This is a genomic window from uncultured Maricaulis sp. (genome assembly GCF_963975345.1).
In the GTDB taxonomy this organism is placed as follows: Bacteria; Pseudomonadota; Alphaproteobacteria; order Caulobacterales; family Maricaulaceae; genus Maricaulis.
Genome location: NZ_CAXBGE010000002.1, coordinates 168,000 through 283,342, shown reverse-complemented (window position 1 = coordinate 283,342; position 115,343 = coordinate 168,000). Strand labels below are relative to the sequence as shown.

Genomic DNA, 115,343 nt, shown 5'->3' with positions numbered 1-115,343 from the left:
CAGGCTGGATCGCCGATGCTCCGGATTTCTCGGTCAATTACTCGGCCGGCGGTTATGACACGCTGACCATCGGTGCGGTGTCCAATTCGGACACGACGCTGGTCGTCAATGACGCTTATGGCAATTGGTATTGCGATGACGATAGCGGCAATGGCCTCAATCCACTGGTAACGCTCGCCAATCTGGCTTCCGGTCGTTACGATATCTGGGTTGGCTCCTATTCCGAGGGCGATTACGCCACTTCGGTCCTGTCGATCTCGGAAATCGGTCAGGTTGCTGGCTCACGTCCGCCTGCCGTCAATCTGCCTCAGCAACCTCCACAATCGGGCATCAACATGTCCGCGCCTGCCGCTTATGGCACGGCCTCGCTGCGCAGTGGTTTCCAGCCGGATCCCTATCGCGTTAACATCACCTCGGGTGGTGGTTATCGCGCGGACAGCGTCGAGTCCGGTTGCGCCGGCTGGGTGGCTTCGGCACCCGATTTCGAACTGACCTATACGGCTGGTTCACTGCCCCTGATCATTTCAGCGGCGTCGAATTCCGACACCACGCTTCTGATCAACGGGCCCAATGGCGTCTGGTTCTGCGATGATGATGGCGGCAATGCCGGCCTGAACCCAGCCGTGCGGTTCGACCGTCCGATGTCCGGTGTCTATGACATCTGGATCGGCTCCTACAGCCAGGGCAATAACGCCACGGCGTCGCTCTCGATCTCCGAGCTTTATAGCGAATAGATCCAATAGCGTTCAGACGATCAAAGGGGCTGTCCGGAAAACCGGGCAGCCCTTTTGTTTGCCTCCCTTTTTCTTGCAACACGCACCGGCTGTGGCACTCTTGCGGTCAAACAGATCCGGGGGGAGTTGATATGCGTATTGTTCTGGGAGTGGCGGGGGCCCTGTTGCTGGCCGCCGCCATCGGCATATTCCGGGTTTTGCCGGCCAAGCTCGATGCCGGCATGAATGTCGTCACAGCCCACGAGCCCTATGCAATTTCCACCGAGGCCCAGGCGCTGCACGACGATCTGCGCGTCGCCGATCTGCATTCCGACATGCTGCTCTGGATGCGCGACCCCAATAGCTGGAATACGCGCGGCCATACCGATTTTCCGCGCCTTCGCGCCGGCCATGTCGCGCTGCAGGTCTTCTCCAGCGTCACCAAGACGCCCGCCAATATGAATTACGACAGCAATACCGCCGATAGCGACAACATCACCCCGCTGGCCATCGTCCAGCTCTGGCCGTTGGAAAGCTGGACCTCGATCTATGCCCGCGCCCGCTATCATGCCCGGCGGCTGAACCGTCTGGCGACGCTCTCGCACGGCGAATTTGTCGTCGCACGGACGCGCGAGGATCTCGCCGCTGCCCTGGAGCGCCGCGCCAGCGACCCCGATGTCCTCGTCGGTATTCTCGCCACCGAGGGCGGTCATCCCTTCGAGGGCGATCTGGCCAATATCGATGGCCTCTATGATGAAGGCTACCGGATGATCGGCCTGCAGCACTTCTTCGATAATGAGCTCGGAGGCTCGCTGCACGGCGTCTCCAATGCCGGTCTGACCGATTTCGGCCGCGCCGCCGTCGCGCGCATCATCGAGCGCGGCATGATCATCGATCTCGCTCATTCCTCTCAAGCCGTTGTCCGCGATGTGCTCGACATGACCGATGTGCCACTGGTGATCTCCCACACCGGTATTCACGGCCATTGTGAGGCCCGGCGCAATATCCCCGACGCCCTGATGTCCGAAGTCGCGGCGCGCGGCGGCGTGATCGGCATCGGCTTCTGGGCCGACGTCACTTGCGATGACACTCCCGAAGGCGTCGCCGCCACAATCCTCGCCGCGATTGAGCTGCTCGGCATCGAGCATGTCGCCCTCGGCTCCGACTATGACGGCGGCATCACCGCCACCTTCGACGCTTCGGAATACGCCGTCTTAACCGATCGTCTGTTGGCGGCAGGGCTGAGCGAAGCTGATGTCCGCGCCGTGATGGGGGAGAATACAATCCGGTTCTTCTTGGCGAATTTGCCGGGGGATTAGTGAGGGCCAGCCCGTTTCTCCACCCAATAGAAAAATATCTCTCCCCGGAAATCGCCGCGCTCCTCGGGGGGAAGTTATTTTGCGCTGGTGGAGACGGTTTCGGCCGCCTATCCCCCACGTCTCACAATTATCTCACGTCATCCCGGCGAACGCCTGGACCTCGACGTCACAGGGTCGGAGCCTGCGATATCGAGGTCCCGACTGGAGTTTGCCCCCGCGCAGGCGGGGGTCGGGATGACGGGTTTTATTGAACTTATCCTCACCCCCTCAACCTGCGCGTATGCTTCAGCTGTTCCGGTCGCACGGGAGGCACGAGCTCAGTCAGTCGCGGCGATCGGGAGCGTGCAGCCTGTCCGGGCAGAGGGGTGACATCCCGAGCGCTGGCAGGGCGTCCATTAAGGTCTGACGGCACTAAACGACCGACCTGAGTACCTTTCTGGATTGGAACCGGGGTGGAGACAGCCCGAGAAAACTGCACGTGTGGGACGTCACGGATGTCACACTTAAATCATACGCGTTACCCGGCATTCGCCGGCGTCCCACACCCTCCCATCCCTCCAGCGGCAAGCCGCGTGGAGATTTTGGTGCGGGCGCATAAAGCAAACAGCCCATCCCGCTTGGCCAACAGGTCCGGCAATGCTACCTCCCCGCCTATGAGCACTGATCAATCCCTCATCCGCAATTTCTCCATCGTGGCGCATATCGACCACGGTAAATCCACACTGGCCGACCGCCTGATCCAGTTCACGGGCGGGCTGACCAATCGTGAGATGAAGGAGCAGGTGCTCGACAATATGGAGCTCGAGCGCGAGCGGGGCATTACCATCAAGGCCCAGACCGTGCGCCTCGATTATCCGGCCAAGGATGGCAAGACCTATATTCTCAATCTGATCGACACGCCCGGCCATGTCGATTTCGCCTATGAGGTCAATCGCTCACTGGCCGCGTGCGAAGGCTCGCTGCTCGTCGTCGATGCCTCCCAGGGCGTCGAAGCGCAGACGCTGGCCAATGTCTATCAGGCGATTGATGTCGATCATGAGATCGTCTCCGTGCTCAACAAGATCGATTTGCCGGCCGCCGATGTTCCGCGTGTCAAGGCGCAGATCGAGGACGTGATCGGGATTGATGCCTCGGAAGCGGTCGAGATTTCGGCCAAGACCGGGTTTGGCATTGAGGACGTGCTCGAAGCCGTCGTGAAGCGTCTGCCTTCACCGGCGCATGGCGACCCCGATGCGCCGCTCAAGGCGATGCTGGTCGATAGCTGGTATGACAGCTATCTCGGTGTGATCTGCCTGGTGCGCATCATCGAGGGGACGTTGAAAAAGGGCATGAAAGTCCGCCTGATGCGTTCCGGTGGGGCCTATCCCGTCGATGGCGTCGGCGTGTTCCGGCCCAAGAAGGAAGCGATCGACAGCCTCGGGCCCGGCGAGATCGGCTATCTCAATGCCTCGATCAAACAGGTCCGCGATGCCCGCGTTGGCGACACCATCACCGATGACCGCCGTCCGGCCACCGAAGCGCTCAAGGGCTTCAAACCGGCCCAGCCGGTCGTGTTCTGCGGCCTTTTCCCGGTCGACAGTGCTGAGTTCGAAGATTTGCGCGAAGCGATTGAACGTCTCGCTCTGAATGACGCCAGCTTCTCGTCCGAAATGGAAACCTCGGCCGCGCTCGGCTTCGGCTTCCGCTGCGGCTTTCTCGGCCTGCTCCACCTGGAAGTGATCCGCGAGCGGCTTGAGCGCGAATACAATATCGAGCTGATCACAACGGCGCCGTCCGTGGTCTACAAGATCGAGCTGACCGACGACACGACGGTCGATCTGCACAATCCGGCCGACATGCCCGATGTGATGAAGATCCGCTCCATCGCCGAGCCGTGGATCAAGGCGACGATCCTGGTGCCCGACGAATATCTCGGCAGCGTGTTGAAACTCTGCCAGGACCGCCGCGGCAATCAGCTCGAACTGACCTATGCCGGCAGCCGGGCGATGTTGATCTATGAATTGCCGCTCAATGAAGTCGTGTTCGATTTCTACGACCGGCTGAAATCCATCTCCAAGGGCTATGCCAGCTTCGATTATCATTGGGTCGACAATCGCGAGGGCGATCTGGTGCGCATGACGATTTTGGTCAATGACGAGCCGGTCGATGCGCTCTCCATGGTGGTCCATCGCGGCCGGGCCGAACAGCGTGGCCGTGCCATGTGCGAGAAGCTCAAGGATCTGATCCCGCGCCACATGTTCAAAATCCCGATCCAGGCCGCGATCGGGGGCCGTATCGTTGCCCGCGAAACCCTCTCCGCCCTGCGCAAGGATGTGACGGCGAAGTGCTATGGCGGTGACGCCTCGCGCAAGCGCAAGCTGCTCGACAAGCAAAAGGCCGGCAAGAAGAAGATGCGCCAGTTCGGCAAGGTCGAGATTCCGCAGGAAGCCTTTATCGCGGCTTTGAAAATGGACGATAATTAGCGTTCGTTTCGATCACCTCTTGGTGAGCGGGCAATTTAATCGCCAATCGCCCTTGCAATTGAGTGGGCAGGGCGCATCCTTGTGTCGATTCACGCTCGTTTCACCTTGGAGCCCACCATGCGCCGTTTTCTCGCCAGCCTTGCCGTCACCGCCTGTCTCACCGCCCCGGCGCTGGCCGATCTTGAGGTTGGCGACACCGCGCCGGAAATCCAGGCCGACGGTTTTCTCGGCGGTGAACCCTTCCATTTCGATCTCGCCGAGGCTTTGGCTGAGGGTCCGGTGGTGATGTATTTCTTCCCCGCTGCCTACACATCGGGCTGCAATGTCGAAGCGGCATTGTTCGCCGAATCCGCGCCGGAATTCGCCGCCGCCGGCGCGACACTGGTGGGCCTCACGGCCGGCAATACGGACCGCCTGTCAGACTTTTCGCGGCAGCATTGCGCCAGCGCCTTCCCGGTCGCCGCAGTTAGCAGCGATGTTGTTTCGGCCTATGGCGTCGGCTTGATGCTGCGTCCAGGCTGGACCACGCGCACCTCCTACGTCATCGCACCGGACGGCACGATTGCCTTCGAACATTCCGAGATGAGCCCCGACCAGCACGTCACCGAAACGCTGCAGGCCTTGCACGATCTCGGCTATGGCGCCGCAGCGGCTCCGGTCGAGTAGGACTTTCGCCGCCGGGCCGGATTGGCTAGCCTTGACCCTCTGATGGGAGGGGCGATCCATGGCGACACCTGATGAGATGATGCGCAGCATGGTGGCGAATATGCCGGCCAAGACGGGTCGTTCGCTCGATGAATGGCTTGTGTTGGCCCGCGCCGCGCCTGAACCCAAACACGGCAAGATCATCGCCTGGCTCAAGGGCGAACACGGCCTCACCCACGGCTATGCCAATCTGGTCGCGACGGCGCATCTGAGTCCGGAGCGGCTCGCCCCGCCAACGGCCCGTTCAGATGCCGATCTGATCGAGGCGCAATATGCCGGCAAGGAAATCCTGCGCCCGATCCATGACCGACTGAGCGAGCTGGCTCTCCAGCTTGGCGACGATGTCGAGCTGGCGCCGAAGAAGACTTACGTCTCCCTGCGCCGCTCCAAACAGTTCGCGATTATCCAGCCCTCGACGAAGACCCGCATCGATCTCGGACTCAATCTGGGCGATCTCGCCCCGACCGGCCGGCTGGAAGCCTTCGGCCCAGCCAATGCCATGGTGTCGCATCGCGTCCGTTTGGAAGATGTCGATGCCGTCGACGCCGAAGTGATGGAGTGGCTGCGCCTGGCCTATAACGCCGCCTGACGCTCGAATCTGTCTCTGGCGCGGCATGTTAAAACACGATCAGGGCAAGCCACTGCAAAAAACCTCCGCATTGCAGCAATATTTCCTCGCCCCATGTTGCGGTGCAGCGAAATCCTCCTAGTCTGATCGCGACTCGCAAGGAGATGCCCCGTGCCCGAGACCGAGACCGCAATCCTTTTTGAAAACCTGCACCCGGTGGCCGATGCGCCGCTGTTGGCTGCCGGATTGCGCATCGAGCGTCACGCTTCGGCGCTGGAGCCCGCCGCTCTGCATGCGGCGCTCGCCCAAGCGCGGGTCGCCGGAATTCGTTCGCGCACCAAAATGACCGCCGCCGCTTTTGAGGCCGCGCCGCGCCTGCTGGCACTGGGCTGTTTCTGTATCGGCACCAATCAGGTCGATCTCGACGCCGCCTCGCGTCACGGCATCCCCGTTTTCAACGGCCCGTTCGGCAATACCCGCTCGGTGGCCGAGCTGACCCTCGCCTCGGTGATCATGCTGATGCGCGGCGTGCCCTTGCGCGCCTCTGCTGCCAAGCGCGGCGAATGGCTCAAATCGGCGACCAATTCCCATGAAGTCCGCGGCAAGAAGCTCGGCATTGTCGGCTATGGCAATATCGGCTCGCAATTGAGTGTGCTGGCCAGCGGTCTGGGCATGCATGTCTATTTCTACGATGTCGAACCCAAGCTGGCCCACGGCAATGCCCGCTCGGTTGGCAGCCTCGATGAATTGCTCGAGCTCTGCGATGTCGTCACCCTGCACGTGCCGTCTTTGCCATCGACCAAGAACATGATGAACGCCCAGGCGATTGCGCGGATGAAACCGGGCGCGATCCTGATCAACCAGGCGCGCGGCGATCTGGTCGATATCGATGCCCTGTGCGCAGCGCTGGAGAGCGGCCATCTGATCGGCGCCGCCATTGACGTCTTCCCCAGGGAGCCGGCCTCAAAGGACGAAGCCTTCGTGACGCCCCTGCAGAAATTCGAAAACATCATCCTGACCCCGCATGTCGGCGGCTCGACGCTCGAGGCGCAGGAAGCAATCGGTGATGATGTCGCTGCCAAGCTGGCGCGCTTTCTCAGCCACGGGGCGACCAAGGGCTCGGTCAATGCGCCGGAACTTGAAGCGGGTCCAATCCAGGCCGGGCGCGTCCGCCTGCTCAGCTTCCACGCCAATGCGCCGGGCTATCTCTCCCGCCTCAATGATGCGGTCAGCGCGGCCGGCGCCAATATCGCGGCCCAGCATCTGGAGACCCGCGGCGAGCTTGGCTATGTCATTGCCGATCTCGAAGGCGATCTGCCGGATGCCTTCCTCGATCGCATCAAGGCGATGGACGGCACGATCCGGGCGCGGCTTATAGCGGGCTGAGTATTTTCAGCAAAAGTGGGCACCGGTTTTGCGGTTCGAAAATGCGACCACCCAGAATCCTAAAGCTTGAGCAGGCCGGCCAGCGCGTTGACACTGCGGACATAGCTTTCGCCGGCCCATTCCGCTGCTGCGACGACGACTTCGCGCTGGGCGATGGCGCCGAAGCCGATGAATTTATCGGCGGCGCCCTGCTCGAAAGCTTCGAAATCCGTCATGCCGTCGCCGACGATGATGGTACTGGAGGCCCGGGTTGAGATCTGGTTGAGAATTTCCGCCTTGCCGCCATTGTGCGAGAGCGGGCAATCGGGATCGAGCCCGACGACATGCTCGCCTTCATATATGAAGCTGTTAGCGTGGATCTCGCTGCGGCCAAAACCCAGATCGCCCAGCACCGGCTCGAGCAGATCGGCGAACCCGCCGGAGACGGCATGCAATTGATCGCCCTGGGCCCGCAATTGCCGCAGCAATGCCGCCATGCCCGGCGTGACCCGCTGCCGCAACGCCTCGGCCATGTGCGCTACCGAGGCGCGGTCGAGAGAAGCCAGCTTCAGACGCGCCTCGAGTGAATCGCGCAGCGCCATCCGCCCGGTCATGCCGGCATTGGTGATTTCGTGTAGACGCTTCTTGGCCGCGACAGCATCGGGCAGCGTCGACAATGCAGCCTCCAGCGCCATGTCGAGCGATTCCACCCGCAGCAGCGTTGAGTCGACATCGAAGGCGATCAGGCGTTTCAAATGATTGCATCCCACCGGTCCGCGCGAGCCCGATGGGCCCACAATCCAGCTAATCTGCGTCGATTCCCCGACCGGTGCGATTATTGTAACACGCTGGCCTCAGGCGGCATCGATGCCGGTCCCGATCGGGCAGACCACGCCGGTGCCCGACAGACCGCAATAACCGCCGGGATTCTTGGCGAGATACTGCTGGTGATAGTCCTCGGCATAATAGAATGGGCCGGCCTCGTTGAGCTCGGTGGTGACAGGGCCGCGCCCATGCGCCGCCAGCGCGGCATTGTAGGCGGTGCGGCTGCGCTCGGCCTCAGCCATCTGTTGCGGTGTGGTCACATAGATCGCCGAACGATACTGGCTGCCGCGATCATTGCCCTGACGCATGCCCTGGGTCGGATCATGGCCCTCCCAGAACCGTTTGAGCAGATCGTCCAGCGGGATTTTCTCCGGATCGAAGATTACACGTGCGGTTTCGGCATGGCCGGTGGCGCCGGAGCAGGCCTCGTCATAAGTCGGATTGGGCGTGTGGCCGCCGGCATAGCCGACCGCCGTGTGCCAGACGCCATAAGCCTGCCAGAACAGGCGCTCGACGCCCCAAAAACAACCCATGGCGAGGAAGATCTCTTCCATCCCCTCCGGCCGTTCCAGTTTTAACGGCCGGCCGGTGACGAAATGGGTGCTGGCCGTGGTGATCGGCGTGGTTCGGCCGGGCAAGGCCCGGTCGGCGGTGATGATATCAGGGGTCGGAAATAGCTCGGTCATGGCGGGTTCCTGGGCAGGTTCCTGGGTGGTGCTCATCTCCAAAATAAGCACTCCGCGAGCGATTGCCAGAGCCGAAGCTGTCGCACCCCGCCGCCCCCGCTGCCATGGGCCTTGCGCACAAGGCACGCCAGCTGATTGAGGTCACTTGCACCAGCCCGCCTGATGCGTATAGTCCGCCCTCCTCGCGGTGAGGTGGCCGAGTGGTCGAAGGCGCACGCCTGGAAAGTGTGTAGGCGGGGAACCGTCTCGTGGGTTCGAATCCCACCCTCACCGCCATACATCCCCCCAAATGGTCCTGTCAGAGGAACTTCGCCTTGAGCGCGGTACGGTAGTTCCTTAGCCTCACCGGATGTGCAATCCGTTCAAATATTTCAAGACTTCGCCGGAGATCATCCGCCTGGCTGTGATGATGTACATCCGTTTTCCGCTCTCGCTGCGAAACGTCGAGGATCTGCTCCACGAACGCGGGATCGATATCACGCACGAGACGGTGCGGTTTTGGTGGAACCGCTTCGGGCCGATGTTCGCGGCGCGGATCCGTAAACGTCGGGTTTCCAGTCTGAAATTCTCGAACTGGACTTGGCACTTGGACGAAGTCTTCGTCAAAATAAATGGCGAGCTTCACTATCTCTGGCGGGCGGTCGATCACGAAGGCGAAGTTCTTGAGGCCTATGTCACAAGGCGCCGGGATCGCAAAGCAGCGTTGAGATTTTTGCGCAGGACGATGAAGCGATACGGCAATCCGCACGTCGTAGTGACGGATCGGCTGAAGTCATACAAAGCCGCGATGAAACTGATCGGCAATGCCGGCCGCCAGGAGACCGGGCGCTGGCTCAACAATCGAGCGGAAAACTCCCACCTCCCGTTCCGGCGAAAGGAACGAGCGATGGGCAAATTTCGCAGCTTCGAAACGCTCCAGAAGTTCGTCTCAGCCCAGTCATCCGTCCACAATCACTTCAGCCACGAACGTCATCTAAGCCGCAGAGAAACGTTCAAGCAGAACCGCTCCGCCGCCCTGGCCGAATGGCGCCAGCTCGCCGCCTGAGTTAAGGTCGATGGTCGATTTCGGAGACCCGTTCGCGTTCGTCTGACAGCACCCCGGCGCGCGCAAGACAGCCACTCAGATGTTTTCATCTTGGCCGGCTGTTTTTACCCCGTCTTGGACGGGTGCGCTGACCAAACCGCCTGCCGAGACCCGTTCGTATTCATCTGACGGCCGCCTCTCAGTCTGGAGCGAACTCTCAAGACGGGTAGCCAACCCGGTTTTCCCCGAAACTCAGAGACCACTGAGCGCAGGACTGCGTCCACCATGGGGCTAGTCAGGTTCAGCTTTCCACCGGCTTGAGCTTTCGTTGTTCCGCTTCTTCACGCTCGAGCACGCGCAAGGCGCGTGAATCCGCTGACATGGCCTTCCAGAGGCTGAAACAGCAGACCAGCAAGACAATCGTAAAGGGAAGGCCGACGGCAATCGTGCCGGCTTGCAAGGCTCGCAGCGCCTCCGCCCCACCGCCATACAGCAGGACGATCGCGATCAACCCCTCCATGGAGGCCCAGAAGATGCGTTGCGGGATAGGGGCATGCAGTTTGCCGCCTGCGGTAATGCTGTCGACGACCAGCGAGCCGGAGTCCGACGAGGTAACGAAGAAGATCAGCACCAGGATAACCGCCATCATCGAGGCGATTTGGTCATAGGGCAGGTTTTCGAGCATCTCGAACAGGACCAGCGATACCTTGTCGATCCCGTCGGCCAGTTCACCGACGCCTGAATCGGCCTGCAGCAGGGCGATCTCGCCGAAGGTCGAGAACCAGGCGATGGTGATCAGGAGCGGAACAAAAATCACGCAGAACAGGAATTGCCGCACGGTGCGGCCCTTCGAGATGCGGGCGATGAACATGCCGACAAAAGGCGACCAGGAGATCCACCAGGCCCAATAGAAGATTGTCCAGCCATGGAACCATTCCGTATCCTCACGTCCGATCCAGTTCGATAGCGGCACGAAGTCGCGGATATAGTTGACGGTGTTCTCCCAGAAGCCGGTCAGGATGATCAGCGTCGGTCCGACTGCGAAGACGAAGAGCAGGAAGAGCGCCGCCATCGCCATATTGATATTGGACAGAACTTTCACGCCCCCATCGAGTCCGCGCACCACCGAGATGGTGGCGATGGAGGTGATGAAGACAATAATGCCGATCTGCAGACCGATACCGGCGTCCATTCCGAACAGATAATGCAGGCCACTTGATATTTGTTGTGCGCCGAGCCCGAGTGAGGTTGCCAGCCCGAACAGGGTCGCGATCACGGCCAACAGGTCGATAATATGCCCCGGCCAACCCCAGATCCGCTCACCGAGCAGTGGGTAGAAGGCCGAGCGAACCGTGAGCGGTAAGCCCTTGGAGAACGAGAAATAGGCCAGCGCCAGACCCATGACGGCATAGATCGACCAAGCGTTCAGCCCCCAATGAAACATGGTCGCGCTCAGTGCCAATTCATGTGCCGCCTCGGTGCGCGGCTCGACCCCGAGCGGTGTGCCGGACCAGCCGGTATAATAGGCCAGCGGCTCGGCAGCCCCCCAGAACATCAAGCCGATTCCGATGCCGGCCGAGAACAACATGGCGAGCCAGGACCCGGTCGAAAAATCCGGCCGTGCCTCGCGGCCACCGATCCGCAAGCGTCCGAGCGGTGAGATCATGACGAACATCGCGAACAGGAAGACGATGTTCACGGTCGAAACAAACAACCAGTCGAAGGTCTGCAACACCCAGGCGCGCGCCGCGAGCAAAACAGTTGATGCCGAATCCGGAAAGGCCAGCGTCAATCCGATGAAGGTGACAACCAGTCCGCCTGCGAGGAAGAACACCGGATTATGGACGTCCAGCCCCAGCACCTCGACATTGTTCTCGCCGGCTTTGTGCGAGGTTGAGTATAATCTACGGGTCATTTTGTTTCCTCAGCTCTCACAATTTCGCTTCCCAGCGCCCGCTTCAGCGGATCAAGCCAGGGTTCAAAATGACGCCATTGTCCGATGCCGCCCTTGTTGATTGGCTGGCGCACCTGTTCGGATGAGGCTGTGCGTACAGCGCGTTTGGTCGTGTGGAAGTCGACACAGGCCTGCTCGAAGGGCAGGCCGCAGAACTCCAGGATGCGCCGCACCTGGGATTCGACGTCTTCGACCACGTCCTCATGGTGCACACGCAGAATCTGGCCGGGCAAAACCGTGTCCCAATGCGCCATCAGTTCGACATAGGCTCTGTAATAGCGGCCGATCTCATCGAGCCCGTAGGTAAACTCCTGCCCTTCGGCGAATAATTGCTTGAAGCCGGAAAAGCAGCACGCCATCGCGCCGCGCCGGGCATCGATAATCCTGGCATTCGGCAGGATCAGCTTGATCAGACCGATATGCCGGAAATTATTCGGCATCTTGTCGGTGAAGAAAGGCGCGCCTTGGCGGTGTATCCGGGTGTTTTCGATATAATCCTCGCCGAGCTCGCGCAGTTTGTCGGCATCCAGATCATGTAAATTCCGTGGATAGAAGGTCTTGTCGCTCACCCGTTTGCGGCCGCGCAGCCGGTGCGACAGGGCGAGAATATTGGGCAGTTCCAGCGTGCCATCCACTTGGCTATGCGAGGCCAGGATCTGCTCGATCAGGGTTGAGCCGGCCCGTGGCAAGCCGACGATGAAGATCGGGTCTGGCGCCGGACATCCCTTGTCGGCTTGCTTTTTGAACAGGTCCGGCGTGCAGATACCGGCCTGCGCCGCCAGTTCTTCTTCCATCTGATCGGAGGTATAGCGGGCCTGGGTGCGCTTGAGATCATTGCCGCGCTCATAATATTCAAAGGCGGCGGCATAGTCGCCGCGATCCTCAAGTGCCTTGCCCAAGGCAAAGCAGAGATAGACGCGGTCCTGAAACCCCAGATCGGGTCCGGCTTCCTGCGTCCGCAAGGTCGACAGCTCGTCGTCGGAAAAGCTGTAAGTTTTGAGATTGGCGAGCGCATACCAGGCATCGCCGTGATCGGCCTTGATCCGGGCAGCGGCCTGGTAGGACGCGACCGCCCGATCCTGCTCACCCAGGGTTTTCAGCGCATGGCCGCGCGAGGTCAGCGTCGCCGCGTCCTCGGGCAAGGCTTTGAGAATCGTCTCGAACAGCGCCAAGGCCCTGTCGAAATCGCCCGTCTGCATCGATTCAATCGCCAGATGCGATTGGAAGAGCGGATTGTGGGGCTCACGGTCGTAAAGCGTCTTTGCCTGCACCAGAGCGGCTTGGAATTTCTGCCGCCGTCTGAGTACGTCAATGAAGTCCAGGCGCAGCTGAATATTATCCGGATCCAGTTCGAGCGCTGTCTCGAGCAGGAAATCGGCATCTTCCAGCACGCCGAACCGTTTTCCGATCTCGGCGAGCAGGCGCATCCCCTCGATGTCGCGGGGGTTCTTCTGCATGTAGGCGCGGCAAAGCTGTTCAGCCTTCAGCAGCTTGCCTTCGTAAAGAAGGTGAGTGACGGCGACGAGGTCCTTGGGTAGGGCTTGGAGCCGCTGCGCTTGGGCTTCGACCTGGTCTGCCTCTGACCCGCGGCTCAGCGCTCTCAACGCCGCCGTTTGTGCCGTCCAGCTCGCAAGTAGGGCAGGATTGAACTGGCAGGCTCTTTGGTATGCGAGCAGGGCTCGCTCGAGATTGCCGGTATCGCGGTGAAGGTGACCCTCTTCCTGATAGGCGCGGCCAAAGTCCGGGACCAGTTGTTTCAGGGCCGTGAGATCCGCCAGAGCGGCCGGGGCATCTTTCAGATAGCGATGACAAACCGCCCGCATATAAAGCGCTTCGATGGTGTCCGCTTCGGACGGCATCGCGCGGTCCAATAGGGTGAGGGCTTCGCGGAACTCACCGGCATACATGCGCGATTGCGCGGTTTGCAACAGGTCGGGTTGGACTTCGGCTGCTTCGGGCAATTCGGTTTCCGTATGATAAAGGTGAGCGCCCCGCGAAATTGCGGGGCGCTCACCCTGAATATCAACTGACTTCAGTCGAGTGTGGGATCAGTATTGAACCCGCGCCCGTAGGCCCCATGTCCGTGGACGGGCGATAGTCACTCGCTCACGGTCGTAGACAAAGTTATTGCTCAGTTGGGCGCGCTCGTCGGTCAAATTGTTGACGAAGGCTTCGATGCTCCAGCGATCACCGGTCAGACCCGTGGAGAAACTGGCCATGGTGTAGCCATCCAACGCCACCTTGTTGATCTCGATCACATCACTGACGGAATCGCCGGAATAGACGATTTGCGGCATGACGTGTGCGGTCAGGCCATTGTCCAGCTCCCATTCATAACGGGCCCGGATATTCCCCTGGAAGCCCGGTGCGAAGGCCAGTTCCGAACCGACCAGCACATCATTGGTCGGCGTCAGGACTTCCGTGATTTCTGTGTCCAGAACGGAGAACGCGCCGGTGACCGTGAGGCCGTGCACATCCATCGGTGCCCAAGTGACATCGCCTTCAAACCCGCGGATTTCGGCATTCGCCGCATTATCCGAGAAGAAGAGATTGGTGATGGAGGGATCGAAAATTGTGGTTTGCAGATTTTCAACATCGACAAAAAAGACATTGCCGTTGAACCGCAACTGGTTGTCCGCCAGGTCCAGCTTCCAGCCGAGTTCGTAATTGGTCACCACGTCACTCTCGAGAGCAAACGGAACGGTGAACCCGCCAGGGCCGGATGCGCCGCCAGGGCGGTTCAACAGGCCGGGGCGGAAGCCTTCGGAATAGGTCGCGTAGAACAACATGCCATCGCGTGGTGTCCACTGACCGGTCACCTTGTAGATGAAGCCTTCGGTACGTGCCGCATCGGGAGCACCCAGTGCCGCCGCGACCGAGGCCGGAATGCCCGGCGTGTTCGGGTCGGTATAGGTGATGTGGTTCGCTGCGTTGCAGGAGCCGTGGAATGTCACAGAGCCATCGCCGTTATAGAGGTCAGAAATATCCGTTCCGAAGGCATTGATGTCCGGCTGAAAGCCGTTGCAAAAGGAGGAGTTGGCGCTGCCCTCAAGGTCGACGACAATGTCGTAATAACGCGTGCCGACAGTGATCGAGAACTGGTCGTTGAAATCGAAGCTCGCCTCACCGAAGACGCCTGATTGGGTGTCGGTTCTCAGCACATCATTGCGGAAGATGACGCCGGCCGGGAACGGGCCGGGATCGGAGATATAGCCGGTCGTGAACGGGTAGTTCGGCGAAAAGCCGGTCTGACCGAACAACACGGCATTGACTGAGCCGGGATAGGTGAAGTCATTGCGTTCGGCCAGTTCCAGCTCGCTGTAGAAGCCGCCGAATGTCGCACGGAAACGGCGATCTTCCGGTGTGTTGAAGCGAAGTTCCTGCGTGAAGACCGTCGTATCGGTTGAGGAGTTCACAAACAGGTTAGGCGCTTGGCACGTGCCCGACGGCGCTGCGGCGCCGGGATAGGAGACCGAGCCGTCGCAGATGTAATAGGGCAGGTATTGGCCCACGAAGAGGTAATCGGAATAGTCGACCCGTTGATCGGTCTGCCGGTCGGTATAGGCGCCGGTATAAACCGCGTCGAGCATGCCGAGGCGGCCTTCCAGCGTCCAGGCCGTGTTCTGGAAGGAGTCTTCCATATTGTCCTGTTCGTAGCGCTGGATTTCCAGATCACCGAGCGTCGGGTCGGAGAAGAAAACGCCATCGGTTTCCAGCGTTTGCTGACTATGCGTCACGCGTAGGCTGAAATCGGAGTTGATGTCCCACAAGCCACTGATGCGGAAGCCTTGATAGGTCGTGTCATTGAAGTTTTCCTCGACCAGGGCGGCATTGTTTGCATCGAGGAAGGTCACGCCTGAAAGATCGGCACCGGACTGGAAGCCTGCGCGATTGGCGCTCACCGGAACGCCGTTCGAGCGCATCGTCCCTGCGGAGCGGAAGCGGGCGCTGTCGCTGGCCGAGAGCGTGCCGGCGACATTGTCGATATAGCCACCCTGATTGTCGACATAGAACACGCCGCGAAGGGCGAAGTTCTCGGAGACCGGAAGGTTGATCACGGCTTCCACATTATTGCTCATTTCACCGTTTTCGGTGAAGGACAGGCCAAGGCTGGCTGACGCCTCAAACTCGCCAATGACAGGGGCGTTGGTGATCATTCGAACCGTGCCGGCCTGAGAGCTGGCACCGTAGAGCGTGCCCTGTGGCCCCGGCAGCACTTCGACGCGATTGATGTCGGCGGCATAGACGTCGAGATTGCGGCCGGGCTGACCCAGCGGCTGTTCATCGAGATAGAAGGCCACATTCGGCGCCAGTCCGGCAACGCCGGCTGTCGTCAGGTTTGGCGTCGTCGATGCGAGGCCGCGAATGTAAATCGTGTTCTGACCAGGGCCCGAGCCGCCGGCGGTCACGCCTGGCAACTGCATGAGATAATCCGTGAAGACGTTGACGCGGAGTTCTTCGAGCGTGCGCTCTCCCATCGCGTTGACGGCGATCGGGATCGACTGGGTGCTGGCTTCCCGCTTTGTCGCGGTCACCGTGATGGTCTCCACTTGCGCGGCGGCAATGCCGGTCGCAACGAACGCCAACAGGGCGGATGACAAAATGGTCGTCGTAAGCGCGCGCTTTTTGAGCATGGCTCTTAGTTACCTCATGATTTTTCTGATTTGGGGGGTGTAAGCGATCAACTGCGACATGGCTATATATAGATAGATGTCTAATGATTTACGGGGACGATGCTGATTGATACGCTTGGGTTTGAGCTTCAAAAAGGCGTTGTATTTGAATGCTATGGGGATTGTGTTGCATTTGTGGCACGAAACTTCTTTGCGTCTCTGGCCGAAATTGGGTCGTCAAAAACCGTATGAATTTCGTTGTCTAAACATCAAAATGACGTGTTGCGGCGCTCAGGAACCGGGTTAGGCTTGGCAGCGGCCAGCCGGTGATGGAGACGCCAGATGAACAGGCAGGACGATGTGTTGATCGCCGTTCGCCGGATTGTCCGCGCGGTCGACCTGCATTCCAAAAAGTTGATGAAAGCGAGCGGCTTAACGTCGTCGCAGCGGGTTGTTCTGCAAACGCTCACCCAGAAGGGGCCTGTGATTCCTAGCGCGATCGCGCGCGATGTATCGCTCAGCCAAGCCACAGTGACGGTTATCCTCGACCGACTGGAACAGCGCGGCCTGATCTCGCGGCAACGTAGCCAGACGGATCGGCGCAATGTCGTCGTCGAGATTAGCGATGCAGGCCGGCAATGCCTGGCCGATGCCCCGCCAGCGCTACAATCGGGTTTTTTGAAGTCGTTTGGTGAGCTCGCCGACTGGGAGCAGCAGATGCTGATCGCCTCGCTGCAGCGGCTGGCGGAATTGATGAGCGCGGAAGATGTCGACGCGGCGCCGATTCTCGATGTCGGCGATGTTCGCCGCACCGGGGAAGGCGAAATTGGCGCCGATCAACCGGTCTGACCTGAGCGTCCCAAGGTGCTTCCGGGGCGTCGTTCCCACCTGCTCCCGTGACAATGCGTCTCATCGGCAATCTCGGGACTTCAGGTAGATTTGAGAAATATCAAGTCACCATAGTTCAGAGGCAAAAATGGACAAATCCGTTGATCGGGGGGCCCAGCGGCGTGCCGCCCCGCCTTTCCTGCAAAATGCCTTTCGCCCCTTTTTCCTCGGCGGGGCGTTTTGGGCCGCCGCTCTGGTGCCACTCTGGGTGTGGGAATATGCTGGTGGCGGTTTTGGTCCGCAGGCATCCTTGGGCATGGTGGGACACGCGCATGAGATGCTCTACGGCTATCTGGCAGCGATTATCTGCGGGTTTTCACTGACAGCGATCCCGAACTGGACCGGCCGCGCGCCCGTCGCCGGCAATGGGCTGGCCGCGCTGTTTGCGCTCTGGGCCGCGGGCCGGGTTGCGGCGTTGACGTTTGACGGCGTGATCGCGACGACCATCGATATTGCCTTCCTGTTCGTCCTCGCTGCGGTGGCATTTCGCGAAGTCATGGCCGGGAAAAACTGGCGCAATCTGCCCGTCGTCGGATTGCTGACGCTGTTCGCCCTGTCCCACCTTCTGTTTCATTTTCCGGCCTATTACGCCGCCGCGATCCGCGGCACTTTTGCCGTTGCCGCTCTGCTGATCGCGGTGATCGGTGGCCGCATCGTTCCCAGCTTCACCCGAAACTGGCTGGCCTCGATCAACAGCCCGCACACTGCAAGCATGCCCGGGCCGATGAAGGTCTATGACAAGGGCGTGATCGCGGTGTTGGCGGTCGCGCTGGTGAGCTGGATCGCCGCTCCCGACGCAATGATCACGGGCGACCTGCTGCTTCTGGCTGGCCTGTCGCAGATCGTCCGGCTGGCACGGTGGAAAGGCTTTGCCACCTTGGCTGAGCCGCTCGTCTGGTCGCTGCATGCCGGTTATGCTTGGTTGGGCATAGCCGCAGGTCTAATCGGAGCGGGTATTCTCTGGCCGGGCAATATCCCAGCCTCCGCAGGGGTGCACGCCATGGCGGCGGGGCTGATCGGTACCATGACGCTAGCGGTGATGACGCGAGCGAGCCTTGGTCATAGCGGCCGCCCCCGCAGCGCCAACCGGGTCACCACCCTGATCTATGTGCTGGCCCATCTGGGGGCGATTCTGCGCGTTTGCGCGGCGCTGAGGGGCAATGATCTCACCCTGCTTGTGGCCGGTGCGAGCCTGTGGAGCGGGGCGTTTCTGCTCTTCTTCATTGGCTATGCACCGATGCTGTTCGGCTCAAAGCCGCCGGCGGTGAGCCGCTAGGTCCAGCCGTCGTAGCGCGATGTTTTCAATGGTAGAATTTCTACCGCCCCTCCCGCCAGTGCCGCCGGCGCATCGGCGGCGCGGCGGATCAGGCAATCGGCCTGGGAAAGGGCTGAAAGGGCTGAGGAATCCTGATTGCCGAGCGGTGCAACGGTGCCGTTGGATGGATCGCGAATGGCGCGAACGAAATTCTCGCGGGAGCCGTTTTCTTCCAGGTCGGCACCCAGTCTTGCTTGGCCGAAATCGAGCTCGGGGGGTTGACCCGTCAGCCGTTGCAGCACAGGCAAAAGACACAGCCGCGCCATCACGAGGGAGGACACCGGATTGCCCGGCAGGCCCAGTATTGGCAAGCGTCCCAGAGCGCCAAACCAGGTCGGTTTGCCGGGTTTTACGGCAATCTTTTCAAACGTTAGCTGGCCGCCGGCATCGTTGAAGACCTGACGCAAATGATCATGGTCACCGACCGAGGCACCGCCGATGGTGACGAGGAGGTCGAGGCCTGCGGCGGCATCCAGCTTGGCCCGGACGGCCGCTGGACTGTCCCGGGCGATACCCAGATAGACCGGCTCTCCGCCCCATTGGCGCACTAGCCCGTCCAGTGCCTTGGAGATCGAGTTGATGATCTGATCGGGGCCAGTGGCCTCGCCGGGTTCAACCAGCTCGTCGCCGGTCGACAATATCCCCACACGCGGCCGGACATGGACGGTCAGTTCGGTCAGGCCAGCACCGACGGCCAGGCCTATGGCGTCAGGGGTCAGGCGGGTTCCGGCCGGCAGGAGGAGCTTGCCCGCCTCGAAATCTATCCCCGCTTTGCGGACATTCGAATTTGGGCGACAGGTGTCGTCGAGATGGACCTGGCCGGCATCCAGCTTGGCGCGTTCCTGCATCACGACCTGGTCTGCACCGTTTGGCATCGGTGCGCCGGTTGAGATCCGGATCGCTTGGCCGGGACGTAAATCGCCGTAATGCCTTGCGCCTGCTGCGGATTCTCCGGTGAGTTCAAAGCTGGCCGGACCTTGGGCGAGATCGGCTGAGCGGATGGCGTAGCCGTCCATCGCGGAGGCGTCGAAGGGGGGCTGGGTGCGCTTCGCCAGCAGTGGTTCGGCGAGTACGCGGCCGCAAGCCTTGGAATAGTCTACGGTTTCTGCCGAACCGGCGGTGAGGGCGGCGATCAGAATGGCGCGGGCTTCGTCGAGGGAAATCATCGTTCTGTCAGCCTTGAGATGAGATGGCGGGGGCCTGCCCGTCGCGTTGCCGAAGGTTAGCCCGGTGGCGCATTTCGCGCCATCTGCCGACTGATCCCGGCTCACGCGTTAGCCTGCCGCCCGTTATCCGTTGAGTATCCGTTAGACCATCGTTGAGTGCTTGCCAGCATCGCGCACGGTGACCTTTCGTCGCGGCGGTGTCGGATTTCGCCTTTCGACTACTACTACAACATCTACAGGGTCAGCTTTGACGCTTTAGAGCGGCGAGGGCGTCGGGGGTGTTTATGTTGATGAACGGATCGCGCGGCCCGGTCGGCGGCAGGGCCAGGGCCTTGGCATTGAGAGTGGCGAGCAGGCGTTTGATCGAGTGGATATCCTCATCGTGCAGACGATCGCAGGCCTCGATCGGGATCAGGGCCGGAAGCGGTTGGTCCTGCCAATGGCAGGCCTGTCCAGGGGCGGCGGCGAGCAGGGGGGTCAGCTGAGCGGGACCGAGCAGGGGCATGTCGACGGGAATGATCAGCAGGCGTTGAAATTGCCCGCGCAGCAGACGGGTGGCGTCGAGGATGGCGCGGGCCGGGCCGGCATGGGGCTCACTGTCGGGCAGGCCGTCGATCTCGTCCGGACGGCCGCCGACATGGATGGCGTCCACCCCGGTGGCGCGCAGCAGGGCGCGGGCGCGGTCGAGCAGGGTCTCGCCCTGCCATTCGAGACTGGCCTTGTCCTGGCCCATCCGCGCCGAGCGGCCGCCGGCGAGGATCAGGCCGGCGAGCCGTCCGGGGTCAGCCTCTTGGGTCATCGATCAGCGGGGTCGGCTTGGCGTAGCGGGCGAGCCGTTCCGCATCCTCGATCGTGATTTGGCGGCCATCGACCGAGACGCCATGCGCCTGCAGGGCCCCGAAAGCCCGCGACAGGTTTTCCGGTGTCATACCGAGCATCGAGGCCAGATTGCGCTTGCCGACCTGTAATTCAACCGTATCGCTGCCGCCGGCGCGCGCGTGCATGCGCAGGATATAATTGGCCACGCGTTCGATCGACGTCCGCAGTTTGAGGTTTTTCATCGACTTGATGACAGCGCGGTAGCAGCTGGCCAGCTCCACGACGATGGCGCGGGCAAACTTGTCGTCGGTCGCAAAAGCGCGGCGGATATCATCTGATGGGATCAACAGGAGTTTGCTGGCTTCCAGGGTGCGCGCCGACATCAGATAGGGCGCGTCTTTGATACTGGCAGCGAGGATGAAAGTTGAGACCGGGCGCACCATCGCCATCGTCGATTCCCGGCCATTGGAGGAGCCGTACAGCTCAACGCTGCCTTCGACGACAATGTAGAGGAAATCGGCGGGGTCGCCTTCCTTGATCAAATCGATCTGCGCCGGGAAACGCTGCAAATAGGCGGCGGAGACCAGCTCGCCAAACACCGCGGCATCCATGTCCTTGAACAAGGACAATGCACGGACCGAATCACAATCCTCTGGCCTCATCTTCGACTCCGGTTCACCCAAGCGGCGAAGCTATAAAGCAAATTTGATAATCATCAACTGGAGACCCGTGAAATCGCAAGTAGGTATTCCACAAAAGTTTAAATGGTATCGCATTTTTGATATTTCTAATCAAAGACTTGCGGCGATCTGACGCGCGACGCGCTGTCCGGTTGAAGCCGTACTGTCTTCTCCGTATCGCTAGTCCCACAGTGCAACCGCCCGCTAGGGGACGGCAGGGGATTCGGAATGAATACGCTCGAAAACGTCACGCGAGGGCAGCAAAACCAGGCATTGGGAATGAGTACGCTCGCCTTCACCGCCTGCTTTGCGGTCTGGACCATATTCTCGATCATCGGCGTGCGGATCAAACAGGAGCTGGGTCTGTCCGAGACCGAGTTTGGCCTGTTGGTCGCGACACCGGTTTTGACCGGATCAATCAGCCGCATCTTCCTGGGCATCCTCGCCGAACAATATGGCGGCCGGTTGATGTTTCCGATCCAGATGTTGACGACCGCGTTCGCAACCCTGCTGCTCTCGCAAGCCAACACCTATCCGCTCTTCCTGCTTGCCGCGCTCGGTGTCGGCTTGGCCGGCGGCTCCTTCATTATTGGCGTCGCCTACGTGTCGCGCTGGTATGAGGCAAAGAACCAGGGCACGGCGCTGGGGATTTTCGGCGCCGGCAATGTCGGGGCGGCCGTGACGAATTTCGGCGCCCCCTTCCTGGTGGTCGCCTTCGGCTGGCAGCAGACGGCGATGATCTATGCCGCTGCGCTGACCGTGATCGCAATCCTGTTTTGGGTTTTCACCAAGGACGATCCGGCCCTCGTCGCCCGCCGCAAGAGCGGTGAAAAGCCGGCCTCGGCCATGATGCAGCTCGAACCCCTGCGAGACCCGAGAGTTTGGCGCTTCGCCACCTATTATTTCTTCGTCTTCGGCGCCTTCGTGGCGATGGCCTCGTGGCTGCCACGTTATTATGTCGGTGCCTATGGGCTTGACCTGCAGACCGCCGGCATGCTGGCCGCCGCCTACTCCCTGCCGGGTTCTGTGTTTCGAGCCCTCGGTGGCTGGATGTCGGACAAGTTTGGTGCCCGCGCGGTGATGTATCTCACCTTCATCGTCTCGCTGATCTGTCTCTTCATTCTGAGCTATCCACCGACTCACTACGTGGTCGATGGGATCCAGGGCCCTATCGAATTCAGCCTCGTAACCAGCGTGCCGGTCTTCGCGATCCTGACGATCGCGCTCGGCTTCGTAATGTCGCTCGGCAAAGCCGCCGTCTACAAACACATCCCCGTCTACTACCCGCACCATGTTGGCGGTGTCGGCGGGCTGGTGGGCATGATCGGCGGGTTGGGCGGCTTCGTGCTGCCGATCTCCTTCGGCATCGTCAACGACCTGACCGGGATCTGGACCAGCTGTTTCATGCTGATGTTCCTGCTCGTCGCGGTGTCGCTGATCTGGATGCACGTCGCGATCCGCCGCCAAGAGCATCGCAAATTCCCAATCTTGGCCGGGGAAAGATCACTCTCCGACCTGCCTGAAACCCCAATTCCCGCCTCAGCCGCGCGCTGAGACGGGGCCGGACTTCGTCGCGTCCATTTCTCTCCCCGGGAAACAGGCGGCGAAGTCCGGTACCAACCACAGAACAGATTAAGGAGCCCCTCGATGGGCAAGGACCTGAAGAATTGGAACCCGGAAGACCCCGTACAATGGGAAGCGACCGGCAAGGCCATCGCGACCCGTAATCTGTGGATCTCGATCCCGGCCCTGTTATGCGGCTTCGCCGTCTGGCTCTACTGGGGCATCATCACCGTCCAGATGATCAATCTGAACTATGGCTTCAGCCAGGCCGAGCTGTTCACCCTGACGGCGATCGCCGGTCTGTCCGGTGCGACCTTGAGAATACCATCGACCTTCTTCATTCGCCTTGCAGGAGGGCGCAACACGATCTTCCTGACGACGGCGCTCCTGCTGATCCCCTCGGCCGGTACCGCGATCATTCTGCAAAACCCCGAAGCGCCCCTGTGGCAGTTCCAGCTGATGGCACTACTGTCCGGTTTCGGCGGCGGCAATTTCGCCAGCTCGATGTCGAATATCAGCTTCTTCTTCCCCAAAAAGGTCCAGGGCTATTCGCTGGGCATGAATGCCGGGCTCGGCAATTTCGGCGTCACCACGATGCAGATCCTGATCCCGCTCGTGATGACGGTCGGCATCTTCGGTGGCACCTCGATGGTTCTGCAAAATACCTCAGGAACCCTGATTGGCCGTATTCCCGCCGGAACGGCGACCTTCCTGCACAATGCCGGCTTCATCTGGGTCGCCATCCTGATTCCGGTCGTGATCGCGACCTGGGTCGGCATGAATAATATCCGCGATGAATATGTCTCGCCCAATATCGGTTCACCCATCGCGGCCTTCGGAAAAATCCTTGGCATGCTGGCCATCGGCTTGGTCATGGCGGCGGGAGGGCTGTGGCTCATGCTGCCAGAGACGGCCGGCGGTTCCGGCTGGAATGTGTCGAAATGGCTGGTCCTGCCGCTGGTGATCGCCGCAACGGTGTTCGCGCTGAAACTGATCCCGGGGCCGATCCACAAGAGCCTTGAGCGCCAGTACAAGATCTTCAACAACAAACACACTTGGGCGATGACGGTCATCTACACGATGACTTTTGGCTCCTTCATCGGCTTCAGCGCCGCCTTTGGTCTGGCGATCAAGGTCATTTTCGGCTTCCAGCACCTGATGGTCGACGGCGTGATGACCCACACCACGATCAATGTCGATGGACCAAGCGCCCTGATGTTTGCCTGGACCGGGCCTTTTATCGGCGCCTTGATCCGGCCGATTGGCGGCAAGATCGCCGACAAATTCGGCGGCGCGCTGGTGACGCAAATCGTCTCTGTGGTGATGGTGTTCGCCGCGGTTGGCGTCGCCTGGTTCATGAAACAGGCCTATGGCTCCGCGACACCACAAGAATTCTTTGTGCCCTTCCTGGTTCTGTTTCTGATCCTGTTTGCCGCCACCGGCATCGGCAATGGCTCGACCTTCCGCACCATTGCTGTCGTGTTCGACCGCGAGCAAACCGGCCCTGTGCTGGGCTGGGCCTCTGCCGTCGCCGCCTACGGCGCTTTCATTATCCCGCAAGTGTTTGGCGAGCAGATCCGCGCCACCACGCCGGAGATCGCGCTCTACGGCTTCGCCGTCTTCTACACCGTCTGTATTGCCCTGAACTGGTGGTTCTACCTGCGCCCCGGCGCCTACGTGAAAAACCCATAGGAGGCCCTGATGAGCCATTTTCTAGATCGTCTCACCTTTTTCACCCGGCCTTCCGAGAGCTTTTCCGACGGGCACGGCATCACCACGACCGAGGGCCGCGGCTGGGAGGAGGCCTACCGAAAACGCTGGCAGCACGACAAGATTGTCCGCTCCACCCATGGTGTGAATTGCACCGGCTCGTGCAGCTGGAAAATCTACGTCAAGGGCGGTCTGGTGACCTGGGAAACCCAGCAGACGGATTACCCGCGCACCCGCGCTGATCTGCCCAATCACGAACCACGCGGCTGCGCGCGCGGCGCCAGCTATTCCTGGTACATGTATTCGGCCAACCGGGTGAAATACCCGCTGATCCGCTCGCGCCTGCTCAAAGCCTGGCGTGCGGCCCGCAAAACCCTGTCGCCCATCGCGGCTTGGCGCTCGATCCAGCAGGACGAGGCGGTGCGCAAATCCTATGTCTCCAAGCGCGGCGCTGGCGGTCTGGTGCGTGGCGACTGGGACGAAGTCAGCGAAATTATCGCCGCTGCCAATGCCTATACCGCCAAGACCTATGGGCCCGACCGGGTGTTCGGCTTCTCGCCAATCCCGGCGATGTCGATGGTCTCCTATGCGGCGGGCTCACGCTACCTCTCCTTGCTCGGCGGCGTCTGCATGTCGTTCTATGACTGGTATTGCGATCTGCCGCCGGCCAGTCCGATGACTTGGGGCGAGCAGACCGATGTTCCCGAATCTGCCGACTGGTTCAATGCCGGCTATTTGCTGATCTGGGGCTCGAATGTGCCGCAGACCCGCACGCCCGACGCCCACTTCTACACCGAGGCCCGCTATCGCGGCGCCAAGAGCGCGGTGATCTGCCCGGACTATTCGGAAGCCGCCAAATTCGGCGATGTCTGGCTCAACCCCAAACAGGGCACCGATGCGGCTCTGGCGATGGCCTTCGGCCATGTCGTGTTGCGCGAATTCCATCTCGACCGGCAGGCCGAGTATTTTGACACCTATGTCCGTGAGAATTCCGACTTCCCCAATCTGGTTCGCCTCGAAAAACAGGGTGACCGCTATGTCGCCGGCCGGCTGCTGCGCGCCTCTGACTTCAGCGATGATCTCGGCGAGGACAATAATCCCGACTGGAAGACCGTCGCTTGGGACCGCAAGAGCGGCAAGATCGTCACCCCGCTCGGGTCAATCGGCTTTCGCTGGGGTCAGTCGGGCAAGTGGAATATCGAGCAGAAGGACAGCCAGGGCGAAGAGATCGATCTGGAAACAACCTTCATCCTCGACGAGAACCAGGACGATGTCGTCGATGTCGGCTTCCCGTATTTCGCCAATAAGGGCCATGACGCCTTCACCGGTACCGATCACCCCGATGTGCTGGTCCACAAAATCCCGGTCAAAAAGCTGAAACTCAAGGATGGCGAGACCCTGGTCGCCACCGTGTTCGACCTGTTCTGTGCCAACTACGGGCTTGATCGCGGCTTGGGCGGCGATTTCGTCGCGACCTCCTATGACGACATGATGCCCTACACGCCCGCTTGGGCGGAGGCCATTACCGGCGTACCACGCGAGCGGATCGTCGCGGTCGCACGCGAGTTCGCCAACAACGCCGAACAGACCAAGGGCAAATCCATGGTCATCCTCGGCGCGGGTCTGAACCACTGGTATAATATGGATATGAACTACCGGGGGATCATCAATCTCCTGGTGATGTGCGGCTGTATCGGCAAGTCCGGTGGCGGCTGGGCCCACTATGTCGGTCAGGAAAAACTGCGGCCGCAAACCGGCTGGCAACCACTTGCCTTCGGCCTCGACTGGAACCGTCCGCCGCGGCACCAAAACTCGACCTCCTGCTGGTATGCCCACACTGACCAGTGGCGCTATGAGACGATGAATGTCGATCAAATCCTCGCACCGACCGCGCCGGAAGGCTCGTGGGACGGGACGATGATCGATTATAATGTTCGGGCCGAACGGATGGGCTGGTTGCCCTCCGCGCCGCAACTCCAGACCAATCCGCTGACCATTGCCGCCAGCGCCAAGGCGCAGGGGCTTGAGCCGGCCGATTATGTCGTCAAATCGCTCAAATCCGGCGAGCTGGAAATGGCCTGCCACGATCCGGATAATCCGGCGAACTGGCCGCGCAATCTGTTTGTCTGGCGCTCCAACCTGCTGGGCTCATCCGGCAAGGGGCATGAGTATTTCATCAAACACCTGGTTGGCGGCAGTCACGGCGTCATGGGTGAGGAAACGCCTGAGGCGTTGCGTCCGAGCGAAGTCAAATGGGTCGCCGAAGCACCGCAGGGCAAGCTCGATCTGTTGGTGACGATCGATTTCCGGATGTCGACCACATGCGTCTATTCCGACATCGTCCTGCCGACCGCGACCTGGTATGAGAAGGACGATCTCAACACCTCTGACATGCACCCCTTCATTCACCCGCTGACGGCGGCCGTAGATCCGGCCTGGGAAGCGCGCAGTGACTGGGAAATCTTCAAGGGGCTGGCGAAGAAATTCTCCGAGATTGCGCCGGAAGAACTCGGCGTCGAAACCGATGTCGTGTTGACGCCGATCCTGCACGACACCCCGGGTGAAATGGCCCAGGGCCTCGACGTCAAGGATTGGAGCAAGGGCGAGATCGAGGCGATCCCCGGCAAGACGATGCCGAACATCTCTGTGGTGACCCGCGATTACGCCAATCTCTACAAGCAATACACCTCGCTGGGGCCCCTGCTGAGCAAGCTGGGCAATGGCGGCAAGGGCATTGGCTGGAATACCGAGCACGAGGTGCATCTGCTGGGCGAGCTCAATGGTGTCGTCCTCGAAGAGGGTATCAGCAAGGGCCAGCCCAAGATCGTCACCGCCATCGATGCCTGCGAAACCCTGTTGATGCTGGCTCCGGAGACCAATGGTCAAGTGGCCGTCAAGGCTTGGAACGCCTTGTCAGTGGCGACCGGCCGCGAGCATGCGCATCTGGCTTTGCCGAAGGAAGACGAGAAGATCCGCTTCCGCGATGTCGTCGCCCAGCCGCGCAAGATCATTTCCTCGCCGACCTGGTCGGGCATTGAGAGCGAGGAAGTCTGTTACAATGCAGGCTGGACCAATATCAATGAGCGCATTCCCTGGCGTACGCTGAGTGGCCGCCAACAGCTCTACCAGGACCATAAATGGATGCTCGCCTTCGGCGAGGGCCTGTGCGTCTACCGGCCTCCAATCGACACCAAGACGGTGGCGCCGGTGATCGATTCCAAGTCGAATGGTGAGCCGCAAATCGTGCTCAACTTCATCACGCCGCACCAGAAATGGGGCATTCACTCGACCTATACCGACAATCTGCTGATGCTGACCCTGTCACGCGGCGGCCCGATCGTGTGGATGTCCGAGACCGATGCCGCCAAGGTGGGGCTCGTCGATAATGACTGGGTGGAAGCCTATAACGCCAATGGTGCGCTGGTCGCCCGTGTCGTGGTTTCGCAGCGGATCAAGGAGGGCACGCTCTTCATGTATCACGCTCAGGAAAAGACGGTGAACGTGCCCGGTTCGCAAACCACCGGCCGGCGCGGCGGTATCCATAACTCCGTCACGCGGACCATGCTCAAACCGACGCATATGATCGGCGGCTATGCCCAGCAATCCTATGGATTCAACTATTACGGCACCGTCGGCTCCAATCGCGACGAGTTCGTGATTATTCGCAAAATGACCAAGATCGACTGGCTCGAAGGTCCGGCCGCAGACGCCATGGAGGCAGCGGAATGAAGATTCGTGCGCAAATCGGCAAAGTCCTCAATCTGGACAAATGCATTGGCTGCCATACCTGCTCGGTGACCTGCAAGAATGTGTGGACCAATCGCGAGGGCGTTGAATACGCCTGGTTCAACAATGTCGAGACCAAGCCCGGCATTGGCTACCCCAAGGACTGGGAGAACCAGAAGCGCTGGAATGGCGGCTGGACCCGCGCCAGCAATGGCTCGCTACGGCCAAAAATGGGCTCGAAATGGCGGATCCTGGCGAAGATTTTCGCCAATCCGGACCTGCCGGAAATCGACGACTATTACGAGCCCTTCACCTTCGATTACACCCATCTCCAGCGCGCCGGCGAGAGCGAGGCTTTCCCGACGGCACGGCCACGCTCGCTGATTTCCGGTGAGCGCATGGAGAAGATCGAATGGGGTCCCAACTGGGAGGAAATCCTCGGCGGGGAATTTGCCAAACGCTCCAAGGACGCCAATTTCGAAGGCATTCAGAAAGCCATGTATGGCGAGTTCGAAAACACTTTCATGATGTATCTGCCGCGGCTGTGTGAGCACTGTCTCAACCCGGCCTGTGCGGCGGCCTGCCCATCGGGTGCGATCTACAAGCGCGAGGAAGACGGCATTGTCCTGATCGACCAGGAGAAATGCCGCGGCTGGCGCATGTGTGTCTCCGGCTGCCCCTACAAGAAGATCTATTTCAACTGGTCGAGCGGCAAGTCGGAGAAATGTACCTTCTGCTATCCGCGCATCGAGGCCGGTCAGCCGACCGTGTGTTCGGAAACCTGCGTTGGACGGATCCGTTATCTCGGCGTTGTCCTCTATGACGCCGACCAGATCGAGGCGGCTGCCTCTGTGCCGGACGAGAAGGATCTCTATCCGGCGCAGCTCAACATGTTCCTCGACCCGCATGATCCGGAAGTGCAGGCCCAGGCGCTGCGTGATGGCGTGCCGCAAGCCTGGCTGGAAGCGGCCAAGCGTTCGCCGGTCTACAAGATGGCGATTGACTGGAAGATCGCTTTCCCGCTTCACCCCGAATACCGCACCCTGCCGATGGTCTGGTATGTGCCGCCACTCTCGCCGATCAATGCGGCGGCCGAGGCCGGTTCGATCAATGTCCAGAACGGCATGCCGGACGTGCGCTCCCTGCGCATTCCGCTGCGCTATCTCGCCAATCTGCTCACCGCTGGTGACGAGGCACCGATTGCCGCCGGTCTGGAACGCATGCTCGCCATGCGCGCCTATATGCGGGCCAAGACGGTCGATGGCGTGATCAATGAGAGCATTCCCCAAAGCGTTGGCCTGACCAAGGATCTGATCGAAGACATGTATCAGATCATGGCCATCGCCAATTACGAGGATCGCTTTGTCATCCCGACCACCCACCGGGAATGGGCTGAAGATGCCTATGACCTGCGCGGCGAATGCGGCTTCAGCTTCGGCAATGGCTGTTCTGACGGCTCCACCGTCGGCTCGCTGTTCGGCAAGGGCAAAGCCAATAAACCGATGACACCGATGGAGAAGGCATGATGGCCAAAACTTTCAAAGTGATGGCTGCCTTGCTGAGCTATCCGACCGCCGACATCCAGGCCGCCGGTCCGGAACTCAAGGCGGTGATGGCCGAAGAGGGCTTGTTGACCGTCGGCCAGCAGACCCGGCTCGCCCGTTTGATCGATCAGCTGGAAAGCCGGGATCTGTATGATCTGCAGGAACGCTATGTCAGCCTGTTCGATCGCTCGCGGACCCTGTCGCTGCACCTGTTCGAGCATGTCCATGGTGAGAGCCGGGCGCGCGGCCAGGCGATGGTTGATCTGCAGAATGTCTATGGCGAGAGCGGGCTGGAGATCAGCGCGAAGGAGCTGCCGGATTTCCTGCCACTCTTCCTGGAATTCCTCTCCACCCAGGACCTGGCGCAAGCGCAGGCCCTGCTCGGCGAGACCTCGCATGTGCTCGAAGCGCTGCGCGACCGGCTGCGCAAACGCAAAAGCATCTATGCCGCCGTCTTCCGCTCGCTGCTGACCCTGGCAACGATGGATGCTGACACCACCCAGGGCGAGATCCAGACCGATGATGAGGAGCCCGACGATCTGGAAGCTCTCGACGCGGCCTGGGCCGAGGAGCCGGTGACCTTCGGGCCCGGTGAGGCCGGCTGCAATGTCGCCGAGAAAATGCTCGAGAAAATGAAATTGCCGACCGCGCCGGCAGTATCGGCGCGTAGCCAGGGAGAGCAAAGATGAGTGAATACCTCAACACCGCCCTGTTCGGTATCTATCCCTATATCGCGCTGTCCGTGCTCGCGATCGGCTCGATCATCCGTTACGACCGCGAACCCTATTCCTGGAAAGCCGGCTCAAGCCAGCTCTTGCGCCGGCGTCAGCTGGTGCTCGGGTCGGTCCTGTTTCACGTTGGTGTGCTGATCGTTTTCTTTGGTCATCTCGTCGGGCTGTTGACGCCCATCGCGGTGTTTGACGCGCTCGGAATCCCGCACGGTGCCAAACAGGTGCTGGCGGTGGTCGCCGGCGGTGTCGCGGGGACATTGGCGCTGATCGGTGCGACCCTGTTGATGCACCGGCGTTTCGCCGATGCCCGGATCCGCAAGCATTCCAGCTTTGCCGATAATTCGATCCTGATCCTGCTCTATGCCCAGCTCCTGCTCGGTCTCGGCACGATCTTCATTTCGGTCCAGCATCTCGACGGCCATGAGATGGTGACCTTCATGAATTGGGCCCAGGGCATCTTCACCTTCGACTTCCGGGCCGCCAATTACATCCTCGGCGCCCATTGGATCTTCAAGGCCCACATCATGCTCGGCTTGACGATCTTCCTCGTCTTCCCCTTCACCCGGCTGGTGCACATGTTCAGCGCACCGCTGCGTTACATCTTCCGCCAGGGCTATCAGGTCGTGCGCCGCAAGCCCGTTCCCGGAGCAAAAGAATGACCGGACATTCCATCATCACACCCAAGCCACCGACGGCGGAAGTCTCGGTCAATGGGGTCGTCATTCCGGCGAAGGCGATCGCCGCCGAGACCCAGCACCACCCGGCACGCCGGCCGGAAGCGGCCTGGCAGGCTGCAGCTGAGGCGCTGGCGATCCGCGAAGCTCTGCTGCAGGCCGCCCGGGCGCGGGGCATCACAGCCCCGGCCGCCAGCGATGCCGATGCGGTGAAAGAAGTCGAGGAAGACGCGCTGATCCAGGCTTTCGTTGACCGCGAAGTAACAACGCCAGACCCGGATGAAGAGTCCTGCCGCCGCTATTTCTCCAATAATGCCGACAAGCTGCGCGCGCCCGATCTGTACGAGCCGGTCCACATCCTGCTGCAGGCGAGCAAGGAGGATCCCGACACTTATGAACGGGCCCGCCAGGAAGCGCAGACGCTGGTTGAGCATCTGCAAAACCGGCCGGATGACTTCGAGCGCGTCGCCCGCGACCGCTCCGATTGTTCCTCATCCTCCGAGGGCGGCCGGCTTGGGCAGGTCAGCCGGGGCGAGACGACGCCGGCCTTCGAGACGGCGATGATGAAGCTGCGGCCCGGCGAGATGACGCGCGAAGCGGTCGAAACACCCTATGGCTTTCACATCATCCGGCTCGATCAACTGGTTCGCGGCAAGGTGCCGGAATTCGATCTCGCCCGCCCTCTGGTCGAGGAATTCCTGCGCGATGCCAGCTGGCGGCGGGCGGTGGCCCAATTTGTGTCGCTGGTCGTCGGTGAGGCGAAGATTGCCGGCATCGAATTGCACGGCGCGACCTCGCCTCTGGTGCAGTAATTTTTGAAATCATCCGGTGCCAGAGCTGCCCCGGTGAAGAAGGGAAATGTCATGAGCGGGAGTAAATTGGGGCGTGCCAGCCTGTTGGCGTCGGCGGGCCTGATGGTGGTGCTGGGCACAGCTCAGCCGGCCAATGCCGAGGGCCAGTTTCTGGTCAATGCGCGGTTGCGCACCGAGCTGGTTGATCAGGATGGCTTGGCCAATGACGCCACCGCGATCACCCTGCGGACGCGTCTGGGTTACCAGACCGGGGACATGTCCGGCTTCACCTTTTTGGTCGAGGGCGAAAACGTCCTCCACCTGGTTGATGATTTCAACGACACCATCAATGGCCTGCCCGGTTATCCGGTGGTCGCCGATCCGGAAACCACCGAGCTCAATCGCTTGCAGCTGGCCTATACCGGCTTCGAAAAAACCAGCCTGACACTGGGGCGCCAGCGCATTATTCTCGGCGATGCCCGCTATGTGGGCAATGTTGGCTTCCGTCAGAATGAACAAACTTTCGATGCCTTTCTCGCCTCCACCACGGCGGTCGAGCATCTGACCCTGACCTATGCCTATCTTGACCGGGTTCATCGCGTGTTTGGCGACGATCATCCTGCAGGTGAGTTCAATCTCGACACGCACGTGTTGACCGCGGCCTTCGCTGCTCCGGTTGGTGTCGTCACGGCTATGGCCATTCTCAATGACGTGACGGACGCGGCGTTGCTCTCAAGCGCTACCTATGTCGTCAAGTGGAGCGGGTCCGTCACCGGCGAGGGGCGGCCCACATTCGGCTACCGGCTCGAATACGCGGTCCAGAGTGATTACGGTAACTCGCCGACCGCTTTTGATTTGGCCATGTTCCGGGCCGAGGCCAGTTTGAGCCAGAACGGGTTGAGCGGCGCGCTCGGGATTGAATCGCTCGAAGGCAATGGTGCGCGCGGTTTCAGCACGCCATTGGCAACGCTGCATGGTTATCAGGGCTGGGCCGATGTCTTTCTGACAACGCCCGCCGACGGCATTCGCGACGTCTATGGCCGCGCTGGCTATGCCTTTCCCAATCCACCGTTCGGATCCGCGATGGGCGCGACGGTCGTATTCCATAATTTCGAGGCGGAAAATGGTGGCGCGGATTTGGGGTCAGAATTTGACGCCGTGCTGAGCTCGCAGCTGACCGAGCATGTCGGGCTCGAATTCAAGGCCGCCCTCTATGACGGTGGTGACAGCGCTTTGGCTGATCGGACCAAGTTGTGGTTTGCGATCACCTATAGCCGGTAGTCTGCATGTGCCCGGTTTGAGCGGTTTGTTCCGGTTACAGCGCCGGATCGCGGCTGATGGTGCGAAAGCCGATATGTGAGGCGGAGAAGTCCCGTTCCTGGGCCTGCCGTGCGGCGGGTCGGAAACGGGCGCAGTAATTGGGGGCGCACAGATAGGAGCCGCCACGGATTGTGCCGGTTTCCGGATCGGCGCTGAACGGGCTTGAGGTCCATTCCCAGACATTGCCGGTCATGTCGACCAGGCCGAGATCATTCGGTTCGAAACAACCGATTGGCGCGAGACCAACAAAGCCGTCATCGCCGGTATCGATCACTGGGAAGGGGCCCTGCCAGCTATTGGCGCGCCATTGGCCATCGGGGCGGAACTCATCGCCCCATTCAAACTCGGTCCCGACATGCCCGGCGCGGGCGGCAATTTCCCACTCGGTCTCGTTGGGCAATTCACCACCAGCCCAGGCGGCATAGGCCTGCGCATCAGCATAGGCGATGTGGACGACCGGATAGTCATCGCGCCCCGCAATCGAGCTGCCCGGACCTTGCGGCGCGCGCCAGGAGGCGCCGGGCACGAAGCGCCACCAATAACCCTCGCCGGCACTGACACCGAACACGGCCGAGCCGGCAACCAGCGCCGCCGGGTCGATCTCGGGATAATCAGCCGGGTCGGGCGTTTGTTCAGCCACGGTGACATAGCCGGTTGCGGCCACGAAGCGTGCGAATTGGGCATTGGTGACCTCGTGCCGGTCGATCCAGAAACCGGCGGTTTCAACCTCTTGCGGCCCCGCCTCTTCGCGATAGCGCGGTGTCGCGCCGATCTGATAGCGCCCCGCAGGCACCCAGATACGATCATTGGCGGGCGCCGCGCTGCAATGCTGGATCGCGGCGACAGCTTCTGGCGACGCATCGCGGCCCAGCAGCCAATAGCCCACAGTCAAGCCCGTCAGGACGACCAGTCCCGCCGCAGCGCCGAAGGCCCATTTCTGCATCATCGGGCCCTTTCTCCTCAGCGCCAGGACTGGAAGCTGACCGTATCATCGCCCGCCGGCAGGCTGACAACCAGCCCGTCCTCGGCGATCCGGATCGGTCCGGAGAAAGCGCCAGCAGCATCACCCAGGAAAGCGGCATTGAGGCTGCGGCTCGGCACGGCGGGCACGATGTGGTTGAGCACCAGGGCTTGCGCCTGGGCGGTGCTGGCGGCGACAGCGGCCTGTTCCGGCGTCGTGTGATAGTCGCGGATATCGGTCATGATCGTGTCGAGCCGGTCATTGCCGCGCGCACGGGCGCCGTCATTGATGAAGTCGAGCAGGCGTGGTTGCAGTGCTTCAACGACCAGCAGGTCTGCACCGGCGGCGAGGGCTTGGAATCCGGGCGAGGCCTCGGCGACGAGATCGCCGCTCATCACCAGCGAACGGCCCTGATAATCGAAGCGATACGCGACGGACGGGCTGACGGGTGCATGGTCAACCGCGACGGCCCAGATCGTCAGCCCGCCATTTTCGAGCAATTTGGTCGGCGCCGTCTGGTCATATCCGGCGATGTTGAAGGGCTCAGCCACCATGCCGAAACCCGATGGCGGTGCGATCACCTCGCCATGATGGCCGGTGCGATAGGTCGCATCGAGGCTATAGGCCTGATTGAAGCCGGCGACGACGGTCTCAACGCCGGGCGGTCCCATCACGGGGAGCGGTTCGGTGTGTCCGGTGCCGATCCAGCGCTGCAAAGCCAGATCGCCAAGGCCGCCGATATGGTCGGAGTGGAAATGCGTCAGCAGCACCGCTTCGATCTCACCGGCCGGTATGCCCATCAGCAAAAGATTGCTCACCGATCCGGCTCCGGAATCGACGACGAAGAGCCGGTCTCCGGCGATCACGACGGCGCAGCTCGGCGCGCGTGACGGGTCGGGCAGGGGCGATCCTGTGCCGCAAAAGGCGATATGGAGTCCATCCGGTAAATCGCCGATCCGGTCGAGGGACATCTGGCGCTCCACGCGGCGCTCATACATTGCCGTCGCCAATTGCGACTGGAACACAAAGCCCAGCCCGGCACCGAGCAAAGCCAGGGCGAGGGCCCCGAACAGGATACGTCTGGGCAGGCTCATTGTGTCGGTCCCGTCATGATGGCGTGGCGCCAGCTTGGGCTGAAAGCGCCTGTTCGACGCGCCAGAGCCGGTCCTGGCCCCAGACGGACAGATTGCCGGTATGGAAGGAGGGCACGCCCCAAAGGCCCAGATCGAGCAGGCGCTGGCGATTGGTCTCCGCGACGTCGCGCCAGCTCTCATCACTCAGGGCCGCCTTGGCCGCGTCCCAGTCGAGCCCGGCGCGTTCGACCAGTTGGCGCAGGCCGCGATCAGAGCCGGCATCAATGCCCTCAGCCCAGACCCCGCGCAGGAAACTGGTCAGAAAGGCGCGGCCCTTGTCTTGTGCCATCGCGTAATGCAGCACCGCGAGACCGCGTTCGGTCGGCCGGCCCAGCGGGTCGCAGATATTGCCGAAGGGCAGGCCGAGCCGTTCCGCTTCGCGCTTGGCGTCGAGCAGGAAGTATTCGCCCTTGCGACGCGGCACTGGCAGCGCCCGCATCACCATCGGCAGCACGAAGCGGATCTCGACCCGCGCCTGCCAGCGGTCCGCCAGCGCAAACGCCCGCTCCATCGCCAGATAGGTGTAGGGGCTGCGCAAGGAGGGGTAGATCTCCAGCACCGCGCTGTCGCTCTCGCCGCCCTGATCACTCTCAAGCAAGGGTGGTGTGAGGGCGGGAGGTGTTGCCGGTTCGCGTCCGGCACCAAGCCCGGCCAGGCGGGCTTCCAGATAGTGCAGCCGGTCGGCGCTCCAATACCATTCGCCGCCATAATACAGCGTCGCGCTCTGGAAATGTCCGAGCTCATCGCGCAGGGCCGAGCCAGTCTGTGCTGCTTGGACGGCCGCGACCGGGCTGGCTTCGCCATAGCGTTCAGCGGCGGCGGTCATCGCTGCTTGATCGCCGCGCCACAGGGCATCGCTGGTCTCGACCGCCGCTTGCAGGGCATCGCTGCCGCCCAGGGCCGAGGCCATGATTGCGGTCGCCTGGTTTTCCAGCGCGGCTTCGGGCAGGGCGCCGGGATCGGTGAAGGCAAGGCCGAAATGTGTCGCCAAAGCTTGCGTATCGCGGCGCGCATAGGCGGGCAGGCGTTCGGGATCGGGATTGACATCACCGGCGGGAAGTCCGGTGAGATGAACGCTCATTTCGATTCCGAAACGATCACACAGCGCCGCCGCCAGCGGTGCCATCAAAGCACAGGCCGGATCGCCCGGGCGGTGAAAATAGATCACCCGGTGCGGCTCGCCGCGCCGCTTGCGCTGCGCCTCGGCGCGCTTGCGCCGGGCTTCACGCCGGCCGGGGCTGGTGAGCGCGCGATAGATTTGCCGTCGCAGCCAGACACGCATCCTCAACCCTCAATTCGCCCAGTTGATATAGTCATCATCCGCCGAGCGCGGCTCGATAATGCTCCGGTCGATATAGACCGGCGGTGCCACCAGGCTGGGCCAGATCGGATCGGCTTGGACGGCATCGATGGCATTGAGCGCCTCGGTCATGACCGCCAGGCGATCCGGTTCTGTCTCCGCCAAATTGATCTGTTCGGTTGGGTCCTCATTGAGGTTGAACAGCCAGGTTCGCGGCGGCAATTCGGAGATTTGCAGCTTCCAGCCATCACGCATCAGGACGCGGTAGCGATCCGAACGCCAGAACAGATCGCGCTCGGGTGCGGCGGCGTCTGGCGTCTCGGTCAGCGGCATCAGATCGACGCTGTCCATCGTCCGGTCCTGCGGAACCGGGGCCCCTGCGGCGTGAGCGGCGGTAGCGAAGATGTCGACATGGGCGGCCGGGGCGTCGATCACGGTGCCGGCTGGAATACGGGCCGGCCATTGCAGGAACATCGGTACGCGAATGCCGCCTTCGAAGAAGGTGGCCTTCCAGCCGCGATAGGGCGCATTGATCTCCGGGAAGCCGACATAGCTGGCGCCGCCATTATCGCTGGAGAAGACGATCAGCGTATTGTCGGCAATGCCCTGTTCTTCAAGCGAAGCGACAATCTCGCCGACAGCGCGGTCGGCGGCACGGATCATGGCGGCATAGACGCGCAGGCGTTCGTCCTCGATCTGCGGCAGCGCGTCATAATCCGAGCGCAGCGCCTGCAGCGGCGTGTGCGGCGCATTGAGTGCGAAATACATGAAGAAGGGCCGGTTGGCATTGGCTTCAATCGCCGCGACTGCGTTGTCGGCCAGATAATCGGTCATATAACGGTCGGGGTGGAAGCGCTGGCTGCCATTATGGCGCACCGCAAAACTCAGATTGGGCCAAAGGAAACGGTCGACCGGATCGAACTCGGCGACTGCGTTGACGACGTCCGGGTCATTGACGTCCATGAAGAGCGCGGCACCGGGCATGAAGCCGAGCCATTCGTCAAAGCCCTGGTTTTGCGGCTGGAATTGCTCGGCGCCGCCCAGATGCCATTTGCCGAAGAAGAGGGTGTGATAGCCTTGGTCGCGCAGTAGCTCGGCCATGGTGATTTCGCTGGTCGGCAGGCCCTGTTCGTCCAGAGGGATGGCGTCGGCCTCGCGTTCGGCATGATAGATCGCCGGATGTGGGCCGTAATCGAATGAACCGAGCAGGCGATGGAACTGGACCGGCGCCGGAGTGAATTCAAAGCCGAAACGGGTCGCAAAACGGCCGGTCATGATCGCAGCGCGCGACGGCGCGCACGTGGCATTGCCGGCATAGCCATTGGTGAAAATTGCACCGCGGGCTGCCAGCGCATCAATATTGGGCGTCTGCAACAACCCACCGGCGACGCCGCCGCCAAAGGTGGAAATGTCATTGATGCCCAGATCATCAACCAGGATGACGATGATATTGGGTTGGCGATCCGCCGCTGCCGTCTCGGCGGTGGCGGGCCCCTGTTCCCAGGTCACCGGCTGGGTCGCCAGAATCGGGTCGCGCAGGCGGTTCATCAGGCCGGGCAGACCGATCCGGTAGTGCATGAAGGCGCCATAGCCGATCGCAAGCGCAGCAGCGCCGGCGGCGAGATACATCCAGGGTTTCATGGTCATCCTCAGCTCCGGTCTTCGCCGGTATTGACGATGCTGCGGGCGCCCTTGGCGAAGCGGTCAGCCGCGCTGTCGGTGTCGCTGCCCTTTGTCTTCGCCAGCATTTCAGCGAGATCATAAGGCACTTTAATCCCCGCTTGGGCAGCGGGACGCTCGGCGATCTGATCGATCCAGCGCCGCAAATGCACGAAGGGTTCAAGCTCGACACCCGACCAGGATGCGGTGCGGGCCCAGCACCAGTTTGCGATATCGGCGATGGAAAATTCACCGGCCAGGTATTCATGCCCGGCCAAGCGTCCATCGAGCACAGAGAGCAGGCGCGCGGACTCGCCCTGATAGCGTTTGATGGCGATGTCGATCTTTTCGGGCATGTAGCGATAGAAAACATTCGCCTGTCCCATCATCGGCCCGAGACCGCCCATCTGGAACATCAGCCATTGGATCACGCGCGACCGGCCCTTGGCGTCGGACGGCAGCAGGCATCCGGTCTTCTCGGCGAGGTAGATCATGATCGCGCCGCTCTCGAATACGGTGAAGTCATCGGCCTCGCGGTCGCGGATGACAGGAATGCGTCCATTCGGATTCATTGACAGAAATCCCGGCGTTTTCTGGCCGCCCTGCATCAGATCGATGGCGTGGACCTCGTAGGGCAGGCCCAGCTCCTCAAGGGTAACCGAGGCCTTCCAGCCATTGGGCGTCGCGGAGGTATAGAGTTCGATCATGCCAGGCTCCCCAATCCGGCATTTGACAAAGCCGGTGATTTGGAGTGACGGTAGGATATGTCACACGGTGCGTCAATTGTTCGACGATAGACGCATTCAAGATTTGGGGAAACGCCATGCAAATTATTCTGCGAGCCGCTACTGCGCTGTCCGCACTCATACTTCTCGCGCTTGGCGCATCCTTCCTGATTATGCCTGAGCTGGTGATGGCTCCCTTGGGTCTGCACGCTGATGGCGCGATCGGGATGAATTTCATGCGCGGCGACGCCGGCGCTTCGCTTTTTCTCATCGGCGCGCTCATCGGGCGGGCGGCGCTGGCCGGCGATGGTGCCAAGCTGGACATTCCGGTCGCCTGGGCCGCGCTGCTTGTAGTGGCCCGCATTGTCGGGATGGCTGTTGATCCGGATGGGGTCGCCGCCTTGCCACTCTTCGCCGTCGATTTCGGGCTTCTCGTGGTCCTGTTGCTGGGGCGCTGGAAAATGAAGGGGGCGGTGTGATCACCCCGGAGGATGCCCAGACGGTGTCATTGGGCGATGGGCGCACGCGCCGGCGCACGGACAATCGCGCCCGGATCGTAGCGTCCTTTCTCGACCTGATCCGGGCGGGTAATGTTTCGCCGAGCGCCCAGGCGGTGGCTGAACGGGCTCAGGTGAGTTCGCGCACGGTGTTTCGTTGCTTTCAGGATATGGAATCGCTCAATCGTGAAATCGTCATCGCCCTGCGCGACGAATTCCTGCCGCGCGCGGTCCTCGATCTGTCGACGACAGATCGCCGTGAAAGGCTGGCTCGTCTGGTGCAAAACCGCGCTTCGATGTTCGAGGACATGACGCCGTTCCGGCTTGCCGCCGAGGCCCACCGTCACCAATCGGAGGTTCTGGCGGGCGATCATGCCTTCTTGGTGGCGAAGGAGCGCGAAAGGCTGGAGACGGCGGTCAATCCCGACCGGGCGCTCGACAGTCTCACCGCCGAGGGCCTGTCGGCCGTGACCTGCTTCGACTTCTGGCGCCGATTGCGGTCCGATCAGGATTTATCGCCGGCCCAGGCGGCGAGTGTGATGCTGGCGTCAGCGTTTGCGATATTCGATGCCGGGCCGGATGCCGGTCCGGTTAGCGGCGACGCGAAAACCTGACCAGCCGGTAGAGGCCGAAGCCTGCGAGGCCGAGGATCAAAAGCACGACCAGCGCCAGCTGCCAGCCATAAAATTCAAGCTGCCGCATCGTGGCATTGATCGAGATTTGGTCGTGCACATCATACCCTTCGGGCAGGTCAAGCACACCATTGGCCGCGGCATAGGCGGCGTAATCGTCCAGCATCGCAGCCGTCAGGTCGGGTTCTTGCGCGGCAAGGTCGAAGGTTTCGCCGGGGTCAATCGCCAGGTCGAATAATTGCCAACTGCCATCACCCCAGGGCGGCATATTGCGCACCAGTTTGAAGTCGCCGCGGAACAGGGCTGAATTGCCGGATACTTCGAACCCGACCGCGTCGCCGGGCGCATAGGCGGCGTCGGCTCGGCCGGTTACGACGCTGCGCAGGCTGCGGCCTGTGACATCGCTGGTCACCGATGACAGACCAGCGAGGTCGAGGATTGTCGGCGTCACATCCGTGACATAGCCGGCCGCTTGGCTGTGTTGTCCGCTGACGATTCCCGGCCCGGCGATCAGGAAGGGAACCCGCAGTCCGCCTTCCGAGGCGTAGAATTTGAACAGGTTGAACGGGGCTGCGGCCGCCATCGCCCATTCCGGACCGATGAAGGCGTAACTGCCTCGTTCGCCAAGGTTCTCGAGCTGGCGAGTATAGCCGTGCAAATTCATCCAGGTGCCGAAACCGGGTTCGCCCACCGGGTGGCTCGGTTCGGGGCCGTTATCGGAGGTGACAATGAAGATGGTGTTGTCGAACTGTCCCGTCGACTCAAGGTGTTCGACAAGTCGACCAAGATGGTGATCCATCGCCTCGAGCATGCCGGCATTGACCGCCATTGAGCGGGCATAGAGGGCGCGATCATCCTCGGACAGATCGGTCCAGGCGCGCATGCGGTCGGGAAGTGGCAGGGCCGAGGTCGTCGCGGGTACCAGCCCGAGATCAACCGCCCGCGAGGCGCGTGCCTGCCGCAGGGCTTCCCAGCCGTCGCGATAGGTTTCGGCATAATTCTCGGTGAATTCGCGTGGCGCCTGGACCGGGATATGGATCGCCTGGAAAGCGAGATATGCGAAGAAGGGATCCGCGCTGCCGGCGTCGGCATCGATATAATCGATCATCCGGTCGACGAGAAATTCGGACGAATAGAACTCGTCCGGCAAATGCGCCCGTGCGCCATCCTCGAACCAGTCGGCGGTCCGGTAATAGGGCATGTAGGGTTTTTCGTCCCAATTGTCGGCGCCGGAGGCGTCGAGCACGAAGGAATGGTCGAAACCGTGGGCATTGGGCAGATCGCCTTCGCCATGACCGAGATGCCATTTGCCCGTCATATAGGTGCGATAGCCGGCCGCTTGTAGCCGGTCAGCGACCGTGACAACACCGGGTTCCAGGCTCATGCCATAGCCGGGCTGGCCGCGATGCTCCGGCGGCAGGACTTCGGGAATGGTCGCCAGTCCGGTGCGGTGATTGTCGAGCCCGGTCAGAAGCATCGCCCTAGATGGCGCGCACAGCGGCGAGGAATGATAGTTCGAGAAAATCATGCCGCGCCGTGCCAGCCGGTCGATCACTGGTGTGCGGGCTTCGCCGCCATAAATCCCGAAATCCATGAAGGCGGCGTCATCAACCAGAACCAGCACGAAATTCGGCCGCACCGCTGGCTGGGCGGGCTCGGCTGCGTCCTGCGCCAGCAGCGGCGATGTCGCCAGCGCCGAGACGATCAGGCCCAACCCGGCCAGGATTCCGTGTGCACTTGTCCGCATGACTGGTTCGCCCCGTAACCCGGTCGTCAAATTATTGTGGCAGACACTATGACATAATATTGCGCAATTCAATCCGTGATGGCCGGGGTCGGCACGTCAGGCCGGATCGACCGTCAGCGTGGTTCGTTTTTGCGCTTGGTCGACATCGCGATAGGTGAGGGTGAAATTGACGGCGATCGACAGGCGCGGATCGGGCTGAAAATGCGGCACGACTTCGTGCCAGACAAAGGCCGGGAACATGATCATCAGGCCCGGGCGCGGATGAACATGGGCGTGAAATTGCCAGCCGCCCATCAGCGAGGCGTTGAAGCGCGGATCGTGCAGGATCAGCGCACCCTCGGCGGGCTGCCAGTAATTCTTCATCGCCGACTGGGCTTCCAGCACCGGCTTTTCGGTCGGGGTGGTTGCGACATAATAGACCGAGGCGATATGGGCGACATGATTGTGCGAGGGCACGTAATGGCGTGCAGCCGAGACATTGGCGAACATCTGCATCTCGACATCAAACTCGCCAATCCAGCCGATCTGGCGGCAATATTCGGTGAGATCAGCCAACGCCAGCATCTCCAATTGCTTGAAGGCCGGGACTTTGTCGGCGAGGTCGCAGAGGTTGATCGAGTCGGATTTTTGCGCCTGTTCCGGGCTGCGATAGAAGGGGTCATCGACCAGCGCCTGTTTGAGCGCCGCGTTGAGATCGGGCTGCTCATGCTCCCAGGTCACCACCGGGGTCGCAAAGAGGTCGTAGCGCTGTGAAACTTCTCGCTTGCTTTGTGTCATGCGATTTGAGACTCCAGAGACGGGCGGGTGAAATTCACCTTGCCCAACAGGCCGATCAGGATGTTTCCGCGTGCGGGACGCCATTGAGTATCGGGCTGGCGCTTTTGTGACACGGATCACGTCAAATGCTGAAATTCGTGCGGGTGATAGCGGGCATTGATCCGGACTATCAGCGCCACCTGGAAGGGATACAGGACGTCTTCCTGAAGGCCTTCCCGTTCAATTCGAGTTACATCGACAAAATCGCCCGCTATTCCGCCGGAGACTACCCGCCGGACTGTGAGGTCATTCTGCTGTGTGCCACGCGCGCCGGCAAGGTGCTCGGCTTCTCCGTCACATTCTTTTTTGCCGACATCAAAGCATCCTACCTCGACTATATCGCCAGCGATCCGGCGCGCGCTTCTCGCGGGATTGGCGGCGCACTGTATGAGATGACACGCGAGGATCAGCGCAAGCGCGGGTCCCGGCGCCTCTTTCTCGATTCGCTGCCCGACGAGGCCGGTCTGCTCAATGAGCATGAGCTCCTCGCCGATGGCCGCCGCCGCATGGCCTTTTATGAACGCCTTGGCGCCCGGCCGGTGCAAGGTACAGGGTATGAGCGCCTCGTTACGGCCTCCAATCTCGGCGATGCCAACATGCTGTTGTACGACGGCATGGGCGATGAGAAACCGCTCCACCGACGCACGCTGAAAGCCGCCATTTCGCGCATCATGCAGGCCAAGAATGGCATGGCGCCCGATGATCCGGCGCTGGTTGATCTTCTCGCTTCGATCCAGGCCGAGCCGGTGGCGATCCGGCCGCCGCAATACACCCCGGTTCGCACGAAAGCATTGCCGGTGTTGGCGCGGCCGATCGATGTCGTGATCACCGCTGATGAAGCCCCTTCGATCGAGCACTCACCCTTCAAGGGCTATTACGAACGCCCGGCCCGCGTCGCTGCCGTGCGCCGGGCACTCGAGGGCTTGCCGGTTAATGAGCACGAGGCTGGCCGCTGGGGGCTGGAGCATATCCTCGAAGTACATGACCACCGCATGGTGAAATTCCTGGAGGAGACCGCGACCCGTATTCCCGAAAAGCGCATCGTCTATCCCGAGATCTTCCCGATCCGACACGCCGACCGTTTGCCGCGCAATTTCGAGATGCGGGCGGGGTATTTCTGCATTGATACCTCAACGCCGCTGACGCGAGCCGTTTATCCAGCCGCCCGCCGCGCCGTTGATGCGGCCCTGAGCGGTGCCAAGCTGATCAAGGATGGCAGGACCGGTTGGGCCTATGTCGTGGTGCGCCCGCCGGGCCATCATGCCGAGCGGCGCGCCTTCGGCGGATTTTGCTATTTCAACAACGCCTCGATTGCCGCGCATCACCTTTCGGGCCAGGGCAAGGCTGCCGGCAAGAGCGCCAAGCCGGCCCGCGTCGCCGTGCTTGATATCGACCATCATCACGGCAATGGCACCCAGGACATCTTCTACGAACGCGGCGATGTGCTCACGGTCTCGATTCACGGCCATCCGGAGGATTGCTACCCCTTCTTCGCCGGTTTCGAGGATGAGCGTGGCCGCGACGCGGGCTTGGGTTTCAACCGCAATTACCCGATCCGGCCCGGCGTCGATGATGCCGGCTATCTGACCGTGCTGGGACGGGCGCTGCGGCGGATCAAGGCGTTTGCACCGGACTATCTGGTCGTCAGCCTCGGTGTCGACATCATGAAGGGCGATCCGACGGGGAATTTCTTCATCACGCCGGACGGCATGCACCGCATCGCCGAGGCGATCGGCCAGGAAAAATACAAAACCCTGATCGTGCAGGAAGGCGGCTACAGTCTCGCCAATATCCGCCGCGGCGTGCAGCAATTCCTGCTCGGCTTCGCCGCCGGACAGGAGGCAGCGCCGAGACGGTCCAAGTCCTGATCGGCAGGCCGAACCGCCGAATTTGGAGATATCAATGGTGTCTGGCTCCGCTGTTTTGCGCCCGCCTTGCTGTTCCGTAATGTGACGTTATTATATAGCGGTGCCATCATAGGCGCAGAGGGGTTTCGCTTGCGCATGAGTTTGTTCCGTCATCATCGCCGCATGGCAGCCGCGCCCGATTGGCGTCGGCTGGCCCTGAGTCTGATCGTGGCGGTGCTGATGAGTGCCCAGGGCGCTGCGGCGCTGGCGCACACGCACAGCCACAATGCGGATTACCGCCTCGCCCAAGCCGACATCAACGCCCCGGCAATGCCCGTTGCGCCGCTGCCCGGAAAGACTGCGCCGGCGGCTCAATGCCAGCTGTGTCATGCGCCTTTCGGCGCGGCCTCGATTCTGCCCGCCTCGGCGGCCGGACCGGCGGCATCGCTGACTGTTACGGGCGCGGCCCACGCCATCGAACATCCGGCTCACCCTCGCACGGCGCCAAGTGGCGTCTGGCGCGTGCGCGGGCCCCCGATCTCACTCCACGCCTGACTGCCGATCCGCCGCATCGCCCGTTCCGGGCGCTGACGGCTTGTCCCAGCTTTTGATGGAGTGCGTCCATGAGACGATTATTGAACGCGGCCGCTATTGTCGGCCTGACTACTGTTTGCAGCCCCGCCTTCGCCGATGACGACCTTTCGGCCATCCGCGCCGAGATCGACGCGATGCGGGTTGAGTATCAATCCCGGATCAATGATCTGGAGACCCGCCTCGCCGAGGCAGAAGCGCGCACGGCGAGGGCAGAAACTTCGGCTCAATCCGCCCAGCGGGCCGTGGAAGCCATGCCGGCGGCTGTGAGGGTTCCACCACCAGCGGCCCCCGTTGCACGCCCCGCACAGACCGGCGCCAATGCCTTCAATCCCGCCATTTCCGGTGTCTTGAATGGCCAGTTCGCGGCGAGCTCTGCGGACCCGGACCTGGCGGCTCTGCCCGGTTTCGATCTCGACGCCGAGGCGGGCCGGCCCGCACGCGGCTTCAACCTCGGTGAGTCCGAGATCGTGATCGCGGCCAATATCGATCCGACGCTGTACGGAAACCTCACCTTCTCGTTGGGTCAGGACGGTTCAGTCGGGGTCGAGGAAGCCTATATCCAGACAACCAGTCTGGGCGGTGGCCTGACCCTGCGGGGCGGGCGGATGTTTTCCGGCATTGGTTATCTCAATGAGGTCCATGCGCATGCCTGGGCGTTCTCGGATCAGGCCCTGCCCTATCGCGCCTTTCTGGGCGGGCAATATGGTGATGACGGGGTTCAGCTCCGCTGGATCGCCCCGGTTGACCAGTATCTTGAATTCGGTGCCGAGATATATCGCGGCGACGCGTTTCCCGCTGGCGGGGGCGCGAATGGTGGCACGGGCACTTCCGCGGTGTGGGCCCGGACCGGCGGCGATATTGGTTCGGGGTCAAGCTGGCTGGCTTCGGCCTCCCTGCTTGATGCCAACGCCCAATCCCGCGACGTCAACGGCTCTGAGTTCACTGGCGATGAGACCCTTGGCATCCTCTCACTGGTCTATAAATGGGCTCCGGGCGGCAATCGCCGGGACCGTAATCTGACCCTTTCGGGTGAGTATTTTGTCGACACGATGCGCGGCAATTTTGACGCCGTGCCGGTTAATCTCGATCGGTCGGGTTGGTATGTGCAGGGAATTTATCAATTCCGGCGGCGCTGGGGTGCAGGTCTGCGTTATGCGGCGCTGACCCCTGACAATGTTCCGTTCGGACTGGCGGGTTCGGCGCTTGATGCGGCTGGCTTGAACCCATGGACGGCCACGGCCTTGCTGGAGTTTGATACCAGCGAATTTGGCCGCCTGCGCGCGCAATATACCCGCGACGAATCGGATCGCGTCGCCAACGACGAATTCCTCTTGCAATACACCGTTACCTACGGCCCTCACGCCGCTCACCGGTTTTGATCGAAGGACATCATGTCATGCGTAAATTTATCCTTGGGGCCGCATTTGCTGCCTGCCTTACGTCTCCGGTGTTCGCAGATCTGCGTGTCTTCGCGTGCGAGCCGGAATGGGGTGCCCTGTCGCAAGAAATCGGCGGCGAACATGTCGACATCTACACCGCCACCACAGGCGGGCAGGATCCACATGGAATCCAGGCCAGACCGTCCCTGATCGCCCATGCCCGGCGCGCCGATATTGCAGTGTGTACCGGTGCTGCGCTGGAAGTGGGTTGGATGCCGATGGTCAGGCGGCAAGCCTCCAATCGCGCCATCGCTGAAGGGGCTCCGGGCGATTTCGCCGCGACCAGCTTTGTCGCATTGAAAGAAATTCCAACCATCCTTGACCGGTCCCAGGGCGATCTTCACGCGCCGGGAAACCCTCATATCCAGACCGACCCCAATAATATCCGGCTGGTCGCGCAGGCGCTCGCGCAGCGGTTTTCCGAACTCGATCCGGCCAATGCCGTTGCATATCAGGCGGGGCTGACCGATTTCCTCGCACGCTGGGATGTGGCGCTCGAGCGTTGGACGTTGGAGGGCGCACCTCTCAGAGGGGTCGCAATCGTCGCCCAGCATCAAAGCTGGATTTATCTGGAAGACTGGCTCGGCCTGGAACGCGTGGCTCTGCTGGAGTCACAACCCGGCATTCCGCCCTCGAGCGGGCATCTGGCCGAAGTGGTCCAGACGCTTCAAGCGCATCCGGCGCGGATGGTGATCCGGGCGGCTTATGAGGATGACCGGCCGGCGAATTTCATCGCCGAACGTTCCGGCATTCCGGCGGTCGAATTGCCCTTCACGGTCGGCGGCACGGACGGTGCCGATGACCTGTTCAGTCTCTATGACGAAACCCTGCGCCGGTTACTGGCCGCCGCAGCACAGGAGTAGACGGCATGGGTGCGCTGGAAATGAGTCTGCTGTTTCCGGCCCTAGTCGCCGGACTATTGGTGATCAGCACGCATGTGCCGATGGGCCGGCAGGTCTTGTCGCGTGGGATTGTCTTTATCGATCTGGCGATTGCCCAGGTCGCCGGTCTTGGCGTCACGGCTGCGGCTGCCTTCGGCTTTGATGCATCCGGCTGGAAGGTGCAGGTCGCGGCTGTTGCGGCGGCCCTGCTCGGGGCTTTGCTGCTGCGTTGGACCGAAAAGCGTTGGCCCTCGGTTCAGGAGGCTCTGATTGGGGTTCTGTTCGTGTTCGCGGCCAGTGTTGAACTGTTGCTGTTGGCGAATAATCCACATGGCGGCGAACACCTCAAGGATTTGCTGGTCGGGCAAATTCTCTGGGTCTCGCTTGAGAGCCTGTGGCCGATCGCGGTGATGTATGCCGTGGTTCTGGTGATCTGGTTTACGGCCCGCGACCGGATCGGGCGGATCGGGTTTTATGCCCTGTTCGCGCTGGTCGTGACCCAGTCGGTGCAATTGGTCGGGATCTATCTCGTCTTCGCAACGCTGATCGCCCCGGCGCTCGCGGCCCGCTTCTGGCCGGAGCGCTTCGGCCTCGCCATCGCCTATGGTGTCGCCCTGGCGGGCTATGTCATCGGCCTGCTGGCTTCTGCGGCCTTTGACCTGCCGACGGGGGCCGTCATCGTGGTTGCGATTGTCGGACTGATGGCGGTGTCCATTCTGATACGCGGCCGGGAAACCCCCGCCGCCGTGTCAGCGCCGGATTGAAGCCAAATTCGTGTCCGGTGGCTTGGCCAGGCGCTGGCTTGACTTGCCGCCGGACGCGAAATCGGCTCGACTGGCCCGGTGATCCAGCCGGGGGGTGAAAATGGAACAGGCAGAGAAGACCCGCATCGTGATCGTCGGGGGCGGTTCGGCGGGCTGGATGGCGGCGGCGGCCCTCATCAACATGTCCAAGGCTGGATGTGAAATCGAATTGGTCGAATCCGAGGAGATTGGGATCGTCGGCGTCGGCGAAGCGACGATCCCGCCGATCGCGGCCTTCAACAGGCAATTGGGGATCGACGAAGCCGAGTTTCTGAAATTCACGCAAGGCACGTTCAAGCTCGGCATTCAGTTTGTCGACTGGGCCAAGCTCGGACACCGCTATTTCCACCCATTCGGGACCTATGGCGCCAATTTCGACTTTATCACCTTCCACCATTATTGGCTGCAGGCCCGCGCGCGTGGTGAGGCGAGCACGCTCGACGATTATGCGATGTCCTGGGTTATGGCCCGCGACGGCAAATTTGCCCGCCCCGATACCAACCCCCGCCGTATCACCTCGACCGCTGGCTTCGCCTATCATTTCGATGCGGGCCTGTATGGCCAGTTTCTCCGGGCCTATTCCGAAGCCCGTGGTGTCACCCGCACCGAGGGGAGGGTTGTGGACGTCACGCGCGACGGTGAAACCGGGGATATCCAGTCGATCTCCTTGGCCAGTGGCCAGGTCGTGGAAGGCGATTTCTTCATCGACTGCTCGGGTTTTCGTGGCCTGCTGATCGAGGGAAGTCTGGGTACAGGCTATCAGGACTGGACCCATTGGTTGCCCTGTGACCGGGCGGTCGCAGTCGGCAGTGCCGGCACAGGCGAATTGGCGCCCTACACGATGTCGACGGCGCGCGAACATGGCTGGCAGTGGCGCATTCCGCTGCAACACCGCACCGGCAATGGCTATGTCTATTCAAGCCGATATCTGCAGGACGACCAGGTCGCGACCGATACTTTGATGGCCAATTTGACCGGCGCGCCGTTATCGGAGCCGCGGCTCTTGCGGTTCACAACCGGGCGCCGTGAGAAGTTCTGGAATCACAATTGTCTCGCGCTCGGGCTGGCCAGTGGTTTCATGGAGCCGCTGGAATCGACCAGCCTGCATCTCGTTCAGGCCGGGATCATGGCCTTCATGCCGTTTTTCCCACAGGGCAAGCACCCCGACCCGCTGGGGCGCGCAGAGTATAACCGCAGAGTGGCTCGAGATTACGAGTCGATCCGCGACTTCATTATCCTGCACTATCATGGCACGACCCGTGATGATTCAGCCCTGTGGCGGGACTGCGCCGCGATGTCGATCCCCGATACATTGCAAAACCGGATCGATCATTTTCGCGAAGCCGGCCGCCTCCTGTTCGAGGATTATGAGCTGTTTCAGGCCCCCAATTGGCTTGCCGTGCTCGTCGGACAAGGGATCTTGCCGCGACGCTATCATCCGCTCGCTGATGCGCGCGGGGTCGATGGAGGCCATTACCTCCGCGACCAGCGCGCGGCCATGGAACAGGCGGTGCTGCAGATGCAAACGCATGAGCGCTATGTCGAGCGCTATTGTCCAGCGCCAGCACCGGCCTGAGCAGACTGGGATTTCGGCTGGCGGTTCCGGCCATTTCCATCCGAGCGGGCGCGGGTCAGATGATTTCATCCTCATCGAAAATCGGGTCGGCGTCGAGCTCGAGCGCCATATTGTCCAGCGTCGATTCTGCATCGGCAGCGGTGCTGAGCTTGGCGATATGGAACAGGCCGTCGCCCTCATTGACGACGGGCAGATTGGTCCGGCCGACGATCAGGCCGGGCTGTTCGACGATCAGTTCGATTTCAACTTCCCCAAACGGGTCGGAGATGACGGCGAGTACGTCATTGGCGGCCACTTGGTCGCCGATGGTCTTATAGCTCCGCATCAGTCCGCCCGCAGGCGCGCGGAACCAATAACTTGAGCGCGATTTCATCGGCAGGGTCGGGACGCGTTTCGTCTCCTTGGCCGGGATCATTTCGAGATGGCGCATGACCCGCAAAATGCCGGAGACCCCGGCACGGATCGCGAATTCGTCAAACCGCAGCCCTTCGCCGGCCTCGTAAAGCAGCACATCCACGCCGGCCTCTTGGGCGGTGTAACGCAGCGAGCCCTCGCGCGTCTTCGACGTCAGGATCAGTGGCGCGCCGAAGGCCTCGGCCAGCTCCATGGTCTGCGGCATGGCGGGGGATATGCGGATTTGTGGCAGATTGGTGCGGTTGATGGCGGCGGAATGGAGGTCGATGCCGACATCGGAGCGCTTGACGATTTCCGTCATGAAGATGTGCGCCAGCCGCGCGGCCAGTGATCCCTGGGTGCTGCCCGGGAAACAGCGATTGAGATCGCGCCGGTCGGGCAGATAGCGCGAATTTGACATGAAGCCATAGGAGTTGACGATTGGAACCGCCAGCAGCGTGCCGCGCAGCCGGTTCAGGGCCGGATTGCGCAGCAGGCGGCGGACGATCTCGACACCTATAATCTCGTCGCCATGGACCGCCGCGCTGACGAACAGGGTTTTGCCGCTGCGCTTGCCGTGAACCACGTGCGCCGACATCGTGACCGGCGTGTGGTCGGACAGCACGCTGACCGGCAGATCCACGGTCGCCCGGCTGCCGGCCGCAATCTCATGTCGCCCGATCTGGAAAGCGGAACGGGTTGGCATTAACCGGCACCCTTGGTTTTTGTCTTGCCGGGCACGCTGGTCTTTTCGAGCGTTTCGATAATTTTGCCGGCGACATCAATGCCGGTGGCCTTTTCGACACCTTCAAGCCCTGGCGAGGAGTTGACCTCCATCACCACCGGACCGTGATTGGAACGCAGCATGTCGACGCCGCAGACATTGAGCCCCATGCTCTTGGCCGCGCGGACGGCGGTCGAGCGCTCTTCCGGAGAGATTTTCACAGCGGCAGCGGTGCCGCCCTGGTGGAGGTTGGAACGGAACTCGCCCTTGGCGCCGGTCCGTTGCATCGCGGCGACAACCTTGCCGCCGACCACAAGCGCGCGGATATCGCTGCCGCCGGCCTCCTTGATGAATTCCTGGACCAGAATGTTCACGCCGGCGCCACGAAAAGCCTCGATTACAGACTTGGCCGAGCGGTCGGAATCGACCAGAACGACGCCGATGCCTTGCGTGCCCTCGAGCAGTTTGATCACCAGCGGCGATCCACCAGTCACGGCCAGGACTTCGGTGGTCTGTTTTGGATCATGCGCGAACGTGGTGACCGGCAGGCCAATTCCGTCGCGCGCCAGCAGCTGCAATGAACGCAGCTTGTCGCGCGAGCGGCCGATGGCGACGGATTCATTGAGCGGGTAGACGCCCATCATCTCGAACTGGCGCAGGACCGCCAGACCGTAAAACGTCACCGAAGCGCCGATCCGCGGGATGACGGCATCGTATTTCGGCAGCTTCTCACCATTGTAGTAAATCGCCGGATTGCGCGAAGCGATATTCATATAGCAACGCAGCGTATCGATGATGTCGAGCTCGTGACCGCGCTCTTCTGCGGCTTCTTTCAAGCGCTTGTGCGAGTAGAGATTGGCGTTGCGGGCCAGCATGGCGATTTTCATGGTGATCGTCCTTTCAGAGGTGGTCGGACTGCAGGCCGGATGGCTCGCAATCGGTATGCTTCAGGCGGAATGGGCCTTGGCCGACAAGGGGTAGGCAGGCGGTCCGCTGAGAAATGAGCGGCCCGGATTGATGCAGATATGTCGGTTCCGCAGCGCTGTCCGGCCCAGTATCAGATCAAATTTCATCGGCTCGCGGTCAGCGAGGGACAATTCGATCTGCCAATGCCGCGAACCGAGTGTCAGCTGCGTTTCGATGACATAGCGAAGTTCGGGAACGCCACTGGTATTCTTGATATCACGCCGGTCGGCAATCGGTGCGAGGCAGCGTTGTATATGACGGTCTTCCGTGAAGGTCACGTCGAACGCCACCCATTTTGCGCCGTCCTGGTCCAGCTCTCGGATAATGACGGCATTGAGCGCTGAGGTGCGGGCCCCGGTATCGATCTTTGCGTGCAAGGCCGGGATGTCGAGTGTCGGCAGGCCGACGATTTCCCGCCAGCCGATCTCGGTTCTGGTTCTGATTGGCCGCGCCGGCGTCATTTCAGGCTCTCTTCGTTGGCGCGCCTGTAGTTGACGAAGGAGTTCGCACTCAGGATGACGAAAAAGCTGTCCATATCCACGAGGACATAGCCGCGCTCCAGCAGGGCCCGGCTGAGCTGACGAATATCATCATCATACAGACGGCGGCGCTCGAGTATTTGCCGCAAGAGCTTGTTGGAAATCCGGAACCGCCCCTTCGGCTTGCCGCCGAAAGATGTGTCGAACAGCGCTGCGAGCTTTTGCGCAGCCGCATCGAGAGGGGACGTGGTCAAATTCATGTCTCACCATAGAAAGACAAAAAATAGTTGTCCAGAGAAAGTTTTTTATGCCAAATTCGTACTTATCGCATTCTTCCTACCCGCTGAACCGGAGGGCGTCCGTTGTCGCAGACCAACCCACAGCCTGAATTCGACGATGTCGCCGATATTCACGACCGGATACGCGATGCGATCGAAACCGCCGATGTCGATGGGCTGGAAGCACTACTCGCTGACCTGACGCTCAGCGATGCGTTGCGGGAAATCCTGCAATTCACCCCGAAGGAGCGGGACCGCATTTTCGGCATGCTGCATGCCGACACCGCTGCTGAACTGATCAATGAAGCGCCGAACGAAATTGCGGTGGAATTGGTCGAGCGGCTCGAGCTGGCGACCGCCGTCGATATCATCGACGAGCTGGATTCCGACGTTCAGGCCGATGTGATCGGCGAGTTGAGCGACGAGAATGCCGAGGCCATCCTGGCTGAGATGGACGAGCAGGACGCCGCCGATGTCCGGCGCCTGGTGTCGTATGATGACGGCACCGCCGGCGGGCTGATGATCGCCGAGGCGTTTACTTTCCACGAGGGCGATACGGTCGGTCAGATCCTGCGTCGGCTGGCCTCGGACGAGGAAGATTTCGAACCCTATCGCGGTCAGCACCCCTATATTCTCGACGCCGAGGAGCGGCCGGTGGGTGTTGTGTCATTGCGGGCATTGCTGACGTCAAAGCGAAGTGCCCAGCTCTCCGCGATCATGAGCACGCCGGTCACGATCAACGCGAATGCCCCGCTCGACGATCTGCGGGATATGTTCGATAAATATAGCTATCTCGGCATCCCAGTCGTTGAGGCCGACGGGCGCCTGGTGGGTGTCGTCTCGCGTTCGGCGATGGACGAAGCGGTGCTGGAGCGCTCCGAATCGGACGGGCTGAAGCGGCAGGGTCTGGTCGGTGATGAATTGCGGTCGCAGCCAACCTTCCTGCGGGCGCGTCGGCGGCTGGCGTGGTTGTCGACCAATATCGTTCTGAACATCATCGCGGCTTGCGTGATCTCGGCCTATGAGGAAACGCTGACGGCAATCATCGCCATCGCGATTTTCCTGCCGATGGTGTCGGACATGAGCGGGTGTTCGGGCAATCAGGCCGTGGCGGTCACGATGCGGGAATTGTCGCTCGGCCTGGTCAAGCCGATCGATGCCTTTCGGGTCTGGGCGAAGGAAGCCTCGGTCGGCGTGCTCAATGGCATCGTGCTCGGCATTCTGATCGGACTGGTGGCCTGGGTCTGGAAGGGCAATGTGGTGCTCGGCGCCGTGATTGGCTTTGCGCTGGCGCTCAATACCGTGCTGGCTGTATCGATTGGCGGCGTCGTTCCGCTGCTGCTCAAACGCTTCGGTCAGGATCCGGCGGCAGCGAGTGGGCCATTGCTCACGACTATCACCGACATGGCCGGCTTCTTCCTGGTGCTCAGCCTCGCCTCGGCTTTCATGCCCTGGATTGTCTAACCGAGCTGCAACGCCGCCCTAAAGCTCCTGGATGCTGAGCCGAACGAGATCCTCGATCCGTTGCTGGAACGCGGCCTGTTCCGGCTCATCGACATCCCATGGCCCTCTGATGATCTTGCTGACGATCAGGCCGATAATCACACTGCCCATCATTCGCGCCCGCAAATGCGGCTTGGCACCCTCAAGCAATTGCGCGACGGGCTCGTCGAAGCGTTTGATCATGGCTTCGCGCACCAGATTGGCCGCCGTCTTCGAGGAGGCCGAGCGCAGCATGATGAGGAGGTCGTCGACCGCTTCCTGGTCGCCGGCCTTGTTGACGACCATTTCCGCAACCCGCGTGCTGAGACCGTCGCGCCCGGCCTCGATCATTTCGAGCGGCTTGTCCGGGCGTAGCAGAAGCTGGGCGAACAAATCCTCCTTGGAGCCGAAATAGCGGCACACCAGTGCTGCATCGACTCCAGCCTCAACCGCGATGTCACGAATGCCGACCTGGTCATAACTTTCCCGCGTAAAACAATGCCGCGCCGCGGCAAGGATGGCGGTGCGTGTGGCCTCGGCATTGCGGCGGCGGGCGGGTTTGGTCATCTTTTCGGCCCTCTCAGGCGTTGTTAGTCATCGACGGTTGACATACTGTAGCCAAATGGATCATGAGTGTCACCGGTTGATGACTTATGGTCGACCTCGCTCCGCCTACCCGACTTTCCAAGGACCCGATATGGCTCGCCTCACCCCCCCACTGACGATTTTTTTCCTGTCCATCGTACTGGCCAGCTGTGGCGGCGATGGCGCTGCGCGGCAGCCTCAGGGCGCCCCTGCCGTCGATATTGCCTTGCCCTTGGTCGAGCAGGTCGCCGACTGGGACGACTTCACCGGTCGCTTCGACTCGCCGGAACATGTCGATGTGCGCAGCCGGGTCAGCGGCTATCTCGACACCGTCAATTTCGAGGACGGCGCCATCGTCGAGGCGGGCGATTTGTTGTTCACGATTGATCCGCGTCCGTTTGAGGCGGTTCTCGCGGCGGCGAACGGCCAATTGGCTCAGGCCCGGGCCCAATTGGTGCAGGCCCGTGCCGATCTTGATCGTGCCGAACGTCTGCTCTCCTCGCGGGCGATCTCCGAAGAAGCGATCGAGCAGCGCCGTACCGCCGTCCGCACGGCCGAAGCCGGTGTGGCGTCGGCAAATGCCAATTCCGATGCCGCAGCGCTCAATCTCGAATTTACCCAAGTGAAGGCCCCGACGGCCGGACGGACATCATCGCGCCTGGTCGATCCGGGCAATCTGGTGTCCGGCGGCAATTCCTCCGGCGATATCCTCACCACCATTGTCGGCTCCGACCCGCTCTATTTCGAGTTTGATGCCTCCGAGGCGGTTTATCTGCGTTATCAGCGCCGTGTGCGCACCGACCAGGTGTCGCGGGTGGAAATCCGACTACAGGACGAGCCGGATTATCGACACACCGGTGAAATTGTGTTCGCGGACAATCGTATCAACCCGGCCTCGGGTACGATCCGGGTGCGCGCGCGCGTCGCCAATCCCGACGGTCTGATCCGGCCCGGCATGCTGGGTTCGGCCCGCGTCGGCGGCAGCGCTTTCTATGAGGCGGTTTTGGTACCGCAAACCGCCATCCTATCAGACGGACCGCGGCGCATTGTCTATGTCGTCAACGACACCGACACCGTCGAAACGCGCCTCGTGAGCGTTGGTCCACCCAGTGGCAATTTGCAGGTGATTTCTTCGGGGCTGGAAGCCACGGACCGGGTGATCATCAGCGGACTCATGCGCGCACGCCCCGGCGCTCCGGTCACACCGCAACTGGTCGAGATTGTCCGGCAGGGCCGTGATGCGCCGGCCGCCCTGACCCAGGCCCAGCCCGCTTCCGCAGCCTATCCCGCCGACCAGTAATTTTCGCTCCCGCCCGTTTGCATCCGTTCAGGACCTCGCCCCATGCGCCTGTCACATTTCTTCATCGACCGCCCGATATTTGCGATGGTTCTCGCGGTGTTCATCACCTTGATGGGGGTGTTCGCCTATCCGCAATTGCCCTTGGCGCAATACCCTGAGATCGCGCCGCCGACCATTTCGGTCAGCGCCGCTTATCCCGGCGCGACGGCCGAGGATGTCGCCGCCCAGGTGGCCGCACCGCTTGAGCAGGAGATCAATGGCGTCGAGGGCATGTTGTACATGGCCTCCCAATCGACGGCAGACGGGCGCGCGGCAGTCACGGTCACATTTGAGCCCGGTACCGATATCGATACGGCCCAGGTGCTGGTTCAGAATCGCGTCAACCGCGCCCTGACACGATTGCCCGAGACGGTTCGCCAGACCGGTGTGACGGTGCAGGCGCAGGCGACCGGCTTTTTGATGTTGTTTGCCTTGCGCTCGCAAGACGGCTCGCTCGATGCCGACTATCTCGGCAATTATGCCAGTTCGGAGCTGCGCGACCGCATGCTGCGTCTCGACGGCGTAGGCGACGTGCGTATCTTCGGCGCCGGCAGCTATTCCATGCGTGTCTGGATCGATCCGGACCGAGCCGGCGCGCGCGGGTTGACCGCCATCGATGTCGTTAATGCCCTGCGGGCCCAGAACATCCAGGCTGCGGGCGGCATTCTCGGCCAACCACCCTTCACCGACGGTCAGCCGGCGGCCTTTCAGCTGCCGGTCCAGGTGCGCGGCCGTTTGATCGAGCCTGCGGAATTTTCCGATGTCGTGGTGCATCGCGACCCCGACGGCGCCGTAACCCGATTAAGCGATATCGCCCGGGTCGAGCTTGGCTCGGAATCCTATCTCGTGCGTGGCTATTTTGGCGGCATTTCAGGCGTCGGCATGGCCATTATCCAGCAGCCTGGCGCCAACGCGCTTGCGACCGCTGATCGTGTCCTCGCAGCGATCGAGGATGCCGCGACCAGCTTCCCTGAGGGAATGGACTATATCATTCCCTACAATCCGACCGAGTTCGTCGAGGCGTCGGTGAGTGCGGTGCAGACCACCTTGCTTGAAGCTGTGTTCCTCGTCGTCCTGGTCGTCATCATCTTCCTGCAAAGCTGGCGCGCGGCGTTGATTCCCATCGCGGCGATTCCGATCTCAATCGTCGGGATCTTCGCGATCCAGCTGGCCTTGGGCTATTCCATCAATTCACTCTCCCTGTTCGCGATGGTCCTCGCGGTCGGGATCGTGGTCGATGACGCGATCGTGGTGGTTGAAAATGTCGAACGCCTGATGCGAAGCGGCATGTCGGCGCGCGTGGCGGCACGAAAATCGATGGATGAGGTCAGCGCCGCGCTGATCGCGATGACGCTGGTGCTGGTCTCGGTCTTTGTGCCGACCGCATTCCTCAGCGGCATTCCGGGCATATTCTACCGGCAATTCGCCGTTGCCATCGCATCGGCTGCGGTGATTTCGCTATTTGTTTCCCTGACCCTGACGCCAGCCATGTGCGCGCTCCTGCTCAAGCCGCACAGCGATGAGGGTGTACCCGGACGGGTGGCCTTTATGGCGCCGCTTCGCTTTGCCGGACGCAAATTCAATGAAGGCTTTGATCGGCTCGCCGCCTTCTACGGTCGCTCTGTGGCGCGCCTCGTTCGGACAGTGGCGCTCGTTCTCATCGTCTATGCCGGCTTGCTGGGTCTAACGGCATGGCGACTCGCCGAGACACCGACGGGCTTCATCCCCGAACAGGATCAGGGATCACTGATCGGCGTCATCCAGCTGCCACCCGGCGCTTCGCTGGCGCGTACCGATGAGGTCGTGCGGCGGGCCCAGGATGTGCTGCTCGCCACCGACGGCGTCGACACGCTTGCGGCCCTGGTGGGTCTGGACGGGTCGAGTTTCTCGATGGCCTCGAACGCGGCGACGATGTTTATCAAGCTGGCGCCCTATGAAGAGCGTGCGGGTCAGCCCGGCATGACTGCGGTCGAGCTGTCACAGCGTCTCACCGGTATTCTGGGGCAAGCGATTCCGGAAGGGTTTGCCTTCATCATCGCGCCGCCAGCCGTGCGCGGCATGGGCAATGGTGGTGGCTTCAAGCTGATGGTCCAGGACCGCTCCGGTCAGGGGATGGAAGCGCTGCAAGGTGCCGCCAATGCGGTCATTGCGGCGGCCAACCAAGATCCGCGGGTGTCGCGCGTCTATACGAGCTTCAATACCGGCTCACCGCGCATTCGTGTTGATGTCGATCGCGACCGGGCCCAGCGTATCGGGGTCGACCCGGCCGCCGTCTACCAGACGCTGGGAATCTATCTTGGCGGCAGTTATGTGAATGATTTCAACTTCCTTGGCCGCACCTTCCGGGTCATGGCCCAGGCCGATGCGCCCTTCCGCAATGATGTTGCCGATATCGGTCGTCTGCAGGTGCGCTCATCGAGCGGCGAGATGGTGCCGATCTCGGCGGTAGCGACCGTGAGCCCGGATTCCGGTCCGGTTCGGGTTGTCCGGCATAATATCTTCCCGTCCGTCGAGGTTCAGGGCAGCACCCCGCCGGGCATGTCGACCAGCCAGTCGCTGGCGGCGATGGAAGAAATCGCCGACGCCGTTCTGCCAGCCGGCTTCGGTTATGAATGGACCGAACTGGCCTATCAGGAGAAGGCTGCCGGCAATTCCGGTCTGATGGTGTTCTCGCTCGCTGTGGTGTTCGTTTTCCTTGTCCTGGCAGCCCAGTACGAGGCCTTCACCTTGCCTTGGGCGGTGATCTTCATCGTGCCGATGTGTATTCTCGCGGCGATGATCGGAATCAATCTGGCCGGGATGGACAATAACATCCTGACCCAGGTCGGCTTGATCGTCCTGATCGCTCTGGCGGCGAAGAACGCGATCCTGTTGGTGGAATTCGCCAAGCAGGCCGAAGAGGGTGAGCACGTCTCCCCCGGTGAGGCCGCCGAGATGTCGGCACGGCTTCGGCTGCGTCCGATCCTGATGACGGCCTTGGCTTTCATCCTTGGCGTTACGCCCCTGGCCTTCGCCCACGGGGCCGGCGCCGAGATGCGCCAAGCGCTCGGCGTTGCGGTGTTCTCGGGCATGATTGGCGTGACGATTTTCGGGCTGATCTTCACCCCGGTATTCTACGTCATCGGGCGTTGGGTCTCAGCGCGGCTGCCCAAGCCGGACATCGGGAAGGGGCAAGAAGGCGACGCCACATCCTGAACTGCTCACCATACCGAACATCGGAAATATGTGATTTAGCGCTTTTGTAGCTTGGCGTTGACGCATACTTGCGCAAGTATTCGCACCATCTATCCGGTTCGAGAACGGCCAGAGTTCAGGAGTGCCCATGCCCGCCCAGTTCGATTTCGTTGACCGCACGGCGGTTGTCACTGGTGCGGCGAGCGGCATCGGTGCCGCTCTCGCCCACGGCCTGGCCGCGCGTGGCTGCCGCCTGGCGCTGGCGGATATCGACCGGGACGGTTTGGACCGGGTCGCGGCATCAATCGGCATCGCGGCGGATCGGGTCAGCCTGCATCAGCTTGATGTTTCTGACCGGCAAGCCATTGAGGTCTTTCCCGAAGCTGTCCGGCTTGCGCATGGCGGGGCGGGCCTGTTGTTCAACAATGCCGGCGTTGCGCTTGGCGGTAAGTTTGAAGATGTGTCTGAGGCCGATTTCGACTGGCTGATGTCGATCAATTTCTGGGGCGTCGTTCGTATGACCCGGGCTTTCATGCCGATGTTGCATGAAGCGAGTCAGGCCCATATCACCAATATTTCCAGCCTGTTCGGTCTGGTCGCACCGGCGGGCCAGACGGCGTATAGCGCCAGCAAATTTGCCGTGCGGGGCTTCTCTGACGCCTTGCGTCACGAACTGGCCGGCAGTTCGATCGGTGTCACGACGGTTCATCCCGGCGGCATCAAGACGGCGATCGCCAGAAATGCCCGTCATGCCGCCGGCGCGGACCCGGAAGAGCTCGCCAAGGGGCTGGAGGCGTTTGAAAAACTTCTGGTAATGCCACCGGAGTGCGCGGCTGAAATTATTCTCCGCGCTGTCGCCCGACGCCGTCCGCGGGTACTGGTTGGGCGTGATGCGCATCTTATGGCCTGGGTGGAGCGCCTGTTTCCGGCGCATTATTGGAGCCTGATCGGTCGTAAAACGAGCCCGGAACCACAAGGGAAACCGTCATGATTTCAACAGTTTTGACGATAGTCGGCCTGCTGGTCCTGGTCGCGCTTGCGCTCATGATCGGGCTGCAAATCTGGTCACACATGGTGGCGCGCAAGGCCGAGATTGCCATCCCCCAGATTGGTGACATTGCGACGGTGAAGGGTGGGAAAATCCATTTCCTTGACCAGGGGCAGGGTCAACCAATTGTTATGATTCATGGGCTTGGTGGGCATTTGCAGAACTTCACCTATGCGACAACGGATGCCTTGAAAGGCGATTTCCGGGTGATAGCCCTGGACCGGCCTGGCAGCGGGTATTCGCAGCGCGATAGCGATGAACAGGCCCGCATTCCGGAGCAGGCGCGGATGATCGCGGAAATGCTGGAAGCCCGGGGAATCGAGAAACCCCTCATCGTCGGCCATTCACTTGGCGGTGCTGTGGCGCTTGCACTCGCATTAGCCTATCCCAATGCTATCAGTGGTCTGGCGTTAATTGCTCCTCTCGCTGTTCTTCCGGAGGAGGGCGCCAAGGCTTTCGATCCGCTGAAGATTGCCAACCCGGTCGTGCGGCGGCTGATCGGCGAAACGCTCGCGGTTCCGATGTCGATCCGCAAGGGCGACGCAACACTTCGCTTCATTTTCGGGCCCAACAAGCCGCCCGCCGATTTCCGGCTTCGTGGTGGCGGCCTGCTCGGTTTGCGGCCGCGCGCCTTTGTGGCGGCTTCGACGGATTATGTGGCGGTCGGCACCGATATGGCCAATGTGACGGCTCGTTTTTCAGAGCTGAAAATGCCGGTCGGTGTGTTGTATGGCGATGCCGACCGGATCCTCGACGCGAGCGCCAATCTCGACGCCCTGCGCGCGGCAATCCCGCAACTCGACGAGGAGGTCCTGCCGGGCATTGGCCACATGGTCCAGATTTCTATGCCGGACGAAACCGAAGCCTTCATCCGGCGGATGGCAGCGAAAAGTTTCGGCTGATCCCTGACGTCATCTTCGCTCGGCGCCGCGACGTCAGATCCATTTCAGGTATTTGAAGGTCGCGATCTGGATGCCGCAAACGCCGAACAGAAGCGCGACGAAGAACCAGAAGGCGCTTACGTTGTCGGAGCCGGGAATGCCGCCGACATTAATCCCAAGCAGGCCCGTCAGGAAGCCGAGCGGCAGGAAGATCGCGGCGATCACCGACAGAACGTAGAGATTTTTGTTCATGCGGTCAGCCAGGGCGTTGGCCAGCTCTTCCTTGACGATCTGGGCCCGCTCGCGAATCGTGTCGAGATCTTCGATATAGCGGATCACCATATCGAGATTTTCCTGCAGGCGCCGTTTGTTCATGGCGTCGAGCCAGGGCAGTTCCGACGCGCGCAAATGCGCGATCACATCGCGCTGGGGAGCGATATAGCGGCGAAACATGATCGCCTGTTTGCGCAGGGCGTTGATCGCCTGCCGGGAGGCGGGGGTTGGTGATTCCATCACCTCTTCCTCGGCATCGTCGAGATTTTCGTCGAGCTCAGTCAGCACGGGTTCCATGCGCTCGAACAGGCGCGCGGTCAGCATGGCGATGAAGTCCGCAGAATTCTTCGGACCGGTGCCTTCAGCGAGGCGTTCACGCAAATCGGTGACCGCCTTGAGCCGGCGGCGACGCAGGCTGATGATACGCGAACCATCGATCCAGAGCCGGATCGAGACCATGTCTTCCGGCTGGGCGTCCTCATTGAGATTGACACCGCGCAGGATCATCAGCGCGCCCTGCTCGAACATCACCATGCGCGGCCGGGTTTCGTCGGCCAACAAGGCGTTGATGATGATCGGGTCGAGATAGGAAATCTCGCGTTCCAGCCAGTCGCGCGCGCCGGGATGGGTTGCGTCGAGATGGACCCAGGCCAGCGCCTCGTCCTTGATCAGGCGGGATACGTCGTCGCCAGTCAGGACATCGCCATGGCCGTCGCCCTTGATCGAGCAGGCATGAAGAATGCCAAATTCATTGGGCATTGATCGCCTCCTTCAGAGCGGCGGCATTCTTGATATGGAGATCGCGCTGCGGGAAGGGGATCTCGATGCCGTTATCGCGGAATTTGTGCCAGATCGCGAACATCACATCGCTCTTCGGCTTCCAGCGGCCAACCATGACATCCTCGATCCAGAACAACAGGGTGAAGTCGATCGAGCTGTCGCCGAAGTTTCGCAGAAAGCATTGTGGTGCGGGGGTTTCGAGGCACATCGCGTGTTCGGTTGCCGCTTGCATGATCAGGCTGTGAGCCAGCTCCAGGTCACTGCCATAGGCGATGCCGACATTGATTTCGACGCGGCCCTTGCTGGTTGAAAGCGTCCAGTTGGTCACCCGGCTGGTGATGAAATCCTCGTTCGGAACCAACACTTCCTTGCCGTCGAAGGTTTCCAGCAAAGTGTAGCGCGCGCTCGATTTGCGCACGAAACCGGTCACCCCGTCGGGCAATTCGATCAGATCGTCGATATCAACCGAGCGTTCCAGAAGCAGGATCAGGCCGGAAATGAAGTTCGAGGCGATGTTTTGCAGGCCCAAGCCAATGCCGATGCCGACGGCGCCGCTGAAAACAGTCAGGGTCGTCAGGCTGAGACCAAGCAGGTCCATCGAGATCAGGACGGCGACCACATAGATTGCGATCTGGAGGATTTTCGAAACCAGGGTTCGGGTGGTGGGGTGCAACCTTTCGAGCCGGCGCACGCGGTATTGCACGGCGCTGGCGACCGCCGCCGTGATCCAGAAGACCAGAACCAACAATACGAGCGCACGCAGGACGTCATAGGCGCTGACCCGGAAGCTGCCGGCGGTGAAGGTCAGCGCCTCGGTATTGAGATATGTGCGTACAGCGTCGAGATTGCCGGTCACGCCGGCGGTGGTGATCGCGAGCAGGGTGATGAAAATCAGCCAGCGGGCCCAGGGCCCGTTGGGTTTGATGATATGTTTCAAGAAATCGCCCATGCCTGCTCAACCGTCCTACTGCCCGTTCCGGGACCGGCGAAGCTGCCGGATCGAATTCTCGCTGCCTACTCTGCCATGACTGGTGGTGCAAGGCGACTGTCGGACCGGGACGGCCTGTGGCTCAATAATCCCGGCGCCAACGGATCGATACCGAGGCTGTGGTGTCGCCGCTGAGGCGCGAGAGAATGCTGAGCTGGGGCGTCAACGTCCATTCGACCCGCGCCGTGCTGAGCGCTGCGGCACCGGCGCTTTCAACCTCGACATAGAAATCATTGCCGAAGCGCCGTCCGCTGGTGACGGTCAGGCTGCCATCGGCATTGGCCCCGATATCGAGCCGGTCGACACCGACCAGGCCGCGAAAGCGATCGATGAAGCCGAACATGTCCTGGCCGGAGAGTTGCGCCGCCAGTTGGGCCGCCTCGAAGGGCCCAAGTTCGCTGGCCGAGCGGTCGAACAGCAGGCGGGCAATGATCTCGTCGTCCGGCAGGGTCGGGACGCTGGTCAGGGTCACGCTCGGCGACATTAGTGGGCCGGCGATCGTGACATCGGCCTGGAAACCCTCGCGCTCATAATGGGCCAGCAAGGACAGGCGAGCGGCCGTTGGCGGACCGTTGAACAGGACCCCGCCCTGCTGCAGGGTGAAGCGTCGACCGAAGACTGTGGCTGAACCGCGCACCAGGTCGGCGGTGCCGGTCAGGGTCGGCTTTTTCGCTTGGCCGGTAATGCGGATATCGGCACGCCATTCGGTGTTGAAGTTGGACGAGTTGAAATAAATCTGGTCGGTGGCATAGACCCGGTAGTCCAGCCGGATCGGCAATCGAGGGCGCGAGGCGCGGATCTGGTTTTTCGGCAGATTGAGCTCGATCACCTCGATCTCCGGGATTGCAGCGGTACCATTGGCTGGTGGCAGGGCATAAACGCGGTCGAGCCGGGTTTCTCCAGCCACGAGCAGGCCGTTCTCATCCATCGTCAAGCGGGTTTGGCCCGTCACGCGCGCCGTCAGATCGGGTCGCCGGGCGGCGGTGAAATTCTCGAAATTGAACTCGGCTTGGCCGCGTGGACCCTGGGCCGTGATGACGCCAGCGGCGGTGGCGTGCATCTCGCCTGTCGAGCCGTCACCGGCGGTGAAGCTCTCCAACTCAACCTGGCTATTGTGCAAATGCGCCAGCATCTGAATGTCGACAATATCCGTGCCGGTGTCGGCAGCGCTGAAGCGGCCATCATGCAAGGCCACCGGACCGTCGATTTCAGGCGCGCCGCGGGTTCCCGAAATCGCCAGGTCAATATCGGCACCGCCCGCCAGCGATGTCCCGATCGGCAAAAGCAGGGAGGTCAGCGACTGGATTTCACCACTGGCCTCGATGCCGCCCGCGATGACGGCCTCGGGTCCATTTAGAACCGCAAGTAGATCGGACGTAACCCCCGACCGTGTCAGGAAGGCGCGGGCGCTCAATCCGCCACCGGTGGCGAGGGTTTCAATCTGCGCATCATCGCCCAAGGTGAGGCGGTTTTCGATCTGCAAATCCGGAGCGTCCGACAGCGAAGCGGCGGTCAGGCCGCTGGCGACAAGCTCGGCGCTACCGCGCCAGATGCCGCCGGTCTGTTGCAACGCGGCATTGCCGTTGATCATGCCGTCCACTTCGGGCAGTCCGGCCAGATCGACCAGCAGGTCGACAGGCAGGCGCTCGATTTGAACGTCGAGTTGAGCCTGATCCAGGCTCTCCTGCCAGTGCGCGCCGAGCTCCCCGCCGCCGAAGGTAATCCGTCCGCCCAGCGCGCGGTTTGCACCCTCAATCACGGCCAGGATCGGCTCGACCGTCTGCCAGGCATTGGCGCCGAGATGTCCCGCCGGGCTCAATTCGGCGCGCAGGCCTGTTTCGGTCCAGCCGATTGTCCCGGTGGCATTGAGATCGAACGGCACGCCGGCGAGGCCAGAAAGTTCAGCGTCCAGCGCTAGCCCAGACATCGGTCCGCTCAGGGAGACCTGCGCGTCGGACACAATGACCGAGCCGGAGACCACGTCTCTTGCTCCGAGCCGGGCATCGAATTCGCCGTCCAGCAGAGCATCGAGCGCAGCGTCATAGTCCAGCGTGAGCGACCAGCGCGCCTGGGTTCCCGCCAGCAGGCTGAAATGCAATCTGTCCTGCTCGATGCGGGCGTCCGCCTGGATCACCGAGGGTCCAAACTGGCTGTCGCGTACGGCGACAGTCCAGTTGGCGCCGTGTTGCTCGGCCGCGCCGGCCAGCACCAGTTCGCGCGTCTCATAACGGCCAGCCAGCGTCCAGTCGGCGGAAAGATTGCCGTCGTCATATTCGGCGTTCAGCGCCAGTCTGGGGACGTTGAAGCGGGTATCGCCGACCAGGATTGCCTCGGTAGCCGTCACGGTGTGAGCGGTGATCAGGCCATCGGTTGAAGTCAGTTCGAAACCGGTCGCCAAGCCGCCGGCAAAGCTCAGGGCGACGCCTTCGAGCGTTCCGGAGAATGCCAGGTCGCCGCTCGCTTGCCAGTCGCTACCGGAGCTGCCCTGGGCTTGTGCCTCCAGCGACAATTGTGTCGAGCGCACCGACAGCGCGGGGACGCGCCAGCCGCCGTCTTCCAGCCGCAGCGTTGCCGTGACGCGCAAGGCCTCGATCAGCGGCGCGAGGCGGGCATCGGTGTCAATGGCGCTGCCGTCAATCTCCAAGGCGATCTCGTTCGCGCCGGTCGTGGTGATGACGGCGGTGACCGGGCCGCTGGCGTGATCGGTCAGACGGGCAATATCATCCAGCGCGGCGCGGGCGTTGAGAGCAAGCTCGTCGCTGCCGGGCGCGAATATCCCGTCGGCATCGATGGAGACATGGGCACCAACCAGTTGCGAGCTGGTGAGCTGGTAGCGGTCCTGTTCAAGGTCGGCGGTCAGATCAAGCGTCAGGCTGGCCCGCTCGCCGAGCAATTCATTGAGGACGCTCTCGCCCAGTTCCGGATCCGACAGGGTGAGTTGCGCCGCGATGACCAGTTGTCCGGAATTATAATTCAGTTGCACCGGCCCGGCGACGGCGCCGATCCGGGTCTCGCCAGCGGCCAGTTGATCAATATCGAGTTGGCCGTCGAGGCCGTAGCCCTCACTCCCGTCGAGCCGGCCCTGGAAATTCAGTGCTCCGGCGCTGACCTCGCCGCCGGACAATTGCGCCAGCGCCTGCCCGCGCGTTTGCAGCGTCAGATTCCAGTTCTGTGCCGCATTGCGGCTGAGCTCAACATCGAGCGTGTCGGCGTGCAGCCGTGCGCTCTGGACGCTGAAGGCCCTGATCGCGCCGTTGGCGCTGACCTCGCCGTGCGACAGGATTGGCGCGACAGTTTCCGGCAGGCCGGTCCAATTGCCCGGCTCCACGGCGCTGTCGATCTGCCAGCGATTATCGGCCCAGCTGAGCTGGCCACTGGCCAGATCACGACCGGTCAGCTGGACACTGAAATGGCCCGTGCCTGACGCCGTGTTGCCGGAGATTTCGGCCGCGACCTCGATCTGCTCGTCGGGCATTTGCACCAGCGTTGCCAGCGTGCCGCCCGGCGCGCCCGACGCGGTGAAATGGCCGGTAATGCCACCATCGGCGAGAATATCGAACTGGCCGTCAATCGCATCGCCCGGCGCATCCAGACGGGTGATTGAAATCGCCGCCTGCCCCGGCGCACCGGTCTGCAGCCGCAAATTGCCGTGCGCTTGCAGGCTCGCGGCCGGACCGGCGATGCCCTCGGCAAGTTCGAGCCGGTCGATCCGCGCTTCGGTCAGGATAAGGTCGGGCAGGTTGCCGCCGCCTTGAGGCGTGTTGGCGTCATCGGGCAGATCAGGTGTTCGGGCGATGGTGACGCGCTCAACCGAAACCAGGCTGATCCTGATCGGGCCGTTCGCCAGTGAGCGTGGCCGCCAATTGACCGCGATCGACTCGGCTTCCAGCCAGACCCCGGAGGCATCGGACAGGGTGATGCGATCAATGCTGAAATCGGACAAGAGGTCACCGTGAACCCCTTCAACCCGGACGCGTCCGATATGATCAATGTCACGCCCATCGACGAAGGCGTTCACCAGCCACCGCCCCGGCCCGTTGCTGAGCGCGACGATGCCGCCGAACACGAGAATCAGGAACAGACCGGCGGTGATTGCCAGGGCTTGTAATATGCCGCGCCAGGGAAAGGGTTTCGCCATCGTCAAAACGCTTGGCCGATGCTGAAATAGACCTGTACGGCCGCTTCTCCCGGGCGACGATTGAGCGGGGTGGCGATATCAAAACGCAGCGGCGCGAAGTCGAAATAATAGCGCGCGCCGATTCCGACCGCGCTGCGAATTTCGGAGAAGCCGGGCGTCGATTGGCTCGAAGCTGCGCCGGAATCGACAAAGGCCACCGCGCCCCAACGACCTTGGGAGCGCCAGCGCAATTCCAGACTCGTTTCACTCACGGACAAGCCACCGAAGGGCGCGCCATCGCTGCCGAGCGGACTCACTGATTGGTAGTCGAAACCGCGCACCGAGCCGCCGCCACCGGCGTAAAAGCGCAGATCGGCCGGCAGGCCTGCGGCGTTGGTCCCGAGCGTCGTGCCAACGCGTATCCGCGCCGCCGCGACGAGTGCATCCGTCAGTCGATAATAGGTGCTGGCGCGGGCTTCGATGCGAACATATCGCGATTTTACATCGCCGAAGGTCGCAGCCGGGGACAGCTGTAGTCTGGCGCGCAGGCCCTGTGCCGGATCGAGCGGGTCATCGCGGCTGTCATAGGTCAGGTTGAGATCAAGGGCGGTGGTGATGGCGTCGCGTGGGCCGGTGATGTCGGTGACCCGCGATATGTCGAGCCGCGTGCCGGCGCCGTATTCAAGATGGTGACCGGCGCGGCGCGTGACACCGGCGTTCAACAATAGCCCGGTTTGATCGAAAGCATTGGTTTTCTGGGATTGAAGCCCGGCCCCGAAACTGAGCGTTTGTTGGTAGCGGCGCCAGTGCGGCAGGCTCAGTGTCGCACTGAGGCCCTGTTGAAGCGTGGCGACAAGGGCTTTGATCGCCAGAGTTTCGTCGCCGGCAAACAGATTGCGCCGCTTCCAGTCGAAATTGGCGCCGGGGCCTTCGCTGGTCGCATAGCTCAACGAGGCTTCGATCGTGTGGCGCGGTGCCGGTGTGAGGTCGACGCGGACGGGGCGTTCGCCCGTCGCCGTATCGACATCGCCCAGCATGACTTGTGAGGTGCGCACGCTCGACAGCGCATCCAGCCGGCGTTGATATTCCAGGATTTCGGCCCGACTGGCGATGGCCCCGGCCTGCAGCGGTGAGATCGCGGCGATATAGCCGGGTCGCCAGCCCTCGCTCTCCAGCTGGAAGGGTCCATAACGCGTGAACGGGCCGGTATCATAGACGAAGTGGACGACGGCCGTATCGGTCGCGTGATCGACTGTGACGCGGCGTTCGCCGCTTTCGGCGCTGGGCCAGCCGGCATTCTGCAGCGCCGAAAGTCCAAGCGCGTCGCTGGCAATGACATCGGCGGCGCGCAGGGGCGTGTCGGCCCGAAGGGTGATGGCGGCAAGCGCGGTTGGCGCCGCTGTCGCGTCGGGTGTTGTTGCCGCATCGACCGTCTCGATCCGCACCCGCGGTCCGAGCGTAATATAGATCGTCGCCCGCAAATCGGTACCGATGCGCGGATCGACCTGAGACCGGTAATAGCCTTCGGAACGCAGCAGTCTGCGGGCTCGATCAGCCGCTGTGCGCGCCTGCCGCAATGCCCCGTCGGCCGGATTATCCGTTTCAGGGCGTTCACCGATGGCCGCTTCCAGAGCGCGGGCGAGCGCCGGATCGCTGACGCCCTCGACGGTCGCGAGCGGGGCTGCGGCGGCGGATCCGCAGGCGGCCAGGGCGACGAGCGCGAAGACAAGCGATTTCAAGCGATGCCACCTTCCTCCGATGCCCAGGCTCGTATAGGCATTCGGGGGCGTTCTGTCACAGACTCTGTGCACGCACGCAACAAGGCGGGACACGCAAACCGGCCTTGGCCAAATTGCCACCGCAATTCTCCGGCAGGAGGGCGATTGTGAACCTGAAGGATGGCCGAGCATGGCGTTATTGTTTCAAGTCCTTCTGGCCGCCACAAGTCTGGCGTTGGCCAGCGCCGCCGCCGGTGATGTCGCGCCGGGCGTTAGCGATGTGGGGAGCGCCACATCGGCCGGGCGTACTATCACGGCGCGTTATTCAAGCTCGGTGCTGATTTTCAAGGTCGGTTCGATCTCGCTGACAGCCGAGATCGAACCCGATCACTATGCGGCCCACACGGTTGTCGAGGCTGCTGGTTTGGCGGCGCTGTTCACCGATTTTGATATCCGGGCCGAGGTCGAGGGCCAGCGTGTCGCCGATCTCATGGCGCCCGTGCGTTATAACCATGTTGAACGGACGGGTTCCAAGGTGCGGGCCGTCGATATCCGGTTCGAGGACCGGGTCGCCTCGTCGGTCGCGACGCCGCCCTTCGGATCGCTGGGCGTGCCGCCGGCGACGCGCGAGCAGCGCACCGACGTGATCGACCCGATTTCGGCCCTGTTTCTGCTTTCGCAATCGCGCCCGGGCGAAGCGGGTCGGGTCTGTTCGGGTCGCTTGGCCGTGTTCGATGGCAAGGCGCGCTATGATTTGCGGCTCGAAGCGGGTGGGCTTGAAACCGTTCGAACGCCCGCCTGGCGCGGCGAAGCCCTGCTCTGCCACGTCTGGTACGAACCAGTCGCCGGTTACGACCCCGAGGACTATCCAACGCCGTCGGAGCTGCGTTACCCGCTCGATATCTGGCTGGCCCCCTTTGCCGAGGATGGATTTTTCCTGCCGGTTCGGCTGTACACGCGGGCCGGTCTTGGCGGCGTGACGATCGAAGTCGCCGAGCTCGATATCCGGGCGTAGCCGGCGGCTCGGTGAACCGGGTCGACCGAGCGGGTGTGTGACGGTGATCACATCGAGGCTGAACATCGAGGTGTAGTGTGAAGATTAGCTACCTCGTGTAGCCCCTCCACCTCCTCCTCCGGGGGAAAGGCGGGGCGCGTGACCTTGCCCAAGCGAAGCCCCAACTTCGCCTCGCGCCCCGCCGAACTTTCCTTGCCCTTCTCGCACCTTCACTGCCACGCGATTTGCCCCAAGGTTGCGCCTTACGGCAACTGGCACGATCATGCTTTCGGCTTGGGACCGGGGGTGGCGTGATGAGCGGGCAGGCGAAGTATCGGGCGTTTATCAGCTATAACCATGATGACAGCCGCTGGGCGCAGCGAATTCACCGCGCCCTGGAAGCCTACCGGCTGCCGGGCAATCTTGTCGGGACGGCCACGGATTACGGGCCGGTGCCCAAGCGCCTGACGCCGATATTCCGTGATCGCGACGATCTGCCAGCGACCGGAGACCTGACGGCCTCTGTCCGGGCGGCGCTGGCCAATTCCGATGTCCTGATCGTGGTCTGTTCCCCTGCGGCGGCGGCGTCGCGCTGGGTCAATCAGGAAATTCGGGAATTCCGGGGCGCCCATCCGACCGGCGACATTCTGGCTGTCATTATTGCGGGCGATCCGGGCGCAGCGGCTGGCAATCAGCCCGGCAATCAATCCTGCTTTCCGCCAGCCCTGCTCGAAAGTGATGCCGAGCCGGTTGGGGCAGATTTTCGCCGGGGCGGCGACGGCTTCCGGATGGGTGTGCTCAAACTCGCTGCAGGCATGCTTGGCCTGCGCCTCGACCAGATCATTCAGCGCGACCTCCAGCGGCGCCAACGCCGCGTGACTGCCGTCACGATGGTCTCGCTTTTGCTCGCGCTAATCATGAGTGGTCTGACCTTGGTGGCTTTTTCGGCCCGCTCCGAGGCAGAGCGCCGCAAGGCCGATGCAGAGGATTTGATCGAATTCATGCTGAGCGATCTTCAAGACAAGCTGGAACCCGTCGGACGACTGGATGTCCTCGATGCCGTTGGCGAAAAAGTCGTTGCCTATTACGCCGCGCAGTCGAACCAACAATTGTCAGCCGACGCGCTGGGCCGCCGGTCCCGCGCGTTTCATTTGCTCGGTGAGATCGAATCCGCCGAGGGCGATCTCGACTCCGCCTACGAACATTTTCGCCGCGCCTACGATGCGACACATCAGCTGTTGCTGATTGAGGGCGATAATCCGGACCGAATTTTCGAACACTCCCAGAGCGCCTATTGGGTCGGCTACTACGCTTGGCGTCAGGGCCGCATGGATGATGCCGAACGGCATTTTCTCGAATATCGCAATCTGGCGCGACGTCTGACTGTTATCGATGATAACAATACAGATTGGTTGGCCGAGTTTGCGTATTCCAACACGAATTTGGGCGTGGTGTATCTGCAGTCCGGGCGATTGCCGGAGGCAAGGGAGGCCTTTTTGGCCGCCGCTGCGCTCGATACTGATCTGGCAGCGCGCCAGCCCGATTCGGTCCAAGCTCATATCGATTTAGCGACCGCAATGGCCTGGGTTGCGACAGTGTTTGAGATGACCGACGGCCGCGACGCGGCCATCGTCGCCCGGCGGCAGGAGATTGCCATTTACGAGGACCAGTTGTCGACCGAGGTCGATGATTGGACGGTCCGCCGCGATGCGATCAATGCCGAACGCGCACTGGCCCGGCTGTTGATTGCGCCAGGACCGGACACACCGGCGGACGATCTGCAGACGGCGCTCGCGATTCTGGAGGCGGCTTCGTTTGAGGCGGACGCTCTGTTGCAGCGCGATCCGGCCAACGGGAATTGGCGCTTAACGACCGTCCGGCAACGATTGTGGCTGGCCCAAGCCCGGCTACTCGCCCATGACTCCGCCGGAGCACGTGAGGCCTATCTTGATGCTTCGGCCTATATGGCACATCCCTCCTGGATGTCGGATCAGAGCGTTCGCGTCGCCGAGACACGTTTTTATGCCGGCCTGGTGGAGGCCCGAATTTTTATGGCCATGGGGCAGTATGATTCGGCGCACATGCGGCTGGACCATCTGATGACGTCGCTGGTGGCCGAAGCCAATTGGCAGACCGAATTCCAGTATGGTCCATTCCTCTATGCGGCCGCGTCCAATGACCTGGCCTGGCTGGAAGATCGCCGTGGGGAGCATGGAACAGCAATGACGCTGCGCCGTCATATGGTGGCAATTCTGGCACCGATTGCGGGCCAGTTGCGGCTCGATGCGGCGACCGAATACCGGCGGGCACAATCCATGCTCGCCTCTGCTCCGGTGGAGGCGAATTAGATCCTCACGGATCGCCAACGTGTCGGATGGACCCGGCGCAAACCTGAAAAATGGGGCAAGACATGACGATTTCAGATATGAGCGGACTGGACGGCACGAAAATCCAACCCGAGCTGCTCGGCAAGCCGACAGTCGTATATGAGTGCACCCAGATTAGCGTCAGCACGCTGCGCGACAGCAGTTTTGTTGTACTTTCGGGAACGGATACGGGGCGCAGCGCGTTTACGGACTCCGAAATTCTGACCATTCTCAACACATTCGGTGGGGTGGTCACGGGCAACCCCGCGGCAAGTGCTGCCCAATTGCGCACTTTGGCCTACGCGGCGCTCGCGCCGCTATGGACTGCGAACAACACGGTGACTCCAAGCCCGTATGATCTCTCCGTCAATTGTTCCAGCCGGCTGATCTTCGCGCTCAGCATGCCCGACTGGTCGTTCGAACCGGCCCGTATCAAGTTGAAAACCGCCTTCGATCAAGGCGAATTTGCGGGCCTGCAATGGTTGACGCTCAATGGCCAGAGCATGGAGCCCAACGCCTTCCAGCTGGTCGACAGCCACACCCAGACCGGTAAATCCTTTGAATTCGCGTTGTTCCTGGATGCGTCCCAGAGCGAGGGCGCTCAGCACACACGAGTGATTATCGATCCGGTCATCAAGAATGAAGATTGACCTGTTGGCGATCATCGGGCCCTTTTGAGCGGCGATGATCGCTGGAGAGCGGATGCGGCGGATAATCCTCGAACGGTTCAATCAGGGCGATTTGGCCCGCGCCTATGACCTTTGCCTTGCGGCCACGGCACAACAGCCCGACGATGGCTGGTTCAAGCATCGTGCGGTGTTGTGCCTGGTCCGGTCCGGGGCGCTTGAGCGGGCTGAACTTGATTACCGCCGCTTTCGGCTATCCGAAGCCAGCCATGATGAGGACAGCCTCGCGCTTGGTGCACGCTTGCGCAAAAGCATGGCGCTGGAAGCGTCGGGCGAGAATGTCCAACGGCTAGCCACCATCGCGGCGGAGCAATATGCCCGCATTTTTCTCCAGACCGGCGGACATTATCCCGGGATTAATGCCGCGACGATGTATCTGCTGGCCGGGGATCGACCACGCGCCGACGCGCTCGCGCGCAAAGTTCTGGGTTCGTGCCGTAAACTCAATCCCGATGGGGATGAGGAGGCGTATTACCGGCTGGCCTCGCAAGCCGAAGCGCATCTCTTGCTGGGCGATATGGGTGCGGCGCACATGGCGCTGAGATCGGCGATCGCCTGTGACCGGCAGAACTACATGGCGCACGCGACCACGATCCGCCAATTGCGAATGGTGGTCAGACTGCTGCAATTACAGGCGCCGTGGCTGGCGGATCTGGAACCGCCCCGCCCCTGCCATTTTGCAGGCCATCTGTTCCAGTCCGGCCCTGGAGCGGACGGGATCACACCGGCGCGGGAATCCGCGCTCGCCTTGGCCATCGCAGAGACTTTCGATCGCGAAAATATTGGCGCTGCCTATGGGGCCATCGCTGCCGGGGCCGACATCCTCGTCGCGGAAGCCGCCATCGCGCGCGGCAATGAACTGCATCTGGTTCTGCCGGTGCCGGTCAATGTCTTCATCGACGCCTCGGTCCGGCCACTGGGCGGCAAATGGGTCAAGCGTTGCGAGGCTTGCCTGTCCAACGCTGCACGGATCCATGAAGTTACCACTGATCGCAAACTCCTGTCCGGTCAGCATATACGTTTCGCCAGCGAGGTCGCGATGGGCCTGGCTCGAATGCGGGCGGGCGCGTTGGCGACATCGCCGGTCCAATTGCTGGTCGCCGACGACACGCAGCGACCAGACAGGTATGGCACCGCCCATGATCGCGATGTCTGGGGCGAGGCCGGGCTGCGTCAGCTCGTAGTGCCGGTCAGCGGCATGAAGCGCTATCGCGGCGCCGAACTGGCGACAAACGGGACCGATCCGGCCTTCAACCAGGTCTTGCGGGCGATGCTATTCGTCGACATTTGCGGGTCTTCAACGATTGCCGATGATCTTGTGCCGGTCTTTGTGAAATCGATCATGACCGTGCTGGCGCGGGAATGCGACCGCCTCGATCCGGCCCCGCTTTACGCCAATAGCTGGGGTGACGGACTGTTCCTGGCGTTTCAGCGCGTCGATGATGCAGCGCGTGCGGCTGATCGGCTCAGGTGTGCCTTCTCGGCGCTCGACCTTGGTGCGCTCGGCCTTCCCGACCATCTCGCGCTGCGTATCGGCGCCCATTACGGCCCGGTTCAGGAAGGCGACGACCCGTTGCGTCGGGTGCCGACCCTGTTCGGCGGCCAAGTGGCGATCGCCTCGCGGATTGAGCGGGCGACGGTGCCCGGTTCGATCTTCGTCAGCGCCCCCTTCGCGGCGGCACTCGCGATGGCGAGCGGCGGCGAGTTTCGTTGCGAATATGTAGGCGAAACCGAGATCGATGCCCTGATGCCGGCGATCGGTATGTATAGCCTGCGCGCCGTCGCGCCCGATTGCCCCGTTGCGCTTGACGACGCGTTCTCAGTTGGCCGTGCTTAGCCGCGCCAAATGGTCGGGATCGACCAATTCAAACGTATTATCCTGTCGCCGCAGCAGGCCACGCCGCTCCAGACCGCTGACCGTTCTGGACACGGTCTCCCGTGTCGTGTTGACGCGCAGGGCGATGGCCGTCAGCGAGGGGATCGGCCGGATGACGCGCGTCTGGCCAGCGGGCGCGCGCTCCGACATGCGCAGAATCTCGGCATAGATCCGGCCCGGTGCGGAGAGGGCGGAAAGCTCGAACATGCGTTGGGTGGTGTGATGGACGCGCCGGGCCAGAATGCGCGACAGGGCGAGGCCAAGCTCGCCATATTGTTGCATCAGCGCAAGGAAGGCTGGCGCGCTGTAACTCGCCAGTTCACACTCGGTTTCGGTGATGATCTCGGATGTCCGGCGTCGGTCGGTGAGGGCGGCAAGCTCGCCGATAATCGTGCCAGGATGCAGCGTGTCGAGCCAGATCTCCTGACCGCCTTCGGACAGGAGCACCACCCGGACCGAACCGTCCAGCAGCAGGAAGACCTGATCTTCCTCATCATCTTGGGCAATGACGCTGACACCGGGCGGGTAGCGACGCAGCTCGGCGCGCGAGATCAGCGCGGCTCGCGCATTCTCTTCCGTCAGAGCAAGAGAATCCAGGGCCAATGCCCAGGATTTGTCCGCCGCCATGGGTAGCCCCGTCCCGCAAACAGTTGCTTCAAAGAAACAATCGGTGATCATGCCGGAGAATGCCAGCACAAATGGCTGCCGACAGGTGGTTGAATGCCGTTCTGAGGCTGTGCTTCGCACCTGCGGTGCACAGGCTCTGCCGGAACGCGTTAGCGCTTGATATGTGGTCAAAGCACCAAGTGGGTGGGTTGCCAGCGATTATTGCGCGGTTCGAAATGAGTGTGCCGACAGCAACAAGCCTTTCCCGGCACGCGGGAAACCTGCTTTACTGGCACTCGGATTATGGGGAAATCGATCATGAAGCATTTGTTCAACGCCTTGCTCTTTCTGGTTCTGGCGTCGGCGCCGGCGCTGGCGCAGTCCTCGCCGCTGAACGCTCACTACGATCCCGATACCCCCACAGCACAAGCGGTCCTGGGCCATGGGTTTGGCGCTGAAATCACGCCGCCGGACCGGGCCATCGCCTATCTTAGAGCCCTGCAGGCCGCGCAGCCGGACCGGATCCAGGTCGTCGATTATGCGACCAGCTGGGAAGGCCGTCAGCTGGCCTATGCGATCATCGCCAAGCCGGAAACGATGGCACGCCTCGATGAGGTTCAGGCCGATTTGCAGCGTCTCGCCGACCCGCGCGGGCTGTCGGCTGAGGCGCGCGATCAACTGATCGCCTCGACGCCGGCCGTCGTTTGGCTGTCCTATGGCGTGCATGGCGACGAGATTTCCTCGACTGATGCCGGCCTGCGGACCGCCTATCATCTGCTCGCATCGCGCAATGATGCCAGTGTCGACCAGATCCTCGACCAGACCATCGTGATTATTGACCCGACCCAGAATCCCGACGGGCGCGCGCGTTTCATCAACAGCTTTACCGCTGCGCGCGGCCTGCAGCCGGATGAGAACCGCTTCACCGCCGAGCACGACCAGCCCTGGCCGGGCGGGCGCAGCAATCACTATCTGTTCGACATGAATCGTGACTGGTTTGCGATGACGCAGCCGGAGACCCGGGGCCGGGTGGCGGCGATGCTGGAATGGCGGCCGATGGTCGTGGTCGACGCGCATGAAATGAGCGGCGACAGCAGCTATTTCTTCGCGCCTTCGGCGGAACCCTTCAACCCGCACGTCGTGCAAAGCCAGCGCGATGCCCAGGATCTGATCGGACGCAATCACGCCCGCTGGTTTGACCAGTTTGGCTATGATTATTTCACCCGCGAGGTCTATGACGCCTTTTATCCGGGCTATGGCGATATGTGGCCGACCCTGCAGGGCGCGGTCGCGATGACCTATGAACAGGCCTCGGCCCGCGGTCTGGTCTGGCGCCGTCGTGACGGATCGCTGTTGACCTATGGCGAAGCCGTCGAGCACCATTTCGTCGCCAGCCTGTCGACCGCCGAAGTGGTGGCCGTCAACCGCGAGCGCTTCGTGCGCGATTACGTCAATTTCCGCGCCTCCGCCGCCAGTGATCAAAGTGGTCCGCAAGCCGTATTGCTCGATCCGGCCTCCAATCGCTGGGGCGCCGAGCGGCTGGCCCGTTCGCTCGTGGCCCAGGGCATCGAGGTGAGCCGCGTCGACGGCCCGGTCTCTGCCTGTGGCACACGCTTCGAGGACGGCGCCTTCGAGATCCGCTTCAACCAGCCGGCCGGCCGCCTTGCCCGCACCCTGCTGGAGGACACGACCGCCTTGCCGCGTGACTTCATGCAGGAGCAGGAAAATCGCCGCGCGCGCGGCCTTGGTGCCGAACTCTATGACGTCACCGCCTGGTCCTTGCCCTTGATGCACAATGTCGAGGCCGTCACTTGCGCCCGTGCACCTGCGCTGACGGGTCATGCCGTTGCCGCTGATGATCCGATTGGCTCGACCGGCTCCAATGCCGGTGCGGCCTGGGGCTATGCCATCGCTTGGGATGATGCCGGACAGGCCCGTCTGGTCGCCGCACTGGTGGCCGCGGGCGTGCCCGCTCGCTCGACCGATGTCGCTTTCAGGATTGGCGATACGACCTTTCCACGCGGCAGTGTCGTCGTGCCCCGCCATGGCGCACCGGCCAATCTGGACAGCCTGATTGCCCGTTTCAGCAACGAAATCGGTGCCCGCTTTATCGGCCTCGCCTCGAGCTGGGTCGATGAGGGACCCAATCCGGGCTCGGAGAATTTCATGCCGGTGCGGGCGCCGCGCATTGCGATGTTGTGGGATAGCGGCACGGATTCAAATTCGGCCGGGCCGACGCGCTATGTGCTCGAACAGCGTTACGGCATGCCGGTCAGCGTGATCCGGGCTGCCAATCTGGGCCGCGCCGACCTGTCGCTGTTCGATGTCATGATCCTGCCGGAACAGGGTAGTGGCGGTTATTCGACGGTTCTCGGTGAGAGCGGTTCGGCGCAATTGACCCGCTTTGTCCGCGCTGGTGGCGTGCTGATCGGTCTGGGTGATGCGACGCGTTGGTTGTCTGATCCGGATGTGGGTCTGGTGCCGGCCCGGCGTGAACGGGCGGTCGATACGGCACGTCCGGCGGCGCAGGACCAGGCGGTGGTCGATGCCGTCGTGCTCGCCTCGACCGATGAGCTCGATGCGGTGCAGGCCGAGCAGGGCGCGATGCCGGACTATTCGCCCGGCGCGCTGCTGCATGTCGAGGCCAATCCCGATGCCTGGATGTCGGCAGGCTATAGCCGCGGCGCTGCGGTGCTGGTGACGGGCTCAGACATCTATGCCCCGATCAGCCTCGACGCAGCGGATACCGCGATGCGTTTCGCGGGACCGGACACGCTGGTGGCGGGCGGCTATGTCTGGGCGGAATCTGCGACGCAGATCGCCTACAAGCCGTTCGTGATCTCCAATTCGATGGGTTCTGGCCAAGTGATCGCTTTCACTCAATCGCCAACCACACGCGCCTATCTGGAAGGGCTCGACCTCTTGCTGCTCAACGCCGTCCTGCTCGGGCCGGCGCATAGTCGCGGCATGCGCTAGAGGGGCCGAGCTGAATTTGACGGGAACGGGGCTTATTCGCCCTCGATCTCGACGCGTTCGGCTTCCAGTTCGAGCCAGCGATCTTCCTTGTCTGAACGCGAGGTCATCGCCGCCGCGAGTTCCTTGGTCGTCCTGGAGAAGCGGACCGTGTCCTTGAAGATGGCCGGGTCGGCGAGGTCGGCTTCGAGCTTGGCAATGGTCTTGCCGAGCAATTCGATCTCGCCGGGCAGAAGCTTCAGCGCGTAGCGGTCCTTATTGGCCATTTTGCGCTTTTCAACGCGCGGGGCGGCGGCGGCCTTGACCGCAGCCTTGCGGTTGGGCGCGACATCGCCGCCGAGCGGCACCAGGCCATAGCCGCGCTGGGAGACCATATCGGAATAACCGCCGGCATATTCGGTCCAATGGCCATCGCCTTCGGCGATCAGCACGCTGGTACAGACGCGGTCGAGAAAGTCCCGGTCGTGCGAGACGATGAAGACGGTGCCGGAATACTCGTCAATCAGGGCCTGCAACAGGTCGAGCGTTTCCAGATCGAGATCATTGGTCGGCTCGTCGAGCACCAGAAGATTGGACGGCAGAGCCAGGGCGCGGGCGAGCATGACGCGCGCCTTTTCGCCGCCGGACAAGACTTCGACCGGCGTGTTGATCTGCTCCGGCGGGAACAGGAAATCCTTCATATAGGCGATGACATGCTTGGACTGGCCATTGACCTCGACGGTATTGCCGCCGCCCTGGGTCAGAGCTTCCGACAGGGTCCATTCCGGGCGTAGCGCGACGCGCTTCTGGTCGAGGCTGGCCATTTCCAGCTTGGTGCCGAGACGAAGTTCGCCGCTATCGGCTTTCAGCTTGCCGGTCAACAGGTTGAGCAGGGTCGTTTTGCCGGCCCCGTTTGGCCCGATCAGACCAATGCGGGCACCGCGGGCGATCTTGATCGAGAAATCGGCAACGATGTCGCGGCCATCATAGGCCTTGTTGAGATCAATCGCCTCGGCGACCAGCTTGCCGGAATCCCTGGCCGCGGAGGATTGCAGATTGACCTGGCCCTCGGGGCCGCGATGGTCGGTGCGCTGCTGGCGCAGGCCCTGCAGATCGGATAGGCGCTTTACATTGCGCTTGCGCCGGGCGGTGACGCCATAGCGCAGCCAGTGTTCCTCGCGCACGATTTTGCGGTCGAGCTTGTGCATTTCCAGCTGCTCGGCTTCGAGCACTTCGTCGCGCCAGGCCTCGAAGGCCGAGAAGCTGCGCTCCATCAGACGGGTCTGGCCGCGATCCAGCCAAAGCGTTTTGCGCGAGAGATTGGACAGGAAGCGCCGGTCATGGCTGATCAGCACTAGGGCGGAACGGCTGGATTTCAGCTCGCCCTCAAGCCACTCGATTGCTGGCAAGTCGAGGTGATTGGTCGGCTCGTCAAGCAGGAGAATGTCCGGGCTTGGTGCCAATGCTTGGGCGAGGGCGGCGCGGCGCGCTTCGCCGCCGGAGAGGATTTTGGGATCCTCCAGCCCGGTCAGGCCAAGATGCTCCAGCAGATATTGCGCCCGATAGGGATCGTCACCTTCGGTCAGGCCTGACTGCACGTAGTCCATGACGGTCTTGAATGCAGTCAGATCGGGATCCTGCTCGAGATAGCGGATCGTCGAGCCGGGATGGACGAAACGCTCGCCCTCATCGCATTCCACCGTGCCGGCGGCGACTTTCATCATCGTCGACTTGCCCGAGCCATTGCGGCCGACCAGGCACAGGCGTTCGCCCTCGCCGACGCTGAGATCAGCGCCATCGAGCAGGGCGGTGACGCCGAAGGTGAGGTGGATATTCTGGAGAGTCAGAAGAGGTGGAGCCATGAGGCACCGCATACAGGGCGCGGCACCGAAGGTCACGGTCCGCGATCAGGTGCTGCGCGCCAGAAAGGGTGGTTTGGGGGAAAATATTTATGCGTACACTTGCGCAACTGATTGTATAATGCCAATCTGACGATCAAGATGATGAAGGACGGCGTCGGAAAGCATGAGCGAAATACCTTTTTTCGACGGCCGGGCAGCCTTTGCCCTCAGGGTTCGACAGGCTTCCGTGGATCTGTATGAGCAGATGGATGAGTGTCTGCAGGCCCACGGTCTGCTTCTGCCGGCCTATGCGACCAGCTTGGTGCAAACGCTTTTCCATGTCGGATCGCAATCCGTCTCCGCGCTGGCCGAGGAGCTTGGCTTGTCGCATCAATTGGCGTCGCAGCGGTTGAAATGGCTGGAGAAAGAGGGGCTGGTTGAGATCGGTGACGATCCCGACGACCGCCGCCGACGCCAGGTCCGGTTGACGGAGTCCGGAACACAGGAAGCGCAAAAGCTTCAAACTTTCCTGCCGCTGCTGGAGCGCGCCTATTCGCATCTGTTCGATGAGATCGGCATGGACCTGCATCGGGGGTTGGTCGACGGGCGTAACGCATTGAGCACAAAATCATTACTGGCCCGGATGCAGGCCAGCTAACATGGGCATGCCGTTCCCACAGGGCACGGTGCAAAGATCGAGACGGGGATTTCGCGACGTGAAGTCCCTCTGCAGGTGGGGAACCACCTGCGATATGGTAATGTGAAAATCGCGACCGATGCCGGTTGCGACCGTTAATCAAGAGGGGCGGACCGCGAGCGCGACCGAAAATTCAATATGCTGGAAATCAAGGGACTGTCGAAAACCTACGGCAATAAAGTTCGGGCGCTGGACAATGTGGATCTGTCGATCCCCAAGGGGATGTTCGGCTTGTTGGGGCCCAATGGGGCCGGCAAATCGACCCTGATGCGGACGATTGCGACACTGCAGGCCCCCGATGCGGGCACGCTGACCTTCGGCGATATCGACATTCTCAAGGATCCGCAGGCCCTGCGCGCCACGCTCGGCTATCTGCCGCAGGATTTCGGTGTCTATCCGCGCATGTCGGCGCGGGCGATGCTCGACCATCTCGCCGTCCTCAAAGGCCTTTCCAACGGCAAGGAACGCAAGGCCGTCGTGACCAGCCTGCTGGAACAGACCAATCTGGCGCAGCACGCCAACAAGGCGGTTGCCAGCTTCTCCGGAGGCATGCGCCAGCGCTTCGGCATTGCCCAAGCCCTGCTCGGCGACCCGCAATTGATCATCGTCGATGAGCCCACCGCCGGTCTCGACCCGGAAGAGCGCAACCGCTTTCACAATCTGCTCTCGGAAATCGGTGAGAATGTCGCGGTGATCCTCTCCACTCACATCGTCGAGGACGTCTCTGATCTCTGCCCGAATATGGCGATCATGAATGGCGGCAAGATTGTCGCCAAGGGCTCGCCCGGCGACCTGATCGCGGCGCTCGACGGCAAGGTCTGGGCGCGCACCATCGCGAAGTCGGAACTGGCTGGTCTGCGCAGCAAATACAACATCATCTCCGAACGTCTGACGGTCGGTCAGGTGAAAATTCACGTGATCGCCGACACAAATCCTGGCGAGGGTTTCGAGCCGATCGCGGCCGATCTTGAAGACGTGTATTTCTCGACGATCCGCCAGGGCCAGACCGCCTCGGCGGCCGCCGCCTGATCCTCAAACCCTACTGAAAGGAGCACACCATGCTCTCGAAAATTGCCGGGTTTGAGGTTCGCTACCAGCTGTTCTCACCCACTTTCATCGCCGTCTTCGCCATTTTCTTCCTGCTGGCCTTTGGCGGTATCACCATTGACAATATCCAGATCGGCGGTGGCGGTGCGACCAATATCAACTCGCCCAACGCCCTGACGATCAACCTCCTGATATTCTCCATTTTCGGTGCCATTATTCCGACGGCACTGCTCTCCTCCGGCGTTCTGAGAGACCAGAGCTTCAAGACCGAGGAGATGTTCTACTCGCGGCCCATCCGCAAGCTGGACTTCGTTCTCGGGCGCTTTGTCGGCGGCTATATCGCGACGGCTCTGGCCTTCGCCAGCGTGCCGCTCGCCTTCCTGATCGGCTCGCAAATGCCCTGGCTCGACCAGGAATTGATCGGGCCGACCAATCTGGGCCACTTCCTCTATCTCTATGCGACGCTCGGGCTGGTGAATATGTGGGTCGTGGGGACCATCCTGTTCACGGTCGCCAATTTCACCCGCTCGACCATTATGACCTATGCCACTTTTGTCGGGCTGTTGGTGTTGTATTTCGTCGGCCTCGGCCTGGCGCAGAACGCACCAGACCTGCGCGAAACCATCGCCCTGATCGACCCGTTTGGCCTCAACACATTCAGTGAAGTCACCCGCTACTGGACCGTCTCGGAACAGAATAACCAGGTGATGGCGTTCGACGGGCTGTTCATGCAGAATCGTCTGTTGTGGATCGGCATTGGCCTCGCGCTGCTGGTGCTCAATATCGCGACCTTCCGCTTCCGGAAAGCCTCGACGGGCGGCGGTCGCTCAAAGCCTGCCACCGGTCCAGCAATGGCGGCACCAGCAGCGATTTCCGATATCACGCTGCCGCGCGCAACCACCTCGACCGGCACCGCCACACAGATCCAGCAATTCTTCGCCCGGCTCAATTTCGAGGTGAAGGGCGTGGTGCTCAATGTCGCCTTCTGGATTCTGCTCGTGCTCGGCCTTTTGAACACCGTTCCCGGCTTCTTCTTCGGTGGTGAGGTCTATGGCACGGCGAATTACCCGGTCACGCGCGTCTTCATCAATCTGATCAACGGCGCCTATTCGATCATCCCGATTGTGATCGTGATCTATTATGCCGCCGAGCTGATGTGGCGCGAGCGGCGGGTCGGATTCTCCGAGATCACCGAGGCCACACCAACACCGAGCTGGGTGTTCATTTCCACCAAATTCCTCGCCATGTGCGTGGTGATCATATCGCTCGTTGTCGTCGCAATCTTGGCCTCGATCGCCTCCCAGGCGATCAAGGGCTATTCGGTCTTCGAGCTCGACCAGTATTTCGTCCGCAGCGTGTTTGAACTGGTGATCCCGCCGGTTATGCTGGCGGCGCTGGCGATCTTCTTCCAGGTGCTGACCAATAATCGCTGGCTCGGCATGGCGGTCATGCTGGTCTTCTTCATCATCACCCTGGTGATGGCCCAGATCGGCTTCGATCATAATCTCTACCAGTACGGGTCAATCCCGGCGGCCCCCTGGTCAGACATGAACCGCTATGGTCATTTCTTTGGCATCAGCGTCTTGTTCTCGGTCTATTGGGGCTTTTGGGCGCTGCTTCTGCTGGTGCTGGCCTATCAATTGTGGAATCGCGGTGCGCCGCAGCCCATCCTGAAACGTCTGGCTGGTCTGTTCGGCGGCTTCAGCCCGGCCACTGCTTCGCTGGCTGCCGTCGCCATTATTGGTGCCGGCCTCACCGGCGGCTGGATTTTCTACAATACCAATGTGCTCAATGAATACATTTCGGGGCCCGACCACCGGACCCTTCGTGCGGATTATGAGCGGCAATATCTCTATCTCGACGATCTGCCGCAGCCGACGATCACCGATACCAGCTATGACGTTGATATCTATCCCGAGGACCGGCGCTACACGGCACGCGGCAGCTATGTGCTGGAGAATAAGACTGACGGGCCGATCGACACGTTGTGGATCTCCTACGGAGAGTACACGACCGTCGTCTCACAAAGTCTGGAAGGGGCAAGCCTGGCGACGTCGGATGAACCGTTCTACATCTACAGCTTCGCTCTGGATGCGCCGATGCAACCGGGTGAGACGCGGATCTTCGACTTCGCAATTGCCCACAATAATCCGGGCTTCCGCAATTCCGGCAATATCACGACGGTCAATTACAACGGCACATTCTTCAATAATGGCGAGTCGATGCCCAATATCGGCTTCAATCAGGGCTGGCGTCTGACCGACCGGCAGCAACGCCGGCGCGACGGGCTCGAGCCAATCCCGCGGGCCTTCCCGCTTGAGGATGAAACCCACTGGAATGAGAGCGCGTTCGGAAAGACGTCCGACTATGTCAGCTTCCGGACCATCGTCTCGACCAGTGTCGGACAGACCGCCATCGCGCCGGGCTATCTCGAGCGTGACTGGGTGGAGGGTGACCGTCACTATTTCGAATACATCATGGATCGCCCGATCCTGAACTTCTACTCGTGGCTCTCGGCGGATTATCAGCTGGCAGAGCGGACACGAAACGGGATCGATCTCCAGGTCTTCTATCACGAGCCGCATGCTTGGAATGTCGAGCGCATGCTGACGGCGTCCGAGGATGCCTTGGCGTATTTCTCGGAGCATTTCAGCCCCTATCAATACCGCCAGTTCCGCATTCTGGAATTCCCGGCCTATGCCAGCTTTGCCCAATCCTTCCCGAACACGATCCCGTTTTCGGAGGCCATTGGTTTCATTGCTGATCTGCGTGATCCTGACGATATCGACTATGTGTATTACGTCACGGCTCACGAGGCGGCGCACCAATGGTGGGCGCATCAGGTGATGTCAGCCAATGTCCAGGGCGGCACCATGTTGATCGAGACCTTCGCCCAATACTCGGCTCTGATGCTGATGCGTCAGGAGTATGGCGAGGACAATATGCGCCGCTTCCTCAAATACGAGCTCGACCGCTATCTCAGCGCCCGCGGTTCGGAAGCGATTGAGGAACAGCCGCTCTATCGCGTCGAGAACCAACAATACATCCATTACCGCAAGGGCGCGGTGATCATGTATGCGCTGCAGGACTATCTCGGCGAGGATGTCGTCAATCACGTCATGGCAAGACTGATCGAGGAGCGTGCCTATTCGAGCCGCCCCTATGCCACCACGCTCGATTTCCTGCGCATTCTGCGCGAAGAAGCCGGGCCGGAGCATGAGCAGATGATCCACGACTTCTTCGAACGGATCGTGCTGTTCGATCTCAAGGTCACCGATGCAACGGCGACCCAGCGCGAAGATGGCCGCTGGGATCTGGTGATGGACATCGAGGCGCATAAATTCGCAGCCGATGGCGAGGGCGTCGAGACCGAGGAAGATATCGACTACATGGTCGATATCGGTGTCTTCACCCGCGATCTCGATGGTGCGATCCAGGGCTCAGATCACGTGCTCTACATGGACAAGCATCGCATCAATGAGACCACGATGCGGATCGAACTGATCGTTGACCAAGAGCCGGTCTATGCCGGGATCGATCCCTACAACAAGCTGATCGACCGCAATTCGGATGATAATCTCAGCCGGGTGACGATCGAGTAGGGCCGGCGCGGGCCCCCACCCAATCCCGGACGGGAGGTGGGGGCCGCACGCGCACTGCGGATCATGCGTCAGGCGATGAGAAACGTGTTCGATTCCGGACCAGAATCGCGTGTCAGACTGCGCAGGAAGTTTGGAAAAATCTCCATCGCGTCCATCGCCGGCAGACTGCCTTTTTCGCGGCCGCTCCACCAGTATATCCAGAACGATGTGACGTGTGTCACCACGCCCAGATCGCTGCCGAGGTCCCGGAAATAGTGGGGCGCGTTGAGGAGAAAACGGCGAATGACGGTCGGGTCGCCGCCGTGACAGAACAGGCCGAATTCCCGGTCATATTCGTCGATTATCGAGCTGAGCGCTCTCCAACGATTGCGAACTTCGTTGATGATTGAACGGCGAATTTTGTTGATCTGCTCGGTCTCGGCGGGGGTCGCGCTTGATATGGTCAGAGCATTCATTTCCCTGAGAAAATCGCGCAATTCATATTTCGCGACATCGACGCTCCAGCGGTAATAGAGCGTGCCCTTCCAGCCGAAAATGCCTTGTGAAAACTCGTCATCGCTCAGGCCGAGCGTCGTACGCAGCTGGTGCATGCTGTCTGACGGATCGTCACACAAAAGTTGTTCGGCAAATTTGAGCGCTCGCCGGTCATCCCGCCTCAGCTCGCCCGCTCCGAAAGCCAGCCCGACAACGCCGGCGATTTGCTGCGCGACGTGGCGGCGCATCGCGACCTGATCCGCTTCGGTGATGCTGAAATAATGCCGTGCAACAGGGTGATGACACTCCGCGTAGCGGTCGGCGAGCAGGAAAGGGTCGAAAGATGGGAGGTCGGCAAGATCTTTCAGTCGCTCAAGGTCGGCATCGAAATGCTTGTTTTCCGACCCGGCGCCGAGAAATTTCCGCAACCGGCTGTCGAAGTCACGTTCCTCGACGATGAAAGTGTGGCCACCCATCGAGAGGTCGGCGGTATTCACCGGGATGATGACCTTGGTGACGACCGGGTCCTCGGTGGCCAAATAGGCCCGATCTTCGGCGCGGACTGTGTGTTTGATCAGGAAACTCGCATTGAGCCGCGGATTCCTGAAAAATGGATGGGAGATATGGTCGGGCTTGTCGTGGAAGCGTCGTCCGATGGACCACAGGTCGAGAATTCGCGGGGTCGCACCGCCCTGCACAATCCATTTTAAATGTGTACGATCCGCATTGTTCATCAACTAAACTTCCCTGATGGGAATGTGAAGGGTGCAGCAGAAGCATTAAGTTCATATTAATTTTTTTGTCCTAGTCGCCCACCGGCCCTGCGCTGGCTGACGCGCAGGCGGTCGCCGGGCCTGACCCGACCGGGGCAAATCCGGCGTCAATAGGTCGGGAGTGGAGATGGGCGACGCGGCGTGTTCTCGGTCTCGTCCGACAGTTGCGATTATGCAAAGCGCGGGGCCACGCGCCGGCGATGTTCGCGATCACGCTCAGCAAGCAGGAAGGGGGCGGAAATGCAGCTGGTGGCGCCTCCCTTGAGGATGTGGCGCAGGTCGGACCCGGCAATCGGCCTGACGCGGCTCACGTCCGCTTCTCCAGGTGCGGTCAGAGGCCTGCGTCACCGCTTCAAGCTCCGGTCGGTGTTGCCGGTTGTATTCGAGATGCAATTCAATCGAACGCCGCAATGCCCCGAGGTCAAAACCCATTCAGTTTTTGCGGGCCGGAGGCTTGAGCAGCGAGAAGAAAAAGCCGGCGCCTGCGCCGCCCAGCGCCAGGCTGAGCAGGCCCGTCAGGGTCCGGCTTGAGGCGACCGGCGTGATCAATGAATGCAGGACCTCGCCATAATAGGTCGTGATCGCCAGCATGATGCAGGCGACCGCCGCCCCACCTGCCAGGGTAAAACCGATCCGGCGCCAGGGTTTTCCAAGCAAGCGAGCGGTCCAGCCAGCGACCGGGAAGGCGATCGTAAAGCCGATCAGCACCAGGACGAACAGAGTCGGCCCGAAGCCCAGAAGATCGCGCTTGATGGCGTCGAGCCGCACGGCGGTGGAGAAGTCGGCCCCGACTGCAGACAGCGATTGCAGCACGACATGGGTGTTGGCGATGCTGACCAACACGGTTCCCAGCACGACGCTGAGCAGAAAAATGAAGGCGGTGCGTAAAATCGACATGCGCGGGGACCTTCGAGGGCTCTACAGACTGCGCGCCAGCCTATAGGCTGGCTGGCGGCACGACAATTGGCGGAGTTTGATGATGAGACACTGGGTTTTTGCGACGCTGGCAGCCTTCGCCATCAGCTCGGCCGGCTTTGCCGAGCCCAGGCAGGAAACGGTCGTCGAAGGGCTGGAATTTCCCTGGAGTCTCGCCTTCCTGCCGGATGGCCGCATGCTGGTGACCGAAAAGCCGGGCCGCTTGCGCGTGATTGATGCGGACGGTCTGGAGGCCGCGCCCGTCTCCGGCGTGCCGGAGGTGTTGTATTCCGGGCAGGGCGGTCTGCTCGACGTCGTCTTGCACCCGGATTTCGAAACCAATCATCTCGTCTATCTCACCTGGTCTGAAGGCACGCCGCGCGACAACACGCTCAAGCTTGGCCGTGGCCGGTTGGAGGGCATGGCGCTGGTCGACTTCGAGGAAATTTTCGCCGCGCAGCCCAACCGTCACACCGATGTGCATTATGGCGCCCGGCTGGCCTTCCTGCCCGACAACACGCTGCTGCTCAGTGTCGGCGAGGGCTTTGATTATCGCGAGGAGGCGCAGCAGCCGGCCTCGCATTTCGGCAGCTATGTCCACCTCAATGCCGATGGCACACCCATCACCAGCCCGTTCGCGGATGCTGCGCCGGGCGTCTACACCATCGGTCACCGCAATCCGCAGGGCATCGCGGTCGATCCGGTGAGCGGGATTGTCTATTCCAACGAGCATGGGCCACGCGGTGGCGACGAGATCAATATCCTGATCGAGGGCCGCAATTATGGCTGGCCGATTGCCACCCACGGCGTCGATTACACCGGTGCGCTGGTGAGCCCCTATACCAGCTATCCCGGCATGGAAGAGCCGCTGCTCTACTGGGTGCCGTCCATCGCGCCCTCAAGCATGGCGATCTATCACGGAACGATGTTTGCCGACTGGGATGGCGATCTGCTCGTCACAGCCCTGATCCATGGCGATGCCGGTGTCCCATCGGGACATTTGCGCCGGATCGATCTGGAAAACGGTGAAGTGGTGGGTCAGGAGATCCTGCTCGGCGATCTCCAAGCGCGGATGCGCAATGTCGCGGTCGCGCCCGACGGCAGCATCTATCTCCTCACCGACGAGCCCGAAGGGCGTTTGATCCGGTTGACGCGGGACTGATCACTCGGCCGTAGCAGTGCCGCTTTGATGGCCGGGCAGGCGGCTGTCGATATGGCGCCGGCGCCAATTGCCCAGACGCGAGGGCGCGGCGAGCAGGACCGGGGTCAGGATCAGGGTCAACAGGGTTGAGAAACCCAGCCCCCAGACCACGGCCGACGACAGCTGCACCCACCATTCGCTGGCGGGTCCGCCAATACCGATCACGCCACGGCTGAAATCGGCATTGATCTGCCAAGCCATCGGCAACAGGCCGAAAATCGTTGTGATCGTGGTCAGCATCACCGGGCGCAGGCGCTGGGCTGCGGTGCGGATAACAGCCTCATCGACCGCCATCCCAAGGCCGCGCAGGCGCTGATAGGTGTCGATCAGCACGATATTGTTGTTCACCACAATCCCCGCCAGCGTCACCACCCCCGTGCCCAGGAAGAGGATTGAGATATAGGGGAAGGTCAGCAGGACGCCGAGCAGGACGCCGACAACCGATAGCACGACCGCCAGCAGGGTCAGGACGACGTGCCAGAAATTATTGAACTGCCAGAGCAGGATCACCGCCATCATGAAGAGCGAGGCAATCATCGCGCCGACGAAGAAGGCACCGGCCTCGGCATTTTCCTGGTCGGCGCCGAGATATTCGACCGAAACGCTGCGCTCGATATTGCCGCTCTCAACCTGGGTGTCGATCCAGGCCCGCACTTCGGCGACGAGCAGATTGCCGGCATGGTTGTCGTCAGCATTGGCCCGGATCTGCAGCACGCGCTGGCCGTCGCGGCGGCGGATCGAATCGACCCTCGGTCGCGGCTCCAGCGTCACGAAATTCGACATCGGCACCGTGCCGTTGCGGGTATTGACCCGAAGATCGCCAAGCCGGGAAATGTCGCGATCCGCTTCGGGGAAACGCACCCGGATATCGACCTCTTCATCGGCATCATCGGGCCGGTAACGCCCGACCAATGAGCCGGTTGTGACCAGCTGCACCGCCGCGCCAACCTGGGTGACGTCGGCGCCAAAACGCGCCGCCTCGGCGCGGTCGACATCCAGCCGCCACTCGACCCCGGGCAAGGGCAGGCTGTCCTCGATATCGACCAGCCCGTCCACCGTATCGAAATAGGCCCGGATCAATCGTGCGGTGCGTTCCAGTGCGTCGGCATCATTGGAACGCAATTGGACCTGAACGTCCTTGCCGACCGGCGGACCCTTTTCGAACGGTCTGACTTCGATGATGACGCCGGGAATGCCGACCATGGCCTCGCGGATTTGCCGCTCGATCAAGCGGCCATTGGGGCGTTGCCCGAAGGGTTCGAATTCCACGAAAATGCGGGCGATGCTGTCGGCCGGGGCAGAGCCGGTGCCGTCGAAGGGATTATTGCCCGGCGGCTGACCGGCGACGGTGTAATAGCCCTTGATGCCTTCAATCCCGGCCAAGCGGCTCTCGGCTTCCAGCGCGATTTCGTATTGTTCGGCCGGTGAAAGATTGCCGCGTGCGCGGACGAAAACATAGAGCTGTTCCGGCTCGGCATCGAGGAAGAATTCGGTCCGTTTGGGCTGCAGGCCGAACAGGCCGGCCGAGCTGGCGGCGAAGCTTCCGACCACCAGAACGACGATCAGCACACCGCTCAGCGTCACTGTGATCGGTCGTTTGATGAGGCTCGAGACCAGCTTGGCATAACGACCGGTCAGACCCGGCAGATCGGTCGGATCGCTGTCTTCCTGGGCGTTGAGATGCGCGACGGCTGATTTGGGATCGACGACGCCGCCCTTGGCGCCCAGCACCGAGCCGAGCGTCGGCAGGAAGATCAGAGCCATCACCAGCGCCGAACTGAGGACGAAGATCAGAGTCAGCGGCAGATAGGCCATGTATTGGCCGGGAATCGAGTTCCAGAACAGGAAGGGGAGGAAGGCGGCCAATGTCGTCGCGGTCGAGGAGACAATTGGCCAGAACATGCGCTTGCCGGCATGGGTGTAGGCCATTTTTCGGGTCTCGCCCTCGGCGAGTTTGCGGTCGGCATATTCGACCACCACGATGGCCCCATCGACCAGCAATCCGACCGCCAGCACCATGGCGAACATCACCATGAAATTGATCGTCAGCCCGTAGAGGCCGAGCAGCAGGAATGCGAACAGGAAGCTCGACGGGATCGCCAGCCCGACGAGCAGCGCCGAGCGCAGACCAAGCGCGGCGACGACGATGATCAGGACCAGCACGATCGCCAACACGATGGAGCTGGTCAGGCTGTGCAGGCTGTCGCGCACATAGGTCGACTGGTCGAGGCTGAATTCGTAATGCACCGTCTGCGGCCATTGGCTCGCGACGTCTGCGGTCAGCGCCTGGACCGCAGCGCTGGTGTCCATGATGTTTTCGCCGCTACGCCTGACAACCTGCAGTGTGAAGGCGGGCTGGCCATTATAGCGCGCATAGCTGTCGGCATCCTTGAAGGTGCGGCGCACGGTGGCGACATCCTGCAGCGTCACAACGGCGTCATTCGAGCTGATCAGCGGCAGGTTAAGCGCATCGGCAGCGGTCTCGAACAGGCCGGGCACCTTGACCTGGAAACGCGCCGCTCCGCTATCGAGCGAACCGGCGGCGATCAGCCGGTTATTCGACTGCACCGCGTTGAATAATTGCGCATAGGTGACGCCGTGGGATTCCAGCAGCGCCGGATCGATCACGATTTCCAGCACTTCCTCGCGCAGACCTTGAACATCAACCTGCAGGATTTGCGGCAGCGCCTCGATCTCGTCCTGCAACTGGCGCGTCAGCTGGAACAGCGTGCGTTCTGGCGCGTCGCCATAGACCTGCACGGCGATGGTTGGCGCGAGGCCGGAATTGAATTCCTGCACGATGGGTTCGCGGGCATCTTCGGGAAATTGGCGCCGCGCCATATCGACAGCGTCGCGCACATCCTGCACAGATTGATCGGCATTGAAGGGAACTTGGAATTCGGCGACCAGCGTGCCGGCACCGAGCGCCGCAGTGCCGTGCAGTTCCACCAGCCCGTCAATCGCGCGCATCTCGGTTTCGACCGGCCGCACGATCAGGCGCTCCGCGTCCTCTGGCGAAATGCCGTCCAGCGGCACCACGACGACAACAAAGGGGAAGGGAATATCGGGGTCGGATTCGCGCGGCAGCGTCAGAAAGGCGATAAGGCCGGCCGCCAGCGCACAGACAAAGATCCCCAGAATCATCCGGGCGCGATCAATCGCAAAATCGACAATTCCGGTCACTCGGCTGCTCCGGCGCCCGCCAGCCTGACCTGGACCCCGTCCTCGACGAAGTCCTGTCCGACCGTGATCACCCGGGCCGGGTTCGGCAGGCCGGAAACCCAGACTTCCTCGCCGTCATCGTCCAGCAGCTCCACCGGCAGGAAGCGGACGATGTCGCCGGCTTCGACAATGCGCACGCCCAGTTCGCCATTGGCGTTCAGAGCCAGAACCGAAGTCGGGATACGATAGGCGGGCTCGGCGGCGAGCGGGATCGCAATCTCTGCGGTGACGCCGCTGCGCAGCTGGCCGTCCGGATTGGGAGCCGCCAACTCAAGACGGAAGGTGTGTGTTGCAGGATCGGCGCGGCGTTCGACGAAGCGTACCGTGCCCGCGACGGTCTCGCCGGTGATCAGACGGGCCGTACCTGGCATGCCCGCTGCCAGGCCGGCGACATCGCGCTCGGCAACTTCAGCTGTGATCAGGATCGGGTCCAGCTGCACGACAGTGCCGCAGGCCGCTCCCGGGGCGAGGTAGTCACCGATTTCTCCGGCGCGATTGTCGAAATAGCCGTCAAAGGGCGCGCGGATATTGGTATTGGAAACTTCCTGGCGCGCCGCTTCAAGCCGGGCCTGGGCCGCGTCGCGCAGGGCTTCGACGCCGGCGACGGCATTGGCGGAGCGGTGGCCGCGATTGAGCAGTTCCACGGCGGCATTATAGTCCAGTTCGCGTGTGCGGTATTCCGCCTCGGCTTGGGCGAGGGCGGCGCCGCGGGCATTGAGGTCGAGCCGGCACAGGACATCGCCTTCGCTGACAGTTGTGCCTTCGACGGCCGGTGCCGCGACGATGCGGCCACCGGTTTCGGAGCGGACGACGACTTCGCGGAAGGCCTCTGTGCGGCCGCGCAGGGCCAGCCGGGCCGGACGGTCTATTGCGTGGATGGTCTCGGTGACGACTTCAAACCTGACGGGCTCACTCGAATTTGCATTTGCGGCATGTTGCGGGCCGCCCTGCAGCAGCGTGCCGATTGTGAACAGGATGACGACGGCGACGAATATGGCCAGGGCGGTCAGTTGCGAACGGTTCAACGAAATCATTTGGGTGCCCTGCAATTGGATCGTGCATCATCGTGAATCAGCGAACAGCGTTTACTTTCACGACTGATACAGTGCGCACGCGCTCGGGGCGAGTGATTTCCGAGCGCGAAAGGCGGCAAATTACACCCACAGGCTTTAGACGTGCTGGCCCGCACACCAGCCCGACGACCAGGCCCATTGGAAATTATAGCCGCCCAGCCAGCCCGTGACATCGACGGCTTCGCCGATGAAATACAGGCCCGGCACGTCGCGCGCCTCCATCGTGCGGCTGTCGAGGCCGGCGGTATCGATGCCGCCCAGCGTCACTTCGGCCGTGCGATAGCCTTCCGAACCGGTTGGCTTGATGCGCCAGTCGCGCAGCCAGGCCTCAAGCGCTCTGAGCTTCTTGTCCGACTGGTCTGCGAGATTGCCGATCAGGCCGCAATCAGCGGCGAGCAATTGCGCCAGCCGCCTGGGCAGAAACACCGCCATCGCCGTGCCAATGGCCTGGCGGCCATTCTCGGCGCGTTGCGATTTGAGTTCGTCGAATATGCCGAAGCCGGGCTGGAAATTGATCGAAATCTCCTCGCCTTCGCGCCAGTAGGAGGAGATTTGCAGGATCGCCGGCCCGCTCAATCCGCGATGGGTGAAGAGCAGGGCTTCCTCGAAGCTGGTCTTGCCGGCGCTCACGATCGCTTCGACCGCAACGCCGGCAATCGGTTTGAAACGTTCGAGTATCTCCGGACCGAAGGTGAGCGGAACCAGGGCCGGCCGCGTCTCGGTGACTTCAAGGCCATAGGCGCGCGCGACATCATAGGCGAAACCGGTTGCGCCCATTTTCGGGATCGACTTGCCGCCCGTGGCGACCACTAGCGAGCGGCAGGCAAACACCGAGCCATCGCTGAGCTTGAGCACGAAACCCTCGCCCTTGCGCTCGTGAGAGGTCACCGAAACGCCCAGCCGCAGACCAACTCCGGCCTCGCGCATCTCGCCGCGCAGGGCGTCAATGATTTGCGTCGCCGGACCGTCGCAGAACAATTGGCCTAATGTCTTTTCATGCCAAGCGATCCGATGGCGGTCGACCCACGCGATGAAGTCACGCTGGCCATAGCGCTTGAGCGCCGATTTGGCGAAATGCGGGTTGGCCGAGATGAAGTTATTCGGGCCGCAATGCAGATTGGTGAAATTGCAGCGCCCGCCGCCGGAGATGCGGATCTTCTCGCCCGGCTTGTCGGCATGCTCAATGAGCACGGCCGTGCGGCCACGCTTGCCAGCCTCGACGGCGCACATCATGCCCGCCGCGCCCGCTCCGATAATGGCGACGTCATACTCAATCATTGCGGCTCATTTCTTCTGTGAGAAGGCGGAAGCGGGATCAGCCGGTTACCCGGTCGAGCCAGTCGGCGAAGGCCGCCATCTGCGCCTCACGCCCGATCTCATTGAGGGTCTCGTGCCGGAATCCCTTCAACAGGTGGAAATCGACATCGGTGAATCCGGCCTTCTTGAGACGTTTGTAGAGCGTGCGCATCGCCTTGCCCTGCAAAGTCGCCGGATCCTTTGACCCGCCGACAAGATGGAAGGGCAGGTCGCGTGGCACATTGGTAAAATTGGCCTTGTCCTCGGCAAAGGCGCTGCCCTCGAGGAAGTCGCGCCACAGCGAGACGCTGGCCGGCCAGCCGCACACCGGGTCATTGACGTATTTGTCGACCTCGGCGGTATCGCGCGACAGCCAGTCGGCATCGGTGCGGCGTTCGGGGAAAGTCTTGTTCCAGGACTTGAACGTCATCTTGTCGAGCGTCAGGCTCGGGGTAAATTCTCCGCCGACAGCGGCTTCAAACCACAGGATGAGCTTCATGAGACTGGCCAGTTCGCCCAGCGTCATATTGCCATTCCAGATCGCCGCTCCGGCCAGCTTTTCCGGCTGGCGCAGCGCCTGGTTGAAGGCGATCACGGCGCCCATGGAGTGACCGAACACGATCAGGGGCAGGCCGGGCCAGGTGGCGCGCAGCGAGTCTTCGACGGCGCTGACATCACCCATCACCTTGGTCCAGCCATCCGTGTCGGCATAGCGGCGCGCGGCGCCATCTTCCGCCGTCGTCGCGCCATGACCGCGATGGTCATGGGCGCCGACATGATAGCCGCGCGAGGCGAGATATTCCGCGAACGGCGCATAGCGGCCGGCATGTTCGGCCAGACCGTGATTGATGTGGACAATGCCGCGCGGTGTGCCCTTGGCTTCCGCGGTGTAGAGCGCCAGCCGCGCGCCGGTCGGGCTGGGCAGGGTTTGCAGGCTGTAATTGGACTTCGGCATGTCGGCTCCCCGGGTCTGGTGAATATGAACCTAGCGCGTTTTCTTATCCGGCGGCAGGGCTATAGTCACACCGAGGCAAGGCGGGGAAGTTCATGTTCAAGACGCGCAAGGCGCTGCTGGCGCTCGATCAGGGCACGACCAGTTCGCGCGCCATCGTATTTTCGCTCGACGGTTCGATCATCGCCGAGGCCCAGCGCGAATTCGAGCAGATCTACCCCAATCCCGGCTGGGTCGAACATGATCCGGAAGTGATCTGGGCAACGGTGCTGGCAACCGCCCGCGAAGCCTTGAAGAAAGCCGAGAAGAAAGGCTGGAGCGTCGAGGCAATCGGCCTGACCAATCAGCGCGAAACCACCCTGGTCTGGGACCGCGCCACCGGCCAGGCGATCCACAACGCCATCGTCTGGCAGGACCGCCGCACCGCCGATGTCTGCGCTGCCCTGCGCAAGGCCGGCCGCGCCGAGACGGTCGTTTCGCGCACCGGCCTGGTGCTCGACCCGTATTTCTCCGCCACCAAAATCGCCTGGATCCTCGACCATGTTGATGGCGCCCGCGCCCGTGCCGTCAAGGGTGAGCTCGCCTTCGGCACCGTCGATAGCTGGCTGATCTGGCGCCTGACCGGCGGTAAGGTCCACGCCACCGATGCCACCAATGCCAGCCGCACCTCGCTCTATAATATCGCCGAGGACCGCTGGGATGAGGACTTGCTCGACCTGTTCGATGTCCCCGCTGCGCTACTGCCGGAGGTGCGCGATTGCGCCGGTGATTTCGGCACCACGGTGCCGGAACTGCTCGGACGCTCGCTGCCGATCACCGGCGTCGCCGGCGACCAGCAGGCCGCCGCCATCGGCCAAGCCTGTTTCCGCCCTGGCGAGATGAAATCCACCTATGGCACCGGCGCCTTCCTGCTGCTCAATACCGGCCAGGAGATGGTCCGCTCGCGCACCCGCCTGTTGGCGACGATTGCCTATCGTATCGCTGGCGAAACGACCTATGCGCTGGAAGGCTCGGTCCTGTCCGCCGGCTCGACGGTCCAATGGCTGCGCGATGGTCTCGGCCTGCTGAGCCAGGCCTCCGAGATCAGCGGCTTGGCGGCGGGCGCCGATCCGGAAAGCGGCGTCTATCTGGTCCCCGCCTTCACCGGTCTGGGTGCGCCCTATTGGGATGCCGACGCACGCGGCGCCATCATCGGCCTGACAAGAGGCGCCGGCCGCGCTGAAATCGCCCAGGCCGCCATCGATTCCACCGCCCACCAGACCTGCGACCTTTTAGAAGCGATGGCTGGCGACGGCGTCACCACCAAAACCCTGCGCGTCGATGGCGGCATGGCCCGCAATGACACCATCCTCCAGCGCCTCGCCGAACTCACCGACATCGAAGTCGTCCGCCCGAAAAACACCGAAACCACCGCCTGGGGCGCGGCGTTTCTGGCTGGCCTGGGCGCGGGGCTCTTCCGCAAGCTCGAGGATGGGCGCGCTATCTGGAAGGCTGATCGCGAGTTCAAGCCGGGATGCGAGCCTGCGCACCGGGCGCGGATGCGGGCGGGGTGGAAGGATGCGGTGGGGCGGGTGAGGACGGGGTGAGGGCCTCTCGTTCAGCAAAACCACAACGCCATTTTTCCCCGGACCTGTTCCGGGGCCTGCGGAGGGGAGTCGAGAAAGCTCGCCCTGCTCCGGTAGGCCCCGGACTTCGCTACGCTCCTTCGGGGGAAGTGGTTTGTTGGTTTGGGGAAAAGCCCGTCCCTACCCCTCCCCCAGAATAATCCCAGCCGCCTCGACCAGATCGCCCGCCGTGAAATGCTCCGCCGGTGAGGCCAGCGGGTCATCCGTGATCAAAATCCCGCGCGCACCGACAGCATTCGCCAGGCCGGTATCGCTGGTTTTGTCGCCGATCACCCAGGCTTGATCCAGCGGCAGGCCGGTCGCGGCGGCCACCTCGAGCGCGAGGCCCGGCGCGGGCTTGCGGCAGTTGCAGGCGTCGTCGGGGGCGTGGGGGCAGAGGGCGACATGGGCGATCTCTATGCCGTGGGCGCCGAGCATGCTGACGAGATGGTCGTTGACGGTGTCGGCCTGTTCGCGGTCGAACATGCCGCGGCCGATGCCGGATTGATTGGTGACGATGGCGAGGACGGCGCCGCCATCGCGCAGCAGCGTTAGGCCTTCCAGGGCGCCGGGCAGGAATTCCAGACCGGCCGGGTCACCGAGATAGTGGCGGTCGATATTGATGGTGCCGTCGCGGTCCAGCAGGACGAGGAAGGGCTCACGCATTGCGGCCGGCGCGGTCGATTGCTGCGGTGGTGGAATGCCCGTCGAGCAGCGGCGCCAGCACGACACGGCCGCCGCGCCCGGTCACGACATCGCCGCCGACCACTTTGTCGACGCTGTAATCGGCGCCCTTGACCAGTACGTCGGGCCCGATGGCGGTGATCGCTTCCAGCGGCGTGTCCTCATCGAACACCACGACCAGATCAACATCGCGCAGGGCGGCCATGACGACGGCGCGGGCATGCTCATTCTGGACCGGGCGGTCGGGGCCTTTCAGGCGTTTGACCGAGGCGTCGGAATTGATCGCGACGATCAGCTTGTCGCCCTGGGCCTTTGCGAAGGCGAGCAGGCTGATATGGCCGGGATGGAGAAGATCAAAACAGCCATTGGTGAAGACGCAGCGCTGGCCGCTCGCCTGCCAGGTGTGGGTGGCTTTGGCGGCGCTCGTGAGATCGGCGATCTTGTTGGAGCCGGTGCCGCTGTCATGCAGGGTGCGGTGCAGTTCGGCGGCGCTGACGGTGGCGGTGCCGACCTTGCCGACGACAATCCCGGCGGCGCGATTGGCCAGCTCGGCGGCGGCCTCGATCGGGGCGTGACAGGCGAGCGCCAGGGCGAGCGCTGCGACGACGGTATCGCCAGCACCGGAGACGTCGAACACTTCGCGCGCTGCGGTCGGCATGTGGTGGATGGCGCCGTCAATGGATCGCACCGTCATGCCTTGTGGGCCGCGAGTAATGACGACGACGGGGCAATCGGTCTGATCCGCGATCAGTTCGGCGGCTTCGGCAGCACCGGCATCGCTGTGGCAATCGAGGCCGGTCGCCGCTTCGGCTTCCTTGGCATTGGGGGTGATGACGGTGGCACCGCGATAGCGGGCGAGATCACGCGATTTCGGGTCGATAATCACCGGCAGGCCGCGCGAGCGGGCCATCGCGGCGGCGCGGGCAATCGTCGAGCGCGACAGCACGCCCTTGCCATAGTCCGACAGGACCAGGGCGGCAGCGCCCTCCAGCTCGCGGTCGAGATGATCGAACAGGGCCTCGATGGTCGCCTCGGGCAGATCGACAATATCCTCCTCGTCGACGCGCAGCATCTGCTGGTTCTTGGCGACGAAGCGGTTTTTGACGGCGGTCCGGGCGGCATCGGTGCGGGTCAGGTGCGGGGTCAGGCCGGGTGTGTCGTCGGCGGCGGCGATCAGGGCGAAGCCGGCGCTGTCATGGCCGATGGCCCCGATCAGCGACGCCTTGCCGCCAAGGCTGGCGATATTGCGCGCGACATTGCCGGCGCCGCCAACCATTTCCTCGACCCGTTGGGCGAGAAAGACGGGGGCTGGCGCTTCCGGCGAGATGCGATTGCAATCGCCGAACGTATAGCGATCAAGCATGACATCGCCGAACACGACCAGCTTCACACCGGCAAAGGCATCAATCCATTCGCTCTGTCTCGACATCTTGACCTCGGGCCGGCTGGCGGATCGTCAAACCCGCTTTGAACATCAAGGTATAAGGCGAGGCGTGGCCAAGCGAAAGGCCCCGCTACGGGGCGAGCGCTGCGTCGAGATCGGCGATCAACTCACCGGGCGCTTCAAGGCCGATGGAGAGGCGGATCAGGCTGTCGGAAATGCCGGCGTCGCTGCGCGCCTGCGGTGTCATGGCCGCATGGGTCATCAGGGCCGGGATATTGACCAGGCTTTCCACCCCGCCGAGCGATTGGGCCAAGGTGAAGAGCGTGAGTCGCCGCACGACATCGCGCGCATCGGCGACAGTGTCGGCCAGCTGGATCGAGATCAATTGCCCGAACCCGTCCTGCTGCCGCTTGGCGAGTTCATGGCCGGGATGGCCGGGCAGGCCGGGAAAATCGATAACCGCGATGCGCGGGTCGGCGGCGAGCCGGGCGGCGATTTCGGCGGCGCTGTCGCACTGGGCCTTGGCTCGCAGCGCCAGGGTGCGCAGCCCGCGAAGGGCGAGATAGCTGTCGAAGGCGGCGGCGCCGACCCCGGCGCAATTGCTCCACCAGACCAGTTGCGCCAGCTTGCTGGCATCGGCGACGCAGACCACGCCGCCAACCATGTCGGAATGGCCATTGAGCAGCTTGGTCACCGATTGGACCGAATAATCCGCGCCATGATCGAGCGGACGCTGCAGCGCCGGCGAGAGCACGGTATTGTCGACCGCCAGTTCTGCTCCGGCCTGATGGGCGAGATCGGCCAAGGCGCGCAGATCGGATATTCGCAGACGCGGATTGGACGGGGTTTCCACCAGCACGAGTGAGGTTGGCTCGGTGAGCGCGGTAGCGACGGCATCGGTGTCGGTGGTGTCGATATAGACGGGCAGCAGCCGTCCGCCGCGGCCCCTCGCATCGAGCAGGCGGCGCGTGCCGCCATAGGCGTCGTGCGAGCAGATCACGCGGGCGCCGAACGGCAGATCGTGCAGCAGAAGATCAATCGCCGCCATGCCGGAACAGGTGACGACGGCGCCGGCGGCATGTTCAAGCTCGGCGATGGCGGTGGCCAGGGTCGAGCGGCCGGGGTGGCCGGTGCGGGCGTAGTCGAAGGCCGGCTGCACGGCGGGGTCCTCGCGCCTATGGGCGGTCGAGAGCGAGATCGGTGGGATGACCGCATTCCAGCTTTTGTCAGTATTGAGGCCGGCGCGGATGGCGGCAGTGCGGGGGTCACGGGCCATTTCAGCGGCCGATGAAATCGGAGAGGGCGGCCGAGATCGCGGCGTCTTCCTTCAGGAAGGCGTCATGGCCGTACAGCGAGTGGATCCGCTTCAGCGTCCCCATGCGTGTCGAGCGGGCCGCTTCGGTGATCTGTTCGGGCGGGACGAGCTGGTCTTCGATCACGGCGAGATAGGTGACGGGGCATTCGATCCGGGCGGGATCGATGCAATGCTCATCCATTGAGCGTGACAGAGCGAGGAAGCGCTGCGGCGTCACCCGGTCGGCAAATTCGCGGCCACGGGCCTCGAGATAGGCGACCACGCCTCCGGCATCGCGGCAATCGGGCTCAGGGTCGTAGAAGCGCGATTCCAGCTCGATCGGGGTGCGGTAGGTGGTCATCGCCAACCGCCGGGCGAGGTCGAGACCGGCGCGGCCATCGCCGTGTTGCAGCGAGAGCTCGACGGTGTCGCGCTGGATCGACCGCCAGGCCTTGGCCATCGCCGAGGCGCGGTGGGCGGCGCTGATCACCAACAGTTTTTCGATCCGCTCCGGCGCCAGCAGTGCCAGCGCCAGACCGATCATGCCGCCATAGGAGGCGCCGGCAATCGAGAAGCGCTTGACCCCCGCCGCGTCGGCCAGGGCGAGAACGGCGCGGGCTTGGTCGGTCGTGGTCGGGAAGGGTTTGATCTCGTCGGCGAGGAAATCGAAGGAGAGGATGCGCAAATGATCGGTGTCGAGCGCACAGCCAGGACCAGCCTGGGCTGACCACCAGCCGGCCTCACCGCGGCTGGCCGTCACTGCCTGGTCGGACGAGATGCCGCCAAGGACCAGACAGACCGGCGCATTGTCCGGTCCGGTGAGACGGCCGGTGATGCGCACAGGCACACCGTTGCCGAAATGGATCCGGGTCGAGATCTCGTGGACGAGCGTGTCTACTGGGCGTTCGAGAAGAGTTGGCATGCTGGATTCCGCTGGCGGAACAAAGCGGGCGCCGAATGGGGTCGAACGGGCGCGAGGATGATCCGGGGGGGAATCCCGACGCCCATTCGATCCGCTTTAGCCGCATTTATTCCGCGCCCGCAAGCTGAACATCAAATCGGCGCGACTTCACATATAAAGATATGTTTATGTCATGTCAATCGAGGTTGAAGCCCGGCACCTGCATCCAAATGCCGCTCTGCGCGCATCATGGACCCGGAGGGCTAGTTATGAGGATGCTGTCATGAACCAGGAACAGATTGCTGATCAGGGCATCCGGCCCGCCTTCTCGCAATTGCGAGCGGTCGCCCTGATCGAAATTCTACTGCCCGTCGCGGCCTTTTTTGCTGCGCGTTGGGGCGCGCAAGCGCTGGGCCTGCCGCTCGCGGGATCGATCGCTGTTGTCTGCGGCGTTCTGGCCGCCACGCTCATCTTGGCTGTCCGCCGGACGGGTTGGGGCCAAGCCGGGATGCGCTTGCCAACGGGCGTCTGGTCTTGGCTCAAGCTTGGCGGGCTGATTATTGCGACAATGGCGGCAATTGTCGGGACGGTCATGGTAGCCCTGCCCGCTGTGGCCCAGGGGCTGCGTGTGCCGGCGGCAGAGGGGGCGTTGGATCCATTTGCTTATCTTGAGAACAATCTGCCGCTGCTCATCGCATTCCTCGTATTCATCGCTTGGGGTGTTGCCGGCTTTGGTGAGGAGATGTTGTTTCGCGGCTTTTTGCTCGGGCGGTTTGAAACCCTGTTCGGCGGTACGCGTATCGCCCTTGTCCTGGCCGTTCTGGCGCAGGCGGCACTGTTTGGTTTGGGCCATGCCTCGCAGGGGCTTTACGGTATCGTGCAAACGGGCAGTATCGGCCTGATCATGGGTATCGCCTACCTCGCGGGCGGGCGCTGGCTATGGCCGGTCATCATTGCCCACGGGCTGGTCGATACGATTTCCCTGGTGCAGGAATACGGTTGAGGTCAGGTCGCGACGAAGGCTTTCTCGATCACGAAATCGGCCGGGGCCGCGTTTGAACCCTCAATGAAACCAGCGTCGAGGCAGATCTGTTTGACGTCTTTGAGCAGGCCTTCGGAGCCGCAGATCATCACCCGGTCAACGGCGGGATCGAGCGCTGGAACGCCGAGCGCGGCGGCCAGCTTGCCCGACAGCATCATGTCGGTGACGCGGCCTTTGACCGGACCGTCATCGCGGGTGACAGACGTGAAATGGACGAGCTTTTCGCGTGCCATTTCGCCGATCAGCTCGTCATCCTTGGTGGCTGCGACCAGCTCTTCGCCATAGCGCAGTTCATCCCTGTGACGGCAGGTATGGGTCAGGATGACCTCGTCGAACTTCTCATAGGTCTCCGGATCGCGGATCAGGCTGGCAAAGGGGGCGATGCCGGTGCCGGTCGAGATCATGTAGAGGCGTTTGCCCGGCTTGAGAGCGTCGAGCACCAGGGTGCCGGTCGGCTTGCGCCCGAGCAGGACTTCATCGCCAGGCTGGATGTGCTGCAGTCGGGATGTCAGCGGACCGTCGGCGACCTTGATCGAGTAGAAATCAAGCGCCTCGTCCCAGAAAGGGCTGGCGATGGAATAGGCGCGCAGCAGCGGTTTGCCGTCTTCCTTGGGTAGGCCGATCATGACGAATTCGCCGGTGCGGAAACGGAAGGCGGCCGGCCGCGTGATGCGGAAGGAGAAGAGATGGTCGGTAAAATGCTGCACCGACAACACCGTCTCGACCGTGAACGGGCCGGGCTTGGCGGAGATGGCATTCTTCGCCGGAACGGCTGTGGCGGGCACGGATACGGTCATCGTCATGGTCTTTGTCGCAACTTCAATTGGGGTGTGCCGGCGTCAGGCCGTAACAGGCGAGGCTTCGGTATCGGTCCAGGGCGGCACGGGCAAGCCCCGGCTGGCGAGGAATTCCGGATTAAACAGCTTGCCGGCATAACGCGCACCGACATCGCACAAGATGGTGACGATGGTTTTGCCCGGTCCAAGATCGCGCGCCAGACGCATCGCGCCGGCGATGTTAACGCCCGACGAGCCGCCGAGCGACAGACCTTCATGACGCACCAGATCATACAGCACCGGCAGCATTTCTGCGTCCTCGATGCGGTAGGCATGATCGACTTCCAAGCCTTCCAGATTGCCGGTGATGCGGTTGACGCCAATGCCCTCGGTGATCGATGAGCCTTCGCCGCGCAATACGCCTTCGGTGTAATAGGCATAGAGCGCCGCGCCGGCCGGGTCGGCGACACCGATCGCGATCTCCGGCTTGAAGCTGCGCAGGCTGGCAGCGATGCCAGCCAGAGTGCCACCGGTTCCGGCGGCGCAGATGAAGCCGTCAATGCGGCCACCGGTCTGCTGCCAGATCTCCGGCCCTGTCGATTTCTCGTGGGCGCGCCGATTGGCGGGATTGTCGAATTGATTGGCCCAGATCGCACCGGCGGGCAGGCTCTCATTGAGCTCATCCGCGAGGCGATGGGAATAATGCACGAAATGATTGGGGCTCGAGAATGGTGCCGCATCGACCTCGATCAGGCGCGCGCCGAAGGATCGGATCGCCTGCTTCTTCTCATCGCTCTGGGTGCGCGGCATCACGATGATCACCGGATAGCCGAGCGCCCCGCCGACCAGCGCCAGGCCGATCCCGGTATTGCCGGCCGTGCCCTCGACGATGGTGCCGCCGGGCTTGAGCGTGCCATTGGCTTCAGCTTCGCGCACGATATTGAGCGCGGCGCGGTCTTTCACGGAGCCGCCCGGATTGAGGAATTCGGCTTTGCCGAGAATCTCGCAACCTGTGGCGCGCGATGGGCCATCGAGCCGGATCAGCGGCGTCGAGCCGATCAGGTCAAGAATATGCGAATAGGCCACGAGCCCGTCCTTTCCGATCAAAGTTTTGCGGCATGCTAGCGCGCATGGATGCCACACTCAGTCTTGTTCTGGCCGGGCCAGCGACCGGCGCGCAAGCCGCCGCCGCCATAGGCCGGCGCCGTGCAGGTCCAGCAGCCAATCGAGCTATACCCCATATCGGCCAATGGGTGACGCGGCAAATCATGCGCCTGGAAATAAGCCTGGATCTGCTCTGCCGACCAGTTGGCCAGAGGATTGACCCGCAGGCCGTCAGCGACGCGCTCGACGACGGGCAGATCCGTCCGGGCGCCGCCGTGAAAGCGCTTGCGGCCGGTCACCAGGGCATCGAACTCGTCCAGCGCCCGCGAGAGCGGGCGGACTTTGCGCATGGCACAGCAGGCGTCGGCATCACGCTGCCATAGATAGCCATCGGCATCCTCGGTCTGGACTTCGCCGGTATCGGGTTTCAGCACCCGCACATCGGTCAGCTTGAGACGGTCCACCAGCGTGCGCAGATATTGTTCGGTCTGGGCGAAATGACGCCCGGTATCGAGAAACAGGACCGGCGTTGCCGGATTGATCCGCGAGGCGAGGTGCAGGCTGACGGCCGCCTCGGTCCCGAAGGAAGAGAGCAAGGCAATCCGGCCGCGCCATGTTGTCTCGAGCGCATCGTGCAGAATCTCGAGCGCGTCGCTATTGCGGTAGCGCGCGTTGAACTGCTCCAGCTCGTCGCTCGAGCTCTTGCGCAGCGCCGGTATCGTGGCGATGGCATCATGGGCCGGTTGATAGACGACCGAATAGCGCCGTTCCGCGTTTGCCCAGTCGGCGGCCAGATCGCTGCGGTCAGGGGTGATCGCGTCAAAGCCGACGCGTTTGAGAAACTGGGCCTGGTCCGGGATCAGGTCGCCGATGGCGCGCAGGCGGCCGCTATACCCAAGCCGGGTGCGCAATTGCGTCGCCAGCGAAAAGCCACGGCCATCCTTGAAACTGGCAAAGCGGATATCGACCTGCACCGCGCCGCGAATATCCTCAGCCGCCGTGCGCCAATCGGCACCGCCCGACAATTCAACGGTCTTACCGCCGCCCGAGGCCAGCTGGGCCAGGGCGCTTCGGTCGGTCTCGGTCGCGGGATTAGTGCGCAACATAGATGGCCTCCTTGAAGGCGTCGGCGCCGGTTCGGCGCAGGGTGTCGATGAAGGTTTCGTTGTCGCTGCGAAGTTCGAGATAGGTTTCCAGTATCCGGGCAATCGCCGCAGGCACATCATCGCCCGCAAGTCCCTTGCCGACGATGCTGCCGATTGCCGCATCCGTGCCGAAAGCACCGCCGAGCGTGATCTGGTAATATTCCTCGCCGCGCTTATCGAGGCCGAGCACGCCGATATTGGCGACATGGTGATGGCCGCAGGCATTGATGCAGCCATCGACCTTGATCGTGACCGCTCCGGCCGCCTCGCTCAGCCCGGTGGCTTCGAGCCGCTCGGTGATCGCTTGGGCAATCGGGATGGAACGGGCGGTGGCGAGGCTGCAATAATCCATGCCCGGGCAGGAGACGATATCGGTCGCCAGACCGGCATTCGGCGTCGCCAGACCCGACGCTTTCAACGCCAGCCAGACTGCGTGCAGACCTTCATTGCGGACGTGCGGCAGGACCAGATTCTGCTCCGGCGTGACGCGGATTTCGTCGAGCCCATAGCGGGTCGTCAGATCGGCAATCAGCTCGAGCTGGTCGGCACTGGCATCGCCGGGCGTGCCGCCGATCGGCTTCAGCGAAATCACGACGCTGGAGAGACCGGTCACTTTGTGGGCGCGGCGATTGCGTTTGAGCCAATGGCGAAAGCCCGGCTCGCCGGCCTCGGGCAGGGGCGCGGGATTGTCGATCACCGGCGTGGCGAAGAAGGCGCGAATGCGTGCGATTTCCGCTTCGGACAGCCGCAATTCGCTCTCGCGGATGGCTTCGAATTCTTCCTCGACCTCGGCGATGAAAGCCTCGGTGCCGAGCGCTTCAACCAGGATCTTGATGCGCGCCTTGTAAATATTATCGCGGCGGCCATGCTGGTTATAGACGCGCAAAACGGCGGTCAGATAGCTGAGCAGGTCGCGCGGCGCGAGGAAGTCGCGGGTAAGCACCGCCAGGCGCGGCGTGCGGCCCTGGCCGCCACCAACCCAGACTTCAAACCCGCTCTCGCCCGCCGCGTCGCGGACGATCTGCAGGCCGATATCATGCACCCGCAGACCGGCACGATCCTCGGCGGCGCCATTGACGGCGACCTTGAACTTGCGCGGCAGGAAGGTGAATTCCGGGTGCAGGCTCGACCATTGCCGGATGATCTCGGCCCAGGGACGGCCATCCTCAAGTTCGTCGGCGGCAGCACCGGAAAATGGGTCAGCCGTCGTATTGCGGATGCAATTGCCCGAAGTCTGGATCGCATGCATTTCGACATCGGCGAGTTGTTCCAGAATGGCCGGGACATCGGTCAGGGCCGGCCAGTTGAACTGGATATTCTGGCGTGTCGTGAAATGGCCATAGCCGCGATCATATTGGCGCGCGATCTGGCCAAGGGTGCGCACTTGCGCTCCGTTCAGCGTGCCATAGGGAATGGCGACGCGCAGCATATAGGCGTGGAGCTGGAGATAGACGCCATTCATCAAACGCAGTGGCTTGAACTCGTCCTCGCTCAAACGGCCATCGATCCGGCGCTCGATCTGGTCGCGAAACTCACCGATACGCTCGCGCACCAGCGTCGCGTCATAGTCATCATAGCGATACATCAGGCGGCCCGCCGCGTGTGCGCTGGGGCAGACGGGCGGGTCGTGCCCGATGTCGGCCCGTCAATCCGGATCCCTTCACGGCGCCACTTCTGGCCCGCCGGAGCGGTTTCACCCAGCTCGATCAGATAGGGACCGACGATGATGGAGGCGTCGCGCTCGGCAGCGGCCAGCGCGGTTTCCGCCTCGGTATCGCTGAGAGCGTGCGCGGCGTTATAATCGGTCGACCATTCAGCGTCAGCAGTGCGGTAAATCACGCGGCCGTCGGTGAGGCGATTGGCGGTGATGGCTTTCATGCGAATTGCTCCACGCGCTCAGGTAGACGGGCAGAAAAGGCTGCCGTTTCGCCGATAATGATGATGGTCGGGCCATTGATATTCTCACGCGCCACCAGCCCGGCCAGGTCGCCGAGCGTGCCGGTGAAGCGGCGCTCACCATCGCTCGATCCGTTCTCGATCAGGGCGACCGGCGTCTGCGCCGCGCGGCCATGCGCGATCATCTTGGTCTGGATCTGCGGTGCCGCGCCGACACCCATATAGAACACGGCGGTGGCGTTGGGCGCGGCAAGGGCGCGGTAATCGGCGTCCGGGCCGTCCTGTTTGACGACGCCCGAAGCAAAGGTGACCGATTGGGCATGGTCACGATGGGTCAGCGGGATGCCCGCCGAGGCGGCGCAGGCCATGGCGGCTGTGATGCCGGGTGTGACCTGGACGTCGATCCCGGCGGCACGCACGGCTTCAAGCTCTTCGCCGCCGCGTCCGAAAATGAACGGATCGCCGCCCTTGAGACGCACCACGCGCAGGCCCTTGGCGGCGTGCTCAATCAGAATGTCTTCGATCGATGGTTGCGGCACGGGGTGGTGCCCCTTGGTCTTGCCGACATCGATCCGGATCGCGTCACGGCGCGCCAGATCGAGCACGCCGGCGCTGACCAAGCGGTCATGCACAATCACATCGGCTTCGCGCAGCAGACGGGCGGCTCTCAGCGTCAACAGATCGGGATCGCCCGGCCCGGCGCCAACCAGATGGACGATGCCTGTCGCCGGTTCGGCAGAGGCATTGAGGGCGCGCAGCATTTCGCGGCGGGCACCGACCCTGTCGCCGGACAGTGCCAGATCGCGGGCCTTGCCGCGCAGGGCGCGCTCCCAGAACGCACGCCGATCATCGAAGCGCTTGATGACGGACTTCACCGTGCCGCGCAATTCCCGCGCGAGATCGGCCAGCACGCCGATGCGCGCGGGGATCAGGGTTTCGATGGCGGCGCGGATATCCACCGACAGAACCGGCGCTGCACCGCCGGACGCGATGGCGATCACGATACCGTCGCGATCAACAATTGCGGGGGTCTGGAAATCGGAGGCGGCAGGCGCATCGACGATATTGACCAACACGCCGAGCTCGCGGGCAGCCGCAGCCAGTTCGGTGATCGCATCGGGGGCGCCACCGGCGATGAAGAGCAATGTCGCGCCATGAAGATCCCGCCGGGTCGGCTCCCGGCGTATAACCTGCGCATATTGGGCAATATCAGCAGGTACAGATTCGGCCGCTTCGCCGGTGAACCACTTCAACCGGGCTGGGGAGGTGAGAAAGAGGCGTGCCTTGGCCTGCGCCATCGGGCCATGGCCCGTGACGATTACCGTTCGGCCGTCCAAGGGCATGGAGGCTGGGAAAACACGCATATTGCTCATCCGATCCTGCGCCTTCATGGCGCGACACCTGCAATATTTCTATTGGGTGGCCCGAATTCAAACGATGATTATTGCCATTTCTGATTAGAAAAACTAAACAGTGACCATGGCCCAGACCTCACGCCTTCCCCCGCTCAACGCCCTGCGCGCCTTCGAGGCCGCCGCCCGGCTTGAAAGCTTTGCCAAGGCGGCTGATGAACTGGCCGTCACGCCCGGTGCAATCAGTCAGCAAATCCGCCTGCTGGAGGAACATGTCGGTACGCCGCTTTTCACCCGTCAGGGCCGCGGCCTCGCCCTGACCGAGGCCGGCCGCGCTGCTGCCAATACGGCCAGCGATGCCTTCGACATGCTCGAACGCGCCGTGTCCTTGATGCGGCGCCCGGCGATGAAGCGCAGCCTGACCGTCTCGGTCTCGCCCTCCTTCGCCGGCAAATGGCTCGCCCCGCGTCTGCACCGTTTCCAGGAGGCCCATCCGGGCATCGAAGTCTGGATCTCCGCCGCCAGTGAGCGCGTCGACCTTGCCGCCGGTGCCGCCGATCTGGCGATCCGCTATGGCCCGGGTGGGGATATGACGTTGAATGAGGAGCGCTTGTTGACCGAGGAGGTTCTGCCCGTCTGCTCGCCCGACCTGCTCCATGACGGCAAACCGCTGGTGCGTCCGCGCGACCTGGCCGGCCACACGCTGCTGCACGACGCCTCACCGGAAAGCGATGTCGATGGCGCCGACTGGGCCTCCTGGCTCAAGGCTCGCCGCGTGCGCGGTGTCGATGTCTCGGGCGGCGTCCGCTTCAATCAGTCCGCCCTGGTGATCGACAGCGCGGTGGCCGGCCGCGGCGTCGCCCTCGCCAAGCGCACCCTAGTCCAGAATGATCTCGCTGCCGGACGCCTGGTGGCGCTCTTCTCCGACGGCGCCTCACCGGTGCGTTCGGCCTATCAGGTCGTGACAGCGAAGAACCGGCCACTCAGCGCTGACGCGCAAAGCTTCATCGCCTGGCTGAAGGCCGAGGCGCGGCATCATGAGCATTCTGTGGATGAGTTGTGAGGGGGAAGGGCGGCTTTTGTAATCTCCGTAAATCACAAAACACGCTTCCCCCGGCCTTGTGCCGGGGCCTGCTGGAGCTGGGTTGTGCTAGCGCCGCAACGAATGGCAGGCCCCGGAATTCGCTTCGCTCCTCCGGGGGAAAGTGGTGTCATGGGTCGGGGTAAATAGTCGTCTTCGGGGGAGGAGGCGTTAGTCCGCGCCATTGCCCCGGCAGCGATCCACAAAATAGCGAAACAGCGAGCGTGATGTGGGTTGGTGCAGCAGCATCTCGGGGTGGTATTGCACGCCCATGCGCAGGGCTGGTTCGTCGGCTTCGATGCCCTGGATGCCGTCGCTAGCGCGTTCGCGGGCGACGACGCTGAAGCCGGGGGCCGGATTGCGGACGGCTTGCAGGTGCAGGCTGTTGACGTCGAGCGTGGTCGCGCCGGTGGCGGCTTCAAGATGCGAGCCCCGTTCAATCCGGATCGGTTTGCGGAAAACAAGGTATTCTAGCGCGGTGGTGGGCCAGGCCGCAATGATGTCCGGGTCGAGCGTTTGATGCAGATCGCCGCCGGCATGCACGTTGAGCATTTGCAGGCCACGGCAAATGCCCAGAGCCGGCACGCGTGCGCTGTCGGCCCAGTCCATCCATGACCATTCCAGATCATCGCGTCGGTGATCGATTTGTGACTCGAACGCCTCGTCGCCGGCATAGCGGGCCGGATCAATATCGAGCCCGCCGCCAAACAACAGCCCGTCCGGCATGACGCCGTCGCGCTCGTCCGGAGTGCGCTTGAGCCGCGTTGTGCGACCGCCGGCCAGCCAGATCGCCAGCCGCAGCAGGAAGGCGACGCCGTGATCGCCCTGCGTGCCGGCGGTAAAGCCGATCAGGGGTTTGAACGGTGTGGCCTGCGCGCTCATTTTTTCACTTCGGCGGGCAGGCGGCCATGGCGCAAAAGGTGCGACAGGATGAAGAGCGAGCCCAGTGCTGCGCTGCCCGCTTCGTCGACGCCGATATCGGCCTTCGCGCCTTCGGCCCGTTTGCTGCGTTCAAGCGCGGCATTGATATCGTCGCGCAAGGTCTCGAAATCGGTCATGTCGCGCCACAGACCCGTAATCCGGTCACCCAGCGTGATGTCCGATTGCGCCAACTGGTTCCAGCTCTCCTCGATCTGACCGAGATATTCGGCTTCATCCAGACTGCTCCCAGTCAGGCCGGCCAGCCACAGGAAGGGCAGTTTGGAACGAAAGCCGATTTGTGGCTTGCCCGGCTCGGGCAGGGTATCGCCGAGTGCCTGCTTGGCGAGCAAGAGCGGATAGTCGACGCCGGAATGCACAGAATGGGTGATGCCAGCCCAGAGCCGCGCATTGATCTCGATCAGCATCGGCGTGTCGGCCTCATCGCCGCTCCAGCGGAAATCGGCCTGCAGCGTGCCGGTCCAGCCGGATGCCTCGACAATGCGTTGCATCGACGGCCTGAACGCGTCGGCGAGCACGGTCTCGCGCAGGGCGCCAGCACCGTTATGCGGCGGATATTGCTCCAGATTGAGATAGGCCGAGAGCGCGAAGACCGTTTTGCCATCGGCCATCGCCGTGACGCAATAATCCTTGCCCGGCACCAGTGCCTGCAGCAATTGCGTCCCGGAGCGTTTGGCCAGCTCGTGCTCGAGCTCGGCCGTCGTTTCGACCCGCAAGACACCGCGTCCGCCATTGCCTTCGGCCGGCTTGATGATCAATGGCGGTTTGTTCTTGAATGTCCCGGCTTTGCCCTTCAACGGCGTTTCCACCACATCGGTGGCGGGTGCCGGCACGCCCCATTCAGCGACGGAGCGGGCCAGCTTGTCCTTGGGATAGACCTGGTCCATCGCTGCGGCTGGCGAGGCGGCAATCGTGACGCCTTTCGGGAATTTGTCGCGGTTGCGCGCCAAGAGCGGCGCATCCTCGAACACCGGCATGATCAGCACCGGACCTTGATCGAGGAATTCCTCGCTCAGCGCCACCAGCGCCTCGACATAGTCCTGTGGGCGGCTGCCCGGATCGGGCAGGTGCCTGTGTTCGTCGCACAGTCTTGAAAAACCCAGCACGGTCCATTCGACGCTATCGACACCAATCAACTTGCCGGCGATCGGCCGCAGCGATTGACCGACGGTCAGCGCCATCAGGCTGCGGGCATAGGTGATAATGATGACCGGTTTCGGCATGCTCTACCTCTTGAGTGTCTGAACGACGCGGAAGACTGCCTTGGCTTCTTGGAAGCGGAATATACCGGCTCTCACACCATTTCGCCACGCGAGGGTTATGGGCTATCAGGCTGACGTGGCTATCTCGGGGCAGAGCTGCGCCTGAGTTTCTGTCAGCCCGGCCCAGGGGGGGTGCCGTCCCCCATCTCAGACCAGTGTTGCTTGATCCCGGTTCGCCTGCCAAGTCTCGATCTTGGCTTTCACCGCCTCGCTCGCCTGGTCTTCCTGTCCGGGAATGACGGCGCGATCACGGTTCATCATGGGTGAAAACGGCCAGACCACGATCAGGACCGCGCAAGCCAGGGCGCCCAGCAGAGCGAGGACCAGCAGGCCGATCATGATGACCCCGCCGGATTCAAATATCCCCATAATTACGCCAGCCGTTCCAAGGCTTGCGATAAGGCCGACGATAAAGGCCGCCAGGTCGATCCAGTGTTGCTTGCGCATGGCGGGGGAAAGCTTTTTGCAGGACGGGCAGGGCACGACATCGACGCCGTTTTCGACCTTCTTGCGGATCGCGGCGTCAAAATCGCCGCCGCCTTCGTGAACTTCCACTTCGTCGAAATAATAATAGCCGGTGGCACACGATGGGCAGGTGGTTTCCCGTCGGATGTCGGCTTTGAAGACTCGTCCCATCTCTCTGTTCCTGTGATCTGTTTTCGATTCACGACCCCTGTATAACGCCACGATAAGTCGATCAGCGCGGGCTTGTCGAGCGCAATCGGGCCGGCTGAGAGGGCGGGCGATGACTCCAGAATCGCCCTGCGCCCCGACCACCGACGAACCCGATGTGCTGCGCGCCCTCCCTCGTAGTGCGAACGCGACGCAGCTGCATACATACTGCTTATGTGACCACGCTTTACCGGCGAAACAACTTGACCCCAATGGTCAAGAAGATGTGAGAATGGCTCCCAATCAGGGGCGGTTCCGAATGGATGCGACCTCAAGCAAAACCGGAGCCCGGCTCCGAGGGGGAAGCGCGTTATGAAGCCGACCAATACCGGCGATCCCGACTATTTCCACAAGGTTGTTGATTGTCAGTGGGCCTGTCCGGCCCATACGCCCGTCCCGGAATATATCCGGTTGATCGCGCAGGGTGAGTTTACCGAGGCCTATATGGTCAATCGGCGCTCCAATGTGTTCCCCGGCATTCTCGGCCGCGTCTGCGACCGGCCGTGCGAGCCGGCTTGCCGCCGTGGCCGCGTCGAGGAAGAGCCGGTCGCAATCTGCCGCCTCAAGCGCGTCGCCGCCGACCATCGCGACGAGGTCGCGCATCTCGTGCCGCAAAAACCGGCCAACACCAATGGCAAGAAGATCGCGCTGATCGGGGCGGGCCCTGCCTCGCTTACCGTCGCCAATGATCTGGCGCCGTTGGGCTATGAGTGTACGATTTTTGAAGGCATGCACCGCCCCGGCGGGTTGATGATCTCCAACATCCCCTCCTTCCGCCTGCCGGAAGACGTGTTGGACGAGGAGATTGGCTATATCCTCAATATGGGCGTCGATCTGAAGCTCAATCACCGCATTGAGAGCATGAAAGCGATGCTCGCAGCGGATTTTGACGCGATTTTCATCGGCTCCGGCGCGCCCAAGGGCAAGGACCTTCAGATCGATGGCCGCGAGGAAGCCGCCGCCAATATCCATATCGGGATCGATTGGCTGGAAAGTGTTGCTTTCGAGCATATCGAGAAGATCGGCAAAAAAGTTCTGATCATCGGCGTCGGCAATACGGCGATGGATTGTTGCCGTTCATCGCTGCGGCTCGGTGCCGACGACGTCAAGGTGATGGCGCGCAAGCCACGGCAATTCTTCAAGGCCTCCCCCTGGGAGCTCGAAGACGCCGAGGGCGAGAATGTCGAAATCCTCGTCAATCATTCGCCCAAGCGTTTCGTGACCGAGAATGGCAAGCTCGTCGGCATGGAATTCGAGCTGATGGAATATGATCTCGACGCCCGCGGCAATATCGCCGCGACGCGTAATACCGGCACCAAAATCATTCCCTGCGACGATGTTATCCTGGCGATCGGCCAAGAGAATGCCTTCCCCTGGATCGAGCGCGATATCGGTCTGGAATTCGACAAATGGGGCGTGCCCATCGTCGACACCACCACTTATCAATCCACCATTCCCGGCGTCTTCTTCGGCGGGGACAGTGCCTTTGGTCCCAAGAATATCATCTGGGCTGTCGAGCATGGCCACCAAGCGGCGATTTCGATCCACAAGCATTGCGAGAAGACTGATCTGGCGGAACGCATGCCGCGCGGCGTCAATCTCCAATCCGCCAAAATGGGCGTCAATGAGTGGATGTATTCCAATGATTATGAGCGCGGCCATCGCCGCGTGATGCCACTGGTTGAGCTGAAAGCCCGTCTCGGCAATCGCAAGACCGAAGTGGAAATGGGCTATACCGCCGAGCAGATTGTCACCGAGGTGCAGCGCTGTCTCAATTGCGACGTTCAGACGATATTCGACGCGCCTCTGTGCAAGGAATGCGATGCCTGTATCGATATTTGCCCGGTTGATTGTCTCTCCATCGTCTCCAATGCGGAAGAGTCGGACCTACGCCAGACGCTCAAGGCGCCGGCGGCAAATCTCGACCAAGCGCTGTTTGTCTCCGAGCCGTTGAAAGATACCGGCCGGGTGATGGTCAAGGACGAAGACCTCTGCCTGCATTGCGGCCTGTGCGCCGAGCGCTGCCCGACGGCAGCTTGGGATATGCAGGACGGCGATATTGTCATCCCGCATGTCGATGACGAAGCACGCCGGGTGGCGGCAGAATGAAGGACCTCGTGGACACTATGGCGGATCTCCGCATCAATGATTTTGTCATCAAGATCGGCAATGTGAACGGCACTGGCTCGGCCAGTGCCAACGGGCTCTTGATGAAGGCGATCTTCCGCATGGGCGTGCCTGTGGTCGGCAAGAATCTCTTTCCCTCCAATATTCAGGGCCTGCCAACCTGGTTCGAGATCCGCGTGACCAAGGACGCTTACATGGCGCGTTCGGGGGCGGCCGATTTCGTCGTCGCGATGAATGCCGAGACCTATAAGCGCGACCTCGCCGAGGTCTCGCCGGGCGGTTATCTCTTGTATGACGACACTTGGCCGCGCCCCGAGCTGCACGCGCGCACCGATATCACCGCCATCGGCGTGCCGCTGGCGCGGCTGTGCAATGCCAAATTCGACAATGCCCGCACCCGCGTTCTGATGAAGAATATGGCCTATGTCGGCGCCGTCGCCGGACTGACCGGGATTGATGTCAACATCATCCGCGCCATGGTCGAGGAAATGTTCGGCTCGAAGCCCAAGCT

General features: G+C 62.1%; 89 protein-coding genes and 1 tRNA gene (2 of these 90 cut by a window edge). 45 read left to right on the top strand and 45 right to left on the bottom strand.

Annotation, left to right across the window (positions count from 1 at the left end):
• The 6 genes from AAC029_RS02945 to serA all read left to right on the top strand — a co-directional run.
• Nucleotides 1–734, top strand: the 3' portion of a protein-coding gene (locus AAC029_RS02945; RefSeq protein ID WP_339743776.1) for a hypothetical protein. It extends 604 nt beyond the left edge of the window; the window shows 734 of its 1,338 coding nt (coding positions 605–1,338); its start codon lies beyond the left edge, outside the window; its stop codon occupies nucleotides 732–734.
• Nucleotides 735–865: 131 nt separating this feature from the next.
• Nucleotides 866–2,032: a membrane dipeptidase gene (locus AAC029_RS02940; protein ID WP_339743774.1), complete on the top strand. Its 1,167-nt coding sequence runs from the start codon at nucleotides 866–868 to the stop codon at nucleotides 2,030–2,032.
• Between the two features lie 653 nt (nucleotides 2,033–2,685).
• Nucleotides 2,686–4,494, top strand: a complete 1,809-nt coding sequence (gene lepA / locus AAC029_RS02935; protein WP_339743772.1) for a translation elongation factor 4 — start codon at nucleotides 2,686–2,688, stop codon at nucleotides 4,492–4,494.
• Nucleotides 4,495–4,611: 117 nt separating this feature from the next.
• The gene (locus AAC029_RS02930; protein WP_339743769.1) at nucleotides 4,612–5,160 is read left to right on the top strand and encodes a peroxiredoxin; all 549 of its coding nucleotides are present in this window, start codon (nucleotides 4,612–4,614) and stop codon (nucleotides 5,158–5,160) included.
• Nucleotides 5,161–5,218: 58 nt separating this feature from the next.
• Nucleotides 5,219–5,788: a DUF4287 domain-containing protein gene (locus AAC029_RS02925; RefSeq protein WP_339743767.1), complete on the top strand. Its 570-nt coding sequence runs from the start codon at nucleotides 5,219–5,221 to the stop codon at nucleotides 5,786–5,788.
• A 150-nt stretch (nucleotides 5,789–5,938) separates the two neighbouring features.
• Nucleotides 5,939–7,153 (top strand): phosphoglycerate dehydrogenase, encoded by a 1,215-nt coding sequence (gene serA, locus AAC029_RS02920; RefSeq protein WP_339743765.1) that lies wholly within the window; start codon nucleotides 5,939–5,941, stop codon nucleotides 7,151–7,153.
• A 59-nt stretch (nucleotides 7,154–7,212) separates the two neighbouring features.
• On the opposite strand, the gene AAC029_RS02915 is transcribed toward serA, so the two are convergent.
• Nucleotides 7,213–7,887 (bottom strand): HAD-IB family phosphatase, encoded by a 675-nt coding sequence (locus tag AAC029_RS02915; RefSeq protein ID WP_339743763.1) that lies wholly within the window; start codon nucleotides 7,885–7,887, stop codon nucleotides 7,213–7,215.
• 99 nt (nucleotides 7,888–7,986) lie between these two features.
• Nucleotides 7,987–8,643 (bottom strand): peptide-methionine (S)-S-oxide reductase MsrA, encoded by a 657-nt coding sequence (gene msrA / locus AAC029_RS02910; RefSeq protein ID WP_339743761.1) that lies wholly within the window; start codon nucleotides 8,641–8,643, stop codon nucleotides 7,987–7,989.
• Nucleotides 8,644–8,829: 186 nt separating this feature from the next.
• Between msrA and AAC029_RS02905 the strand changes: the two genes are divergently transcribed.
• A tRNA-Ser gene (locus AAC029_RS02905) sits at nucleotides 8,830–8,919 on the top strand.
• Between the two features lie 73 nt (nucleotides 8,920–8,992).
• Nucleotides 8,993–9,688, top strand: coding sequence for an IS6 family transposase (locus tag AAC029_RS02900; RefSeq protein ID WP_339743759.1), 696 nt, complete (start codon nucleotides 8,993–8,995; stop codon nucleotides 9,686–9,688).
• A gap of 280 nt (nucleotides 9,689–9,968) precedes the next feature.
• On the opposite strand, the gene AAC029_RS02895 is transcribed toward AAC029_RS02900, so the two are convergent.
• The 3 genes from AAC029_RS02895 to AAC029_RS02885 all read right to left on the bottom strand — a co-directional run bounded on the left by AAC029_RS02895 (nucleotide 9,969) and on the right by AAC029_RS02885 (nucleotide 16,255).
• Nucleotides 9,969–11,582, bottom strand: coding sequence for a BCCT family transporter (locus tag AAC029_RS02895; RefSeq protein WP_339743757.1), 1,614 nt, complete (start codon nucleotides 11,580–11,582; stop codon nucleotides 9,969–9,971).
• On the bottom strand, nucleotides 11,579–13,582 hold the full coding sequence (locus AAC029_RS02890) for a sulfotransferase (protein WP_339743755.1): 2,004 nt from the start codon (nucleotides 13,580–13,582) through the stop codon (nucleotides 11,579–11,581). Before AAC029_RS02890 ends, AAC029_RS02895 begins: the two co-directional genes overlap by 4 nt.
• 87 nt (nucleotides 13,583–13,669) lie before the next feature.
• On the bottom strand, nucleotides 13,670–16,255 hold the full coding sequence (locus tag AAC029_RS02885) for a TonB-dependent receptor (RefSeq protein WP_339743753.1): 2,586 nt from the start codon (nucleotides 16,253–16,255) through the stop codon (nucleotides 13,670–13,672).
• A 321-nt stretch (nucleotides 16,256–16,576) separates the two neighbouring features.
• Here AAC029_RS02885 and AAC029_RS02880 point away from each other — a divergent pair, with 321 nt between their 5' ends.
• Together AAC029_RS02880 and AAC029_RS02875 are read left to right on the top strand one after the other, a co-directional pair.
• Nucleotides 16,577–17,083: a MarR family transcriptional regulator gene (locus AAC029_RS02880; RefSeq protein ID WP_339743751.1), complete on the top strand. Its 507-nt coding sequence runs from the start codon at nucleotides 16,577–16,579 to the stop codon at nucleotides 17,081–17,083.
• Between the two features lie 127 nt (nucleotides 17,084–17,210).
• Entirely contained in the window at nucleotides 17,211–18,398 is a 1,188-nt protein-coding gene (locus AAC029_RS02875) for an NnrS family protein (RefSeq protein WP_339743749.1), read from the top strand.
• Here AAC029_RS02875 and glp read toward each other — a convergent pair.
• The 3 genes from glp to AAC029_RS02860 form a co-directional block, all read right to left on the bottom strand.
• Nucleotides 18,395–19,603 (bottom strand): gephyrin-like molybdotransferase Glp, encoded by a 1,209-nt coding sequence (gene glp / locus AAC029_RS02870; RefSeq protein ID WP_339743747.1) that lies wholly within the window; start codon nucleotides 19,601–19,603, stop codon nucleotides 18,395–18,397. The two genes, AAC029_RS02875 and glp, sit on opposite strands and share 4 nt — an antisense overlap.
• 241 nt (nucleotides 19,604–19,844) lie before the next feature.
• Nucleotides 19,845–20,402, bottom strand: a complete 558-nt coding sequence (locus AAC029_RS02865; protein WP_339743745.1) for a molybdenum cofactor guanylyltransferase — start codon at nucleotides 20,400–20,402, stop codon at nucleotides 19,845–19,847.
• The gene (locus AAC029_RS02860) at nucleotides 20,386–21,084 is read right to left on the bottom strand and encodes a cyclic nucleotide-binding domain-containing protein (RefSeq protein ID WP_339743743.1); all 699 of its coding nucleotides are present in this window, start codon (nucleotides 21,082–21,084) and stop codon (nucleotides 20,386–20,388) included. The genes AAC029_RS02865 and AAC029_RS02860 overlap by 17 nt, the downstream gene beginning before the upstream one ends.
• A gap of 297 nt (nucleotides 21,085–21,381) precedes the next feature.
• On the opposite strand from AAC029_RS02860, the gene AAC029_RS02855 reads away from it, so the two are divergent.
• The 8 genes from AAC029_RS02855 (at nucleotide 21,382) to AAC029_RS02820 (ending at nucleotide 33,122) form a co-directional block, all read left to right on the top strand.
• The gene (locus AAC029_RS02855; RefSeq protein WP_339743741.1) at nucleotides 21,382–22,656 is read left to right on the top strand and encodes a nitrate/nitrite transporter; all 1,275 of its coding nucleotides are present in this window, start codon (nucleotides 21,382–21,384) and stop codon (nucleotides 22,654–22,656) included.
• 93 nt (nucleotides 22,657–22,749) lie between these two features.
• Nucleotides 22,750–24,357 carry an antiporter gene (locus tag AAC029_RS02850; RefSeq protein WP_339743739.1) on the top strand — a complete coding sequence of 536 codons (1,608 nt, stop codon included), beginning with the start codon at nucleotides 22,750–22,752 and terminating at the stop codon, nucleotides 24,355–24,357.
• 9 nt (nucleotides 24,358–24,366) lie between these two features.
• A complete protein-coding gene (locus AAC029_RS02845) occupies nucleotides 24,367–28,104 on the top strand; it encodes a nitrate reductase subunit alpha (protein WP_339743737.1) in 3,738 nt (1,245 codons plus the stop codon).
• Nucleotides 28,101–29,627 carry a nitrate reductase subunit beta gene (narH, locus tag AAC029_RS02840; protein WP_339743735.1) on the top strand — a complete coding sequence of 509 codons (1,527 nt, stop codon included), beginning with the start codon at nucleotides 28,101–28,103 and terminating at the stop codon, nucleotides 29,625–29,627. The genes AAC029_RS02845 and narH overlap by 4 nt, the downstream gene beginning before the upstream one ends.
• Complete coding sequence (gene narJ / locus AAC029_RS02835) at nucleotides 29,624–30,334, top strand: nitrate reductase molybdenum cofactor assembly chaperone (protein ID WP_339743733.1); 711 nt, start codon at nucleotides 29,624–29,626, stop codon at nucleotides 30,332–30,334. Before narH ends, narJ begins: the two co-directional genes overlap by 4 nt.
• Nucleotides 30,331–31,035 (top strand): respiratory nitrate reductase subunit gamma, encoded by a 705-nt coding sequence (narI, locus tag AAC029_RS02830; protein ID WP_339743731.1) that lies wholly within the window; start codon nucleotides 30,331–30,333, stop codon nucleotides 31,033–31,035. Before narJ ends, narI begins: the two co-directional genes overlap by 4 nt.
• Complete coding sequence (locus AAC029_RS02825) at nucleotides 31,032–31,862, top strand: peptidylprolyl isomerase (RefSeq protein ID WP_339743729.1); 831 nt, start codon at nucleotides 31,032–31,034, stop codon at nucleotides 31,860–31,862. Before narI ends, AAC029_RS02825 begins: the two co-directional genes overlap by 4 nt.
• 51 nt (nucleotides 31,863–31,913) lie before the next feature.
• The gene (locus AAC029_RS02820; protein ID WP_339743727.1) at nucleotides 31,914–33,122 is read left to right on the top strand and encodes a hypothetical protein; all 1,209 of its coding nucleotides are present in this window, start codon (nucleotides 31,914–31,916) and stop codon (nucleotides 33,120–33,122) included.
• Between the two features lie 34 nt (nucleotides 33,123–33,156).
• On the opposite strand, the gene AAC029_RS02815 is transcribed toward AAC029_RS02820, so the two are convergent.
• Genes AAC029_RS02815 through AAC029_RS02795 form a run of 5 tightly spaced genes read right to left on the bottom strand, consistent with a single transcriptional unit; the run spans nucleotide 33,157 to nucleotide 38,921 of the window.
• On the bottom strand, nucleotides 33,157–34,107 hold the full coding sequence (locus AAC029_RS02815; protein WP_339743725.1) for an SUMF1/EgtB/PvdO family nonheme iron enzyme: 951 nt from the start codon (nucleotides 34,105–34,107) through the stop codon (nucleotides 33,157–33,159).
• 14 nt (nucleotides 34,108–34,121) lie between these two features.
• Entirely contained in the window at nucleotides 34,122–35,216 is a 1,095-nt protein-coding gene (locus AAC029_RS02810) for an MBL fold metallo-hydrolase (protein ID WP_339743723.1), read from the bottom strand.
• 13 nt (nucleotides 35,217–35,229) lie between these two features.
• Complete coding sequence (locus tag AAC029_RS02805; protein WP_339743721.1) at nucleotides 35,230–36,537, bottom strand: DsbA family protein; 1,308 nt, start codon at nucleotides 36,535–36,537, stop codon at nucleotides 35,230–35,232.
• Nucleotides 36,538–36,546: 9 nt separating this feature from the next.
• The gene (locus AAC029_RS02800; protein ID WP_339743719.1) at nucleotides 36,547–38,202 is read right to left on the bottom strand and encodes a sulfatase-like hydrolase/transferase; all 1,656 of its coding nucleotides are present in this window, start codon (nucleotides 38,200–38,202) and stop codon (nucleotides 36,547–36,549) included.
• Nucleotides 38,203–38,204: 2 nt separating this feature from the next.
• Nucleotides 38,205–38,921, bottom strand: a complete 717-nt coding sequence (locus tag AAC029_RS02795; protein ID WP_339743717.1) for a glutathione S-transferase N-terminal domain-containing protein — start codon at nucleotides 38,919–38,921, stop codon at nucleotides 38,205–38,207.
• A 116-nt stretch (nucleotides 38,922–39,037) separates the two neighbouring features.
• Here AAC029_RS02795 and AAC029_RS02790 point away from each other — a divergent pair, with 116 nt between their 5' ends.
• Complete coding sequence (locus AAC029_RS02790) at nucleotides 39,038–39,418, top strand: hypothetical protein (protein WP_339743715.1); 381 nt, start codon at nucleotides 39,038–39,040, stop codon at nucleotides 39,416–39,418.
• Nucleotides 39,415–40,050, top strand: coding sequence for a hypothetical protein (locus AAC029_RS02785; RefSeq protein WP_339743713.1), 636 nt, complete (start codon nucleotides 39,415–39,417; stop codon nucleotides 40,048–40,050). Before AAC029_RS02790 ends, AAC029_RS02785 begins: the two co-directional genes overlap by 4 nt.
• Here AAC029_RS02785 and AAC029_RS02780 read toward each other — a convergent pair.
• Both AAC029_RS02780 and AAC029_RS02775 read right to left on the bottom strand, forming a co-directional pair.
• The gene (locus tag AAC029_RS02780; protein ID WP_339743711.1) at nucleotides 40,028–41,815 is read right to left on the bottom strand and encodes an arylsulfatase; all 1,788 of its coding nucleotides are present in this window, start codon (nucleotides 41,813–41,815) and stop codon (nucleotides 40,028–40,030) included. The genes AAC029_RS02785 and AAC029_RS02780 overlap by 23 nt on opposite strands.
• Nucleotides 41,816–41,911: 96 nt before the next feature.
• Nucleotides 41,912–42,592, bottom strand: a complete 681-nt coding sequence (locus AAC029_RS02775; RefSeq protein ID WP_339743709.1) for a putative 2OG-Fe(II) oxygenase — start codon at nucleotides 42,590–42,592, stop codon at nucleotides 41,912–41,914.
• Nucleotides 42,593–42,717: 125 nt separating this feature from the next.
• Between AAC029_RS02775 and AAC029_RS02770 the strand changes: the two genes are divergently transcribed.
• From AAC029_RS02770 to AAC029_RS02745, 6 genes are all read left to right on the top strand, one after another.
• The gene (locus AAC029_RS02770) at nucleotides 42,718–44,499 is read left to right on the top strand and encodes a hypothetical protein (protein ID WP_339743707.1); all 1,782 of its coding nucleotides are present in this window, start codon (nucleotides 42,718–42,720) and stop codon (nucleotides 44,497–44,499) included.
• A 135-nt stretch (nucleotides 44,500–44,634) separates the two neighbouring features.
• Nucleotides 44,635–45,033 carry a hypothetical protein gene (locus AAC029_RS02765; protein ID WP_339743706.1) on the top strand — a complete coding sequence of 133 codons (399 nt, stop codon included), beginning with the start codon at nucleotides 44,635–44,637 and terminating at the stop codon, nucleotides 45,031–45,033.
• Nucleotides 45,034–45,101: 68 nt separating this feature from the next.
• On the top strand, nucleotides 45,102–46,451 hold the full coding sequence (locus AAC029_RS02760; RefSeq protein WP_339743704.1) for a hypothetical protein: 1,350 nt from the start codon (nucleotides 45,102–45,104) through the stop codon (nucleotides 46,449–46,451).
• 17 nt (nucleotides 46,452–46,468) lie between these two features.
• Nucleotides 46,469–47,374, top strand: coding sequence for a zinc ABC transporter substrate-binding protein (locus AAC029_RS02755; RefSeq protein ID WP_339743702.1), 906 nt, complete (start codon nucleotides 46,469–46,471; stop codon nucleotides 47,372–47,374).
• A 5-nt stretch (nucleotides 47,375–47,379) separates the two neighbouring features.
• On the top strand, nucleotides 47,380–48,156 hold the full coding sequence (locus tag AAC029_RS02750) for a metal ABC transporter permease (RefSeq protein WP_339743700.1): 777 nt from the start codon (nucleotides 47,380–47,382) through the stop codon (nucleotides 48,154–48,156).
• 100 nt (nucleotides 48,157–48,256) lie between these two features.
• On the top strand, nucleotides 48,257–49,771 hold the full coding sequence (locus tag AAC029_RS02745; RefSeq protein ID WP_339743698.1) for a tryptophan halogenase family protein: 1,515 nt from the start codon (nucleotides 48,257–48,259) through the stop codon (nucleotides 49,769–49,771).
• A gap of 55 nt (nucleotides 49,772–49,826) precedes the next feature.
• On the opposite strand, the gene AAC029_RS02740 is transcribed toward AAC029_RS02745, so the two are convergent.
• From AAC029_RS02740 to AAC029_RS02725, 4 genes are read right to left on the bottom strand one after another with little or no spacing between them, the layout of a single operon-like run.
• Nucleotides 49,827–50,870: a succinylglutamate desuccinylase/aspartoacylase family protein gene (locus AAC029_RS02740; protein WP_339743696.1), complete on the bottom strand. Its 1,044-nt coding sequence runs from the start codon at nucleotides 50,868–50,870 to the stop codon at nucleotides 49,827–49,829.
• Nucleotides 50,870–51,775: a 30S ribosomal protein S6--L-glutamate ligase gene (gene rimK, locus AAC029_RS02735; RefSeq protein WP_339743694.1), complete on the bottom strand. Its 906-nt coding sequence runs from the start codon at nucleotides 51,773–51,775 to the stop codon at nucleotides 50,870–50,872. The genes AAC029_RS02740 and rimK overlap by 1 nt, the downstream gene beginning before the upstream one ends.
• Nucleotides 51,776–51,835: 60 nt before the next feature.
• Complete coding sequence (locus AAC029_RS02730; protein ID WP_339743692.1) at nucleotides 51,836–52,315, bottom strand: RimK/LysX family protein; 480 nt, start codon at nucleotides 52,313–52,315, stop codon at nucleotides 51,836–51,838.
• Nucleotides 52,312–52,587, bottom strand: coding sequence for a hypothetical protein (locus AAC029_RS02725; RefSeq protein ID WP_339743690.1), 276 nt, complete (start codon nucleotides 52,585–52,587; stop codon nucleotides 52,312–52,314). The genes AAC029_RS02730 and AAC029_RS02725 overlap by 4 nt, the downstream gene beginning before the upstream one ends.
• A gap of 108 nt (nucleotides 52,588–52,695) precedes the next feature.
• On the opposite strand from AAC029_RS02725, the gene mgtE reads away from it, so the two are divergent.
• A complete protein-coding gene (gene mgtE / locus AAC029_RS02720; protein ID WP_339743688.1) occupies nucleotides 52,696–54,075 on the top strand; it encodes a magnesium transporter in 1,380 nt (459 codons plus the stop codon).
• Nucleotides 54,076–54,093: 18 nt separating this feature from the next.
• Here the strand turns inward: mgtE and AAC029_RS02715 are convergent, their stop codons facing one another.
• Nucleotides 54,094–54,660, bottom strand: a complete 567-nt coding sequence (locus AAC029_RS02715) for a TetR family transcriptional regulator (RefSeq protein WP_339743686.1) — start codon at nucleotides 54,658–54,660, stop codon at nucleotides 54,094–54,096.
• A 130-nt stretch (nucleotides 54,661–54,790) separates the two neighbouring features.
• Here AAC029_RS02715 and AAC029_RS02710 point away from each other — a divergent pair, with 130 nt between their 5' ends.
• The 4 genes from AAC029_RS02710 to AAC029_RS02695 all read left to right on the top strand — a co-directional run bounded on the left by AAC029_RS02710 (nucleotide 54,791) and on the right by AAC029_RS02695 (nucleotide 61,141).
• A complete protein-coding gene (locus tag AAC029_RS02710) occupies nucleotides 54,791–55,978 on the top strand; it encodes an efflux RND transporter periplasmic adaptor subunit (protein ID WP_339743684.1) in 1,188 nt (395 codons plus the stop codon).
• Between the two features lie 42 nt (nucleotides 55,979–56,020).
• Nucleotides 56,021–59,212 carry a multidrug efflux RND transporter permease subunit gene (locus AAC029_RS02705; RefSeq protein WP_339743682.1) on the top strand — a complete coding sequence of 1,064 codons (3,192 nt, stop codon included), beginning with the start codon at nucleotides 56,021–56,023 and terminating at the stop codon, nucleotides 59,210–59,212.
• A 127-nt stretch (nucleotides 59,213–59,339) separates the two neighbouring features.
• Nucleotides 59,340–60,182, top strand: a complete 843-nt coding sequence (locus tag AAC029_RS02700; RefSeq protein ID WP_339743680.1) for an SDR family NAD(P)-dependent oxidoreductase — start codon at nucleotides 59,340–59,342, stop codon at nucleotides 60,180–60,182.
• On the top strand, nucleotides 60,179–61,141 hold the full coding sequence (locus tag AAC029_RS02695; RefSeq protein WP_339743678.1) for an alpha/beta hydrolase: 963 nt from the start codon (nucleotides 60,179–60,181) through the stop codon (nucleotides 61,139–61,141). The genes AAC029_RS02700 and AAC029_RS02695 overlap by 4 nt, the downstream gene beginning before the upstream one ends.
• 33 nt (nucleotides 61,142–61,174) lie before the next feature.
• Here AAC029_RS02695 and AAC029_RS02690 read toward each other — a convergent pair whose 3' ends face one another.
• The 4 genes from AAC029_RS02690 to AAC029_RS02675 all read right to left on the bottom strand — a co-directional run bounded on the left by AAC029_RS02690 (nucleotide 61,175) and on the right by AAC029_RS02675 (nucleotide 69,017).
• The gene (locus tag AAC029_RS02690) at nucleotides 61,175–62,152 is read right to left on the bottom strand and encodes a zinc transporter ZntB (RefSeq protein ID WP_339743676.1); all 978 of its coding nucleotides are present in this window, start codon (nucleotides 62,150–62,152) and stop codon (nucleotides 61,175–61,177) included.
• On the bottom strand, nucleotides 62,142–63,110 hold the full coding sequence (locus AAC029_RS02685; protein ID WP_339743674.1) for a mechanosensitive ion channel domain-containing protein: 969 nt from the start codon (nucleotides 63,108–63,110) through the stop codon (nucleotides 62,142–62,144). Before AAC029_RS02685 ends, AAC029_RS02690 begins: the two co-directional genes overlap by 11 nt.
• A 133-nt stretch (nucleotides 63,111–63,243) precedes the next feature.
• Nucleotides 63,244–67,299: a translocation/assembly module TamB domain-containing protein gene (locus AAC029_RS02680; protein WP_339743673.1), complete on the bottom strand. Its 4,056-nt coding sequence runs from the start codon at nucleotides 67,297–67,299 to the stop codon at nucleotides 63,244–63,246.
• 2 nt (nucleotides 67,300–67,301) lie between these two features.
• A complete protein-coding gene (locus AAC029_RS02675; RefSeq protein WP_339743671.1) occupies nucleotides 67,302–69,017 on the bottom strand; it encodes an autotransporter assembly complex family protein in 1,716 nt (571 codons plus the stop codon).
• Between the two features lie 169 nt (nucleotides 69,018–69,186).
• Between AAC029_RS02675 and AAC029_RS02670 the strand changes: the two genes are divergently transcribed.
• From AAC029_RS02670 to AAC029_RS02655, 4 genes are all read left to right on the top strand, one after another.
• Nucleotides 69,187–70,011: a DUF3108 domain-containing protein gene (locus AAC029_RS02670; RefSeq protein WP_339743669.1), complete on the top strand. Its 825-nt coding sequence runs from the start codon at nucleotides 69,187–69,189 to the stop codon at nucleotides 70,009–70,011.
• A 293-nt stretch (nucleotides 70,012–70,304) separates the two neighbouring features.
• The gene (locus AAC029_RS02665; RefSeq protein ID WP_339743667.1) at nucleotides 70,305–72,338 is read left to right on the top strand and encodes a toll/interleukin-1 receptor domain-containing protein; all 2,034 of its coding nucleotides are present in this window, start codon (nucleotides 70,305–70,307) and stop codon (nucleotides 72,336–72,338) included.
• 62 nt (nucleotides 72,339–72,400) lie between these two features.
• Nucleotides 72,401–73,006 (top strand): hypothetical protein, encoded by a 606-nt coding sequence (locus AAC029_RS02660; protein ID WP_339743665.1) that lies wholly within the window; start codon nucleotides 72,401–72,403, stop codon nucleotides 73,004–73,006.
• Between the two features lie 52 nt (nucleotides 73,007–73,058).
• Nucleotides 73,059–74,879, top strand: coding sequence for an adenylate/guanylate cyclase domain-containing protein (locus tag AAC029_RS02655; protein ID WP_339743663.1), 1,821 nt, complete (start codon nucleotides 73,059–73,061; stop codon nucleotides 74,877–74,879).
• On the opposite strand, the gene AAC029_RS02650 is transcribed toward AAC029_RS02655, so the two are convergent.
• Nucleotides 74,862–75,545 (bottom strand): Crp/Fnr family transcriptional regulator, encoded by a 684-nt coding sequence (locus tag AAC029_RS02650; RefSeq protein WP_339743661.1) that lies wholly within the window; start codon nucleotides 75,543–75,545, stop codon nucleotides 74,862–74,864. The two genes, AAC029_RS02655 and AAC029_RS02650, sit on opposite strands and share 18 nt — an antisense overlap.
• Nucleotides 75,546–75,842: 297 nt before the next feature.
• Between AAC029_RS02650 and AAC029_RS02645 the strand changes: the two genes are divergently transcribed.
• The gene (locus AAC029_RS02645; protein WP_339743659.1) at nucleotides 75,843–78,500 is read left to right on the top strand and encodes a M14 metallopeptidase family protein; all 2,658 of its coding nucleotides are present in this window, start codon (nucleotides 75,843–75,845) and stop codon (nucleotides 78,498–78,500) included.
• Between the two features lie 32 nt (nucleotides 78,501–78,532).
• Here the strand turns inward: AAC029_RS02645 and AAC029_RS02640 are convergent, their stop codons facing one another.
• Nucleotides 78,533–80,338, bottom strand: a complete 1,806-nt coding sequence (locus tag AAC029_RS02640; RefSeq protein WP_339743657.1) for an ATP-binding cassette domain-containing protein — start codon at nucleotides 80,336–80,338, stop codon at nucleotides 78,533–78,535.
• Nucleotides 80,339–80,501: 163 nt separating this feature from the next.
• Between AAC029_RS02640 and AAC029_RS02635 the strand changes: the two genes are divergently transcribed.
• The 3 genes from AAC029_RS02635 to AAC029_RS02625 all read left to right on the top strand — a co-directional run bounded on the left by AAC029_RS02635 (nucleotide 80,502) and on the right by AAC029_RS02625 (nucleotide 85,663).
• A complete protein-coding gene (locus tag AAC029_RS02635; protein ID WP_339743655.1) occupies nucleotides 80,502–80,975 on the top strand; it encodes a MarR family transcriptional regulator in 474 nt (157 codons plus the stop codon).
• Nucleotides 80,976–81,152: 177 nt separating this feature from the next.
• A complete protein-coding gene (locus AAC029_RS02630; protein WP_339743653.1) occupies nucleotides 81,153–82,043 on the top strand; it encodes an ABC transporter ATP-binding protein in 891 nt (296 codons plus the stop codon).
• Between the two features lie 29 nt (nucleotides 82,044–82,072).
• The gene (locus AAC029_RS02625; RefSeq protein WP_339743651.1) at nucleotides 82,073–85,663 is read left to right on the top strand and encodes a M1 family aminopeptidase; all 3,591 of its coding nucleotides are present in this window, start codon (nucleotides 82,073–82,075) and stop codon (nucleotides 85,661–85,663) included.
• 68 nt (nucleotides 85,664–85,731) lie between these two features.
• Here the strand turns inward: AAC029_RS02625 and AAC029_RS02620 are convergent, their stop codons facing one another.
• Nucleotides 85,732–86,871 carry a hypothetical protein gene (locus AAC029_RS02620; RefSeq protein WP_339743649.1) on the bottom strand — a complete coding sequence of 380 codons (1,140 nt, stop codon included), beginning with the start codon at nucleotides 86,869–86,871 and terminating at the stop codon, nucleotides 85,732–85,734.
• A gap of 471 nt (nucleotides 86,872–87,342) precedes the next feature.
• Nucleotides 87,343–87,807 (bottom strand): hypothetical protein, encoded by a 465-nt coding sequence (locus AAC029_RS02615; protein ID WP_339743647.1) that lies wholly within the window; start codon nucleotides 87,805–87,807, stop codon nucleotides 87,343–87,345.
• Nucleotides 87,808–87,889: 82 nt separating this feature from the next.
• On the opposite strand from AAC029_RS02615, the gene AAC029_RS02610 reads away from it, so the two are divergent.
• Nucleotides 87,890–88,987, top strand: coding sequence for a PQQ-dependent sugar dehydrogenase (locus AAC029_RS02610; RefSeq protein ID WP_339743645.1), 1,098 nt, complete (start codon nucleotides 87,890–87,892; stop codon nucleotides 88,985–88,987).
• Here AAC029_RS02610 and AAC029_RS02605 read toward each other — a convergent pair whose 3' ends face one another.
• The 4 genes from AAC029_RS02605 to AAC029_RS02590 form a co-directional block, all read right to left on the bottom strand.
• Nucleotides 88,988–92,209 (bottom strand): efflux RND transporter permease subunit, encoded by a 3,222-nt coding sequence (locus tag AAC029_RS02605; RefSeq protein WP_339743643.1) that lies wholly within the window; start codon nucleotides 92,207–92,209, stop codon nucleotides 88,988–88,990.
• A complete protein-coding gene (locus AAC029_RS02600) occupies nucleotides 92,206–93,282 on the bottom strand; it encodes an efflux RND transporter periplasmic adaptor subunit (RefSeq protein ID WP_339743641.1) in 1,077 nt (358 codons plus the stop codon). The genes AAC029_RS02605 and AAC029_RS02600 overlap by 4 nt, the downstream gene beginning before the upstream one ends.
• A gap of 135 nt (nucleotides 93,283–93,417) precedes the next feature.
• Entirely contained in the window at nucleotides 93,418–94,599 is a 1,182-nt protein-coding gene (locus tag AAC029_RS02595) for an NAD(P)/FAD-dependent oxidoreductase (protein ID WP_339743639.1), read from the bottom strand.
• Between the two features lie 37 nt (nucleotides 94,600–94,636).
• A complete protein-coding gene (locus AAC029_RS02590) occupies nucleotides 94,637–95,572 on the bottom strand; it encodes an alpha/beta hydrolase (RefSeq protein WP_339743637.1) in 936 nt (311 codons plus the stop codon).
• Between the two features lie 92 nt (nucleotides 95,573–95,664).
• On the opposite strand from AAC029_RS02590, the gene glpK reads away from it, so the two are divergent.
• On the top strand, nucleotides 95,665–97,155 hold the full coding sequence (glpK, locus tag AAC029_RS02585) for a glycerol kinase GlpK (RefSeq protein WP_339743635.1): 1,491 nt from the start codon (nucleotides 95,665–95,667) through the stop codon (nucleotides 97,153–97,155).
• A 159-nt stretch (nucleotides 97,156–97,314) separates the two neighbouring features.
• Here glpK and AAC029_RS02580 read toward each other — a convergent pair whose 3' ends face one another.
• The 4 genes from AAC029_RS02580 to AAC029_RS02565 form a co-directional block, all read right to left on the bottom strand.
• Entirely contained in the window at nucleotides 97,315–97,839 is a 525-nt protein-coding gene (locus AAC029_RS02580; protein ID WP_339743633.1) for an HAD family hydrolase, read from the bottom strand.
• Entirely contained in the window at nucleotides 97,832–99,286 is a 1,455-nt protein-coding gene (rfaE1, locus tag AAC029_RS02575) for a D-glycero-beta-D-manno-heptose-7-phosphate kinase (RefSeq protein ID WP_339743631.1), read from the bottom strand. Before rfaE1 ends, AAC029_RS02580 begins: the two co-directional genes overlap by 8 nt.
• Nucleotides 99,287–99,371: 85 nt before the next feature.
• Nucleotides 99,372–100,517: a PLP-dependent transferase gene (locus tag AAC029_RS02570; RefSeq protein WP_339743630.1), complete on the bottom strand. Its 1,146-nt coding sequence runs from the start codon at nucleotides 100,515–100,517 to the stop codon at nucleotides 99,372–99,374.
• 1 nt (nucleotide 100,518) lies between these two features.
• Entirely contained in the window at nucleotides 100,519–101,457 is a 939-nt protein-coding gene (locus tag AAC029_RS02565; RefSeq protein WP_339743629.1) for a homoserine O-succinyltransferase, read from the bottom strand.
• 262 nt (nucleotides 101,458–101,719) lie between these two features.
• Between AAC029_RS02565 and AAC029_RS02560 the strand changes: the two genes are divergently transcribed.
• Nucleotides 101,720–102,439 (top strand): CPBP family intramembrane glutamic endopeptidase, encoded by a 720-nt coding sequence (locus AAC029_RS02560; RefSeq protein WP_339743627.1) that lies wholly within the window; start codon nucleotides 101,720–101,722, stop codon nucleotides 102,437–102,439.
• Between the two features lie 2 nt (nucleotides 102,440–102,441).
• On the opposite strand, the gene AAC029_RS02555 is transcribed toward AAC029_RS02560, so the two are convergent.
• The 6 genes from AAC029_RS02555 to cysG are packed head-to-tail and all read right to left on the bottom strand — an operon-like array spanning nucleotide 102,442 to nucleotide 108,763.
• The gene (locus tag AAC029_RS02555) at nucleotides 102,442–103,281 is read right to left on the bottom strand and encodes a ferredoxin--NADP reductase (RefSeq protein ID WP_339743625.1); all 840 of its coding nucleotides are present in this window, start codon (nucleotides 103,279–103,281) and stop codon (nucleotides 102,442–102,444) included.
• 36 nt (nucleotides 103,282–103,317) lie between these two features.
• Nucleotides 103,318–104,340: a cysteine synthase A gene (locus AAC029_RS02550; RefSeq protein ID WP_339743623.1), complete on the bottom strand. Its 1,023-nt coding sequence runs from the start codon at nucleotides 104,338–104,340 to the stop codon at nucleotides 103,318–103,320.
• Nucleotides 104,341–104,375: 35 nt separating this feature from the next.
• Entirely contained in the window at nucleotides 104,376–105,464 is a 1,089-nt protein-coding gene (locus tag AAC029_RS02545) for a phosphoadenylyl-sulfate reductase (protein ID WP_339743621.1), read from the bottom strand.
• Nucleotides 105,451–107,088 carry a nitrite/sulfite reductase gene (locus AAC029_RS02540; RefSeq protein WP_339743619.1) on the bottom strand — a complete coding sequence of 546 codons (1,638 nt, stop codon included), beginning with the start codon at nucleotides 107,086–107,088 and terminating at the stop codon, nucleotides 105,451–105,453. Before AAC029_RS02540 ends, AAC029_RS02545 begins: the two co-directional genes overlap by 14 nt.
• Entirely contained in the window at nucleotides 107,088–107,381 is a 294-nt protein-coding gene (locus tag AAC029_RS02535; protein WP_339743617.1) for a DUF2849 domain-containing protein, read from the bottom strand. Before AAC029_RS02535 ends, AAC029_RS02540 begins: the two co-directional genes overlap by 1 nt.
• Nucleotides 107,378–108,763, bottom strand: a complete 1,386-nt coding sequence (gene cysG, locus AAC029_RS02530) for a siroheme synthase CysG (protein ID WP_339743615.1) — start codon at nucleotides 108,761–108,763, stop codon at nucleotides 107,378–107,380. Before cysG ends, AAC029_RS02535 begins: the two co-directional genes overlap by 4 nt.
• 115 nt (nucleotides 108,764–108,878) lie before the next feature.
• On the opposite strand from cysG, the gene gcvA reads away from it, so the two are divergent.
• Complete coding sequence (gene gcvA, locus AAC029_RS02525; protein ID WP_339743613.1) at nucleotides 108,879–109,814, top strand: transcriptional regulator GcvA; 936 nt, start codon at nucleotides 108,879–108,881, stop codon at nucleotides 109,812–109,814.
• A 189-nt stretch (nucleotides 109,815–110,003) separates the two neighbouring features.
• Here gcvA and AAC029_RS02520 read toward each other — a convergent pair whose 3' ends face one another.
• The 3 genes from AAC029_RS02520 to AAC029_RS02510 form a co-directional block, all read right to left on the bottom strand.
• A complete protein-coding gene (locus tag AAC029_RS02520; RefSeq protein ID WP_339743611.1) occupies nucleotides 110,004–110,714 on the bottom strand; it encodes a gamma-glutamyl-gamma-aminobutyrate hydrolase family protein in 711 nt (236 codons plus the stop codon).
• Nucleotides 110,711–111,994 (bottom strand): ATP-grasp domain-containing protein, encoded by a 1,284-nt coding sequence (locus AAC029_RS02515; protein ID WP_339743609.1) that lies wholly within the window; start codon nucleotides 111,992–111,994, stop codon nucleotides 110,711–110,713. The genes AAC029_RS02520 and AAC029_RS02515 overlap by 4 nt, the downstream gene beginning before the upstream one ends.
• A gap of 186 nt (nucleotides 111,995–112,180) precedes the next feature.
• Nucleotides 112,181–112,669, bottom strand: a complete 489-nt coding sequence (locus AAC029_RS02510; RefSeq protein WP_339743607.1) for a hypothetical protein — start codon at nucleotides 112,667–112,669, stop codon at nucleotides 112,181–112,183.
• A gap of 348 nt (nucleotides 112,670–113,017) precedes the next feature.
• Here AAC029_RS02510 and AAC029_RS02505 point away from each other — a divergent pair, with 348 nt between their 5' ends.
• Together AAC029_RS02505 and AAC029_RS02500 are read left to right on the top strand one after the other, a co-directional pair.
• The gene (locus AAC029_RS02505) at nucleotides 113,018–114,814 is read left to right on the top strand and encodes an FAD-dependent oxidoreductase (protein ID WP_339743605.1); all 1,797 of its coding nucleotides are present in this window, start codon (nucleotides 113,018–113,020) and stop codon (nucleotides 114,812–114,814) included.
• Nucleotides 114,811–115,343, top strand: partial view of a 2-oxoacid:acceptor oxidoreductase subunit alpha gene (locus tag AAC029_RS02500; protein WP_339743603.1) — the start only. The gene runs 1,297 nt beyond the window's last position; the window shows 533 of its 1,830 coding nt (coding positions 1–533); it begins with the start codon at nucleotides 114,811–114,813; its stop codon lies off the right edge, out of view. Before AAC029_RS02505 ends, AAC029_RS02500 begins: the two co-directional genes overlap by 4 nt.

Excerpts from the sequence above, each read along its gene's own strand:
- AAC029_RS02940 (WP_339743774.1), top strand. The coding sequence starts at position 866 with ATGCGTATTGTTCTGGGAGTGGCGGGGGCCCTGTTGCTGGCCGCCGCC.
- lepA (WP_339743772.1), top strand. The coding sequence starts at position 2,686 with ATGAGCACTGATCAATCCCTCATCCGCAATTTCTCCATCGTGGCGCAT.
- AAC029_RS02930 (WP_339743769.1), top strand. The coding sequence starts at position 4,612 with ATGCGCCGTTTTCTCGCCAGCCTTGCCGTCACCGCCTGTCTCACCGCC.
- AAC029_RS02925 (WP_339743767.1), top strand. The coding sequence starts at position 5,219 with ATGGCGACACCTGATGAGATGATGCGCAGCATGGTGGCGAATATGCCG.
- msrA (WP_339743761.1), bottom strand. The coding sequence starts at position 8,643 with ATGACCGAGCTATTTCCGACCCCTGATATCATCACCGCCGACCGGGCC.
- AAC029_RS02900 (WP_339743759.1), top strand. The coding sequence starts at position 8,993 with ATGTGCAATCCGTTCAAATATTTCAAGACTTCGCCGGAGATCATCCGC.
- AAC029_RS02895 (WP_339743757.1), bottom strand. The coding sequence starts at position 11,582 with ATGACCCGTAGATTATACTCAACCTCGCACAAAGCCGGCGAGAACAAT.
- AAC029_RS02885 (WP_339743753.1), bottom strand. The coding sequence starts at position 16,255 with ATGCTCAAAAAGCGCGCGCTTACGACGACCATTTTGTCATCCGCCCTG.
- AAC029_RS02880 (WP_339743751.1), top strand. The coding sequence starts at position 16,577 with ATGAACAGGCAGGACGATGTGTTGATCGCCGTTCGCCGGATTGTCCGC.
- AAC029_RS02875 (WP_339743749.1), top strand. The coding sequence starts at position 17,211 with ATGGACAAATCCGTTGATCGGGGGGCCCAGCGGCGTGCCGCCCCGCCT.
- glp (WP_339743747.1), bottom strand. The coding sequence starts at position 19,603 with ATGATTTCCCTCGACGAAGCCCGCGCCATTCTGATCGCCGCCCTCACC.
- AAC029_RS02865 (WP_339743745.1), bottom strand. The coding sequence starts at position 20,402 with ATGACCCAAGAGGCTGACCCCGGACGGCTCGCCGGCCTGATCCTCGCC.
- AAC029_RS02860 (WP_339743743.1), bottom strand. The coding sequence starts at position 21,084 with ATGAGGCCAGAGGATTGTGATTCGGTCCGTGCATTGTCCTTGTTCAAG.
- AAC029_RS02855 (WP_339743741.1), top strand. The coding sequence starts at position 21,382 with ATGAGTACGCTCGCCTTCACCGCCTGCTTTGCGGTCTGGACCATATTC.
- AAC029_RS02850 (WP_339743739.1), top strand. The coding sequence starts at position 22,750 with ATGGGCAAGGACCTGAAGAATTGGAACCCGGAAGACCCCGTACAATGG.
- AAC029_RS02845 (WP_339743737.1), top strand. The coding sequence starts at position 24,367 with ATGAGCCATTTTCTAGATCGTCTCACCTTTTTCACCCGGCCTTCCGAG.
- narH (WP_339743735.1), top strand. The coding sequence starts at position 28,101 with ATGAAGATTCGTGCGCAAATCGGCAAAGTCCTCAATCTGGACAAATGC.
- narJ (WP_339743733.1), top strand. The coding sequence starts at position 29,624 with ATGATGGCCAAAACTTTCAAAGTGATGGCTGCCTTGCTGAGCTATCCG.
- narI (WP_339743731.1), top strand. The coding sequence starts at position 30,331 with ATGAGTGAATACCTCAACACCGCCCTGTTCGGTATCTATCCCTATATC.
- AAC029_RS02825 (WP_339743729.1), top strand. The coding sequence starts at position 31,032 with ATGACCGGACATTCCATCATCACACCCAAGCCACCGACGGCGGAAGTC.
- AAC029_RS02820 (WP_339743727.1), top strand. The coding sequence starts at position 31,914 with ATGAGCGGGAGTAAATTGGGGCGTGCCAGCCTGTTGGCGTCGGCGGGC.
- AAC029_RS02815 (WP_339743725.1), bottom strand. The coding sequence starts at position 34,107 with ATGATGCAGAAATGGGCCTTCGGCGCTGCGGCGGGACTGGTCGTCCTG.
- AAC029_RS02810 (WP_339743723.1), bottom strand. The coding sequence starts at position 35,216 with ATGAGCCTGCCCAGACGTATCCTGTTCGGGGCCCTCGCCCTGGCTTTG.
- AAC029_RS02805 (WP_339743721.1), bottom strand. The coding sequence starts at position 36,537 with ATGCGTGTCTGGCTGCGACGGCAAATCTATCGCGCGCTCACCAGCCCC.
- AAC029_RS02800 (WP_339743719.1), bottom strand. The coding sequence starts at position 38,202 with ATGACCATGAAACCCTGGATGTATCTCGCCGCCGGCGCTGCTGCGCTT.
- AAC029_RS02795 (WP_339743717.1), bottom strand. The coding sequence starts at position 38,921 with ATGATCGAACTCTATACCTCCGCGACGCCCAATGGCTGGAAGGCCTCG.
- AAC029_RS02790 (WP_339743715.1), top strand. The coding sequence starts at position 39,038 with ATGCAAATTATTCTGCGAGCCGCTACTGCGCTGTCCGCACTCATACTT.
- AAC029_RS02780 (WP_339743711.1), bottom strand. The coding sequence starts at position 41,815 with ATGCGGACAAGTGCACACGGAATCCTGGCCGGGTTGGGCCTGATCGTC.
- AAC029_RS02775 (WP_339743709.1), bottom strand. The coding sequence starts at position 42,592 with ATGACACAAAGCAAGCGAGAAGTTTCACAGCGCTACGACCTCTTTGCG.
- AAC029_RS02770 (WP_339743707.1), top strand. The coding sequence starts at position 42,718 with ATGCTGAAATTCGTGCGGGTGATAGCGGGCATTGATCCGGACTATCAG.
- AAC029_RS02765 (WP_339743706.1), top strand. The coding sequence starts at position 44,635 with ATGAGTTTGTTCCGTCATCATCGCCGCATGGCAGCCGCGCCCGATTGG.
- AAC029_RS02760 (WP_339743704.1), top strand. The coding sequence starts at position 45,102 with ATGAGACGATTATTGAACGCGGCCGCTATTGTCGGCCTGACTACTGTT.
- AAC029_RS02755 (WP_339743702.1), top strand. The coding sequence starts at position 46,469 with ATGCGTAAATTTATCCTTGGGGCCGCATTTGCTGCCTGCCTTACGTCT.
- AAC029_RS02750 (WP_339743700.1), top strand. The coding sequence starts at position 47,380 with ATGGGTGCGCTGGAAATGAGTCTGCTGTTTCCGGCCCTAGTCGCCGGA.
- AAC029_RS02745 (WP_339743698.1), top strand. The coding sequence starts at position 48,257 with ATGGAACAGGCAGAGAAGACCCGCATCGTGATCGTCGGGGGCGGTTCG.
- AAC029_RS02740 (WP_339743696.1), bottom strand. The coding sequence starts at position 50,870 with ATGCCAACCCGTTCCGCTTTCCAGATCGGGCGACATGAGATTGCGGCC.
- rimK (WP_339743694.1), bottom strand. The coding sequence starts at position 51,775 with ATGAAAATCGCCATGCTGGCCCGCAACGCCAATCTCTACTCGCACAAG.
- AAC029_RS02730 (WP_339743692.1), bottom strand. The coding sequence starts at position 52,315 with ATGACGCCGGCGCGGCCAATCAGAACCAGAACCGAGATCGGCTGGCGG.
- AAC029_RS02715 (WP_339743686.1), bottom strand. The coding sequence starts at position 54,660 with ATGACCAAACCCGCCCGCCGCCGCAATGCCGAGGCCACACGCACCGCC.
- AAC029_RS02710 (WP_339743684.1), top strand. The coding sequence starts at position 54,791 with ATGGCTCGCCTCACCCCCCCACTGACGATTTTTTTCCTGTCCATCGTA.
- AAC029_RS02705 (WP_339743682.1), top strand. The coding sequence starts at position 56,021 with ATGCGCCTGTCACATTTCTTCATCGACCGCCCGATATTTGCGATGGTT.
- AAC029_RS02700 (WP_339743680.1), top strand. The coding sequence starts at position 59,340 with ATGCCCGCCCAGTTCGATTTCGTTGACCGCACGGCGGTTGTCACTGGT.
- AAC029_RS02695 (WP_339743678.1), top strand. The coding sequence starts at position 60,179 with ATGATTTCAACAGTTTTGACGATAGTCGGCCTGCTGGTCCTGGTCGCG.
- AAC029_RS02690 (WP_339743676.1), bottom strand. The coding sequence starts at position 62,152 with ATGCCCAATGAATTTGGCATTCTTCATGCCTGCTCGATCAAGGGCGAC.
- AAC029_RS02680 (WP_339743673.1), bottom strand. The coding sequence starts at position 67,299 with ATGGCGAAACCCTTTCCCTGGCGCGGCATATTACAAGCCCTGGCAATC.
- AAC029_RS02670 (WP_339743669.1), top strand. The coding sequence starts at position 69,187 with ATGGCGTTATTGTTTCAAGTCCTTCTGGCCGCCACAAGTCTGGCGTTG.
- AAC029_RS02665 (WP_339743667.1), top strand. The coding sequence starts at position 70,305 with ATGAGCGGGCAGGCGAAGTATCGGGCGTTTATCAGCTATAACCATGAT.
- AAC029_RS02660 (WP_339743665.1), top strand. The coding sequence starts at position 72,401 with ATGACGATTTCAGATATGAGCGGACTGGACGGCACGAAAATCCAACCC.
- AAC029_RS02655 (WP_339743663.1), top strand. The coding sequence starts at position 73,059 with ATGCGGCGGATAATCCTCGAACGGTTCAATCAGGGCGATTTGGCCCGC.
- AAC029_RS02650 (WP_339743661.1), bottom strand. The coding sequence starts at position 75,545 with ATGGCGGCGGACAAATCCTGGGCATTGGCCCTGGATTCTCTTGCTCTG.
- AAC029_RS02645 (WP_339743659.1), top strand. The coding sequence starts at position 75,843 with ATGAAGCATTTGTTCAACGCCTTGCTCTTTCTGGTTCTGGCGTCGGCG.
- AAC029_RS02640 (WP_339743657.1), bottom strand. The coding sequence starts at position 80,338 with ATGGCTCCACCTCTTCTGACTCTCCAGAATATCCACCTCACCTTCGGC.
- AAC029_RS02635 (WP_339743655.1), top strand. The coding sequence starts at position 80,502 with ATGAGCGAAATACCTTTTTTCGACGGCCGGGCAGCCTTTGCCCTCAGG.
- AAC029_RS02630 (WP_339743653.1), top strand. The coding sequence starts at position 81,153 with ATGCTGGAAATCAAGGGACTGTCGAAAACCTACGGCAATAAAGTTCGG.
- AAC029_RS02625 (WP_339743651.1), top strand. The coding sequence starts at position 82,073 with ATGCTCTCGAAAATTGCCGGGTTTGAGGTTCGCTACCAGCTGTTCTCA.
- AAC029_RS02620 (WP_339743649.1), bottom strand. The coding sequence starts at position 86,871 with ATGAACAATGCGGATCGTACACATTTAAAATGGATTGTGCAGGGCGGT.
- AAC029_RS02615 (WP_339743647.1), bottom strand. The coding sequence starts at position 87,807 with ATGTCGATTTTACGCACCGCCTTCATTTTTCTGCTCAGCGTCGTGCTG.
- AAC029_RS02610 (WP_339743645.1), top strand. The coding sequence starts at position 87,890 with ATGAGACACTGGGTTTTTGCGACGCTGGCAGCCTTCGCCATCAGCTCG.
- AAC029_RS02600 (WP_339743641.1), bottom strand. The coding sequence starts at position 93,282 with ATGATTTCGTTGAACCGTTCGCAACTGACCGCCCTGGCCATATTCGTC.
- AAC029_RS02595 (WP_339743639.1), bottom strand. The coding sequence starts at position 94,599 with ATGATTGAGTATGACGTCGCCATTATCGGAGCGGGCGCGGCGGGCATG.
- AAC029_RS02590 (WP_339743637.1), bottom strand. The coding sequence starts at position 95,572 with ATGCCGAAGTCCAATTACAGCCTGCAAACCCTGCCCAGCCCGACCGGC.
- glpK (WP_339743635.1), top strand. The coding sequence starts at position 95,665 with ATGTTCAAGACGCGCAAGGCGCTGCTGGCGCTCGATCAGGGCACGACC.
- AAC029_RS02580 (WP_339743633.1), bottom strand. The coding sequence starts at position 97,839 with ATGCGTGAGCCCTTCCTCGTCCTGCTGGACCGCGACGGCACCATCAAT.
- rfaE1 (WP_339743631.1), bottom strand. The coding sequence starts at position 99,286 with ATGTCGAGACAGAGCGAATGGATTGATGCCTTTGCCGGTGTGAAGCTG.
- AAC029_RS02570 (WP_339743630.1), bottom strand. The coding sequence starts at position 100,517 with ATGGCCCGTGACCCCCGCACTGCCGCCATCCGCGCCGGCCTCAATACT.
- AAC029_RS02565 (WP_339743629.1), bottom strand. The coding sequence starts at position 101,457 with ATGCCAACTCTTCTCGAACGCCCAGTAGACACGCTCGTCCACGAGATC.
- AAC029_RS02560 (WP_339743627.1), top strand. The coding sequence starts at position 101,720 with ATGAACCAGGAACAGATTGCTGATCAGGGCATCCGGCCCGCCTTCTCG.
- AAC029_RS02555 (WP_339743625.1), bottom strand. The coding sequence starts at position 103,281 with ATGACGATGACCGTATCCGTGCCCGCCACAGCCGTTCCGGCGAAGAAT.
- AAC029_RS02545 (WP_339743621.1), bottom strand. The coding sequence starts at position 105,464 with ATGTTGCGCACTAATCCCGCGACCGAGACCGACCGAAGCGCCCTGGCC.
- AAC029_RS02540 (WP_339743619.1), bottom strand. The coding sequence starts at position 107,088 with ATGTATCGCTATGATGACTATGACGCGACGCTGGTGCGCGAGCGTATC.
- AAC029_RS02535 (WP_339743617.1), bottom strand. The coding sequence starts at position 107,381 with ATGAAAGCCATCACCGCCAATCGCCTCACCGACGGCCGCGTGATTTAC.
- cysG (WP_339743615.1), bottom strand. The coding sequence starts at position 108,763 with ATGCGTGTTTTCCCAGCCTCCATGCCCTTGGACGGCCGAACGGTAATC.
- gcvA (WP_339743613.1), top strand. The coding sequence starts at position 108,879 with ATGGCCCAGACCTCACGCCTTCCCCCGCTCAACGCCCTGCGCGCCTTC.
- AAC029_RS02520 (WP_339743611.1), bottom strand. The coding sequence starts at position 110,714 with ATGAGCGCGCAGGCCACACCGTTCAAACCCCTGATCGGCTTTACCGCC.
- AAC029_RS02515 (WP_339743609.1), bottom strand. The coding sequence starts at position 111,994 with ATGCCGAAACCGGTCATCATTATCACCTATGCCCGCAGCCTGATGGCG.
- AAC029_RS02510 (WP_339743607.1), bottom strand. The coding sequence starts at position 112,669 with ATGGGACGAGTCTTCAAAGCCGACATCCGACGGGAAACCACCTGCCCA.
- AAC029_RS02505 (WP_339743605.1), top strand. The coding sequence starts at position 113,018 with ATGAAGCCGACCAATACCGGCGATCCCGACTATTTCCACAAGGTTGTT.